Source organism: Roseimaritima sediminicola, assembly GCF_009618275.1.
Taxonomy (GTDB): domain Bacteria; phylum Planctomycetota; class Planctomycetia; order Pirellulales; family Pirellulaceae; genus Roseimaritima; species Roseimaritima sediminicola.
Map to the genome: position 1 here is coordinate 1 of NZ_WIAD01000009.1, position 115,343 is coordinate 115,343.

Annotated in this window: 86 protein-coding genes, 1 tRNA gene and 1 pseudogene; 52 read left to right on the forward strand and 36 right to left on the reverse strand. The window is 62.3% G+C overall.

The genetic code is table 11. From position 1 onward, the window contains the following. The first annotated feature begins 1,038 nt into the window (after positions 1 to 1,038). From GE027_RS06970 to GE027_RS07005, 8 genes are all read left to right on the forward strand, one after another. Complete coding sequence (locus tag GE027_RS06970; RefSeq protein ID WP_153556473.1) at positions 1,039 to 1,746, forward strand: hypothetical protein; 708 nt, start codon at positions 1,039 to 1,041, stop codon at positions 1,744 to 1,746. Between the two features lie 130 nt (positions 1,747 to 1,876). Further along, a complete protein-coding gene (locus GE027_RS06975; RefSeq protein WP_153556474.1) occupies positions 1,877 to 2,524 on the forward strand; it encodes a hypothetical protein in 648 nt (215 codons plus the stop codon). Positions 2,525 to 2,629: 105 nt separating this feature from the next. Next, positions 2,630 to 3,154: a hypothetical protein gene (locus tag GE027_RS06980; RefSeq protein ID WP_153556475.1), complete on the forward strand. Its 525-nt coding sequence runs from the start codon at positions 2,630 to 2,632 to the stop codon at positions 3,152 to 3,154. A gap of 625 nt (positions 3,155 to 3,779) precedes the next feature. Beyond that, positions 3,780 to 4,259, forward strand: coding sequence for a DUF3750 domain-containing protein (locus GE027_RS06985; protein ID WP_153556476.1), 480 nt, complete (start codon positions 3,780 to 3,782; stop codon positions 4,257 to 4,259). A 612-nt stretch (positions 4,260 to 4,871) separates the two neighbouring features. After that, positions 4,872 to 5,321, forward strand: coding sequence for a hypothetical protein (locus GE027_RS06990; protein WP_153556477.1), 450 nt, complete (start codon positions 4,872 to 4,874; stop codon positions 5,319 to 5,321). Positions 5,322 to 5,924: 603 nt separating this feature from the next. Then, positions 5,925 to 6,155: an addiction module protein gene (locus GE027_RS06995; protein WP_162006609.1), complete on the forward strand. Its 231-nt coding sequence runs from the start codon at positions 5,925 to 5,927 to the stop codon at positions 6,153 to 6,155. Positions 6,156 to 7,085: 930 nt separating this feature from the next. Further along, the gene (locus tag GE027_RS07000; protein WP_153556479.1) at positions 7,086 to 7,445 is read left to right on the forward strand and encodes a hypothetical protein; all 360 of its coding nucleotides are present in this window, start codon (positions 7,086 to 7,088) and stop codon (positions 7,443 to 7,445) included. Between the two features lie 519 nt (positions 7,446 to 7,964). Beyond that, positions 7,965 to 10,247: an FAD-dependent oxidoreductase gene (locus tag GE027_RS07005; protein ID WP_153556480.1), complete on the forward strand. Its 2,283-nt coding sequence runs from the start codon at positions 7,965 to 7,967 to the stop codon at positions 10,245 to 10,247. A gap of 523 nt (positions 10,248 to 10,770) precedes the next feature. Here GE027_RS07005 and GE027_RS07010 read toward each other — a convergent pair. Genes GE027_RS07010 through aroE form a run of 3 tightly spaced genes read right to left on the reverse strand, consistent with a single transcriptional unit; the run spans position 10,771 to position 13,697 of the window. Beyond that, entirely contained in the window at positions 10,771 to 11,619 is an 849-nt protein-coding gene (locus GE027_RS07010) for a 50S ribosomal protein L11 methyltransferase (RefSeq protein WP_153556481.1), read from the reverse strand. Between the two features lie 51 nt (positions 11,620 to 11,670). Further along, on the reverse strand, positions 11,671 to 12,201 hold the full coding sequence (locus GE027_RS07015; protein ID WP_153556482.1) for a GNAT family N-acetyltransferase: 531 nt from the start codon (positions 12,199 to 12,201) through the stop codon (positions 11,671 to 11,673). Continuing rightward, positions 12,198 to 13,697 carry a shikimate dehydrogenase gene (gene aroE / locus GE027_RS07020; RefSeq protein ID WP_153556483.1) on the reverse strand — a complete coding sequence of 500 codons (1,500 nt, stop codon included), beginning with the start codon at positions 13,695 to 13,697 and terminating at the stop codon, positions 12,198 to 12,200. The genes GE027_RS07015 and aroE overlap by 4 nt, the downstream gene beginning before the upstream one ends. Positions 13,698 to 13,923: 226 nt before the next feature. Between aroE and GE027_RS07025 the strand changes: the two genes are divergently transcribed. From GE027_RS07025 to mqnB, 4 genes are all read left to right on the forward strand, one after another. Then, positions 13,924 to 15,102 carry an outer membrane protein assembly factor BamB family protein gene (locus GE027_RS07025; RefSeq protein ID WP_153556484.1) on the forward strand — a complete coding sequence of 393 codons (1,179 nt, stop codon included), beginning with the start codon at positions 13,924 to 13,926 and terminating at the stop codon, positions 15,100 to 15,102. Positions 15,103 to 15,218: 116 nt separating this feature from the next. Beyond that, positions 15,219 to 16,532, forward strand: coding sequence for a coproporphyrinogen-III oxidase family protein (locus GE027_RS07030; RefSeq protein ID WP_202617347.1), 1,314 nt, complete (start codon positions 15,219 to 15,221; stop codon positions 16,530 to 16,532). A 44-nt stretch (positions 16,533 to 16,576) separates the two neighbouring features. After that, complete coding sequence (locus GE027_RS07035; RefSeq protein WP_153556556.1) at positions 16,577 to 17,017, forward strand: glycine cleavage system protein H; 441 nt, start codon at positions 16,577 to 16,579, stop codon at positions 17,015 to 17,017. Then, positions 17,014 to 17,712: a futalosine hydrolase gene (gene mqnB, locus GE027_RS07040; protein ID WP_153556486.1), complete on the forward strand. Its 699-nt coding sequence runs from the start codon at positions 17,014 to 17,016 to the stop codon at positions 17,710 to 17,712. Before GE027_RS07035 ends, mqnB begins: the two co-directional genes overlap by 4 nt. A 450-nt stretch (positions 17,713 to 18,162) precedes the next feature. On the opposite strand, the gene GE027_RS07045 is transcribed toward mqnB, so the two are convergent. The 7 genes from GE027_RS07045 to GE027_RS07075 form a co-directional block, all read right to left on the reverse strand. Next, entirely contained in the window at positions 18,163 to 19,248 is a 1,086-nt protein-coding gene (locus GE027_RS07045; protein WP_153556487.1) for a hypothetical protein, read from the reverse strand. After that, positions 19,229 to 20,872, reverse strand: coding sequence for a flavin monoamine oxidase family protein (locus GE027_RS07050; RefSeq protein ID WP_153556488.1), 1,644 nt, complete (start codon positions 20,870 to 20,872; stop codon positions 19,229 to 19,231). Before GE027_RS07050 ends, GE027_RS07045 begins: the two co-directional genes overlap by 20 nt. Then, positions 20,862 to 22,391: a polyamine aminopropyltransferase gene (locus tag GE027_RS07055; protein ID WP_153556489.1), complete on the reverse strand. Its 1,530-nt coding sequence runs from the start codon at positions 22,389 to 22,391 to the stop codon at positions 20,862 to 20,864. The genes GE027_RS07050 and GE027_RS07055 overlap by 11 nt, the downstream gene beginning before the upstream one ends. Before the next feature lie 28 nt (positions 22,392 to 22,419). After that, positions 22,420 to 22,725, reverse strand: coding sequence for a DUF350 domain-containing protein (locus GE027_RS07060; protein ID WP_237607359.1), 306 nt, complete (start codon positions 22,723 to 22,725; stop codon positions 22,420 to 22,422). Positions 22,726 to 22,961: 236 nt separating this feature from the next. Then, positions 22,962 to 24,509, reverse strand: coding sequence for a DUF4178 domain-containing protein (locus GE027_RS07065; protein WP_162006610.1), 1,548 nt, complete (start codon positions 24,507 to 24,509; stop codon positions 22,962 to 22,964). Then, positions 24,506 to 24,973, reverse strand: a complete 468-nt coding sequence (locus GE027_RS07070) for an S-adenosylmethionine decarboxylase family protein (protein ID WP_153556491.1) — start codon at positions 24,971 to 24,973, stop codon at positions 24,506 to 24,508. The genes GE027_RS07065 and GE027_RS07070 overlap by 4 nt, the downstream gene beginning before the upstream one ends. A 143-nt stretch (positions 24,974 to 25,116) precedes the next feature. Further along, positions 25,117 to 26,229, reverse strand: a complete 1,113-nt coding sequence (locus GE027_RS07075) for an SPFH domain-containing protein (protein WP_153556492.1) — start codon at positions 26,227 to 26,229, stop codon at positions 25,117 to 25,119. A gap of 346 nt (positions 26,230 to 26,575) precedes the next feature. Between GE027_RS07075 and GE027_RS07080 the strand changes: the two genes are divergently transcribed. Together GE027_RS07080 and GE027_RS07085 are read left to right on the forward strand one after the other, a co-directional pair. Then, on the forward strand, positions 26,576 to 27,586 hold the full coding sequence (locus GE027_RS07080) for an SPFH domain-containing protein (protein WP_153556493.1): 1,011 nt from the start codon (positions 26,576 to 26,578) through the stop codon (positions 27,584 to 27,586). Continuing rightward, positions 27,583 to 28,455 carry an SPFH domain-containing protein gene (locus GE027_RS07085; protein ID WP_153556494.1) on the forward strand — a complete coding sequence of 291 codons (873 nt, stop codon included), beginning with the start codon at positions 27,583 to 27,585 and terminating at the stop codon, positions 28,453 to 28,455. The genes GE027_RS07080 and GE027_RS07085 overlap by 4 nt, the downstream gene beginning before the upstream one ends. Before the next feature lie 224 nt (positions 28,456 to 28,679). On the opposite strand, the gene GE027_RS07090 is transcribed toward GE027_RS07085, so the two are convergent. Continuing rightward, positions 28,680 to 29,564, reverse strand: coding sequence for a sugar phosphate isomerase/epimerase family protein (locus tag GE027_RS07090; RefSeq protein ID WP_153556495.1), 885 nt, complete (start codon positions 29,562 to 29,564; stop codon positions 28,680 to 28,682). Positions 29,565 to 29,637: 73 nt separating this feature from the next. Beyond that, on the reverse strand, positions 29,638 to 30,321 hold the full coding sequence (locus tag GE027_RS07095; protein WP_237607360.1) for a 3-keto-disaccharide hydrolase: 684 nt from the start codon (positions 30,319 to 30,321) through the stop codon (positions 29,638 to 29,640). Positions 30,322 to 30,417: 96 nt separating this feature from the next. Here GE027_RS07095 and GE027_RS07100 point away from each other — a divergent pair, with 96 nt between their 5' ends. Continuing rightward, positions 30,418 to 31,290: an NAD(+)/NADH kinase gene (locus GE027_RS07100; protein WP_153556496.1), complete on the forward strand. Its 873-nt coding sequence runs from the start codon at positions 30,418 to 30,420 to the stop codon at positions 31,288 to 31,290. A gap of 157 nt (positions 31,291 to 31,447) precedes the next feature. Here the strand turns inward: GE027_RS07100 and GE027_RS07105 are convergent, their stop codons facing one another. Both GE027_RS07105 and GE027_RS23305 read right to left on the reverse strand, forming a co-directional pair. Next, a complete protein-coding gene (locus tag GE027_RS07105) occupies positions 31,448 to 33,079 on the reverse strand; it encodes a zf-HC2 domain-containing protein (protein WP_153556497.1) in 1,632 nt (543 codons plus the stop codon). Further along, positions 33,072 to 33,788, reverse strand: coding sequence for an RNA polymerase sigma factor (locus GE027_RS23305; protein WP_153556498.1), 717 nt, complete (start codon positions 33,786 to 33,788; stop codon positions 33,072 to 33,074). The genes GE027_RS07105 and GE027_RS23305 overlap by 8 nt, the downstream gene beginning before the upstream one ends. A gap of 170 nt (positions 33,789 to 33,958) precedes the next feature. Between GE027_RS23305 and GE027_RS23310 the strand changes: the two genes are divergently transcribed. The 6 genes from GE027_RS23310 (at position 33,959) to GE027_RS07140 (ending at position 39,221) form a co-directional block, all read left to right on the forward strand. Continuing rightward, entirely contained in the window at positions 33,959 to 34,399 is a 441-nt protein-coding gene (locus tag GE027_RS23310; RefSeq protein ID WP_237607361.1) for a MotA/TolQ/ExbB proton channel family protein, read from the forward strand. Positions 34,400 to 34,629: 230 nt separating this feature from the next. Next, positions 34,630 to 35,703 carry a 6-bladed beta-propeller gene (locus GE027_RS07120; RefSeq protein WP_202617348.1) on the forward strand — a complete coding sequence of 358 codons (1,074 nt, stop codon included), beginning with the start codon at positions 34,630 to 34,632 and terminating at the stop codon, positions 35,701 to 35,703. 58 nt (positions 35,704 to 35,761) lie between these two features. After that, positions 35,762 to 36,976 (forward strand): response regulator, encoded by a 1,215-nt coding sequence (locus GE027_RS07125; protein WP_153556500.1) that lies wholly within the window; start codon positions 35,762 to 35,764, stop codon positions 36,974 to 36,976. A gap of 31 nt (positions 36,977 to 37,007) precedes the next feature. Beyond that, positions 37,008 to 37,559 (forward strand): response regulator, encoded by a 552-nt coding sequence (locus GE027_RS07130; RefSeq protein ID WP_162006611.1) that lies wholly within the window; start codon positions 37,008 to 37,010, stop codon positions 37,557 to 37,559. Next, a complete protein-coding gene (locus GE027_RS07135; protein WP_153556502.1) occupies positions 37,552 to 38,067 on the forward strand; it encodes a hypothetical protein in 516 nt (171 codons plus the stop codon). Before GE027_RS07130 ends, GE027_RS07135 begins: the two co-directional genes overlap by 8 nt. Before the next feature lie 161 nt (positions 38,068 to 38,228). Then, positions 38,229 to 39,221: an SMP-30/gluconolactonase/LRE family protein gene (locus GE027_RS07140; protein ID WP_153556503.1), complete on the forward strand. Its 993-nt coding sequence runs from the start codon at positions 38,229 to 38,231 to the stop codon at positions 39,219 to 39,221. Between the two features lie 441 nt (positions 39,222 to 39,662). Here the strand turns inward: GE027_RS07140 and GE027_RS07145 are convergent, their stop codons facing one another. From GE027_RS07145 to GE027_RS07165, 5 genes are all read right to left on the reverse strand, one after another. After that, positions 39,663 to 41,081 (reverse strand): DUF3618 domain-containing protein, encoded by a 1,419-nt coding sequence (locus GE027_RS07145; RefSeq protein WP_153556504.1) that lies wholly within the window; start codon positions 41,079 to 41,081, stop codon positions 39,663 to 39,665. Next, on the reverse strand, positions 41,057 to 41,518 hold the full coding sequence (locus tag GE027_RS07150; RefSeq protein ID WP_153556505.1) for a phage holin family protein: 462 nt from the start codon (positions 41,516 to 41,518) through the stop codon (positions 41,057 to 41,059). The genes GE027_RS07145 and GE027_RS07150 overlap by 25 nt, the downstream gene beginning before the upstream one ends. Next, positions 41,515 to 42,228, reverse strand: a complete 714-nt coding sequence (locus GE027_RS07155; RefSeq protein ID WP_153556506.1) for a hypothetical protein — start codon at positions 42,226 to 42,228, stop codon at positions 41,515 to 41,517. Before GE027_RS07155 ends, GE027_RS07150 begins: the two co-directional genes overlap by 4 nt. 159 nt (positions 42,229 to 42,387) lie before the next feature. Further along, positions 42,388 to 43,872 (reverse strand): DUF1501 domain-containing protein, encoded by a 1,485-nt coding sequence (locus GE027_RS07160; RefSeq protein ID WP_153556507.1) that lies wholly within the window; start codon positions 43,870 to 43,872, stop codon positions 42,388 to 42,390. A gap of 2 nt (positions 43,873 to 43,874) precedes the next feature. Beyond that, positions 43,875 to 46,970 (reverse strand): DUF1553 domain-containing protein, encoded by a 3,096-nt coding sequence (locus GE027_RS07165; RefSeq protein WP_153556508.1) that lies wholly within the window; start codon positions 46,968 to 46,970, stop codon positions 43,875 to 43,877. 271 nt (positions 46,971 to 47,241) lie between these two features. Between GE027_RS07165 and GE027_RS07170 the strand changes: the two genes are divergently transcribed. The 9 genes and pseudogenes from GE027_RS07170 to GE027_RS07205 all read left to right on the forward strand — a co-directional run bounded on the left by GE027_RS07170 (position 47,242) and on the right by GE027_RS07205 (position 59,934). Then, positions 47,242 to 48,984: a sodium:solute symporter gene (locus GE027_RS07170; protein ID WP_153556509.1), complete on the forward strand. Its 1,743-nt coding sequence runs from the start codon at positions 47,242 to 47,244 to the stop codon at positions 48,982 to 48,984. 184 nt (positions 48,985 to 49,168) lie between these two features. Beyond that, a complete protein-coding gene (locus GE027_RS07175; RefSeq protein ID WP_237607362.1) occupies positions 49,169 to 49,384 on the forward strand; it encodes a hypothetical protein in 216 nt (71 codons plus the stop codon). Positions 49,385 to 49,533: 149 nt separating this feature from the next. Beyond that, positions 49,534 to 51,651 (forward strand): sulfatase family protein, encoded by a 2,118-nt coding sequence (locus tag GE027_RS07180; RefSeq protein ID WP_153556510.1) that lies wholly within the window; start codon positions 49,534 to 49,536, stop codon positions 51,649 to 51,651. A 98-nt stretch (positions 51,652 to 51,749) separates the two neighbouring features. Beyond that, positions 51,750 to 53,153: a sulfatase family protein gene (locus tag GE027_RS07185; protein ID WP_153556511.1), complete on the forward strand. Its 1,404-nt coding sequence runs from the start codon at positions 51,750 to 51,752 to the stop codon at positions 53,151 to 53,153. A gap of 32 nt (positions 53,154 to 53,185) precedes the next feature. Then, positions 53,186 to 54,160 (forward strand): annotated as a pseudogene (locus GE027_RS23025) (family 43 glycosylhydrolase); the annotation flags it as partial. Then, positions 54,134 to 55,327, forward strand: coding sequence for a DUF6786 family protein (locus GE027_RS23030; protein ID WP_202617350.1), 1,194 nt, complete (start codon positions 54,134 to 54,136; stop codon positions 55,325 to 55,327). The pseudogene GE027_RS23025 and the gene GE027_RS23030, both read left to right, overlap by 27 nt. A 442-nt stretch (positions 55,328 to 55,769) precedes the next feature. Continuing rightward, a complete protein-coding gene (locus tag GE027_RS07195; RefSeq protein ID WP_153556512.1) occupies positions 55,770 to 56,150 on the forward strand; it encodes a BlaI/MecI/CopY family transcriptional regulator in 381 nt (126 codons plus the stop codon). 2 nt (positions 56,151 to 56,152) lie between these two features. Beyond that, positions 56,153 to 59,125, forward strand: coding sequence for a M56 family metallopeptidase (locus GE027_RS07200; protein ID WP_162006612.1), 2,973 nt, complete (start codon positions 56,153 to 56,155; stop codon positions 59,123 to 59,125). 140 nt (positions 59,126 to 59,265) lie between these two features. Then, entirely contained in the window at positions 59,266 to 59,934 is a 669-nt protein-coding gene (locus GE027_RS07205; protein ID WP_153556514.1) for a hydrolase, read from the forward strand. Between the two features lies 1 nt (position 59,935). Here the strand turns inward: GE027_RS07205 and GE027_RS07210 are convergent, their stop codons facing one another. From GE027_RS07210 to GE027_RS07220, 3 genes are all read right to left on the reverse strand, one after another. Then, a complete protein-coding gene (locus GE027_RS07210; RefSeq protein ID WP_153556515.1) occupies positions 59,936 to 60,544 on the reverse strand; it encodes a YceI family protein in 609 nt (202 codons plus the stop codon). 58 nt (positions 60,545 to 60,602) lie between these two features. Next, entirely contained in the window at positions 60,603 to 61,499 is an 897-nt protein-coding gene (locus tag GE027_RS07215; protein ID WP_153556516.1) for a pirin family protein, read from the reverse strand. A gap of 274 nt (positions 61,500 to 61,773) precedes the next feature. Next, positions 61,774 to 63,315: a serine hydrolase domain-containing protein gene (locus GE027_RS07220; protein ID WP_153556517.1), complete on the reverse strand. Its 1,542-nt coding sequence runs from the start codon at positions 63,313 to 63,315 to the stop codon at positions 61,774 to 61,776. A 285-nt stretch (positions 63,316 to 63,600) separates the two neighbouring features. Here GE027_RS07220 and GE027_RS07225 point away from each other — a divergent pair, with 285 nt between their 5' ends. Both GE027_RS07225 and argJ read left to right on the forward strand, forming a co-directional pair. Then, positions 63,601 to 64,884 carry a 6-phosphofructokinase gene (locus GE027_RS07225; protein WP_153556518.1) on the forward strand — a complete coding sequence of 428 codons (1,284 nt, stop codon included), beginning with the start codon at positions 63,601 to 63,603 and terminating at the stop codon, positions 64,882 to 64,884. A 12-nt stretch (positions 64,885 to 64,896) separates the two neighbouring features. Next, complete coding sequence (gene argJ, locus GE027_RS07230; RefSeq protein WP_153556519.1) at positions 64,897 to 66,123, forward strand: bifunctional glutamate N-acetyltransferase/amino-acid acetyltransferase ArgJ; 1,227 nt, start codon at positions 64,897 to 64,899, stop codon at positions 66,121 to 66,123. Between the two features lie 133 nt (positions 66,124 to 66,256). Here argJ and GE027_RS07235 read toward each other — a convergent pair whose 3' ends face one another. Continuing rightward, positions 66,257 to 68,488 carry a serine/threonine-protein kinase gene (locus GE027_RS07235; RefSeq protein ID WP_153556520.1) on the reverse strand — a complete coding sequence of 744 codons (2,232 nt, stop codon included), beginning with the start codon at positions 68,486 to 68,488 and terminating at the stop codon, positions 66,257 to 66,259. 101 nt (positions 68,489 to 68,589) lie between these two features. Here GE027_RS07235 and GE027_RS07240 point away from each other — a divergent pair, with 101 nt between their 5' ends. The 3 genes from GE027_RS07240 (at position 68,590) to GE027_RS07250 (ending at position 70,767) form a co-directional block, all read left to right on the forward strand. After that, on the forward strand, positions 68,590 to 69,261 hold the full coding sequence (locus GE027_RS07240; protein WP_153556521.1) for an RNA polymerase sigma factor: 672 nt from the start codon (positions 68,590 to 68,592) through the stop codon (positions 69,259 to 69,261). Positions 69,262 to 69,266: 5 nt separating this feature from the next. Continuing rightward, a complete protein-coding gene (locus GE027_RS07245; RefSeq protein WP_153556522.1) occupies positions 69,267 to 69,809 on the forward strand; it encodes a hypothetical protein in 543 nt (180 codons plus the stop codon). Positions 69,810 to 70,080: 271 nt separating this feature from the next. Continuing rightward, positions 70,081 to 70,767 carry a hypothetical protein gene (locus GE027_RS07250; protein WP_153556523.1) on the forward strand — a complete coding sequence of 229 codons (687 nt, stop codon included), beginning with the start codon at positions 70,081 to 70,083 and terminating at the stop codon, positions 70,765 to 70,767. A gap of 129 nt (positions 70,768 to 70,896) precedes the next feature. Here GE027_RS07250 and GE027_RS07255 read toward each other — a convergent pair whose 3' ends face one another. From GE027_RS07255 to queA, 4 genes are all read right to left on the reverse strand, one after another. Further along, positions 70,897 to 71,622 carry a pyridoxine 5'-phosphate synthase gene (locus tag GE027_RS07255; protein WP_153556524.1) on the reverse strand — a complete coding sequence of 242 codons (726 nt, stop codon included), beginning with the start codon at positions 71,620 to 71,622 and terminating at the stop codon, positions 70,897 to 70,899. Positions 71,623 to 71,665: 43 nt separating this feature from the next. After that, entirely contained in the window at positions 71,666 to 72,841 is a 1,176-nt protein-coding gene (locus GE027_RS07260) for a cysteine desulfurase family protein (RefSeq protein WP_153556525.1), read from the reverse strand. Positions 72,842 to 72,849: 8 nt separating this feature from the next. Next, positions 72,850 to 73,458, reverse strand: a complete 609-nt coding sequence (locus GE027_RS07265) for a phosphoesterase (RefSeq protein ID WP_153556526.1) — start codon at positions 73,456 to 73,458, stop codon at positions 72,850 to 72,852. 650 nt (positions 73,459 to 74,108) lie between these two features. Continuing rightward, on the reverse strand, positions 74,109 to 75,194 hold the full coding sequence (queA, locus tag GE027_RS07270; protein WP_153556527.1) for a tRNA preQ1(34) S-adenosylmethionine ribosyltransferase-isomerase QueA: 1,086 nt from the start codon (positions 75,192 to 75,194) through the stop codon (positions 74,109 to 74,111). 71 nt (positions 75,195 to 75,265) lie between these two features. On the opposite strand from queA, the gene GE027_RS07275 reads away from it, so the two are divergent. From GE027_RS07275 to GE027_RS23035, 4 genes are all read left to right on the forward strand, one after another. Then, positions 75,266 to 76,393 (forward strand): glycosyltransferase, encoded by a 1,128-nt coding sequence (locus GE027_RS07275; protein WP_153556528.1) that lies wholly within the window; start codon positions 75,266 to 75,268, stop codon positions 76,391 to 76,393. Between the two features lie 61 nt (positions 76,394 to 76,454). Further along, positions 76,455 to 77,213, forward strand: coding sequence for a TSUP family transporter (locus GE027_RS07280; RefSeq protein WP_153556529.1), 759 nt, complete (start codon positions 76,455 to 76,457; stop codon positions 77,211 to 77,213). Positions 77,214 to 77,814: 601 nt separating this feature from the next. Beyond that, on the forward strand, positions 77,815 to 78,987 hold the full coding sequence (locus tag GE027_RS07285; protein ID WP_153556530.1) for an iron-containing alcohol dehydrogenase: 1,173 nt from the start codon (positions 77,815 to 77,817) through the stop codon (positions 78,985 to 78,987). Between the two features lie 133 nt (positions 78,988 to 79,120). Beyond that, complete coding sequence (locus GE027_RS23035) at positions 79,121 to 82,075, forward strand: COG1470 family protein (protein WP_153556531.1); 2,955 nt, start codon at positions 79,121 to 79,123, stop codon at positions 82,073 to 82,075. 141 nt (positions 82,076 to 82,216) lie between these two features. Here GE027_RS23035 and GE027_RS07295 read toward each other — a convergent pair whose 3' ends face one another. After that, positions 82,217 to 83,185 carry a hypothetical protein gene (locus GE027_RS07295; RefSeq protein WP_153556532.1) on the reverse strand — a complete coding sequence of 323 codons (969 nt, stop codon included), beginning with the start codon at positions 83,183 to 83,185 and terminating at the stop codon, positions 82,217 to 82,219. Then, the gene (locus GE027_RS07300) at positions 83,170 to 83,532 is read right to left on the reverse strand and encodes a 2Fe-2S iron-sulfur cluster-binding protein (protein ID WP_153556533.1); all 363 of its coding nucleotides are present in this window, start codon (positions 83,530 to 83,532) and stop codon (positions 83,170 to 83,172) included. Before GE027_RS07300 ends, GE027_RS07295 begins: the two co-directional genes overlap by 16 nt. 434 nt (positions 83,533 to 83,966) lie before the next feature. Here GE027_RS07300 and recA point away from each other — a divergent pair, with 434 nt between their 5' ends. Next, a complete protein-coding gene (gene recA, locus GE027_RS07305; RefSeq protein ID WP_153556534.1) occupies positions 83,967 to 85,106 on the forward strand; it encodes a recombinase RecA in 1,140 nt (379 codons plus the stop codon). 94 nt (positions 85,107 to 85,200) lie between these two features. Next, positions 85,201 to 85,869 carry a DNA polymerase ligase N-terminal domain-containing protein gene (locus tag GE027_RS07310; protein WP_153556535.1) on the forward strand — a complete coding sequence of 223 codons (669 nt, stop codon included), beginning with the start codon at positions 85,201 to 85,203 and terminating at the stop codon, positions 85,867 to 85,869. Here GE027_RS07310 and GE027_RS07315 read toward each other — a convergent pair. The 4 genes from GE027_RS07315 to GE027_RS07330 form a co-directional block, all read right to left on the reverse strand. Next, the gene (locus GE027_RS07315) at positions 85,797 to 86,612 is read right to left on the reverse strand and encodes a hypothetical protein (protein WP_153556536.1); all 816 of its coding nucleotides are present in this window, start codon (positions 86,610 to 86,612) and stop codon (positions 85,797 to 85,799) included. The two genes, GE027_RS07310 and GE027_RS07315, sit on opposite strands and share 73 nt — an antisense overlap. Before the next feature lie 82 nt (positions 86,613 to 86,694). Continuing rightward, positions 86,695 to 90,606 (reverse strand): alpha-amylase family protein, encoded by a 3,912-nt coding sequence (locus tag GE027_RS07320; protein ID WP_153556537.1) that lies wholly within the window; start codon positions 90,604 to 90,606, stop codon positions 86,695 to 86,697. Between the two features lie 391 nt (positions 90,607 to 90,997). Then, positions 90,998 to 92,335, reverse strand: a complete 1,338-nt coding sequence (locus GE027_RS07325) for a UDP-glucose dehydrogenase family protein (RefSeq protein WP_153556538.1) — start codon at positions 92,333 to 92,335, stop codon at positions 90,998 to 91,000. 259 nt (positions 92,336 to 92,594) lie between these two features. Then, positions 92,595 to 92,981, reverse strand: a complete 387-nt coding sequence (locus GE027_RS07330) for a hypothetical protein (protein WP_237607363.1) — start codon at positions 92,979 to 92,981, stop codon at positions 92,595 to 92,597. Positions 92,982 to 93,389: 408 nt separating this feature from the next. Here GE027_RS07330 and GE027_RS07335 point away from each other — a divergent pair, with 408 nt between their 5' ends. From GE027_RS07335 to GE027_RS07350, 4 genes are all read left to right on the forward strand, one after another. After that, complete coding sequence (locus tag GE027_RS07335; protein WP_153556539.1) at positions 93,390 to 95,438, forward strand: efflux RND transporter periplasmic adaptor subunit; 2,049 nt, start codon at positions 93,390 to 93,392, stop codon at positions 95,436 to 95,438. A gap of 17 nt (positions 95,439 to 95,455) precedes the next feature. Further along, positions 95,456 to 96,412: an efflux RND transporter periplasmic adaptor subunit gene (locus tag GE027_RS07340; protein ID WP_162006613.1), complete on the forward strand. Its 957-nt coding sequence runs from the start codon at positions 95,456 to 95,458 to the stop codon at positions 96,410 to 96,412. 3 nt (positions 96,413 to 96,415) lie between these two features. After that, entirely contained in the window at positions 96,416 to 98,650 is a 2,235-nt protein-coding gene (locus GE027_RS07345) for a hemolysin D (RefSeq protein ID WP_237607364.1), read from the forward strand. Positions 98,651 to 98,930: 280 nt separating this feature from the next. Beyond that, a complete protein-coding gene (locus tag GE027_RS07350; RefSeq protein WP_153556541.1) occupies positions 98,931 to 99,371 on the forward strand; it encodes a DUF3467 domain-containing protein in 441 nt (146 codons plus the stop codon). Between the two features lie 162 nt (positions 99,372 to 99,533). Here GE027_RS07350 and GE027_RS07355 read toward each other — a convergent pair whose 3' ends face one another. After that, positions 99,534 to 100,547, reverse strand: a complete 1,014-nt coding sequence (locus tag GE027_RS07355) for a DUF4142 domain-containing protein (protein ID WP_153556542.1) — start codon at positions 100,545 to 100,547, stop codon at positions 99,534 to 99,536. Positions 100,548 to 100,745: 198 nt separating this feature from the next. Continuing rightward, positions 100,746 to 100,819, reverse strand: a tRNA-Met gene (locus tag GE027_RS07360). A 550-nt stretch (positions 100,820 to 101,369) separates the two neighbouring features. Between GE027_RS07360 and GE027_RS07365 the strand changes: the two genes are divergently transcribed. From GE027_RS07365 to GE027_RS07375, 3 genes are all read left to right on the forward strand, one after another. After that, positions 101,370 to 102,125, forward strand: a complete 756-nt coding sequence (locus GE027_RS07365) for an ABC transporter ATP-binding protein (RefSeq protein WP_237607365.1) — start codon at positions 101,370 to 101,372, stop codon at positions 102,123 to 102,125. Positions 102,126 to 102,225: 100 nt separating this feature from the next. Continuing rightward, positions 102,226 to 105,168, forward strand: coding sequence for a Gldg family protein (locus tag GE027_RS07370; RefSeq protein WP_153556543.1), 2,943 nt, complete (start codon positions 102,226 to 102,228; stop codon positions 105,166 to 105,168). A gap of 143 nt (positions 105,169 to 105,311) precedes the next feature. Continuing rightward, positions 105,312 to 107,387 carry a DUF4340 domain-containing protein gene (locus tag GE027_RS07375; RefSeq protein ID WP_153556544.1) on the forward strand — a complete coding sequence of 692 codons (2,076 nt, stop codon included), beginning with the start codon at positions 105,312 to 105,314 and terminating at the stop codon, positions 107,385 to 107,387. Positions 107,388 to 107,549: 162 nt separating this feature from the next. Here the strand turns inward: GE027_RS07375 and GE027_RS07380 are convergent, their stop codons facing one another. After that, on the reverse strand, positions 107,550 to 108,848 hold the full coding sequence (locus GE027_RS07380; protein ID WP_153556545.1) for a hypothetical protein: 1,299 nt from the start codon (positions 108,846 to 108,848) through the stop codon (positions 107,550 to 107,552). A 138-nt stretch (positions 108,849 to 108,986) separates the two neighbouring features. Between GE027_RS07380 and GE027_RS07385 the strand changes: the two genes are divergently transcribed. From GE027_RS07385 to GE027_RS07400, 4 genes are all read left to right on the forward strand, one after another. Next, positions 108,987 to 109,364, forward strand: a complete 378-nt coding sequence (locus tag GE027_RS07385) for a translation initiation factor (RefSeq protein WP_153556546.1) — start codon at positions 108,987 to 108,989, stop codon at positions 109,362 to 109,364. Between the two features lie 45 nt (positions 109,365 to 109,409). Next, on the forward strand, positions 109,410 to 112,916 hold the full coding sequence (locus GE027_RS07390) for an amidohydrolase family protein (RefSeq protein WP_237607366.1): 3,507 nt from the start codon (positions 109,410 to 109,412) through the stop codon (positions 112,914 to 112,916). Between the two features lie 99 nt (positions 112,917 to 113,015). Then, positions 113,016 to 113,801, forward strand: a complete 786-nt coding sequence (locus GE027_RS07395; RefSeq protein WP_237607368.1) for an SDR family oxidoreductase — start codon at positions 113,016 to 113,018, stop codon at positions 113,799 to 113,801. Between the two features lie 103 nt (positions 113,802 to 113,904). Beyond that, the gene (locus GE027_RS07400) at positions 113,905 to 115,326 is read left to right on the forward strand and encodes a phytoene desaturase family protein (protein ID WP_153556548.1); all 1,422 of its coding nucleotides are present in this window, start codon (positions 113,905 to 113,907) and stop codon (positions 115,324 to 115,326) included. Positions 115,327 to 115,343: the final 17 nt, after the last annotated feature.

Genomic DNA, 115,343 nt, shown 5'->3' on the forward strand with positions numbered 1-115,343 from the left:
CGTGCAACGTGATTTTGAACGTTCTTGCTGTCTGTCGTTGCGCGGTCGAACGCCAAGCTTCGTCATGGTTGCTCGGTCGATCGCCCAAGTCTGCGAGCACCGAACCGCAGAAAGCCCAGGTCCGTGATGGTTGCGCAGTCGATTGCCAAGCTTCGTGAAAGTTGCTCGGTCGAAGTTTGCTCGGTCGATTCCCCCAGCCGAAGTTTGCTCGGTCGATGCGTCCGTCGAAAATCGCCGGCCTGTGAAGTTGCGCGGTCAATTTTTGCTCGGTCCCTTTTCGGCCGCTATCCTGAGGTCATGCGTGGCCGATAGGGTTGGCGAACCGTCGGCTAGTGCAATCGCCGCGCAAGAACCAAGTGGTGCACACGAGCGGCGGCAACCTCGCGTTGTGATCACGAAATCCTGGGTCGCCGCCGTGTGACCACCGACGTTACTGCCGCTTGCGTTCCGCGGTGCGATCATTGTTCCAACCGTGCGTGCCTTCGCGACTTTGCGGGCGTTGGATATCGGGCTGGCGGTTGTTGACAGAAAGATGGAGACAGGAAAATGACTGCGCTGCTCAGCTTCCTGTCTCCATTTTCCTGTCTTTCTCTGCGGCCCGGGGATGACGAGCTACGCGCGGCCGAATTCATTTGCGTCGGTTAGTATCGTTCGCCGAAGAGGTATCGAGCGCGGAAGCATCTGCCCGTACATCGCGAATAGGCGAGAGCTGGTTCGTGTTTGGCGGACTCATCTGGCTCCGCCGGCTTGTTGATATCCGCTCGGGTTTGTCTGACGCTACGCCGACTCGCCGGCACCTGCTTCGACTCCGTGCCTCTGTGAACTCCGTGAGAACCTGTCCTCTTGCAAAGATGCTTGCTCATCCATCGGCGGCGCAGATAGAATGCAGCTGCCAGGGGCGCCGCGGATTGGATCCGACCATGAGGCAGTAACCAACAAATGCAAGTGAGCACGGGTGGTTCGTTGTTTGGTTTGCTTGCTGGTCCTTTGCCCGTGCCACGTGATTTGAAACGTTCTGCCTCAAAGGCATCCTCTCTCGTGTGGTACTGGAACCAACAGAACTTCGAAGGCCTAATTGCCGTTGCTGATTCCATCGCCGATCAGCCGCAATGGAATCTGTCTGCCCAGTATTGCCGTCTTCGTGAACGAGGTCTCCGTCCACAAGCGCTACAGGCTATCACCGAACTTATTGCCGAAGCTGCGGGGTGGGGCGACAACGGCCGCAGACAGTTTGCCGACTGGATCTACTCCACAAGCCTACGCAACCCCGAAGTTCATAAGCTAATCCCAACGCCGCTCAACCAGCAACTCCTCGTGCCAACGTTGCGGCAATGGGCGGCATCAGAATCATCAAACGCGATACCGGAACGCTGGCTTGGTTTCGCAACTGGCGACCACCAGCATTTCTCGAACGCTCTCTCGCTTGACCCAACAGACGATATTTCGCGTTACAGGCTCGTCTCGCGCGATCTTGCTGATGTGGACCATCAATGCCACCATCTGCCGGATTGCTTCATCGGCGAAATCGACACTGCGATCATGACTTTGGATCGTGCAAAGGCAATGGCAGCTAAGTTTTCCAGTCCTGACATCGCCCCAACGCTCGAAGATGAATTCAGTGAACTATACGGCAAGGTCCGCGACTGGCAGACATTCCAAGGGGCTGGCGGTGATTCGTTTGGTGATTGGTGCATTGCAAATGGCCGAGTTTACCACTGGCTTAAAGCGTATTATTATGAACGCTAACCGTTGTAGAGGCAGAACAAAGCGGTGAACGGGAGCCGCCGGTGACGCGGGTTTTGAAGTCATAGTTTTCCGCGGCGGCCCCGTTACCGCCAACGTTATGCCACTCAATTTCCTCCAACACAGCTAGCCAATGTCTACACAAGAATTCCGCCAACAGATGCTCCCCCTATGGGAGCAGATGATCGCAAACATTTTCCCCGTTGCAATGCCATCAAGTGCTTCGTGGACTTGCCACCAAGACATGGTAGCTGTTCTGAACCACGTTGGTGCAACTAAAGACCTTAACCATTTGTTCTTTCCTCGAGGTGGCGGACTCGACCTTACCGGCGCTTCGATCTCGCTCGATAGCGGATGCATTGATCTCAACTTTGGGCGTGGTGCGTCCATCGCAAAAGCGAATCGACTTTCATGCGAGATATTTCCCGACAACATGGAGTTCTCGTACTTCCGAATCGACTGCGACGACCTTGCTCCATCTGGCGTTTGCGACGAACTGGCTTTCGACCACGAAGAGCTTGTTCAATTGGACGATGGCACATACCTGGACCGATCACTCTGGGATCGCGGCTACATGTCACACGATCCTGATGGCAATGAGATTCCGTTTCCTGGCACCGCAAGGATTGTCACGCGACACATAAAAGGCTCTTTCGTCATCTTCTGCAAGGCATCCGCATACAACGCGGATAGCTCCACGTATGATGGCCGGCATAGCAAGATGTCAGCTCCTGATTTCAGGACGTATATCGAAAAGTCTGCTTCACCCGCGGTCGTGTAGGGGGCATAACCATGTGATGCAACGGAGGACGGGTGGCCTGTTTTCTCGTCTGCTTGCAAGTCGTTTGCCCGTCCCCGCTGATCACTAACGTTATCCGACTGACATATGACTAAGCCGATCTTTCGTAACTGCGACGACATCGGGCCTTCCGAACTTGCATCGTTTCCGGTGTGGGTTTACTGCCACCTGACAGACTACGACGAACCGTGGTACGAAGACGTTGACGACGAAGCATACCGTGCCTGGACGGACGACTCGCCCATCGGCAACGATACCGTGGCGATCGTGGCCGCATCTTTCCGTACACACGCGGGGATTCTACTCCAAGGCTTTATCGAGACATGGGGCGACTCTACCGGGAATCCAGTGCTGGATCTCAAGCCGACCATTTTCGACGCGGATGGCCATCGGATCGCATTATGGCACGGTGCAACCTATCAATTCGGAACGGATCACTTGGATGACTGCATCGCACGCTTTGAACGTCTTTTGGGCGGTTCGATGCCTGACCATTTCCCCGTTCGCGTAGAGGTGAAAGCGAATGTGTTTGGTGATGCACTGACTGACTCGTTGCCCGGTTTCGCTTCCTTTTCCGGTCCGGGAGAAACTACCGTAATCAACGGCGGATAACCATGGCATTCACACGGAGCGGGGCTTGCGGCCGAATTGGAAATGGACAACTTTACTCTCCCCGCCCGGTGATGCCGGACGTTACCCGACACAGGCCCATACACGACCATGGTGAATCCATACGAGCCTCTCGCGATTCCTCCACCTGTTGGGACACGATTGCGACCGCAGCCGACGAAACGGATTCCGGTTTGGTTCCGCATCTTCACTGGTGTTGTCGCACTGTCTGGCACTCCGTTCCTTTTGACAGTGGTTTGGCTCATCACCCTACCCGGCGCGTTGATCTGGCTCTGCTGGATTGCAATCGCATTCGGTGTCAAGGCTTTTGATCAATTGCCCTTCTGGCTTATTAGCGCCATCTGGACGATCGCGATGGCCGTCTTCGTCGTTGGTGAATCCTGGCTTGGCCCGTACCGAATGCACTTCGGATACTGGCATGTTTTCGCTGCCGTTATACTTTCGCTGTGCGGAAGCGGGCGATGCCTGTTGACGTTTCGCCTTGGTGCCACAACTCGCCACTCAGATCGGGTAACCATGTGATGCAACGGAGGATGGGTGGTCCGTTTTCTCGTCTCCTTGCAGGTCGTTCGCCCGTCCCCGCTGATCACTACCGTTCGCCCAACTAATGTCGCTGCAACCCGAAACGATCGTTGACCTATGGACGGCACGGATCCCGGGCCTCGGTCGTTTTGCGGAGCACCATTGGCTCGTAGTCTGCCGCGATGGCTCCCCTGACCGCTGGGAGGTTTGGCAAACCCCTGGTGAATGTAAGACGTCATGGGGCCACCTACATCGAAACCTGATGCGTCCTTCGTCTGGTGTTGGTAACGGCGCCGGTCGCATCATTCATCGGTGGACCGCTGATGACGCCGTCTATCTCGCCACGAGAATCGAATCGACGCCGACTGTTTACCCATGGAACGATTGCTACCGGATTTACCCCGGCCCGAATAGCAACACATACGTGCAATGGGTACTTGGTCCACTGTATGCTTTGGGCTGGCGAGGATTTGGTCGGCGGTATGTCAATGGCTCCCGCCTCGCGAAGATATGGGCGAACCATGCCGTGCACCGGAGCGGCGTCGACGCGATTTCTGATGGTTAGTATCACTCTCGCCGCCCGGTGACGGCGGACGTTACTGACGCTTGTGTTCTGCGGCGCTATCAATTCGCAGGTCGGTCGTGGGTAGTTTCAGCGTGTTCTGCTGACGTCTTGCGTTGGACGCCGTCACATCTTGCGAATGGGACCCGCGGCCGCCCTGCTCCCGCGCTGGGTGGCCGAATGCCTTGTGTCGGAGCGGCCCTCGATGCCTCATCCGTGCTGGCTGCAGCTGATCGTCCCGGCAACCTTTGCTAATCGCCGATTCCTGCGAGGCTTCATCTTGAGCGGGATGCGGGGGTCGTTGCAAAACGCAGAGTCGCAGAGGGACGCAGAGTCCCAAGTACAGCCCGTTCTCTGCGTGCTCTGTGTCCTCTGCGTTTTATCCTTCGGCCTGGTCGCTGTCGATACGCTCCGTCCACTGACCGTCGGCCACCTGTTCTTGCTTGCCGCGTCTGCGATGGGAGCGTTACAATGAGTGACTCAAACTATCGCGGGCTAGAACGTTTGTGAGACAGTAACCACCAAATGCACGTGAGCACGGGTGGTTCGTTTGTCGGTTTGCTCGCAAGTCCTGTGCCCGTGCCACGTGATCTTGGACGTTCCCCGACTGAAATCATGACGCGAATCACAACGATCACTTCCCTCTGCGTTTTGCTTGCTGCGGCCATATTCGTTGGAACGGTATTCACACGCAACCTATTGCACGCACGTGCGCAGCTGAACGTCCAGCATCTCAATCAGCAGACCACGAGCGTTGATGCCTTTCCGATTGTCCACTCGCATACACTGGTTGACCGTCACGGAAAACCGAAAATCATTCTCCTGCACAAATCGACCGAGCCATCCGGAAACGTACCGTTCCACTGGGTAGACCTCATCGCCATTGATCCACCTGATCGGCATTTGCGATGCATTGTTGACGGCGATCCTGTCGAGATCGAATCCGATGTCCAGGTTTTCTATGCACTTGACGATTCAAAGCCATCGCGACGGTCATTCCCAAGTGATACAGTTGTGCCGCACATTCCTGATGCAAAGTGGGACGAGTTTGCTAATCCATTTTGAAGCATCCTAGACTTTCATCTTCAACAAAGTCGACAACGCGGGGAACCATGACATGCACCGGAATCGGGCTTGCGAGCGTTTTGGCAATTGACAATCAACCCTCCCGACCCGGTGATGTCGGTCGTTCTTGCACGAGCATCGTCGTACTCGTACTCAGGGCGCAGCCCGGTACTCGTACTCCTACTCGAATGTCCGGTGACGAGTGGCCAATGTACCGCCGACCCGGCCATGGTTGCGATGCTGCAGTTTCTCTCGAATCGAGTACGAGTACCGCGTTGCTGAGTACGAGTACAAGTACGAGTCAGAAGCTTGTTCCGTCGATGCGTCTATCGAAAGTTGCTGGCCTGTGAAGTTGCGCGGTCGATTGTTGCTCGGTCCCGTTTCGCCCTGTATTCTGAGATCGTGCGAGATCGATTTGGTTGGTGACTTGTTCGCTAACGCAATCGCCTCGCAAGAACCAAGTGGTGCACCCGAGCGGCGGCAGCGTCGTGTCGTGTTCACCGAATCCAGGGTCGCCGCCGTGTGACCACCGACGTTCGTCCGCTTCGATCACCGTTTACCGGCGATGTCACTGCGTGTAAACTAGACGCTGGAGGAATGCCCATGCCGATCGAGAATTTGCTGTCGTCGCTGAGTCCTGGCGAAAAAGTTGCCGCCATGAATTACCTGTGGGGCGAACTGTCCGCTCAGCCGGCGGAATTTTCCTCACCGGCTTGGCATGGCGACGTTCTGGCTGATCGCGATGCGAATCCATCGCGCGAGCCGCGACTTCCGCTGGATGCCGCTATGGATGACGTCAAGGAGCGGCTTAATGGACGTCGAGCTAAGGGATGAGGCCAGAGAGGACCTGGTCAACGGTTCGTTGTTCTACGCTGGTCTATCCCTCGGACTCGAAGTGCACTTTCTCGATTGCCTCCGCAGGACCTAGAAAGCCTTAGGTCCACTGCCGGCGTCCACGAGCAGTGCTGTGGGGTCCATCGTAAGCTCTCTCAGCGTTTTCCCTTTGCGATCTACTATCTGGTGGCAGGTGAGATTATTGACGTCGTCGCCATGCTCGATTGTCGGGAGCATCGGGGCTTTACTTCTGCGAGACTCGGACGAACCAAGCGGTGAACGGGAACCGCCGATCACACGGGTTTCGAAATCAAAGTCTTTGGCGGCGGCCCCGTTACCGCCGCCGCATAGCATTGGGCACCTCATTGCCACCAAAAGAGTTCACGCGACGGGTCACCGCGTTCCAGCGAGGTGGGAACAAGCGCGCTGTCATTTTTCTTGTCTGGTTTTTCGGTGGTTTACTCGCACTACACCCGCTGGCGTCTTGGGCTGATAGGACAGGCGGAGTGGGGAAGTGGGCTTTCGGAGCTCTACTGCTGTTCTTCGTTTCGTATCCCTTCTTCGTAGGACGCTGGTACGGATGGCAAAGGCAGCGGCGGTTCGGACTGCTCTGCCCCTCGTGCAACCGTTGTTTGGTTGGCTTTGGGCAGGACGTCATGCGAACTCGGTCATGCAAATTTTGTGGCACGATGGTCCTTGCGGCAGATCGCCCAACCAATTGACTCACTCGCTTACAAATGAAGCACCATAGGTTGTGCTACTGGTTTGACTCGAAATCGCGTCGCTCGACAAATGCAACCGAACCGGCGAACCATGACTTGCACGGGAGGACGGCTTGCGCGGTTTTCGAAGTGGACAATCTTTCTTCCGTCCCCCGTGATGTCTACTGTTACGCCATGGATCGGCCCTTACTCATTTGATTGATTTCTGATGAACGAACCCCAGAAGTCTCGTATCGACATTGCCCGAGTCCCTTGGCAACTTTGGGTTGTGATAGCGTTGCTCGCCGCTGAGGGCATTGGAAATTCCCTCATCATGTTTGGGAATCCTGTCGCAGCCATCTGGCTTGCGGCCAAGGTCTTGTTCATCATGGGGTTGATCCGCCGATGGAGGATTGTCTTCGTTTTGTTCGCGATCGTGGCAGCGCTGCATGTGCTCGCGTTCGCATCTTCAGCACCATTTATCTCGTTCCTTAACTTGCTGATCCTTGTGCTCGCGATTTCTCAATACCGTCGGTTCTTCCCGGACGAGTCACGCTCGCAAATGGCTGGATCGACAGAGAAGGCGTAACCATCGCATGCAACGGAGCGGCGGTGGAGACTATTTTACGAATGGATGCTCAACTCCCTCCGCCCCGTGATGCGGGTCGTTACTTGCGCTTGCGTTTTGCAGTGCGATCATCTCGCCGGTCGGTTTCCGACAGCGTTAAGCCGATTGATTTGCGTCCATTGGCGTGATTCGCGGGCTCCGTGCCTCCGTGTCTCCGTGAGAGACTTTCATGGTCAGCGCATCGGCTCGAGCCACGTCGTTCCCTGGGACTTGCTGTTATGCCGCTGGAATCCTGGTAGACAACGCTCGGCTTGTCTCTCGCGATAAAGGCCACGGCGTCGTCAACCGAGCGAAAACGTCCCGACGTGACTAGGCTCTCAACCACCGCCAACGGATCCGGAGGCAATTGAATCTGCAGCGGGCTCACGTCGACAACCGCTTTGCGAATCCGTGTTTCTCGGTTCTCCCGCTGGTCGGCGTGTCGGTTAAACTAGGAGGGCGAAACCGCCTTTGCCCACCATCACCGTCGAGATCCGATTCATGCTCCGACCGTTTCTTGCCCTTGCTTTGTTTACCGCTCTGAGCTGCGTTTTGTCGTCCCCCGCGCCGGCTGCCGAAGTCTTTGTGGAAGCCGAAGCGTTCGACGACCACGGCGGCTGGAAACTGGATACCCAGTTCATCCAGACGATGGGCTCGCCCTACCTGCTGGCTCACGGGCTGGGCCAACCGGTCGAGGACGCGACGACGACGGTCAAAATCCCCGAAGCAGGCACCTACCGGGTGTATGCCCGGACCTTCGACTGGGTCGCACGCTGGGATGCCCAGGGCGATCCCGGTCGCTTTCAAATCCTGATTGATGGCAAACCGCTCGAGACCACCTTCGGCACCGAAGGCAAAGACTGGCAATGGCAGAGCGGCGGCTCGGTCGAGCTGGCCGCCGGCGAAGTCGAACTGACGCTACGCGATCTGACCGGTTTCGATGGCCGCTGTGACGCGATCTACCTGACGACCGGCGACGAGCCGCCTTCGAACAATTCCGAAATCCTCTCGCCTTGGCGACGCGATCAATTGGGGCTGACCGGCGACGACGTCGACGTCCGCTCGTACGACCTGGTCGTCGTCGGCGGCGGGTACGCGGGCACGGCCACGGCCCTGTCGGCCGCTCGCATGGGATGCCGGGTCGCCTTGATCCAAGACCGCGGCGTGCTGGGCGGCAATGGTTCCAGCGAAGTGCGGGTGTGGGCGATGGGGTTGATCCGCCGCGGCAAGTACCCGCGGATCGGCGAGATCGTCGAAGAGTTCAGCGACCAGGCCACCAAGTCGCCGGGACGCAAAGAGGAGTTCGGCGACGAGATGAAAGAGCAAATCGTCCGCGCCGAAAAGAACATCGACCTGTTCCTCTATCACCACGCCTTTACTGCGGCCACCGAGGCCGGCGTGATCCAGTCGGTCGATGCCTTCGATGTTCGCAGTGGCGATGTACGCCGCTTTAAGGCCCCGCTGTTTGCCGACTGCACCGGCCATGGCTGGTTGGGCGAATGGACCGGAGCGGACTTTGAACAAACCCCCAAGGGCCGGATGGGGATGAGCAATATGTGGCGGTGGGACGAACGCGAGACACCGCAGAGCTTTCCGGAAACACCCTGGGCTCTGCCGCTGACCATGCGCGACTTTCCCTATCCGCGCGATCACCATGGCCAGTGGTTCTGGGAAAGCGGCTTTGACAAGGATCCGATCAACGGAGCCGAAGCGATTCGCGACTGGAACCTCCGCGCGGTCTACGGAGCTTTTAATGCGATGAAGAACGGCGACGGTGCCGCGCGGCACCCGAACGCCGTGCTGACCTGGGTCGCCTACGTCGGCGGGCCGCGGGAGAGCCGCCGTTTGCTGGGCGACGTGATCCTGACCCAAGACCACATCGTCAACAAGCACCAGTTCAAGGACGGCTGCGTGCCCAGCACGTGGTCGATCGACCTGCATTATCCCAAACAGCAGTACGCCGACAAATTCCCCGACAATCCGTTTATCAGCGTGGCCGTTCACGATCGCCGCGTGGATCGCTCCTACGGTTACCCGGTTCCCTACCGCTGCTTCTACTCACGCAACATTTCCAACCTGTTCATGGCCGGCCGCTGCGTCAGTGTCACGCACGAGGCACTCGGCACGGTGCGCGTGATGAAGACCTGCGGGATGATGGGAGAAGTGGTCGGGAAAGCGGCTTCGATCTGCATCGATCACACTTGCCGGCCCCGAGACGTGTACGAGCAGTACTGGTCGGAACTGGACGAACTGTTGCAGTTGCCGGGTGTGGCGCGGCGAGAAACCGTGGCCGCCGACATTCAGATTCCCGATGACGTGCAGCCTTCGGCCGGTCCGCGCGGGCCGCTGGAAGGCGTCGATCCGGCGAAGATGGACGGGATCGTTGTGGACGATGAAGCGGCCGCCAAGCGAGGCAAATGGACGTCGGGAACGGGCCTGAAAGGGTTTGTCGGATACAGTTACCTGTACGCCGGTGGCGACAGCGATGCCTCGATCCGGTTTCCCATCGAAGTGCCGCAAGGGGGAACGTATCGCTTGAGCGTTCTGTACGGAACACATCCCAATCGCGGTACGCGGGTTCCCGTGGCCTGGGCGGTCGACGAACAGTTGCGAGGTGAAACGCGCGTCGATATGCGGGGCGAGCAAACGCGAGAAGCCGCCGAAGCGGTGCTGGGCACGCTGCGACTGGAAGCCGGCCAGAAGGTGTGGGTGACGATCAGCACCGAAGATGCCGCGGGCACCGTGCACGCCGACGCCGTTCGTCTGCTGGGCCTTGAAGAGTAAATCAGTGGCAGTGGCATAGGCTTCCAGCCTGTGAACCAGTGGCATCACATCGCACCAGGGCAGATAGACGAATCCCTCCGGGGAACGTTCTGGTAAACGCTTGTCTCGAAGCGTTTTCCACAGGCTGGAAGCCTATGCCACTGGTGACGGGCTCCTCAGGCTTCGGGGGAGAGTGGCAGTGGCATAGGCTTCCAGCCTGTGAACCAGTGGCATCACATCGCACCAGGGCAGATAGACGAATCCCTCCGGGGAACGTTCTGGTAAACGCTTGTCTCGAAGCATTTACCACAGGCTGGAAGCCTATGCCACTGGTGACGGGCTCCTTAGGCTTCGGGGGAGAGTGGCAGTGGCATAGGCTTCCAGCCTGTGAACCAGTGGCATCACATTGCACCAGGGCAGATAGACGAATCCCTCCGGGGAACGTTCTGGTAAACGCTTGTCTCGAAGCGTTTTCCACAGGCTGGAAGCCTATGCCACTGGTGACGGGCTCCTTAGGCTTCGGGGGAGAGGGAAGAAAACGATTTTACTCGCGCATCGATTCCGCCGGCGTCTGCACTTTTGCGATGGGCAGTTTGATTTCGATCACCTGCGCCGGATGGACCTGTTCGTCGTCTTCGTCCCAGGTTCGCTCTTCGAGCAGCTCGCTCGTCCAGCCCTCCGCCTCGGCCGTTTCTCGAACGATTTCCAGCGGCGTTCCTCGGGTGAAGCTGAGCAGGCAGCGTCCGCCGGGCTTGAGGTGTTGTGGCAGGCCTTCCAGGACCGCTCTCAGCCAGCGGTAGTCGGGATCACAGAAAGCGTGATCGCTGATCGATTCGATCGGCGCGTCCTCCGACGGAGCATGGGCGAGGATTAAATCGAACCGCTCGTCGGCTTGGAGCACTGCAAAGGGGCTGGCCGATTCGATCGACTCGTCACGGCCGCGGACCTCGAGCACGTTGTCGAGATCGTGGCGAGCAGCGTTGTAGCGGGCGCAGGCGACGGCCGCGGGATTGACGTCGGTGGCCACGACGCGGGTGGCACCGGAGCGGGCGCACAACAGCGACAGGACGCCGGTGCCGGTTCGCAGCTCCAGCACGCTGCGCGCTTCGGCGGCCGCCTGGTCGGTGATCTGCTTGCGCAAGGCCGCCGATTCCTCCCCCGTCCAGGCCACCGTGCGGAACTGCACGACTTCGTGGGGAGAGAGCGATTCCAAGGTCCACGACTGCACCACGTCGTGCTCGTAGGACAGGTCTTGCCGCACGCGTCCGGGGCATCCGCCCGCGATTCCTACCAGCGTGACCAGGCATGCGGCGAGCCACACTCGCTTGTACGTCGGCGTTGTTGGCGAAGGTTTCGGTGGGGCCGGAGGTGCCGGTGGGTTTACCGCGAGCATGGTGTCGGTCCTTCGCTGGAACAGGTAGGCAGGAATCGCTCGGAACGAGCTTTATTCCTCTTCGGAATCGTACCGGGAGCGGAGCTGGCAGAACATGGCGCGTTTCTGATCGGGCAGGGCATAATCGAATCCGCAGCCGCGCAAAAAATCTTCCGATGAGCTGATCGCCATGACTTCCATCACGCCCAGCTCGCGGGCACGCTCGACGCTGCGGCGAACCAGTTCGCGACCGATCCCTTGCGTACGGCAGCTCGGATCGACGACCAAGCACTGGATCTCGGCCATTTTACGGCTGTAGATTTCCACCGCACAAAATCCCACCATGCGATCTTCGCGGAGGGCGACAAAGCCGTGGCGGGTCAATTCCATCAATTCCTCCAGCGTCCGCCGAAGCAGTTTGCGTTGCCGCACATCGGGAGCCATCAAGGCAGCGATCGAAACCGCATCTTCCGGTACGGCTTGACGGTAGGTCGGCGCGGCCGCCGCCGCGTCGGCAGGACGCTCGGAGGCATCAGCAGGGTGCCCGGAGGCGTCGGCGGGGTGCCCGGAGGCGTCGGCGGGAGGTTCGGAGGGATCGTTCATCGATTGATCCGTACGGGACTGGTCGCTTCTTTGATCGCTTGACGCATCTGCCCGACCGGAGGTTCGGCGCCGGTGAACAGTTTGTACTGGTAGCAGGCTTGGCGGACAAACATATCGACGCCCGTAATTGTACGGCACCCGTGCCGACGAGCGTGCTTGATTAGCAGTGTCTGTTCCGGGTTGTAGACCGTATCAAAGACCACCATCGAATCGTCGACCGCATCGACTTCGAAATCGAAGGGGCTGTCGTCGACGTTAGGGTGCATGCCCACCGGGGTGCCGTTGACCAACAGTTTTGCCGGCTGTGCGTGGCGTTCTTCCCAAGCGACGGATTTCAGGCCCAGTTCTTTGGCCAAGGCTTCGCTGCGCGCCTGGGTGCGGCTGGCGATCGTGACGCGTGCGCCGCGATTCTTCAGGCCCCAGGCGATCGCTCGCGAGACACCGCCGGCGCCCAGAACCAAGACGTCCAGATCCTTGTAGGGTTTATCGGCGTCGTCGCCCAAGGGAATCACCGCCGAGATGCAATCCATCGCCGCGCGATAGTCCGTGTTGTAGCCCAGACGCGTATCGTCGTCGAAGATCATCGTGTTGATCGCGCCGATTCCGGTCGCCGCCGATTCGGCTTGATTGCACAGATCCAGAGCTCGCTCTTTGTGCGGGATCGTGACGCTGACGCCCGAGATCCCGAGAGCCGGAGCGGCATTGACGAAGGCTTCCAGTTCCTCGGCCGGCACGCGCAGGGGCAGGTAACAGCAATCACGGTTTTCGGCCACGAAGGCTTTGTTATGGATCAGCGGGCTGTGGCTGTGGGCGACCGGATCGGCGACCACGCCGTACAGTTCGGTCTGCGGCGTCAGTTGGTCGCTGCGGTACAGCTCCTTCATCTGCCGCCAATTCAGCTGGCCCGGGGCGAGCGTGCGGTCGGAGCTGAAGGTGGCGTAGGAGAACGGGGCGCCCATCCGGCAGGCCAAGATCCGGCTGACCATACCGATCTCGCCCATGCACAGGCCGATGGTCGGCACACTGGCTTTCTGCATCAGGTCGAACATCCGCAGGTTGTCTTCGAAGGAATTAGCCATCGTCGCGATTTTGACGATGTCGGCATCCTCGGCGGCCATCGCGGCGTGCAATTCTTCCAGGTTGTCGGGCGTCTGTTCAAAGTCGTGAAAGCTGATGATCCGCTTGGTGTTGCCATAGCGGGGGATATCCGCCGCCACATCGGCTTCGATGTCGACGTACTCGACGCCCGCGGCGATGGCGCTGCGCAGCAGCATCTGGCGTTCTTCTTCGCTGCGCGACCATCGTCCGCCATCTTCCCGGCGCCGCGCCGTCGCCACGACCGGGCAGGGCCGATCTTTCAGCAAACGCCCCAGATCGACCGCGCGGCCGATATAATCCAGCCGCAGTTCCACCAGCTGGATTCCCTGTTCGGCCAGGTGTTTGTGTTCAGCGATTGTCTGAGTATGACGGGTTCGACCGATACTGACGCAAATCATTCCAGAAGCGGGGTAAACGAGGGGCGAACGCACCGCCGCAGCGGTAACAAGAAAAAATAAAAACGCAGTGCTTGCACAGTGCTAGTCGAAAGCGGCCCGCCCACCAAGGGGGCACTTTGCCGATTTCGCAGGCTTCGCAATTTCACGAGCCAAGAATCTTTCTCGGAGAGCAGATTCCTCGGGGCGGGAAAAGACGCGGGGTGACCGACGCTTTATAATAGAAGCTATGAATGTAAAACGAGTACTGTTCGGTGTTTTTTCTTGTGGCGTTCTGTGGGGGGCCCTGCAGGTCGGTGCGGTGGCCTCCGCCGCCGATCCCCAGCCACCGGTCAAGGAGCCTCCGGTCCAGGAGCCAACGGGTCAGGACTGGCCCACAGAACGAGCCAATCCACAGGGCACCGGTGCGGTGGCCGAGAGCCTGCCCGCGCAACTGAGCGAACAGTGGCGGTACGAGGCTGGCGAGCCGATCGAAGCGACGCCCGTGGTCGTCCAAGGCGTGGTATACGTTGCCGATGTCGAGGGCACGGTCCACGCCATCGACGCCCAAACCGGCCAGAGACGCTGGACCAGCGAGACCGAAGGCGGCTTCTTGGCGCCGCCGGCGATCTCCGGCGATACGCTGGTGATCGGCGATTACAACGGCCAGGTGTATGCCCTGAACGTCGCCGACGGCAAACAACGCTGGACGTTTCAGACCGGCGGCGAGATCAACGCCGGATTCGCGTTCTTCGATGGCAAGGTGCTGATCCCTTCGCAGGACGGCAATCTGTACTGCTTGAAAACGGCCGACGGCAGCAAGGTGTGGGTGTACGAAACCACCGACCAGATCCAGTGCAGCCCCACGATCGCCGGTTCACGTACCTTCTTGGGCGGTTGCGATGGGCAACTGCACAGTGTGGATTTGAAAACCGGCAAGGCCGTCGCCGACCCCCTGCCCTTGGAGGGACCGACGCTGAGCACGCCGGCGGTGATGGGCAAGCACGCCTTTCTGACCACTCACGGCGGACTGGTCAAAGCCTTCGACTGGCAGGCCAACACAGCGCTGTGGCAGTACGCCGACCCGCAGCGCAATCAGGAATACCGCAGCAGCCCGGCGGCCAGCGACGCGGCGATCGTCGTGAGCAGCCAGTTCCGCAGCGTCACGGCGCTGGACCCCAAGACGGGCGAGGAGCTGTGGAAGAAACCGCTGCGTCGTTTCGCCGAAGCCTCGCCGGTGATCGCCGGAGAGGACGTCTGGATCGCGGCCACCGACGGACGCCTGTACCGCTTTGCATTGGCCGACGGAACCTTGAAGAGCGAAACCGAATTCCGGGGCTCGTTCCTGGCGCCTCCCGCAATCGTCGGCCAGCAATTAATCTTGGCCAATGACGATGGCGTCGTGATCGCCCTGGGCCCCGCCTCCTGACCGGCTTTCCGCCGCTCGTCTCTCGCCACTAACTTCCTGCCGCTCACCCCGCCTCCACGCTTCGCCTCGCGCCACACTCCGCACGCACGTCCGCTCTCCCCACAAGGACCGCACTGATGAGTACCACCGAAGACAAGAAAACCGAAGTTGGCAGCTACTTCATCTCCAACTATCCGCCCTACTCGCAGTGGAGCCGCGATGCCTTGCCGGAGGTTCGCCAGCGGCTCGAGCAGCCGCCCGAGGGCGACGCGCCGCTGGGGCTGTATCTGCACATCCCGTTTTGTCGCAAGCGTTGTAAGTTCTGTTACTTCAAAGTCTTTACCGACGTCAACGCGGCCGCCGTACAGCGGTACGTTGACGCGCTGTGCACCGAGATCTCGCTGGTCAGCAAGCTGGAGGTGATGGGCGGGCGTCCGTTTCGGTTCGTTTATTTCGGCGGAGGAACGCCCAGCTTCCTCAGCCCCAAACAACTGACCAGCCTGGCCGAGCGACTGCACAAGCACGTGACCTGGGACGGTGCCGAGGAGGTGACGTTTGAATGCGAACCGGGCACGTTGAGCGAGACCAAGGTCAAGACGCTGCGGGAAACCCTGGGCGTGACGCGGCTGAGCCTCGGGATCGAGAATTTTGACGATCGCATCCTGGAAGAAAACGGCCGAGCTCACCTGAGCAAACAGGTCTACAACGCTTGGGAATGGATCCAGGCCGCTGATTTTCCCAACGTCAACATCGACCTGATCTCGGGAATGGTTGGCGAGAGCTGGGACAACTGGAAAGAGAACATTCGCAAGACGATCGAACTGTCGCCCAGCAGTGTGACGATCTATCAGATGGAGTTGCCCTACAACACGGTCTACAGCAAGGACATCCTGGGCAATCAGATCGAAACGCCGGTCGCCGATTGGCCCACCAAACGCGCCTGGGTCGATTACGCCTTCACCACCTTGGCCGAAGCCGGCTACAGCGTGTCCAGCGCCTACACGATGGTGAAGGATCCCAGCCAAGTTAATTTCTCCTACCGCGACAACCTCTGGCACGGCAGCGACCTGTTGGCCACGGGGATCGCCAGCTTTGGACACGCCTCCGGTGTCCACTATCAGAATGTTGCAGAGCTGGAGCAGTACCAGGCGACGCTGGAATCCGGCCAGTTGCCGCTGGGCCGCGGACTGGTCCCGACCCGCGACCAGCTGCTGATCCGCGAAACCATTCTATTGCTCAAACGCGGTTACCTGTCGTTTGACTATCTGAACCAGAAATTCGCTACCGACGTCGCCGGTCGCTGGGCCGATACCTGGCAGCAGTACGCCGACGAGGGACTGCTGGAACGCACCGAGGACGGCGTGCGTCTGACGCGGGAAGGATTGCTGCGAGTCGATTCGCTGTTGCCGGCGTTCTTCGAAGAGCAGCACCGTGGGGTGCGGTACACGTGAGCCGACCCGACGACAGCGAACCAGACGCGACGCAGCGCAGCTTCATGATGGGCGAGTTTCGGGCGGTCTTTCCCGATGACCGTCTGTATGCGCGGAACCACATGTGGGCCCGACCCAGCGGCGACGATCGCTACCAGTTTGGTTTGACCGCCTATGCCGTTCGACTGCTGCAGGACGTCTACTTCCTGGACTGGACGGCCGAGCCGCCGGCGGCGCTTCGCAAAGGCCAGGAGATTGGCACGATCGAAAGCAAGAAGGCCGAAAGCGATCTGTACGCACCGCTGGCCGGCACGCTGCAGGCCATCAATACCGAGGCGTTGGATGATCCTTCTTTGATCAACGTCGACGCTTACGGGGCGGCGTGGTTGCTGGAAATCCAGACCGACCAGCGAGACCTGTTGCTGTCGGTGGACGAATACCTCGAGCACCTCGAATCGGCCTGGGAAGTCGCCCAGCGGACGATCAAGGGCCAGGCCAACACATGACCGCACGCGCGGCTTCGGCGAGCGGCCCGCGGCGCGGCTTGATCCTGGTTCCGACGGAGCTGGAACGAGCGGCGCTGGAGGGCGCATTGCCCTCGCAGGTTCCGGTTCGTCTGTGCGGATTCGGTCCCATCGCCGCCGGCATCGCCACTGCGCGGCTGCTGGACGAACTTCGTCCGGCCTGGGTAATTCTGGTGGGCATCGCCGGTCGCTACGGCACCGCTGCACCGGCATCCCCGCCGCTGGGTTCCGCTTGCGTGTTCTCTCGCGTCACGCAGTACGGGGTCGGCGTCGGCAGCGGTCCCGCCTACCGCTCGGCCGGTGAGCTGGGCTGGCAAGCGGCGAGTGCCGAAGGCCAAGACGATGCCGATACGCTGCCGCTGCAAACCTCTGTCTTCACCGACAATCCTGCGTTGGCCGACCGAGTCCCCTTCGCCGGTCGCTTGCTGAGCGTCTGCAGCGGGGCGGCCGACCTGCAGGATCGCGAACATCGTCTGGCCCGCTATCCCGACGCCGTGGCCGAGGACATGGAAGGGTACGCCGTGGCCCTGGCTTGCCATACGGCGGGCGTCGAGCGGTGCATCGTGCGCGGATTTTCCAACGATGTGGGTGACCGCAACAAAAGCCACTGGCAAATCCAGCCCGCGCTCACCGCCGCCGCTCGGCTGACCCGGCGCTTGGTCGGTGCGGAGGATTGATCGGTTTCCGCCCCATCAGCCGTTTGGGCGCTAGCCCACGGTTTCCGCCCCATCAGCCGTTTGGGCGCTAGCCCACGGTTTCCGCCCCATCAGCCGTTTGGGCGCTAGCCCACGGTTCCCGCCTCATCAGCCGTTTGGGCGCTAGCCCACGGTTTCCGCATCTTGGCCACTCGTGCTGGATCCGCCACGGCAGGTGTCGTGTCGCCCCTCCGGGGCTTTTCGTTGTTTGGAGGCTGCGGACCGGCCGTGACACCGCCGGCAAGGGCTGTGTCGCCCTTCGGGCTGAGTTTGTGGTGGGGATGGGAAGAAAGTGGTGGATTGAAATGAGAGTGCAGGTTTGAGTATTGCTCTCAGAACGTCGGCATTAATGTTTCGGTCGATCCCTACCACAACACTCTCCCGCACAGCGGGAGAGTAATGCCGAGAAAAAGGTCGCGACGTGCCTCGGCGTCAGCTGCCGCCGGCGGAGCCCCGCAGCCAGCTGCGCAGCCGGCTGCTGCTTCGGCGTCGCCAGATGAAGCCGTCCAGGACATAGTGGGTGATCTGCGGCACGGCCAACAGCGCCACCAACACGCCTTCCAACGCTCCCGGATCCCACTGCGTGCCGAACAACCAGGATCGTTCGTGCCAGACGCCGCCGTCCCAGAGCAGTTCCTCTGCGTAGGCCAGAATCCATACCACTGCCAGAAAACGCACGATGGTGGGTACCGAAGACGCCTGTCGCTGGCCATCTCGCTGCCATCGATACCAGTACACCAGCACCATGTACGGGACGCCGTGGATGATCACATTGGTCACCGTGAAGGCGTAGTCGGAATCGAAGGTGATGATTCCGATGTACCAGCACAACGCGGTGGTGGCGACGACGATGTCTTTGCCGGGATTGGGCCGTTTTAAATACCACGTGCGGTACAGCGACCGGACCGCATAGGCCGCCAGCGCCGTCCAGTACAACGGCCCCAGCACGTCGACCAGATCGACCGGCAGGGAAGCAAAGTCGCCGTCGCGGAACCACCAGAACCGCCGTGGCAGGTGCGTGTGCCAATAGACCAACGGATAAACGGTCGCCAAATAGATCGCGCCGGCATCGATCCACCATCCCAGCCGGCCTCGTTCGTCGGCGCGCGATCGATACAAGGCCACCCAGCCGTACTGTTGGCGAATGAAATGGAACACGGCCAGATACGCCAGCAGCCGCCAGAACAGACTGACCGATTCGGTGTACACCGCCCAGCCGACGGCCCAGGCCAACAGCGGTGTCAACCCATACAGCCAAGGACGACGGCTGCGTTCCATGCGGTCGAAGTAAACGCGAAACCCCGTGGCGTACACGTGGGCCACATCGATCAAGAGAATTGCGAACACCCAGGTCCACTCGGGCGTATCGGATTCCAGCAATCCCAGCGGCGCCCCGATCGCCAGCAGTCCCAGGGCCAGCGCGGCGCTACCTAGAAAAGTCAGCAGATCGATGCGGGCCGAAAACAGCCACGGCAGCGACGACGACTTCGCTTCGGATTCAACAATCGTGGGGGACAAACGTCAGCATCGATTCAAAGGGGTGTCCACGCGCGGCCAACACTTCTTCGGCCGCTCTTATACCGTGATAAAACGCTTCTTCCATCAACGCAACGCCGCTGAGGTCGGTATTGGCAAAGTGGACGCGTCCCAGAGCCTGCGCCGCGGCCCTCCGTTGTCGGCTCCAGACAAACCCGGCCCGAGGCTGCACCATGGCGTGTCCCCAGCGCATCACGTCCAAGCGTTCAATCTGCCCGGCGATATTTGGATGCGGAAGTTGGAGGTCGGTCACCGTCAGGGCGGCCAAATCCTGCCAGTCGGCCGCCAACATGCGGCGGCGAGCAACCGGGCCCGGCAGACTGGCCAGCGGATAGTACCAGGACAGCACGGTCGAGCCGTGGTCGCGACCGGTCTGGTGCGCGGCGTTGACGTATCCCAACGAGCGACTTCCGTAGATCACATTGTCCCAGCACATCGGAAAACCCGGCTCCGGCGGTCGCTTTCGCAGGTGCACGTTGCTGACGATCCAGCTGCCGTAGCGAAAGTCCGCGGACCGCTGGCGGTCGAAGCCATCGATGACGTGCGGCGCGGCGAACTGGGGCCCGGCGTACACGACCTGCTCGGCTTGCCAGTGCGCGGCGGTACGGTCGGTCGTGTGCAGCGCTCGCACCTCCGCCCCGCCGGAGCGGCTCTGCGTGATCCCGTGCACAGCCCACCCGGTGTGTACGGCCGGACCGGCTCGATCGGTTAAGTGCTGGACGATCCGACCGTTTCCCTCGGGCCAGGTTATCACCGCCTGGGAAGGTTGGCCGGGCAACCGAATACGGGAGACAAAATAAAACAGCCCGGCCCAGGCGCTGGTGTCTTCGACGCTTAACCCGTAATCGTCGCGGCAGGCGTAATCGACCAACCAGCGAAGACGCGGGGAACGATACGCGTGCTTGCGCAACCAGTCGCCCATGGTCATGCGGTCCAGGGCCAGAAACCGCGGGTCGCGGCTGCTGTGGGCCAGCGGAATCGCGAAGGCCCTCCGGCCGTCCTCACCGTGGCGGCCCGCCCAAGAGTCCATGTGTTGGCGAAAGCGTTCCAGTTCGGCCAGATCCTGGTCGGCGGCACCGAGGGCCGGATACAGTCCTTCCTGCCAGCGTCCCTCGACGAACACGCGTTCCTGCGGATCGCGGCACAGCTGCGTTTCGGCGACGACCGGCTGGCCATCGGCCCGGCGGCCGACCACGACCTGCATCTCTTCCAGCAAGTGGATCAGGGCCGCGTTCTCTTGCATCGGCACCGGCACGTAGTGAGCGCCCCAGGGATAGGCTTGCCGGCCCTGGCGACCGGCCCGCGAGGTGCCGCCCGGCTGGGATTCCAGTTCCAGCAGAATAAAGTCATCAAAGCCCGCGCGCCGCAGTCGCCAGGCGGTACTCAGGCCGGCGATCCCGCCGCCAACGATAACGACGGCGGCACGCCGGGCCCGGCCGCCGGAACGCGTCGCATCCAAGCGGCCATCACGGATCCAGTGACCGGCGACCACGTTCGGCGACAGCAGCGTTCCGGCCGGTGGCAGATCGCGCGGCGCGCAACCCGGGACCAGCCCCGCAGTGGTGCCCAGCGTCGCCGCGATCCACGCGCGTCGGCTACAGGCCATCGGCCGCGCTCCATTCCTGTTCGTAGTAGCGGACCAGGATCTGGTTGTTCAGCTGATTCAGCTCGGTGGGCACCGGGGCGATATCCGAGGGCAGGTGGAACATCGCCCGTAATCCTTCGGTGGTCAGAAACCGCAGCGGCCCCTCCAGTTCCGCCAGCTGCGACGGCACGCGCTGGTCGGGCTGGACCGTCGCGTAGGCAAACCCCCACACGCCGAACGTCGGCACCGATACGCTGTAGGGCTGGGGCTCGAACCCCGAAGCTCGCATCGTTTTCAGGATGCACCAGTAGGATTTCGGTGCCACCAGCGGCGAGGTGCACTGGATACTCAAGCGGCTCTCGTCAGTCATCCGCGTGCGCAGCTGGCGGAAGAAGGCCGTGGTGTAGAGCTTGCCGACAGAGAACGTGCCGGGATCGGGAAAATCGATCACCACCGTGTCGAAACGTCGCGGGGTTTCGCCGATCCAGACAAAGGCGTCTCGATTGATCACCTGCACTCGCGGGTCTCGCAGCGCGTCCTCGTTCAGTTCGACCAGTGGCGGAAAATTCATGGCCAGGTCCGTCATGGCCGGATCGATGTCCACCAGCGTCACCGAACGCACCGACGGATACTTCAGTACCTCGCGGACGGCCAAGGCATCGCCGCCGCCCAAGACCAGGACGTGCTGTGGCGGCGGACCGGTCGACAGGGCCGGATGCACCAGGGCCTCGTGGTAACGGTACTCGTCGGCCGAATTGAATTGCAGGTGTCCGTTTAGATGCAGCTGGAATCCGCGGCTGCTTTTGGTAACCACGATCCGCTGAAATCGCGACTGCTCGGTGAATACGATCGGCTGTGCCAACATCCGCTCCTCGGCGATCGTGGTCAGGGTGTCGGCTTTGATCATGCCCACCGCCAGGATCCCGACGGTCAACATGGCTCGACCCCGCAGCGCCGCCAGCCCTCGATCTTTAAGGATGGGCCGCAGCAGGTAGGTGCCCCACAGGGCTACCAACGCATTGAGGATCCCGAACAGCAGCGAGGTGCGCATCAGTCCCAGCTGTGGTACCAGCAGGATCGGAAACATCAGCGAAGCCAGCAACGCGCCGATGTAGTCGAAGGTCAGCACCCGCGAAACCAGCTCGCTGAAATCCAGGTGTTCCTTCAGGATGCGCATCAACAGCGGCAATTCCAGTCCGACCAGCACGCCGATCAAAAAGACGACCGAGAACAGGGCTGTTTGAAACCATTCGATCCAAGCGAAGACCAGGAACAGAAACGGGGCGGACAGTCCGCCCAGTAGGGCCAGAGCGAGTTCGACTTCGATGAACGTCCGGGCCAGAGCGGTTTCGACGTATCGCGACAGCCACGCACCCACGCCCAACGCCGACAGGTACACGCCGATCACCAGCGAGAACTGTGTGACCGAATCGCCCAGCAGATAACTGGCCAGCGTCCCTGCCAGCAGTTCGTAGATCAAACCGCAGGTCGCGATGACCAACACATTCAAGTACAGCAACAGCAGCGGGGCACGGTTCATCGACGACACTTCTTCTACCCGCGACGGGTTAACCGAGGATCGCGGCGGCGATGATGATCGAAATCCCGATCACCACGCCCGCGATGATCGTGCCCAACGCCTGATTGTGATCCTCGCCGATCTCTTTGACGATCGAAAACGGCGTCAGTCGATCCATCACGAACAGGCACACGCCAAAGACCAGGATTCCGACGATGGAAAACACGACCGCCGCCAGCAGGTGAGCCGCTAGGATGCTGATCGTTCCGGGGGCTTCCACCTCGACCGGCACCTGGGGCGAAGGCACTTGAGCAAGCGTCTCCGCAGCACGTAATTTTAATGTTTCAAATGACACTATTTACCACCTCCCCAGGATCCGCCGTAGGATCGCCCGTAGGACGAACCGCTGGAAGAACCATCTAAAAATCCAAGGTTCGGGGCTCGCCATGCTCGCGCAGCCGCCACGGAAAACCAGATACACACACACAGACAAAACACGGCGTAGCCGATCAACATTTCTCGCTTCATCACGTCCTCCTTCGTTCTTCCCTGTTCTTGCCAGCGTCCATCCGCGGGGGCACACCGCGGAACTCAATCGTCCGAGGCGTAGGGATTGTAGTCGCTGTCGCGCCAACGCTGGCGTTCGAAGTAATGCAGGTAAAACAACACGCCCGCCGGCGGCAACGAGACAAACAACATGCCGTAAAACATCAGCCAGGGATCGCTGCCAGTATTCGATGCCGAGGTGCGAAACGCCACATGCATCACCACCAAAAAGGCGATCGTCGCGATCCAACAACCGTAGAAACGAAGATCGATCTTGGGCTTGGGTTGGATCGGACCGATGCCCCAACCACGCGGCACATTGGTCAACGAGAACGCTTCTTGGATCTCTTCGGGAGAAACGTAGGTCGCCAGCGAGACGTTGGATTCCTCGGATTGCCCGGTCTTGGAACGCTCGAAGGATAACATCTGCGGCGGGGCGATGTAGTCGGCCGTCCGCGCGGTCTCGCCAACCGACACTCGCCAGTAAAACTCGCCCAGCACGTAACGGACGTACGCCGTGCCGCGGTCGTAGATCCGAAAGCGTTTGCCCTGATGTACCACCGAGTGCAAGCCTACGCTGCCTTGGTAGTTCGTGGGTTCGACGAACGCCCAGTGCCCCTGGTTGCAGACCAACCAGCGAAACCCCAGTTCCTGGTTGTGCAGCAGGTACTCGGTCCAGGGATACGTGTTGCCGGCGTACTTGGCAAAGCGTTCCATGAACCCGATCACGGTGTACGAGGTGCCGTTCAGGGTGCCCGTCGTGCCGATCGGGATCACCGGCACCACCTTCTTGGTTTTCAGGGTCTGAAACAGCGACAGACTGCCATCGTCGACGTTCAGCAGGGATGTGCAGTTGGGACAGACGATGCGTTCGCTGTCGTCGGGAGCCCGCAGCACGAGCGGGCCGGCGCACTTGGGACAGTTCAACTGCAACGCGGCCACCGGGATGCTGCCCGAATCGACCGCCGCCGGCTCCAGTTCCAGCCCCAGATCGGCCAACAGGATCTCGTCGCCGACGTAGGCTTTCGTCTCCGGGCCGTACTCCAGCGTGGCGAACTGGCCGCTGGTGCCGGTCAGATCCACGAATCGGTGTTCGCCACCGGGCTGGAACCGCCAGGGGATCTCGCCTTCGGCCGCCGCGGCGACGGCGGTTCCCTTTTCCCGCACCCAGAACGAGCTGCTGCCCAGCATGACGGTCGACTCAACCTGCACCGCATCGAAATCCGGCACCTCGACCGAATGCGACAGATGCCGCTGGAACATCAGGTAGAACTTGCCCTGGGCTTCGGTCAACCAGCCCCAGCGATTGCCCGGCAGGGCCAGGTACCATTCGTCCCACACGCCTCCGGCGGGATGCTGATAACGCACGCGGCCGGAAATGAAAAAGGAATTATCGCGATAACGTCCGGTCAGCCCCAGTTTCAAGCCGCTGTTGGTTTCGCCGACGTCGGCAACCTTGCCGTAGTCTTCGATCTTTTTGTCGGCGCGTCCCACCGCGGTTTGGCAGAAGTCGCAGATGGTCACCAGCGAACTGGCGGTGTTAAACTCCACCGGGCCGCCGCAACTGGGACAGTTCGTCGTGCGATGCTTCATGATCCATCCGCCCCGGCAGGGTCGACGTGCGGGGCATCGGCTACAGCGACGGCCGGATCCGTCATCGTGCATCCCCGGACCAACGAACGAACCACCACTTGGTCGGCGTCCAGCAGCGCCGCCAACCGCGCGCCCCACGGCCACTCGGGCCGGCTGCGACAACAGTACAGGTTGAACGTCGCCGTACCGTATTCCGGATAGGTGTGCACGGTCAGATGCGACTCCGTCAACAAGTACATCGCCGTGACGCCGCCGGGACCGGCAAAGGCGTGCGCCTGCGGCGTTCCCACCACGACCAATCCCAGGTCCTCGATCACCTGGTCGCAGAGGGCCCGCAGCAGGTCGAGATTGCACAGCGACCCTGGGTCACATCCGCCGGCGTCAATAATCCATTCCGTACCGGTCGCTGGCACCCGCGAAGACGGCAGAGGGCTGGCAGCGGCGGAGACGCGAGGCTGTGTCATCGCGATAAAAACAATCGGCCTGAGGCAGAGAGAGTCGGAAGCGGGAGAGCGGCCGGGTCAGCCGAGAGAGTTCACGAGGGGACAAGACGTCCGGACGGGACAAGACGTCAGGACGGGGCGAGACGTCAGGAGCGGACAATTCATCAAGAGGGCACGGGTGGCGGGGGCGGGGGCGAACCGCCAAACAGCGAAGCCAACTGAGGCACTTGACTGGCCGCGACCCAGCCCGACATGCCGGTCGTCCACACCATCGACTGCGGGTTCAATTCGCCGCTGCCGGCGCCGCTGCTCATCTGCTGCATCGTAAACGGGCCGCGGGTTTGGCCATCGACGGCGACGTACCAGGTTTGCGCCGACGGGGGCGGCGGCGGGGTCGCTCCGGCCGGCGCTGCGGCAGCGCCGCCCTGCCCCATCATCTGATTCGCCATGGCAAAGCCCATTCCCAGGCCCATGCCTTCGGAAGCGCCACCGCCGGATGGGTTTTCGGCCGCGGCGGTCATCGCCTGGCCCATCTGGTATTGCTGGAAGCGGTTCATGTCGCCGATCACGCCCATGCTGGTGCGGGTGTCGAGGGCTTTCTCGACCGCTTCGGGCAACGAGATATTGACGACCACCAACTGCGGGCAATCCAGGCCGTACTCGTCGTCGATCTGTTCGACCACAGCCGCGCGGACCTCCGCGGCAATCTCCTGGTACTTCGACGCCAGATCCAAAGCCGCGATCTGCAGCTTGCCCAGCACATCGGAGAAGGCCGAAGTGATCATCGCCCGCAGCAGATTGGTGATCTCGTCGGACTGGAAATCCCCGTCGGTACCCACGATCTCACGCAACAGCGCCTTGGGCTCGACCGCTTTCAGGGCGTACGTCCCGAAGGCGCGGATGCGGATCGGTCCGAATTCGGGATCCCGCAGCATGATCGGATTGGGCGTGCCCCATTTCAGGTCCGTGATCTGCCGCGTACTGACAAAGTACACCTCGGCCTTGAACGGGCTTTCAAAGCCATACTTCCATCCCCGCAGGGTGGACATGATGGGCATGTTCTCGGTGGACAACTGGTAGTGTCCCGGCGGATACACGTCGGCGATCTCGCCATTGTGAACCAGGATCGCTTCCTGCCCGGGGCGCACGATCAACTGTGCACCGTTTTTGATCTCGTTGTTGTAGCGGGGGAACCGCCACACCAGGGTGTGATTCGAATCATCGATCCACTCGATGATATCGATCAATTCGCCACGTAGTTTGTCGAACAATCCCATAGAAAAAACGCCAAGCGTGCGGAACGAAAAGCATCGGATGACCGACGGGCATGATAGGGCACCGGAGCCGCGTCCGCAATCTTTCCCAGTGTCGCCTTTCGCTCCGCGAAAGTAGCCAGTGTCGCCTTTCGCTCCGCGAAAGTAGCCAGTGTCGCCTTTCGCTCCGCGAAAGTAGCCAGGCCCATCACTACTTTCGCGGAGCGAAAGGCGACACTGCTTCCTCGGAGCGAAAGACTGCCCGGTCGTTTGATTTGACAGCTCCCGGCGGTGAGGTACGGTTACACACTGCGTTGTTTGACATCGCAGGGGCATCCCTGGCCTGTGCACCCGATCTTTGGAGACTGCGATGTTGGCGCTGTTCGCTTTTCTGGCAGGCCTGTTGGTCTACGCGGGGTTCCGCGTCGTCCTGACCGGCTTCTATGTCGTCCGTCCCGACCAACGCGCGGTGCTGACCTCGTTCGGACGCGCCGAACGGCTGGCCGATGCCGCGGCTCCCGAGGAGAACGACCCGACGCTTACCAGCGATGAACGCGAGCGGTATCGCTATCCCAAAGTGCGTGTGATCCGGCCCGGCGGTCCCTATTTCAAATGGCCCTGGCAAAAGGTTCACAAGGTCAGCGTGGCGACCCAAGCGGTCGATCTGGTCTGGGATCCGACCAAGGCTCAAACCACGATCGAAGCGGTCACCAAGGACAACCTCACCACCGGCGTCAACGGTCAACTGCGGTTCCGGATCAGCGAAGGCAACCTATACGCCTACTTCTTTGGCGTCTCCAGTCCGCTGGAGCACGTGATGGGATACTTTGTGTCGATCCTGCGAGAACGCATCGCCACCTTCACCGACCCCAACAGCAGCCTGGTGGCCAGCGGCGAGGAGGAAGGCGAAATGTCCGAGACGGCCGTCGAGTTGTCCGAAGGCGTATCGATCAACGACCTGCGGAAAAACCTGCCCGCCCTGAACGCTTACATGGAACAGCAGTGCGCCTCGACGCCTGGCCGCTACGGCGTCGAACTCGATGCCGCCCTGATCACCAATATCGACCCACCGCCCGAAGTCGATCGAGCGCTGTCGGCGATCAACAGCACCCGCAATCAGGTGGCCGCCGATATCAGTACGGCTCGAGCCGATTCCGAACAGCAGATCACGATGAGCAAGCGAGCGGTCGAGATCGCGGCGAACAATGCTCAGGCCGAAGTCGCTCCGCTGCGTGAATTGTCCACGACCTTGGCGGGAATCAAACGCGAAGGCGGGGCCGCCGCGTTGGGAGCGTATATCCGCAACATGCGAGTCCCCCTGCTGGCCCGCGCCGGACGCATCATGCAAACCGCTCACCGCACCCCGGAGGCCCAGTCATGAACCCGATCTTTGAAATTGCAATTCCTTTTGTGCTGGGACTGTTCACCGTCGGCATCCTGATGGGCCTGGGGCGCATGTTCGGCCTGTACGCGATCGTCGGCGAATGCGAGGCGCAGGTCTTTACGCTGTTCGGCAAGGTGATCGGCACGCTGGACGAACCCGGCCTGCAGTTCCCGGTCGCCCAGTTCGGCATGCAGGCCTTGCTGGTGCCGATGTTTGGCCGCCGCAATCGTGTCAGCACCGCGCTGCGGCAGCACTACCTGCGCGGCCAGATGGTCAACTCCGAAGAAGGGACGCCCATGGGAGTGGGGATATGGTACGAGATGCAGGTCCACAACCCCGTCGATTACCTGTTCGTCAACTCCAACCCCGAAGGGTCGCTGCAAGCCAATGTGGCCAGCAGTACCATCTCCACGCTCAGCAATCTGGAGATGGACAAAATGCTGGAGGACCGCCACAGCCTCAGCCGTTCGGTGCGCCGCACGGTCTCGCCGCTGTGCGAGAAATGGGGCTACCGCCTGGGGTCGGTCTACATTCGCAAAGTCCACTTCACCGACCAACAGATGGTCGACAACATCACCGACAAGGTCGTCAAGCGATTGGTGCAGGTCACCAGTGCGATGAAACAAGACGGCGAGAACCGCGTGGGCTTGATCCGCAGCGAAACGGCCAACAAGGTGTCGCAAAAAATGGCCGAAGCCAAAGCCACCCGTCCGGCCGTTGTGGGCGAGGCACTCAATGCGATCGCCAAAGACGATCCGGAAATCCTCGAAGCGGTGATGGAAGTGATGGAGACCGAGAAGTTGCTCGAATCGGGCGCTTCGATCGACATCGTCCCCGAAGGGATGAGCGTCATCACCCAGTTGTAGGAGTGTCGCCTTTCGCTCCGTCGAAAGTTATTCAGAATCAGCTACTTTCGCGGCGCGAAAGCAGTGTCGCCTTTCGCTCCGCGAAAGTTACTCAGGACCAGCTACTTTCGCTCCGCGAAAGCAGTGTCGCCTTTCGCTCCGCGAAAGTTACTCAGGATCAGCTACTTTCGCGGAGCGAAAGGCGACACTCAGGACCAGCTACTTTCGCGGAGCGAAAGGCGACTCTAGGGCCAGTGTTGCTGGATCTTCTCGCGCAGGAACGCGGCGCTGCGCTCGAGTTGTTCGATACCGTCGACGCCGTCTTCGATGCTGATCCAACCGTCGAATCCCACGCGCCGCAGCTCGCTGAAGATGGCGTCGTAATCGTTCAATCCCTGGCCGATCTCGCCGTGGCGAAGCCGCCGTGCGTAGCCCTGCGAGCCGTCTTCCTCGCGGCGCAGGTCTTCCAGCGTTCCCTCGATCAGGTACCGGTCGCTGGCATGCATCGTGACCACGCGTTGCGATACCGCCCGCAGCAGTTCCAGCGGATCGTCGCCCGCCAAAAACGCGTTGCTGGGATCGTAGTTGACCCCGAAGTTGGGATGGTCGATGGCGTCGACCAAGCGGCAAAACACGTCCATCTGCTGAGCAAACTCGGGGTACTGCCAGAAGTCGTCCTTGTAGTGATTCTCCAGAATCAAGGTCACGCCGAGGGTTTGAGCAAACGGCAGGCAGGCTTCGATGCAGCCGGCGGCCAGCTCCAGACCCCGCTCGATCGACAGCTCCGGTCGCCGCTGGCCGCTCAGCACGCGGCAGTAACTTCCTCCCAAGACGTGCGTCATTTCGATCCAATGTCGCTGCTGCTGGATCTGTCGCTCACGCTCGTCCGCGTCGGGGTGCGTGAAATCGGGCGAACAGCACAGCATCGGAATCGTCATCCCGCGTCGCTCGACCTCGTCCCGCAGCACCGGCCAGTTCGCCGCGTCGGCCAGTTCCAGAAATCCGGCGTAAAACTCCAGCCCCGCAACATCCAGGGTTTCCGCCAGATCGAACCACTCGGACAACCGCATCGTGCCGTCTTTGCACAGCGCTTGCATGTAGGCTTTGGGAAAGGCGGCAAGCTGTGGCACGGGGTGGCTCCGAAAACATGGTGAAGAACAAAGCAAGGTGACGAGTAAACGCCGGGCATCGGTGGGTAAGATGCTACAGCGGTTTTAGACGGATTTCGCGGTAATGAGCCTCCATCGGGGCGCCGGAATGAACCTGTACGGCGATGATTCCTGTCTGCGGGATGCTTTCGTCGCTCTCGGTATAGTCGACCGTTTGCACGCCGTTGATCCACAGTTGGATGCGTGCACCTGTGCAGCGGATTCGGTAATCGTTCCAATCATTCTCGCGGATCGGATCGTTGCGTTTTTCCGCCGGCGGCCCGGCCAGGATTTTACGGCGACGCGATTCGTCGTACAGGCATCCGTACCAGCCGGGTCCGAGGTCCGCTTGGTAGCCGACGACCTCGTGATCGCCGGGGATCTCTCGGGTGCGGAACTGAACGCCGGCGTTGGGGTTGCGGCCGAGCAGTTTGAATTGCAGACGCAGTTCGAAATCGCCGTACTGCCGATCGGTTCGCAGGAATTCGTTGCGAGGAATCGACCGATCCAGCGAGCCGGCGACGATCGCGCCGTCTTCGATGCGGAACCATTCTCGATTACCGTGCCAGCCAGCGAACGACTGGCCGTCGAAGATCGGTTCGAAGTCCGACTCATCGGCGTTCTTGTCTTGGGCATGCAGGGCCGCGTCTGAAGGCTGCGCCGTTTGGGCCAGCACCAGCGGGTTGACCATCCCCATGGCTGCACAGGTGGTGAACATCGCGGTAAAACGCAAAAACATGTTGGGCTTCCCTGTGGGGCAAACGAAAAGGCCTTATGATAGCCAAGTCGCATTGCTGCTTCACCCTTCCCCCCGAAATCGCGTTCAGGAACCTTGATGAGCGAGCCTTGGCTGCAAAGCGGACGGAAACGTCCGGAAGTGGTGATCATGGGCGTGCCGGGACGCGAACATGTCCGGCAGGAACTGGAGCGGCTGCGACCGGCGATCGCCGCACGCGCCGACATCGCGGCAATCGATCTGGAGTTCGCCTACGACTTCACCGGCAAGGATCACGACCTGGTGATCGTGCTGGGCGGCGATGGTTCGATCCTGCAGGCCGCTCGGCAGATGAGCGAGAACCAGATTCCGGTGCTGGGGGTCAACTGCGGCCGCCTGGGATTTCTGGCCGCGCTTTCTCCGAACAAGTTTTTGGACGTCTGGCCGGAGGTGTGCTGCGGCGGTTTCGAAATTGTCGATCACCTGATGCTGCGAGCTTCGCTGCTCCGCGACGGTCAGGTGCTGGGCACCCACCTGGGGCTGAACGAGGCGGCGATTCTGGGCGGCCCGCCCTACCGGATCATGGGCATCGATATGTACGTCGATGGGCTGCTGGCCACGACGTATCAGTGCGACGGGCTGATCATCAGCACTCCGGTCGGCTCCACCGCACACAATCTTTCCGCCGGCGGCCCGATCCTGCACAAGACCTTGGACGCGTTCGTGATTTCGCCGATCAGCCCTCATACGTTGACCTATCGGCCCGTGGTGGATTCGGCCGAACGGACTTTCGAATTGACCGTCACCAATCCCAATGAATCCACCAGCATCGTTGTGGACGGGCGAGTCCTGGGCACGATCGAAGCCGGCGACCGCGTACAGGTTCGCCGCGCAAAACCCGTCTTCAAAATGCTGCACGTTCCCGGTCAGAACGACTACCGCACCCTGCGGGAAAAACTGGGCTGGGGCGGCAACACGCTGCCCAAGAAATAACCCAGGGCGCTAAACGCGCCCAAGTCGCAGCGCCCCCTCATCCCCGGCCCCGCTGCCTCGAATCCTGATTCGCTTAGGCTCGCCAGCTCGCTTTGGCGCGTCAGGATTCGGGGAAGAGGGGAGGAAACGATTTCGACGAAAGCATCCTATCTGTCTGCTACTGGGCGACCTGGAATTCGACCGCCATCACCTGGGGCCGCTCGCTCGGCGGCGTGGGCTGCGCACCGAACGCCGTGGAACGCGCCGCCGGTGTGGCTTCCTCCAGCGATTGCCAACGCGTCGACAAGCGATTCGCGGTGGAGAAATCCTGCCACTCGGCCCGCAGCTTGGCGATCGATTCGGCGTCACCGACAACCGCCAACGCCTGCTCGGCGGGATCCCAAGCCGGCGTGGCGGCACCTTCCCCGGGAAGCTCTAAGCGTTGCTGCCACCACTGGGCGACGACCGGCACCTGATCCGGACGCACCCGGCGGACGACCAGTTGCGAACTGGGACGGAGGCTTCGAGTTCGCGCTGCGTGAAGCCCACCGGCCGGCGGCGTTCGGTTGTTGTCTGCGCCGGCGGCCGCGGGTTTGTCCTGCTCCGATTGGGATTGCACGTAACGCTGCGCGACCTCGGTGGGCTCGGCGCCGCGGCCTGCCCTCAGTTCGGTCTCGGCGGCCGGCAATGCCTGGTACCACGGCAGCGCGCGCCGCGGCAACACCTGAGCCTGCAAGCCGTTGACTTCGGCCGGCGGCTCGGAACGTTTCATCATCCGAGGCGTCGGCGGCTGGGTATTCTGTGACTGGGCATTCTGAGACTGGGCATTCTGAGGCTGGGAAAACGGCCTGGCCGAACGGGCATTGTTCTCGGGCGTCATCGCTTCGGCTTGGTCGCCGCGCTGTCGCATCCGCATGGGAGCCATCGCGCGCATTGAGCGGTCTGGAAGCGGCGGGGAGGTATCGATCGAATCGGCGCTACCACGCATCTGCATGCTTCTGGACATCGGGGCCGGCTGGGATTCGGGTTCGGCTTTGGGTTCGGCTTCTGGAACCGCCTGCCGCGGCTGAGCTCGCATCTGTATGGAAAACGCTTCGCTATCGGCGGGGCGGGCATCCGGCGGCGCGTCCTGTTCGACCATCTGCCGTCGCTGCAGCCGCAGGTTCGGCGCAGACGCACCGGTCGGTGCAGACGCACCGGTCGGTGCCAAGCCGTCTGCCGCCTCGCCGCCCGCTGCCTCGGGCGGTGGAGCGTTCATCTCAGACGCCTCCATCGCCAGCGGTGCCGCCAAGGGGTGATCCGCCGCTTGCTGTGCCTGGTCGAGCGTTTGCGACGGGGCGGATTGCGACGGGGCGGATTGCGGTTCGGCACGCCGATCCAATTCCCGCGTCCGTTCCGGCGGGTCCGACTTGCGCAAATCTTGCAGGGCGACGTTGCCGCCCAGATCGGCGGTGTGCCACAGCGTCCAGCCCACGGCCAGCAGGATCGAAGCGGCGACCATCAGCGACAAGGTCAGCTTCAGCGTGGACGTTTCCGGCGGGGCGGTCCGAAAGGTGGATGAAGACGGCGGATCGTTCGCAAGCCGCTGGCGGTGCTGGTCGATACGCGAGCGCACTCGCCGGACCAACATTTCGTCGACCGGCGACAGGGGCAACGCGGCCACCGCGGCGCGCAGAGCGCGGATCGATTCGAGTTCTTCACGCAGGTCGGCTCGTTGGTCCAACTGCTGTTGGACCTGCGAGGCTTCTTCCGCCGTCAGCTCGCCATCGAGGTAGCCGCTGAGGAGCGACGGATCGAATTCGTCAGACATCCTTGGGCTCCTGGGAAGATGGGGAGGAAGCGGCTTTGGTCACGGTCGTCATCGCATCACGCTGCATCAATTGTTTCAGATCACTGCGGGCGCGGTGCAGACGGCTGCGGACGGTGCCCTTGGGGATTTCCAGCACTTTGGCGATCTGGTCGTAGTCCAATCCTTCCAGGTCCCGCAGGACCAAGACCGCTCGGCGGTCCCCTTCCAGTTGATCGATTGCTTGCCGCAGTTGAGCGATTTGTTCTTGGGTATCGACCGCACCGTCGGCCGTGCTGTCGGTGGCCGGCGGCGGTGCGTCATCCAGGGCCACCGCTTGGTGGGTCGTTTCCAAGCGTCGCTTGCGACGCTTGCTGATCGAAAGGTTCACCGTAATGCGATACAGCCAAGTAAAAAAGGAACTGCGTCCCGCGAAGCTATCCAGTTTGAAATACGCTTTGGAAAAGGCTTCCTGCGCCAAGTCTTCTGCGTCCTCGCGGTTGCCCACCAGGGCGTAGGCCATCCGTACCAACCGCGGCGCATAGCTGCGGACCAATTCGTCAAACGCCTCCGCTTCGCCCCGCAGGGTGCGATCGATCACTGCCTGGTCCTGCGACGCCTCGGCGGCGCCGCCCAGGCCGCCCGCCCGCGCCCGCGGTTCGCCGCCCGGGGCTCGCGCATCAGCGCTGCCGGCGGGGGAAGGGTCGCTGGGGCTATTGTTGGAGACGCTCACAGGCCTGGCCGGTTCCCGAAAAGTCCGTAAGGGTGGAAAAAGCTCTGTGGTTCATTATAGATGCAACCCGCGAAAGGTTTTATCCTGAATGCGTCGTCTCGTTAGCCCCCCGGGGTGCGGCTCCGCCGCGGTTCCGAAAACGCCGTCCTGCTGCCTGTGAGGTTTGTACTGTGAGGGATGAAGCGAACTTTGTTGTCGGACCAACCGCCGCCGGCGATGGCAACGAACCGGTGGCCGCCCAGTCTCTGTTGGGCTGGGTCCTGGAGTCGCTGGGTTGGGTCTATCTCATCTTGTTACTCCTCGTGACCCTGATCAGTTTGACGCTGCTGGTCGTCATTTTGGTCCGCGGCCATGGTGCCTTTACCGCGGCAGCGATTGTGTTGTTGGTTCACGCCCCGTTTTTGTTGGGGCTGTTCGGCGCCGTCAGTGGAGCCATTTCGTCGTATCGGCTGATCGCGACCAGTGGGTCGACACCGCATCCGAGTGACTTGGCCGCGGGCATCTCTACGGCTCTGGTCGCGCTGTTGGTCGGGATGTTGTTGACCGCTCCGTTGTACCCGGTCGCCATCCTCGGAGCGCTGATCCGCGGCTTTAAACCTCCTGTGGCATAGGCTTCCAGCCTGTGGAACCCATTCACAGGCTGGAAGCCTATGCCACTTCACAGGCTGGAAGCCTATGCCACTTCACAGGCTGGAAGCCTATGCCACTTCACAGGCTGGAAGCCGGTGCCGCGGCCCCCATTGATTGTGGCGCGGCAGGGCCGCTGATACGATAGATCCTGGCTGCCTACCAGCCTCCACGGCTCTTCTTCTCTCCTCACCTGCTTCGCCGAGCTTCATCGATGACGACCCACCCCCCGCGTTGCTGTTTGGTTCTGTTGGCCGTCGCCACCTGTTGCCTGTTTCCGGCCGCCGCGCGGTCCGCGGAGCCGCCGGGGGTGCCGGTGCGAATGGGCAGCGGCGAGATGACGTTCGACACCGTGCCGGGGTGGGGACTTCGCCCCGACGGCCACTCCGCGATCGGGCCGACACACGGTTCGGTGGTGATCGATTCCGCCGGCAATATCTATACCAGTGCCCAGCGCGGCGTCTACGTTTTCTCGCCGGAAGGCGGCGTGATCCAGTCCTACCTGGGCGACGATTACACGAACATCCACGACATGGAAATCCGCCAGGAAGGCGACCAGGAATTCATCTACGGAGCCCGCAACGCCGCCGGCGAAGGCATCAAGTTCAACGCCCACAGCGGCGAAGTGGTCCTGCGCTTGCCCTTCCCCGAAGCTTCGGGGTTGGGGCTGAAGAAGTTCAGTCCGACGGCCATCACCGTGGCGCCCGGCGGCGACATCTATCTGTCCAACGGCTACGCCAGCAACCACATCTTCCGCTTCGACAAACACGGCAAGTACCTCTCGCATTTCGGCAGCAAGGGCAACGGCCTGAAAGAATTCAACACCGCTCATGGGATGACGCTCGATACCCGTTACGACCCGCCGCGACTGTTGATCTGTGATCGCAACCACCAACCCAAGGGTCGGCTGGTTCACTACTCGCTGGATGGTGAGTTTTTGGAGGAGATAGTCACCGGACTGGGCATGCCCACGTCGGTTGCCATACAGGGGCCCTACGTGTCGGTACCGGATTTGAAAGGCCGGCTGGTGATCCTAAACGGCGACAACACGATCATCGCCGTCCTGGGGCACAATCCCGATCCCGCGAAAGGGGGCAGTTACAACGTACCGCAGGACGAGTGGATCGAAGGCGTGTTCAGCGGCACGCACGGCTCGTACTGGGATTCCGAGGGCAACCTGTATGTCCAGGACTGGAACGTCTCGGGGCGAATCATGAAACTGGTCCGCGTCGGCGTGCCCGGCTTGCCAAAGGATGTCCCGGAAGCAACCGAATCGGTCAGCAAATAATCCAGGTACAGGCCCCCGAAATCCCGGCTGATCCCCGGCTTTCCATGAGTGTTTTCCCATGAGAGTACTGGTTGCTGAAGACAGTAAGGTGACCCGTTGCTTGTTGGTCTCGCAGCTGCGGGAATGGGACTACACCGTGGTCGAAGCCCGCGATGGCGAAGAGGCATGGAAGCAATTTCAGGAGCAGGCGTTTTCGTTGGTCTTGACCGACTGGATCATGCCCGGCATGGACGGCCTGGAGTTGATCCGCCGCATCCGCGAGACCGACAGCGAGGGTTACAGTTATCTGATCCTGTTGACGGCCAAGAGCGAGAAAGAGGATCTGGTCAAAGCGATGGACTGCGGAGCTGACGACTTTTTGGTCAAGCCCTGTGACCCGGAAGAATTGCGAGTCCGTCTTCGCGAAGGCAAACGGATCATCCAGCTGGAACAGAAGCTGGCCGAACAGAACCGCCGCCTGCGCGAGACGCAGGCCGCTCTGGTGGAAAGCGAAAAACTGGCCAGCCTCGGCCAGCTGGCCGCCGGCATGGCCCACGAGATCAACAACCCGATCGCGTTTGTGACCAACAACCTGGCCGTGCTCCGCCGCGACCTCGGTGACATGCTCAAGCGGATGGAGACCTACGAGCGGGCTCGGCCCTACATCCGGGATGCCCCGACGGAATTAACCGACCAGCTCGATCAATGGGCCGAGGACGGCGAATCGGACTGGCTGCGGCAGCATCTTCCCCAGTTGATGCAGTCCTCCAGCGACGGTCTAACGCGGGTCCGCGACATCATCAGCAACCTCCGCGACTTCGCTCGCCTGGATCGCGCCCCGGACGATTCGCTGGACCTGCAAACGGCGATCGAATCCACCCTGCTGGTTCTCAAGCATGCCATCGAAGAAAAGAACCTGCACATCGATTCCGCCCTGGATTCGCAGATTGCGATCCATTGCCGGCCCGACAAAATTCATCAGGTGATCTACAGCGTGCTGCTTAACGCGATCCAGGCCAGCGACTCGGGCGACCCCTTGCGGGTCTGCCTGAGCAAGAAGGATTCCGAAGCGGTGATCGAGGTCCGCGATCAGGGCTGCGGGATGGACCCGCAAACCCAGTCCCGGATGTTCGAACCTTTCTTCACGACCAAACCCGTGGGTACCGGGACCGGCCTGGGCCTGGCCGTCAGTTATGCTGTGGTCCGGGATCACAAGGGAACCCTGGAAGTGGACAGTGAACTGGATCGCGGCACCACCGTTCGCATCCGCTTGCCCCTGGCGCCGGACAACTAATCCCCATCCACCAACACCGATGCCGATACCAATGTCTAAAACCCATTCCGTCCTGATCGTGGACGACGAACCCGATGTGTTGTTTTCCCTGACCGGCCTGTTGCGGCGGGATTTCAACGTCCATACGGCGGCCAGCGGCAAAGAGGCGCTTGCGATCATGCGCGAGCATTCGATCAATGTGATCATGACCGACCAACGCATGCCCTCGATGACCGGTTCGGAATTGATGGAAATGGTCCGCAACGATCATCCCGATGCGATCCGAATTATTTTTACCGGTTACGCCGACACGCGGGCCGTCGTCGATGCGATCAACCGGGGCGAACTGTATCGCTACATCACCAAGCCCTGGGACCCGGATGATCTGCTGGAAGTGTTGCGGGACGCCGCGGCCCGTTACGACGCTCTGGCCGCCCGGGCCGATCTGCTGAAATTGCTCGGCGGCTACCTCGACGATGCTCACCAGTTGGGCGAGCGGTGCGGCCCGTCGACTTTGCCGGAACCGCAGTGGCAGCGATTCCGCGAGCAAACTCAAACCCTGCGAGAACTCCACCAGCAAGCGAGCACCGCGATTTATGACTGACCGCCAGCCGGCCTCTCTGATCGTCTTGCTGGAAACCGATAGGCAGCAGTGGTTCGCCGGCGCGGCCGGACCCGATGGCCCGCCGCTGCCGCTGATGTGCAGCGACCCCGGCAATCTGGACCAGTACGTCGGAGAGGATTTCGACCGCCAACTGTCCTTTCTGCGGCATCGCCTGGCCGGCGTTCTGCAGCGTGGCCACGACCGCCTGTACGCCCGTCAGTTGAAAGCGGCTCATTTCCTGTTCGTGGCCGACGGCGACTTTCCCGATGCCGATCCGCGTCTGACCCAGGCCCTGGCCGAACACTTTGTCCAGTGGATGATCAAACCGCCGGTCGGCTACGCCCGGGCGCCGGATGATTTCGCAATTCGGCAAGCCGACGACTTGCATCTGGTGGCGGGCGAGTTGCCTGCGAGGGCGGCGCTGGATCTTCCGGACGCGGTTCGCCAGTTGGCCCAGCTTCGCAGCGAGGAAGGGGCGTGGGAATTGATCCCCCGGCCGGCCAGCTAGCCGTTTTGGCGATCGCCACGGTTTTCACCTTCGGAATATCCGCCGTGTCGAGGTGGGACACGGTGGATGCATGCCGGCAGGTGGCAATCGTCACCATCGCCGGCGGAACGGTTTACAATAGGCCTCCTTCCGAACGACCCCTTGATGTTGAGGAACCACCGATGCTGATTCGCTTTGGCTTGACGGCTTGTTATCTGTTGTCCGCGACGTTGCTGTTCGCTCAGACGCCGGCCACGGTCGGCCACATCGAACGGCTGGATCCGGCCATGGACGAATTATTGGCAGCGGACGCGAAGATCGAAGTGTTGGCCAGCGGTTTTACCTGGTGCGAGGGCCCGCTGTGGGTGGACGATGCCAGCGGCGGACACCTCCTGTTTTCGGACATCCCACGCAACAGCATCTTTCGCTGGTCGCAAGCCGAAGGCATCGAATTGTTCATGCAGCCCAGCGGCTATACGGGCGTGGCCTACTATGGCTTGGAACCGGGCAGCAACGGTTTGGCCATGGACTCGCAGGGCCGATTGCTGGCCTGCGAGCACGGTGACCGCCGCGTCTCGGTGCTGACTAAGGGCGGCGGCAAACGCACCCTGGCCGACGCTTACGAGGGCCGCCGATTGAACAGCCCGAACGATCTGGTCCTGCACAGCAGCGGAGCGATCTTCTTTACCGACCCGCCCTATGGATTGCCTGAACGAGCCGACGATCCACGCCGCGAGCTGGACTTCTGCGGGATCTTTCGCATCGATCCCGATGGCACGCTCGCGCTGGGCTCCAAGCAGCTTGCTCGGCCCAACGGCATCGGGCTCTCGCCTGACGAGAAGACCTTGTATGTCGCACAGAGCGATCCGCAGAACGCGACCTGGACCGCTTTTCCGGTCAACGACGATCTTTCTCTTGGCGAAGGCAAGACCTTTTACGATGCGACCGATCAGGTGGGCAAACGGCCGGGTCTGCCCGATGGCCTGTGCGTCGCGGCCGACGGCAAGATTTGGGCCAGCGGCCCCGGCGGCATCTACGTCTTTTCACCCGAAGGCAAACTGCTGGGGCGGTTGCTGACCGGCCAACGGACCAGCAACTGCACCCTGGGCGGCGAGGACGACAAGACGCTGTACATCACCGCCGACAGCTACCTCTGTCGCGTGCGGTTGAAGTAAACGTTCGGCACGTACGACGAGGTATCACCTTATTTCTGACGCCGGGTTCGCCAGGTCTCGGGGGCGTCCAGCATCAGCGATTCGTGGAAGACGGTCAACGCATTCTGTTGGTTGGCCATCCACACTTTCAACTTGGCTGACTAGGTTTCGCGGACCGACTTGTCGACGGGATCATCGGCAAGATTGTTTTGCTCCTCTGGGTCCCTGCGCAAATCAAATAATCCCTGACTCTAACGGATTCTATATAGGGCTCGGAGCGATAGAAGAAAATGTTTTCTCCCCTCTCCCCCGCTGCGCCGCGAGCGTCAGCGAGTGAAGCAGTGGTGGGAGAGGGGCCGGGGGTGAGGGGGCTCGGTCCACTGCTTGAAGTACTTGAATGCGCATCAAAAAAGGTGCCAGGACGTTGGCCCTGGCACCTAATTGGTTACACCGAAGTTCGGCCTAGGACTTTTCGGTCGCCTTTTTGGCGTCGGGATCGACCTTGCCGGCCTTCTGTTCCGCGTCCGCCTTGGCGTCTTGGGCTTCCGCCTTGGCCTGCTCCGTGGTGTCTTGGGCGACGCTCTTGGCGTCTTCCTTCAACTGCTCTGGATGCAGCCCTTCGTCCTTGGCCGCTTCGCTGATCGAACCGGCGGCTTTTTCGACGACCCGGGTAGCACGTTCGGCCAGGCTGTCGCCGGTCAGGCCCTGCGACTCGGCGGATTGTTTGGCCGTCTCGAGCGTGTTCTCGACCGCTTCCTGACCCTGCTCGTAAACCTGCTGGGCCTGGTGCTTGGCTTGGTCGATCAGGTCATCCGAGGCTTCGCCCATCCACTGGTCTTCCGGACGTGTGCGGGGGATGACGGCGCCGACCAGTGCGCCAAGCGCCAGGACGCCAAGGCCAAGCGCAAGAGGCGCTTCATCGTGAGCGCGGCTGACTCGGCGAGCGGTCGCATCGTAGGCTTGCGCCAGTTGTTCGCCGCCGGCGCTGGTCGTCGACGACGCATAGCGACCGGTTCGTCGACCGGCCCGCCGCGTGCCGCGGGCGGCATCGCGCGCCGCCGCTCGGCTGCGCAGGTAGGCGCGGCGCGAGGCGTCGCTGGTGGCCGACCCGGCCGAGGACACTGCATCACCAACCGAAGCGGCTGCGGATTTGACTCCGCCGGCGACGCTGGACGCGGCATCGCTGATCGCTTCACCGGCACTGCTCGCTGCGCCGGCGACCGAGTCCTTGGCGGACGACGCGGTCGACTTGGTGGAACCCCACGCCGAGGAGGCAGCATCCCCGGCGGAGCTGGCCGCCGAAGAAGCCTTTTGTTTGGCTTTATCCAAGGCGCCTGGCGAGCCATTTTCGGTATGGCTGCCGGGCATCACCAGCTCCGACTCCGCGGTGCCGTACTGCGGATCGAGCAACAGGTCCTCATCGGTGTAGTAGGCCGGGCCGTCGTCGTAGTCATCGTCGTAGCCGGCGATGTAGTCGTTCTGCAGGGCGCGCCGTCGCGGGATGGGACGATAGTCGTCGTCTTCATCGCGGCGACCACCGAATGCCAACCACGCCAGTCCGGCACCGACCAACGTCACGCCGATCGGATTCTCGCGAACTTGACGACCGAGGTTCTGAGCGAATTCGCCCGCCACATCGCCGGCGCGCTGCGCGGTGTCACGGGTCGAGTCGCTGCGGAACAGGCCGATCACGTCGTCCAGAAGATTGCGTGGATTGAGGCGTTCGCCCAGTTCGTCGAGCGTTTCGTCCATCGCGCCGCGAGTCCGTTCGATGTCTCGCTTGATTTCGCGACTGTCACGCTCGCTGGGGTCATGCACGGGGCGGCCCTGGGCCGCTCGTAGTCGTTCTTCGCGGGTTAGCTGACTTTGTCGGTTGCCCATTGCTTGTCCTCCTTCAGGGATTCAACTGTTCGTTTGGGCACTGGCGAAACATTCGCCAGCGTGTCCTTGGCTTTCAGAAACATGGCCAATCCGATACCGCCGACGACCAAGCCGACGATCAGAGGAGCGATCCAGAGGGCATGGACGGGCAAACCGGCCGAGCCGATGGCGACGTACAGGCCGTACGACAAAGCCAAGAGCAGAAAGATCAGGCCGAGGTGGGCGATTGCACCTCCAGCGACCAACATGCCGGAGTTGCGACCGACCACACTGGCCTTTTCGCTCATCTCGGTCTTCGCTAGGGCGACTTCCTCGCGGATCAGCGCCGTCGACTCGTCCCGCAGCTCGCGGATCAGATCCGCGATGCCGCGAGAGTCGCTGCCATCTCCGCTGACTCGGTTGACGCCATTATGCTGGGTGGGATGGGGAGTACTCATGACTGGGGTCCTCCTTTGGGATTCAGCGATCCCTGATTGCGGTAACCGATGGGAGGCTGGGGCGTTCCGGCCTGGGAGTCGTGTCCGAAGGCTTCGGGCGGTCGCGAGCCGCTGGGGCCGGAGTAACTGGGGCCGGAGTAACTGGGGGCGCGGGTTTGGGCGGAACGCCGCGGCTGGGACGCTTTCAAAAACCGCATCGCGGCCAGTCCAGCCACAAACAATCCGCCGTAGACGACCTCAGGCCGCCGGCGGGTAAAGTCCTGCAGGTCGTTGACCAATTCGCCCACGTCCTTCGATTCCAGGGAGCTGCGGACCTGGTCCAACTGCTCGGCCGCGGCATCGACGTAGCTGGCGATCGAGTCGTGTTGCTCCTCGTGCAATTTGTCGGAAGCCTTGCGGATCGCACCGCTGAAGACGCCGATCTCTTCGGCCACGCGAGCTTTCTTTTCACGAGCGTACTGCGTGCCGGACTGCTTGGCTTTCTCGGCCGCTTCGGTGGCCTTCTGCCGCGCCGCCTCGGTGGCTTGGCGGGCCTGCTGTTTCAGTTCTTCGGCTTGCCGCTCCGCTTCGGACTTCGCCGATTGAGCGGTCTGCTGTGCCCGCTGCTGTGCGTAGTCGGTACCTGTGTTCTCGTTGGTGTGCGACTGATGAGTCCGCGTTGTGGAAACGTCGGAGCGAACATTCGCCGCACCGTCAGTTGTTTGAGCCATATCAAACTCCTTGGGGGCAAGTAGATGATTAACAACCAAACTCATACGCACGTGATGTGCCAAAGTCCGCAAATACGCCGAGCAAAAGGCCGGCGGCGGCGTCTTGGAAAAGAGACAACGCGGCGATAGCATCCCCGCCGCAGACCCCGCGTACGGGAGCTAAGAAGCGATGAGGTCGTGGATGACCTGGCCGTGGACGTCGGTCAATCGGCGGTCGATGCCGTTGTGCCGGAACGTCAATCGCTCGTGGTCCAAGCCCAACAGATGCAACACCGTGGCGTGGATGTCGTAGACTTCGGTCGGCCGCGAGCGGTCCAGCGGCTTGTACCCCCACTGGTCGCTTGGGCCGTATGTAACACCGGGTTTCACCCCGCCCCCGCACAACCAGTTGGTGAACACGTAGGGATTATGGTCGCGGCCTTTGCCACCCTGCGTCGAGGGCAAGCGACCGAACTCGGTCGTCCACAACACAATCGTGTCCTCCAACAGACCGCGTTGGTCGAGGTCCTGGATCAGCGCGGCCGCTCCGTGCGCCATGCCGGCGGCCAATGGCCCGTGGTCGCGACCGACGTCTTCGTGGGAATCCCAATTGCGTCTGGGAAAGCCGTTGTCGTTGCCAGAAAACACCTGCACGAACCGCACGCCGCGTTCGATCAAGCGGCGAGCGATCAGGCAACGCTTGCCGAAATGATAGATCTCTTCGGACGCATTGATTTCGGATGGCCACGCCGCTGCCGCCCGGTCCAGCCCGTAAGCGTCCAGCACATACTGGGGTTCGGTGGAAAGGTCCAGCGCCTCGGGTGCAGCCAGTTGCATCTGAGCGGCCAGCTCATAGGAACGGATGCGAGCGTCCAGGCGAGCATCGTCGCGGCGCCGGTCGGCGTGCCGCCGATTCAACTGCCGCAGCACATCGCGGACATCGACCTCGCTGCGCGGGCTGATATAGTCGCCGTTCTGGTGCGGGCGCAGGTCGTTGATTGGATTGCGACGAGCCGGATGGATCACGGTCCCGGTGTGCTGCGAAGGCAAGAACGCCGCGTCCCAATTCTTCACGCCGTTGCTGGCCAAGCCGCGATGATCCGGCAACACGACAAACGTGGGCAGGTTCTCGCGAATCGAGCCGAGTCCGTAGCTGATCCAGCACCCCATTCCGGGAAAACCGGGCAAATTAAAACCCGTCGTTTGCAACAGCGTGCCCTGACTGTGCACCCCGGTCTTGCCCACCAGATTATGGACGAACGCCATCTTGTCGACGCACTGGCCGAGCGGGGCGACAATCTCGCTGAGCTGTTTTCCGCAGTCGCCATAGGGGGAAAAGTCCCAAACCGGCCGCTTCCAGGGACCGAGTCCTCCCTGGAACGCTTCGACCTTCTCGCCAAACTCCGCTGGCTTGCCGTCGTGCCGGATCAGTGCCGGCTTGTAATCGAACAAGTCGATGTGCGACGCTCCGCCGGCCATGAACAACTGGATCACCCGCTTGGCCCGGGGCGGGTGATGCGGCTTGCCTGGGGCGGCACTGCCCCCGTCCGTGGCAGACGATTCCGAGGCGAACATCGCACCCAACGCCAGTGCACCCAGGCCCTGACCACAGGACTGCAGCAGTTGGCGTCGTGACGGTGTCGTCGAAGGGACGGGGTCGTACATGGCTAATCGACGAAGCTGAATTCGTTAAGGTTAAACATCAACCGGCAGGCGTTGGCCAGGCCGTGCTGACGAGCGACATCCACAATAGCGATCTGTTCCGCTTTGTCCGGCGGTCGTCCGATGGCTTCGCGGAATCCGGCTCGCACCTGATCCGCCAACCGCTCGTGTTGTCGCTGGAGCTTTGCCGCAAAGTGGTCCGCCATGGTGACCATCAATCCACTGTTCAACATCGCCAGTGCCTGCAGCGGCGTGACACTTTGATTCCGCCGACCGACCAGGATCGATGGGTCCGCACAGTCCAGGGTGGTCATGAACGGTTCCAACTGCGAGCGGACCACGAACCGATACACCGACCGTCGCTGCGTTGCGGGATCATTGGGATCGTGCAAGTGGTATTCGTAGTGCGGCGAATGCTCGGGATGCTTGAGGACGAAGTTGCGAAAGCCGGGGCCGTACATCGACAGATTCAGTTTTCCGCTGACCAACAATACGCTGTCTCGCACGGCTTCCGCATCCAGTTTGCGCCGCGGCATGGCCCACAGCAAACGGTTCTCCGCATCGACGTCGTGGGCGCGGGCGGCAAGCGATTCGCGAGGCCGCGAGGCTTGTCGCCACGTCGCACTGCACAAAATCAATCGGTGCAGCTGCTTCAAGGACTGGCCGGAATCGCGAAAGCGGATCGCCAGATGGTCCAGCAATTCCGGATGGCTGGGCACTCCGCCCATGCGGCCAAAGTCATTAGGAGTTTCCACTAGGCCGCGGCCAAAGTGGTACTGCCACACACGATTGACGATGTTTCGCCAGGTGACCGGATTCTCCGCATCGCTCAGCCACCGCGCCAGGGCCGCTCGCCGGTCGGCTTCGCTGTGCGACGCTTCGAGCCTGAAGTGTTGATCCAACCCCAGCACGCTCAGAGCCCCCGGCGTGACAACCTGGGCGGGCTGCCGCACGTCGCCACGGATCAATAGATGAATCGGGCGTGGCCGGCCGCCTGCCGCTCCGGTCCCTTTGAAATTTCCCGAACCGGTGAACACGGTTCCGGCATACACCTTCGACGGTTCGGGCAACGCGGCCAGCCGCTGCTGCTGCGTTTGCAAGCGTTGCTTGGCCTGCCGCATCCGCTCGCGTTCTTCGGAAGTCATCGCCGCGAGGATCCGCTGGTCGCGCTGCCGCCGTAGGGCATCGGGATCGCCGGCCGCGCGCGGATACTCTCCGTCGGTCAGATTCGCACGCTGCCAACGCGGTGCCGCTTCGATCGAATCCAATGACGTCACCGCGCCGCCGGCGGCTCGATTGCGGCCTGCTGTGTCCAGCACCTTCACTTCCGCCAGGGCAAAGATGAAGTCGTTCTGACGCGGGGCGAGCTTGGTGGCCGTGATCCGCACATAGCGAGCCGCTTGCCCGTCCACGTCGTAAACGACTTCGGCGAGCCCTGGGTTTGCAAAATCCGCAGCGGTCTGGTCGGCGATCGTGGTCACCGCAGCGGAGTCGCGAAAGTCTTCGTCATTGCTGGCCTGAACACGAAACCGCATGGGGAACCCAAATCCCGCGCCGATACCGTTGAAGTCATCCTTGCAGGGATGCAGAACGATTTGCCGGAGCGGCTGTGGCTGGCCAAGATCGATTTGAACCCATTTGGTCGCGGTCTGCTCGGGGGCGATGCTGCTGTGGTAGCCAAACGCCGGACCGAAGTTGTCCTGTTTGGCTTTGGCAATGGCTTCGTCGAGTGTGGTTAATTCGGCGGCGATGCGGCCACTGGCCCGCTGTCGCAGGGAGTCGATTTTCTGCTGCTCGGCAGCGATCCCTTGCGTCAGCGTCTGTCGTTGCTCATGCACCAAAGGGTCTCGATCATACGTGCGGTCGGCTCGATCGATCGCGGCAAAGACGGCGTGCAACTGGTAATAATCGCGCTGCGTGATCGGATCGAATTTATGGTTGTGGCACTGAGCACAACCGACCGTCAGGCCCATAAAGGACTGCATCGTCGTCCGCACCATGTCGTCGCGATCCAGGTGGCGAGCGATCTGGCCATCGATCTTTTCCTCGCTCACCTCCGCGTGCCCCACGAAATCCCATGGGCCGGCGGCCAGGAATCCGAGGGCTTCGTTGCCGTCGCGAGCATGGGGATAAAACGCGTCCCCGGCGATCTGCTCACGCAGGAAGCGTGACCAGGGTTTATCTTGATTCATCGAGCGGATGACGTAATCACGATACGGCCAGGCGTGGGGACGAGGCTTGTCCTTGTCGTAGCCATGGGTGTCGCCATAGTGGACCACGTCCAACCAATGCCGCGCCCAGCGTTCGCCGTAGCGAGGCGAGGCCAGCAAGTGGTCGACCAGCCGTTCATAGGCGTCGGGCCGCGGGTCGCGGACAAAGCGTTCGACCGCTTGCGGGCTGGGCGGCAAGCCGAGCAGATCAAAGTACAGCCGCCGGATCAGGGTCCGCCGATCGGCTTCGGGTGCCGGCCTCAGGTCCGCCGCCAGCAAGCGGCGAAGCACAAAGCGATCGATCGCGTTGCGAGGCCAACTGGTCAGGTCGGGGTCCGTGGCCGCGACCTCTGGGACGGCGACCGGTTGTAGTCGGCGCAGCGACCACCAAGAACGATCCTGCAGGTGGCTTTCCACCACTTGGCGTCCCTCCGGCCATTTCGCCCCCTCGGCGATCCAGGCTTCCAGCACCGCGACCTGCTGGTCCGTCAGCGGCTTGCCCTCGGGAGGCATGTAGGCGGCGGGGCCGCGGACATAATCCAACAGGATGCTGTCGTCGGGCTGACCGGCAACGATCACCGCTCCGGACTCGCCACCAGCCAGGGCGTGCTGGCGCGAGGACAGCGACAAACCGCCCTCGGTGATATTGGCGTTGTGACACGTCACGCAGTGCGAGCCAAAGATCGCCGCGACTTGCTCGAAGCGGTCCTCATTGGCAGCGGAGGGCGAGGTTACCGGCGACGGCGGATCGGCCGCGGCAAGGCCTGCCAGGAGGAAGGCCGAAAGCGTTCCGGCCAGGGTGCGGCAACCGCGCCAGAAGCGACGGCGTATTGCGGTCGGCCGCTGGTTCCGCGCGTTTCGGAGTATCGGTCGAAGCTTATCCTTGTACATAAGCCCCTTATCTTAGCCTACCAATTCGCCCGTAGCTGAACTCGCCAGAGTTTGGTCCGTCCGCGTCACCGCCTCCAAAGTCTGGCGACAACATCGTGTCGCATTCTATCCTCGACAACCGGCTTTGCGGAGCGACAATGGCCCTTGCAGGCCGGATGTGGTCGCCCGGAGCGCCGCATGTCGCAGTTTGTTCCGCCGGGCCGGTTGGCCGGCCATTCCTATTAATTCCCCACAGCTTTTCGATCCCCGCATGAGTTCGGCTCCTTCCTCGATGTTTGCCGCTACAGAAACCCTCGGCTCGCACCTGCAAAGCTCCGGCGTGCAGTTGCATTTGAACCTGGTCGACATCACGGTGGCCGTGGTCTATCTGATCGGCATTGTGCTGATCGGCTTGCTGGCCGCCTGGCGTCACAAGAAGAAGCAGGGGGCGGCCGAGGAATATTTTCTGGCCGGCAAAAGCCTCGGCTGGGCGAGCATCGGGCTGGCCCTGTTTGCCACGAATATATCCACGTTGCATCTGGTCAGTCTGGCTCAGAACGGTTTCGATACCGGGCTGTTGAACGGTAACTTCGAATGGATGGCGGGTTTCACGCTGGTCCTGTTGGGCTTGTTCTTCGCGCCGTTTTACATTCGCACGGGCATCGCCACGCTGCCCGATTTTCTCGAGCGTCGTTACAACCGCGTCTCTCGCGACTGCTTGGCGTTCGTCTCCATCCTGACGGCCATCGTGATCCACATCGCATTCGCCCTGCTGACCGGCGGGATCATTCTCGAGGAACTGCTCGAGGTGCCCATGATGTACAGCATCGTGGTCCTCTGCGTGCTGACCGGCATCTACACGATCACCGGCGGACTGCTGGCCGTGGTGGTTACCGAGTCGATCCAGACGATCGTCCTGTTGCTCGGTGCGGCGATCATCACGGGGATCGCCTTCTGGCAGTTGGGCGGTCCGACCGAATCGCCGGGCGGCTGGGACGGCTGGGAGAACCTGGTCCAGATCCTCGACGCGGAAGACCAGCAACAGAAACTTTCCATGCTGCGGCCCCACGGCGACCCCGACGGCATGCCTTGGTATGCGATCCTGCTGGGATATCCGGTACTGGGGATCTGGTACTGGTGCGCCGACCAGACGATCGTCCAGCGTGTCCTGGGTGCCAAGGACGAAGACCACGCTCGCCAGGGTCCCATCTTTGCCGGCGTCCTGAAGATTCTGCCCGTATTCCTGTTCGTCCTTCCGGGGCTGCTGGCATGGGCCCTGCATCAGGACGGGCGGCTTGATCTATCGATGATCACGGTCGACGGCGAGGTCCAGTCCAAGGGCGTGTACGCCAGCATGATTACCGAACTGCTGCCGATGGGCCTGCGAGGCGTGTTGGTCGCCGCGCTGATGGCGGCGTTGATGAGCACGGTTTCCGGGGCGTTGAATTCGATCTCGACCCTGGCCAGCTACGACATCGTCAAACGTTTTCGGCCCGACATCAATGACGAACGGTTGGTCCTGATCGGACGCGTCTCGGCGGCGGTCGCTCTGGTCGTGGCCGTCGCGCTGGTCCCCGCCCTGAACATGTTCGAAAGCATCTTCAATGGGATGGCGAACATCATCTCGCACATCGCACCGCCGATCACCGCCGTGCTGGTCCTGGGCGTTTTCTGGCGACGGGCAAGCGCCCGAGCCGCTGCGGCGACGCTGATCATCGGTTCGGTGCTGGGGATCGTCGTCTTCACCATCAACACCCTGTTTCCCAAAGGCGAGCTCAGTCAATTGCCCGGCGGATTCATGATGATGGCGTTCTACCTGCTGGTGGTGTGTATGCTGATACAGGTCGTGTTGAGCTTCCTCTTGCCCGATGCGCCGCTGGCGAAGGATCAAACGGAACTGAAGGGGGCTCGTCTGGCTTGGACGACGCCACTGGAGCCGCTGACGATCCCGGGCAAAAGTCGCGCCGGCGATCCTCGGCTGCTGAGCGTGCTGTTGATCGTCACGATGGTCATCCTTTACGGGATTTTTCGATGATGCACCATGAGTCCCGCCCCGGGCCTGCGAGCCTGACCTTTCCGCGGCGCGGGCGCGGGTTGGTTCGTGGCTTTAACAGCACGCTTGCGGCGGCGTGTTGGTGTGTCTTCGTCCTGCTGACCACCGACGCCCTCGCGGCTGAACCGGAGGCGAATTTTTATGTTTCGCCAAGCGGTTCGGATGCTTGGTCAGCAATGACACGCTGACCGAGTTCCAACTGTACGAGATCCAGAAAGACTGGAAAGAAGAACACGACCTGGCGGCCACCATGCCGGAGAAGACCACAGCGATGAAGCGGCGGATGCTGGAAGTCTGGCGAGAAAGCGAATCTGAAGGTCCGGACCACTGGTGGAAAGACGAACGACAGCCGCCGTCACGAGGCGGTACGCTGAATTACTAAGCACTCGACGCACGTCCCCCCGCGTCAGCGGCATTTGGATTTAGTGAGCCGTTTAGACGCTAGCCTCGGTTTCGGCACCGCAAACCGGGACTATCGCCCAAACGGCTCACACAAGCCGTCAGCGGCAGGATAGTTTTTGGAGATAGACCATGAAGACGCCTATTTGCGGAGCCTTACTCCTTGCGGTTGCGACCCTCGCCGGGGCCACGGTTGCCTCGACCGCATCGGCCGCAGACGCTCCGCCCAACGTCGTCTTGATCTTTGCCGACGATCTCGGCTACGGCGATTTGGGGTGCTACGGAGCCACCAAAGTTCAGACGCCCAACATCGACCGCCTGGCCGCTCAGGGTCGTCGCTTCACCGACGCCCATTCGGTTTCGGCCGTATGCACCCCATCGCGGTACGCGTTGCTGACCGGCCAGTACCCGCTCCGCGCTCACGATGGCCGGGGCGTTTGGGGCCCGGCCCCGATCACTTCGCCCCTGATCATCGACACCGAAAAGACCACCATCGGCGACGTGTTCAAGAACAAGGGTTATGACACGGCGGTGCTGGGCAAGTGGCATCTGGGTTTCAAACGCGGCACCAATGACTGGCAAGAACCTCTGCGTCCCGGACCGCAGGACCTGGGCTTTGACTATTACTTTGGCATGCCGGTGGTGAACAGCGCCCCGCCCTACGTCTACGTCGAAAACGATCGCATCGTCGGTAGCGACCCCGACGATCCGCTGGTGCACGTCGGCCGCGGCGCCAAAAACACCACCCCGATCACGAAGATTCCGCCGGAAGCCGCGCAGCGCAGTCCCAACCAGTTCCGCGGTGCCAAGAAAGCTCACGAGTTGTACAACGACTACGCGGTGGGCACCACTCTGGCCAAGAAATCCGTCCAGTGGATCGAACAACGCAAGGACACTCCGTTCTTTCTATATCTAACCACGACCAACATCCATCACCCCTTCACACCGGCCGAGCGTTTCCAGGGAACCAGTCAAGCCGGACTGTACGGTGACTACATCCACGAACTGGACTGGATCGTGGGCGAGATCCTTTCGTGTCTGGAAGAAAACGATCTGGACGACGACACCCTGGTGATCTTTACCAGCGACAACGGCGGCATGTTCAACTTCGGTGGGCAGGCGGCTTTCCAAGCCGGGCATCGCCAAAACGGGGACCTGCTGGGTTTCAAGTTCGGCGTCTGGGAAGGCGGCCATCGTGTGCCGCTGATCGTGCGTTGGCCGGGCAAAGTGCCACCCGGAACGACCTCGGACCAATTGCTCGGCAACGTGGATATGTTGGCGACGTTCGCGGCATTGACCGATCAGCCACTGCCCGAGAACGAACAGATCGACAGCGTCAACATGCTGCCCGCTTTTGTCGACAACCCTCAACAGCCGCTGCGGGATCACTTGATCCTGGCCCCGTACAAAGGCACCCATCTGTCGGTTCGCAAGGGGCGGTGGATGTACATTCCGGCTCGCGGCAGTGGTGGTTTCGGAGGCAGCAAACCCAGTCATCACACCTTTGCGGGACCGCCGGCGGCCAGTTTTGTCGGCTCGGTCAACAGCGACATCGTCGACGGCAAGATCCGCAGGAATGCGCCGCCGGCCCAGCTGTACGACCTGCACGCCGATGTGCGGCAGACACAGAATGTCTACGACGCCCATCCCGAGGTCGTCGAGCAGATGAAGGCGCTGCTGGATCGTTACGAAGTGGCGAAGCAGCCAGCGCGGAAAACCGGTTCACGCAATTCGGGGAACCCGGCGAAAAAAGAACCGGCCGGGCCCAGCGAGCGGAGCGTATCCTTCGATTTCGAATCGGGCCGGCTCGATCCGTGGCAGATTGTCGAAGGCCAGTTCAGCCATCCGGTCGGCAGCCGATCAACCTTCTTCAGAAGCCAACAGGAATACAACAAGCAGGGCGAGTACTACCTGACGACACTGGAATCCTCGCCCCAGGCCGAACGCGGGCAGGACAGCCAAACCGGCGTGATTGTTTCGCCCGCCTTCATCCCCGAAGGCGGAACCATGACGTTCCGGATCGGTGGCGGGCGCGGGCCAAACACCTACGCCGCCCTCTGTACGGCTGACGGCAAAGAGGTCGCCAAGGCCCGCGGCATCAATGACCAAACGATGCAGAAAGCGTCCTGGGATCTCGCTCCGTATGCGGGTCAGAGAATGTTCATCAAAGTCGTCGACAAGTCGACCGGCGGCTGGGGGCACGTCACCGTCGACAACTTTCAGTTCGACGGCGAAGTGCTGGCCGAGTGATCGCTTTCCGCCGAAGCGATCGCCCGCGAGCGCCAGCGGCGACACCCCGATCACAATAATCACAACCGACACCGCAAGCCTCGCCGAAAGAAATCGCCATGAAACTCATCTCGCTTGCCAGTTTATTGATCCTGGGATTGCTTCCGTCGCTGACAGCTGCGGAGCCTGAAAAACCCAACTTTGTCATCATCTTTACCGACGACCAAGGCTACGGCGATCTCGGTTGCTTTGGCGCCGACCACGTCCATACGCCGCGCATCGATCAGATGGCCGCCGAAGGGGCGCGGCTGACCAGCTTCTACGTCGCGGCTCCGGTTTGCACGCCTTCCCGAGCGGCGTTGATGACCGGTTGTTACCCGAAACGCATCAACATGGCCACAGGGTCCAACTTCGGCGTGTTGCTGGCCGCCGATCCCAAGGGTTTGCATCCTGACGAAATCACCATCGCCGAGGTGCTCCAGTCCGCCGGCTATGCGACGGGCATGTTTGGCAAGTGGCACCTGGGAGACCAGCCCGAGTTCCTGCCCACGCAACAGGGATTCGATGAATTCTTTGGCATCCCCTTCAGCCACGACATTCACCCCTACCATCCTCGCCAGGATCATTATGGATTCCCTCCGCTACCGCTGCTCGAGAACGACCAAGTCGTCGAGCTGGATCCGGATGCGGACTATCTGACCAAGCGAATCACGGAGCGTGCGGTGTCGTTCATCGAACGACATAAAGACGAACCGTTCTTCCTGTACGTCCCGCATCCGATTCCGCACGCCCCCCTGCACGTCTCACCGCCGTTCATTACAACCGTCGCGGGCGACGTCGCGGCGACGCTGGAAGCCGAGGACGGCAACATCGATTACCGCACTCGCGACAAGCTGTTTCCGCAGGCGATCGCCGAAATTGATTGGTCCGTTGGCCAAATCCTGGACGCCCTGAAGGAGAACGGCGTGGACGAAAATACCCTGGTCCTGTTCACCTCCGACAACGGCCCTCCGAAAAGAACGCTGTGCGCCAGCCCCGGCCCCTTGCGTGGGCATAAGGGCACGGCGTTGGAAGGCGGCATGCGCGAGCCCACCGTCGTCCGCTGGCCGGGCAAAATCCCCGCCGGCATGCCCAACGACCAGATGATGACGACGATGGATCTGTTGCCCACCTTCGCCAAGCTGGCCGGGGCAACGCTGCCCACCGATCGCGTGATCGACGGCAAGGACGTCTGGCCCACGCTCAGTGGCCAGGCGCCGACGCCGCACGAAACCTTCTTCTACCATCGCGGCAACACCCTGGCCGCGGTCCGCTCCGGTAAATGGAAGCTGCACGTCCATAGGGGCCGGCCGGCGCAGCTGTATGATCTTGAAAACGACATCGCCGAAAAGAAGAACCTTGCGAAATCACATCCGCAGGTCGTCAAACGACTGAAAGCCCACTTGGATGCCTTTGCAAAAGATATCGCCGAAAACAGCCGGCCCGCAGCCTTTGTCGAGAACCCGAAACCGCTTTCGAAATAATCGCGTTACAACCGCCTCCGGAGCCCAGCATGATGAGACCTCTCCTGTTCGCAGCCACCACCTTGATCGCGGCCGTCACCGCCGCGGAGGTGTCCCCAGTACACGCCGACGATGCGGAGTTTCCGACCGTCACGGTCACGCACTCCGCCCTCGAAGGCATCGGTGCCGAACCCGGCGTAATGCGCCGCGACCCCAGCGATGTGATCAAAGTCGGTGACCTGTACTACGTCTGGTACTCCAAAGGAAAGATCTCGCCGGGGTACGATGCAACCGTTTGGTACGCGACCTCGAAGGACGGGCATGTCTGGGCCGAGCAAGGCCGGGCACTGGGCAAAGGCGAACCGGGCAGCTGGGAAGGGGCGAGCGTGTTCACGCCCAACATCCTCGTCGCCGAGGGGCGCTACTGGCTGTTCTATACCGGCACCTCGCGCAAGTTCGGCAAGGGTTTCAATCCGGATTCTAAAATCGGCGTCGCCGTAGCCGATTCGCCCGATGGTCCTTGGACGCGGTTGGACTCCAACCCGGTGCTGACCAACAGTGATAACCGCGAGGATTTCGACAGCCACTTGGTCGACGATGCCTGCCTGATCGTCCGCGACGGAAAGTTCTGGCTGTACTACAAAGGCCGCCAACTGGGCAAAGGCCCCGGGCAGACGCAGATGGGATTGGCCGTCGCCGACCAGCCCCAGGGGCCCTATGTCAAACACCCATCCAATCCCGTCATCCCCGGCAACCACGAAGTGCTGGTCTGGCCCCAGGGCCCCGGCGTCGCGGCGATGATCGGCACCACCGGCCCCAAGGCAATCACCAACTCGATTCTCTACGCCGAAGATGGGCTGCAGTTTTCCAAAACACACAAAGTGATCGATGGGCCGTGGGCGGGTGGGACCTATCGTCCCGAGGCGTTCACCGATAGCGGCAAGGGCGAAATCCCCGAGTGGGGCGTCGAGATCGGTCGCAACAAGGGCAGACGCGGCGGCCTGCCCTTCATCCAGCGGTTTGACGTCCAGGCCGGCGGCTTTGCCGAAGACGTCGCCTTCATGCAGCAACACACCCCGATCGTTCTGCTGCAAGAAGGCGATGCCGCCGTTGCGCTAGCCCCCCAGTACCAGGGCCGGGTGATGACCAGCACGTTTGATCGTCAGAGCGGCCCCAGCTTCGGCTGGATCAACCGTCCCGTCATCGCGCAGGGCTTTCTCTCCGACGCGGAAAGACAGGGCAAGCTGGAAGAACATATTTATATCTTCGGCGGTGAAGAACGATTCTGGCTGGGCCCCGAAGGCGGACAGTATGCGCTGTTCTTCAAGCCCGGCACGAAGTTCGAATTTGCCGACTGGACCACTCCCCCGGCCATCGACACCGAAACCTATGAGGTCGTCGAGCAAACCGATTCGTCGGCAACTTTCCAGCATGCGACTCGCCTGACGAATCATAGCGGTACGCAATTCGACGTAGGCATCCAGCGGACGGTAAAACTGCTGGACGAACAGCAGGTTTCGCAGCTGTTGGACGTCGAACTGTCGCCGGAGCTGCATCTGGTGGCTTATGAAACGGACAACCGGATCACCAATACCGGCACCGATGCCTGGAAGCCGGACACCGGCTTGCTTTCGATCTGGATCCTGGGCATGTACAACCCCTCGCCCGAAACCACCGTCGTGATTCCCTTCAAAGCCGGCGACGAAGCCGCTCTCGGGCCGAAAGTCAACGACGCCTACTTCGGCAAAGTGCCGGCAGAATACTTGCAGGTCGCAGACGACAAACTCTTCTTCCGCGGCGACGGCACGCGGCGTGGCAAAATCGGTATTTCGCCTCGGCGGTCGCAAGGCATCGCCGGCAGTTACGACGCGGCCGGACAGGTCTTGAACATCGTCACCTACAACGTCCAGGACGCCCCGCATGGGTTTGTCAATTCCATGTGGGAAGTGCAGGACGAACCCTACGGCGGCGACGTGATCAACGCCTACAACGATGGCTCGCCCGAACCCGGACAACCACCGCTCGGCCCGTTCTACGAACTGGAAACATCTTCTCCGGCCGCCGCACTGCAGTCCGGCCAGGCGATGCAGCACGTCCAGCGGACCTTCCATATCCAAGGCTCCGAACAGCAACTCGCGCCGCTCGCCAAACAACTGCTGGGCGTGGATCTCCAGACCATCAAAGCGGCCTTTTAAATATAAGAACGGCCTTTTAAATATTAGATTGTCTCTCCCCTCTCCCCCGAATCCTGGCGAGCCTAAGCGAGTCAGGATTCGGGGGAGAGGGGCCGGGGGTGAGGGGGCACAGGGGCATGCACCGGAGCTTTCGTATCCGTATCCATACCGACCCGATCCGACCATCGGAGTCGCGTCGATAGCAGGCGGTGTGAGACCCGCGGCTCGGGGCTTGTTGTTTTGGGTGAGCCGCAAGGCCTAGCCGTAGGTCCCAGCGCCACGAACCGGCGGCTAGTGCCTTGCCGCTCACCATTAAATCCGCACTGTCGACTAAATCGACAGCCCGCTCGCGCCGTCGGCTCCGCCCCTCCAAAAAACTCTTGACGGCGTACAACCGTACGGCATACACTTCAAGTACAGTTGTACTGCAAACTTTCTGGTGTGGCGGGAAAGCGGAGATCAGATGGGCGAACGACCGGCTTTATCGAAGGGCGAGATGGAGGTGGCTCGGGTGCTGTGGGAAATCGGTCCGGCCGGCGTGCGGCAGGTCCACGAGACGCTTTCCGAGCAGCGTGAAATCGACTTTGCCACCGTGCAGACGTACCTGCGGCGGCTGGAACGAAAGGGCTATGCCAGCAGCCGCCGTGACGGGCGGGCTCGCATCTATTCGGCTCGAACCAAACCGCGGACCGTGATCCGCGAGACCGTCGATGAACTGGTCGAACGGCTGTTTGGTGGGGATACGATGCCGCTGGTGCGACACCTGATCGAAGATCGAGGTTTGCAAGCCGAGGACCTCGACGAGCTGCGTGAATTGATCGATCGCATGGAACAGGGGGAATGACCATGAGCTGGTTCAGTGAGGCGTTTTCCGAAAGCGGTGTCTTCTCCCTACTAGCGCAGCACCTTTGGCAAGTGTCGCTATTAGCTGCGATCGCGTGGGTGTTGGCTATGTGGTTGGGCGATCGTCGGCCGTATCTGACGTATGGCTTGTGGTTGCTGGTGCTGCTGAAATGCCTGATCCCACCGCTCGTCGCGGTTCCCTACGCACCGTTCTGTTGGCTGCAGACGACGACTCAACGCTCAAACGCGGTGGCCTCCGTCGACGATGTGTCAGCTGCAGCCAGCCCGCCGGTGTCTGCGTCTCCGGCAAAGGATGGTTCAACCAGCAAACCGCCGGCCCCGGCACCGCTGCCTCAGCCGGCCGCGTCGAAGTCTGCCCCCAGTACGGATTGGCATTCGTCCTTCGCCGCGTCGTCATCCTCCTCAGCTCGTGTCGCGCCGGCACCTGCCACGGCGAATCAAAACAACAGCCCAGGTTGCAACTGGCAAGCCCTCGTGGTGGCCCTGTGGCTGGGTGGCAGTTGCCTGGCACTGGTGATTGCGGCGGGGCGACTGCTCAGGTTCATGCGGCGGGCTCGCTCGTCCCGCGTGGAGCCTCAGGGCGAAACGGTCGAGGTTTTCGAGCGTTTGCGGGAGGAACTCGGCCGGCGATCCATGCGGCGGTGGCGACGCGCCCAGCTGTACGTCGTGGATGAGATGCTCGGGCCCGCGGTCGTTGGCCTCTGGCGACCGGTGGTGTTGCTGCCGCGAGTGTTGGAACGCGACTGCACGCCCCACGAACTGAGGATTCTGTTGGCCCATGAGTGGATGCACGTTCGCCGAGGCGATCTGTACGGAGCGATCGTGCACGCGCTGGCCGTGTGCCTGTGGTGGTTTCATCCGCTTGTCCGCTGGGCCGGACGGCGATTTGAACAGGCCACCGAACGTTGCTGCGATCAACAGACCGTCGCCAGCCTCGGCTGTACCCCCGCCGAATACGCGCGGGTGCTGCTAGGCGTGCTGGAACGAAAGTATCCGTTGCGTGTGGCTCCGGCGCTGCCGGGCGTGCGACCGATGCACTTAACCAAGCAGAGGATGGAGCAGATCATGCGTATGAAGCCCGAACGAGTGTCACGGCCCTGGTGGTCGCGTCTGGTGCTGTGGAGCGTTGGCCTGGCCGTCCTGCCGGGCGGAGCTTGGCTGGCAGCACAAGAGCAGCGGTCGACGGTCGGGCGGTTGTTGGAGAAGCAGCGGAAAAACACTCAGACCCCGGTTGGCGACGTGGCCGATGCCTTTTCTTCGCCGACGCTCGAGGACGCCGAACCGCCGGCCCTGCTGGTCCGACAATACGATGTCCGCGACCAAATCGCCAAGCTGGTTGCTGAACAAGACGTCGACCATTCCAAGGCACGGAGCATGTTGACCGTTGGACTACGCCAGTTGAACCGAACCGAGGTCGAGCCAGAAAGCGTCATCTTTCAGGGCGACGATCAGCTGGTCGTCAAAGCTTCGGAAAGCTTCCACCAGTGGCTGACAGACGAACTGGATCGCATCGCCGAGTTCGGCTACCAGCACCAGATCGCTATCACCACCCGTTTCGTCTCGCTGCCTGTCGCAAGGCTGGAAGGCATCGTCCTGGACTGGGATGCCAAGACGCGTACCGATTCCGGCCTGCCGGTGCTGACCGCAACCTTGTCGACCGAAGCGACCGCGCGGTTGCTGAACGAGTTCCAGCAGGACGCCCGCACGAATGTGTTAATGGCGCCCAAGGTCACCGTTTTCAATGGCCAGCAATTCCGGTTGACCGACACGACACAACGACCGTTCGTAGTCGGCGTTCGCGAGGCGTCCAAGAGTCGACAACAAGCATACACGCCGTCTGTCGACCGCCCTTCGCTGGCGCTTATGGAAGAAGGCATCCGCATGGAGGTGCGCCCGACCAACCGCGGGGACCACATCACCTGGGACGTTGTGTTCGAACGCAAGATGCTGCAAGACGTCGGCAACCTGACCTTCCAGCGACTCGGCGAGGCGGTCACGCTGCAAGTACCGCGAAGCACACGGGACGCCTTTACTACGTCCCTGCAGGCCTCACACACGGCCACGTTAGCTTTTGCCCTGCCGAGTCAGGACAGCACCGAATCGCTGCTGATGATCCTGTTGACGCCTGAACGCATTCAAACCGGCGAACCCCCGCGTCCGGCCCCGATCGCCGACGCCAATCCACCCGCTGCCACGCAAACAGAAGCCCATGCCATCGTCCCGCCAGCGATACTCCTGCCGTCCGACTACTACCAGCCGATGGAGTCGCCCGCCAGCGCTGACGTCCCGCATAAAAACAATGCTGGTGTCACCATGTTGCTGAAAGCCGATGGGCCCCCCATGGACGAAGCCGCCACGAAGGAGATCCGTGAGTTTCTTGCCGCATTCGTCGATACAACTCACGTCACTGGCAACTTCAAACACGAACTGCACGACAGCAAACTGGAACTCTCCGGAACCAATGTGGCCATCGCATTGGACGCGGTCAGCGATTGGCGTCTGTTTACCGCTCGCGGCGTGGTGACGTTTGCTCCCGCGAAAGAGCATCCCGATCAATTGTCGCTGCACGTTCGCGCCCACGCCGAACAGGTAATCGAGATGGATTTGATGGAGGGCATGCGAGCGGTGGGCACCGAAATGACCTACGACGAAGTGAACCTCGAATGGTCCGGCAACCCGGCCCGGCTTTTCTATGCCCCTGACAATGCCGCCGGCGAAGCCCAACGTATCCGCTACGGCGAAGGGCTGGAGTTGCAGGGTTCGGCTACCCTCACGATCGGTGAGACCACCTTACGAGCCGATCGGATCACAACGATCGATGAGGGCGATCAAGGCTGGTTGCGTTTGCAAGGCAACGTCCGCGTCCAGCGCCAACGCGAGGGCGACGACGAGCCGCTCGAACTAGAAGCCAGCGAGATGTACTTCGATCTGGAAACGCATGCCCTGCGGCTGTGATCGTCGCGCCAGCATGATCAACATGGTTGATTTTGACCCGCGGCCAGCATACAAGTCAGGCAGTACCGAAGGCGGGGCCGGTACGCTGCCGGACCTGCCTTCCGGTTCCTGACTGCTGATTCCCCAAACGGACGAACACCATGGCTGCGACGAATGGAATGCTGGATCCTGCGGACACCGTGATGCTGCTGATCGATCATCAGAGCGGATTGTTCAACACGGTGCGAGACGTGCCGATCCCGGACCTGCGTAATTACGTCATCGCGTTGGCGAAAACGGCCACGCTGCTAGACATCCCGGTCATCACCACGGCGTCGGTGCCCGATGGACCCAACGGTCCCCTGATCCCCGAGATCGACGAGCACGCACCCCATGCCCAGTACGTTCCTCGCACCGGGCAGATCAACGCCTGGGACAACCCACCCTTTGTCGAAGCGATCGAGAAAACCGGTCGCAAGACCTTGGTGATCGCGGGCACGCTGACCAGCGTCTGCATGGCCTTTCCCGCCGTCAGCGCCGTCGAAGCGGGCTACAAGGTCTACTGCGTGGTCGACGCCTCGGGCAACTGGAGCAAGATGGCCACGGACACCACGATCGCTCGTGTCGCCCAGGCTGGAGCGATTCCGACCGATACGTTTGCCATGGTGTCCGAGTTGATGCGGACCTGGAACCGCGCCGAAGGCTCGAAGTTCGCCGCGATTCTTTCCGAGCACGTGTGCCCCGAGTACAAGTGCCTGATCGAGAGTTTCGGAAAAGCCCAAAACGTCGTCGGCAAGGATCCCGAAACCAATCTCGACAAGTACCAGTAGGCTACTGCTTGATGCCCTCGAAGCTGACTTCGGCGTGCACTCGATCGCCCACCGGGCCGAGCATGGTTTTCATGCCGAAGTCGCTTCGCTTGAGCGTGAACGCGGCCGTGTAACCGGTTCGCTGCGTTCCTTCGGGATACTCTGCGGCCCGTCCGCCGCGCAGCTCGAAGGCCAGGGGGCGCGTCTGGCCGTGCAGCGTCACCTTGCCCGTGACCTGCAAGCCGTTGTTGGTCGGCTCGATGGACGTGCTACGAAACACCATCTCCGGATACTTTTCGGCATCGAAGAAGTCCGGCGAACGGAGGTGCTCGTCACGCTTGTCGATCTTGGTGTCGATACTGGCCACCTGGATCGTCATCTGGATCTCCGTCATCTTGCCGTCTTCATCCACGGCAAACTCGCCAGCCACATCATTAAACCGGCCATGCACCCAGGCGATGCCCAAGTGCTGGATCTTGAAGGTCACGCTGGTGTGAGCATTGTCGATCGCATACTGCCCCGGCGCCGCCGACGCCTGCGCGGACGGGGATCCACCGGTTTGAGCCTGCGAGACCAGCTGGGCGGCGGACAGGGTCAACAAGACGGCAAGGGCAACGAGTGACGTTTTCATGACGATCCTTTGGATAGGAGATGGGGAAACAAACAACGGCAGTGCGATCGCGGCGGGCTTAAGGTTTAATGAACGTTCCGTCGCCGAGCTCTTTCCAGGCTTGGTGCAATTCCTCTTGCGTGTTCATCACGATCGGTCCTCGCCAGGCCACGGGTTCTTTCAACGGCTCGCCCGAGGCCAACAGAAACCGCCCGCCCTCTTCGCCCGACTCGACGCGGATCGAGTCGCCTTGGTCGAACAACACCATGGATCGATTACCCGCGAACTCAGCCAGCGTCCGGCCGTGGTTCATCGGATCCTCGACCCGCACATCGCGCGGGTTCGAAGCGTCCTTAAACCTTACCGATCCGGCGAACACGTACGCAAACGCATGACGCGTGGTTTCGATCGGGATCGTGCGAACGGTGTTCGGCGGCAGGCTGATGTCCAGGTACCGCGGGTCGGCGGCGATGCCCTCGACGGGTCCTTGCCGGCCCCAGAAATCACCGCTCAAAATCCGCACGCTGGTGCCATCATCGTCGACGACCGTCGGGATGTCCTGGGCGCCGATGTCCTGGTAACGGGGGGCAGTCATTTTGTGTTTGGCCGGTAGGTTGGCCCACAACTGAAAACCGTGCATCCGTCCTTCGGCGTCCCCTTGGGGCATCTCCTGGTGCAGGATGCCGCTGCCGGCGGTCATCCACTGCAGGTCGCCGGCGCCCAGCGTGCCGCTGTTGCCGAGGCTGTCGGCGTGCTCGACCGTGCCGGCCAGCACGTAGGTGATCGTTTCGATCCCGCGATGGGGATGCCAGGGAAAGCCGTTGCGGTAGCGGCTGGGGTCGTCGTTGCGAAAGTCATCGAACAACAGGAACGGATCAAACGGCGTGGTCTCACCAAAACCGAAGCCACGATGCAAGTGGACTCCGGCGCCTTCGAGGTGCGCTCTGGCGGTGGTGATACGTATGGGGCTTCTCATCTTCGTTTCCTACTTTGGGAGCACAGCGTTCTGGTTGCCGACGCGACGGTCGCTGGCCGGGCGATAATCCGTTGCAACAGATAATCGCCCAAATGAAAACGGCCAGCCGCCGCCAAGATCAGGACCGAGTCGACACCGGCATTATATGTTGCAACAGGTAAATGGTCAAGACCCACGCCGCCGCGGTCTGCAGTCTCGATCAGGATGCGCTCCCCTCGAAACCGCTTGGCCGCAAACGCTGCCGCCGCAGCGAGGGATCGCGTGGCGGCGCCGGTTACCGGCGCGATTCCGGCAGGGCCTCGAGGATGCGGCTGATGGTTTCGTTCAGGTAGGGATAGACGTTGCCGGGGCTGGGGCCCATGCGGACGACCACCAGATCATAGGAAGGGATGACCAATGTGACCTGCCCCATAAAACCGGCGGACCAGTAGGCGTCTGCCGGTACACGGTCCATCCGGCCGTCGCGGTTGAGCCAGAACAACCCGCCGTAGTTTTCAGTGGGTTCCGCCGGGGCGGGCGTGGTGATGAAATCCACCCAACCTGCGGGCAGAATCCGCTCGCCCTGCCAGACTCCGTCTTGCAGGTGCAGCAGGCCGAACCGAATCCAATCCCGAGCCGAACCGTAGTCGTAACCGGAGAGAATAAAGTTCCCCCAGGCGTCGGTCTCCAGTACGTAATTGCGACAGCCGATACGATCGAACAGAGCTCGCTGGGGAAAGGTCAGGTAGTCTTCGCCTCGAGCTTCGACCGTGTCGCGAATGATCTTTCCCAGCGTCAGGGGATCACTGTTCAGGTAGCTGCAGCGGGTGCCGGGCGGGACGGCGGGCGGCTGGTTCACGGCGTGTTCAAAAACGTCCAGCGAATCGAAGTAGACCCGAAAATGTTCGTTTTTGGTGGTAAAGGCCGAGGGGCCGGAGATGCCGAGATTGGTGAAGTCCAGGCCGCTGCTCATCTGCAGCAGATCCTCGATGCGGATCTTGCGGCGAGGATCGTCGGCGGCCTGCCACTGGGCAATCGGTGCCGCCTGCTGTCGCTGGAGATGCCCTTGTTGGATCAACACGCCGATCAGGGCGGCCGTGATGCTTTTGCCCTGGGACCAACTGATCTGGGGCGTGTCTTTGTTCCAGCCCGGCGCGTAGCGTTCGCCTAGAATCTTGCCGCGGTAGGCCACGACGAAGGCTCGCGTATTCTGTTCGGTTTGCTGCATCGCCCAGTCGAGCGCCGCTTCGACGGCCCCGCGGTCCACGTCCTGGGGGAACGGTTCCGTAGCCATTCGGTCGCCCATCGGCCAGTCGACGGTGTCGGCGGCGGGCAGGTTGCGCGGTACGGGAACGGGCGTGAAGAACACGTCCTGCTGGCCGCGGGGCAGGATCGAAGTGCCCTGGTCGCCGGTGTATCGCGCCGTGCGTGCCGGCGCGCCCGGCGCGGTGACGGTGACCGTCTTGCGGTCCTCGTCGACCGCGTAGCGAAACTCCGGTTCCCAGCCGAAGTACACAAACGGCGCGATATCCTGAGCGACTACCTCATGGGCGGTTCGCGGCGTGGAGCGGCCCACGACCCACAGGCCGGAGGCGATATGGTGTGCGGCCATCGCCGCCCGGAACTCCCGGCTTTGCTGCGTCGCTGGATCAGTCGCCGCCGCCCGCTCCGCCGCCGAGGCCTGATCCGCCGCCGGGGCCTGCTGCTCCGCCGCCGGGGCCTGTTCCGCCGCCGGGGCCTGCTGTTGTTGCTGTTGCTGTTGCTGTGCCAGGGCCTGTCCGGTCGCCAACGGGAACGTCGAGCCGCCGAGGGCCAGAACAAGAAGCACAGGGACCACGGCAAGCGGTCGAGAGGAACCGTAAACGCGCATCGTAGGTAGCCTCGGGGGGAGGGAACGTAAGGTGGGAGAAACCGCGCGGTCACGACCGGTGCGGCAACGAATCCTAGGGTGGGACATCGCCCAGTGTACTCGCCGGCAGCGGCGTCTGGTGCAGCCCGCCTTATCGGTCCGGACACCGGCTAGGATTATTCTTCGCTCGCCCGTAAAATCGAGCCCTCGAACGGTTCGCCTGCAGGGGCGGAGTGTCTGATTAGAGCAACAAAACACTGGTAAAAAAGTCCCATGGCAGACAAACACAACCTCGATATCCGACGCGTCGCAATCCTCTTTGCCGGAGGCCCAGCCCCCGGAGCTAATGCGGTAATCTCCACCGCTGCGTTCTCGTTTCTGGAAGAGGGTGCCCAGGTATACGGGATCAAACACGGTTACAGCCGGCTGGCCGAATACACCGCCGCCGGGCCCCTGCAGGAAGGCAGCGACTACATCCGCTTCAGCCACGAGACGCTGACCCACGCGCGGACCAGCCGGGGCATCATGATCGGCACCGCGCGGACCAACCCCGGCAAACACGTCAGCGCTCCGGAGCACCTCGAAGACGCCGAACTGGTCGCGCCGCTGCGCCGCGTCTACGAAGGCCTCTGCTCGCTGGAGGTCGACGCGTTGATTTCGATCGGTGGCGACGACACGCTGAAGACCGCCAACAAGCTAAAGATGTTCCAGGACCGCCTGCCCGAAGGCGCCCGGCGTTTCCCGATCGTGCATCTGCCCAAAACCATCGACAACGATTACACCGGTATCGATTTCACCTTCGGCTACTTCACTGCCGTGGAAACGCTGGCCGAGGAAATTCGCAACTTGAATTTCGATGCCGCGGCGGGACGTTCCTACTTTATCTGCGAAGCGATGGGCCGCAGCGCCGGATGGTTGGCCTACGGGGCGGCGATCGCCGGCGAAGCCAGCATGGTGCTCAGCGTCGAAGATATCTCCGGGGCGTTGGCCGACGAAGAAATCATCAATTCCGAAAGCGGCGAGAAACGCAAAGTCATGGCCATCGATCGCGTGATCGATCGGATGGTCGACATGATGCTGGCTCGCGAGCGCGAAGGCCGCGAGTACGGCACGATCGTGATCGCCGAAGGACTGGCCGAGTTCCTGCCGTCCTCGCACCTCGAAGGCATCGATCGCGACGATCACGGGCACATCAATATCTCGTCCTTGCACCTGGGTTCGATGATGTCGGAGCTGGTGGCCAAACGCTACGCCGAACGCACCGGTCGCTCGCGCAAGATCAACGGCCTGCAGCTGGGCTACGAAGCCCGCTGTGCCGCCCCGATGGCCTTCGACGTGATCCTGGGCGCCCAGCTGGGTGTCGGGGCTTATCGCGCTTTGGTCGAAGAAAAGCTGAACGGTGTGATGGTTTCGGTCGAGCGTCAGTTCGATCTGAAGTTCGTGCCCTTTACCGACTTGGTCGACCCCGAAACCCTGGTCACCAACGTCCGCTTTATCAATCCCAAGAGCGACTTCCACCGCTTGGCTCGGTTCCTGGAAACCTGTGTCGATAGCTGAGGCTTGACTGCGATGTCCGATCTGCCCAACCCATCGCGGGACGCTGCGACGGCCGATTCCCTACCGCTGCCCGACGGGTACCGCTACGCCGGTGTGGCCTGTGGCCTGAAGGCCAGCGGCCGGGCGGATCTGTCGTTGATCGTCAGCGACCAGCCGGTGGTGGCCGCCGGGGTGTATACGACCAATCAAGTCGTCGCAGCGCCGGTCGTGTGGTGCCGCCGGCGCACACCGTCGGACCAGATTCGCGCCGTGGTGGTCAACAGTGGCAACGCCAACGCCTGCACCGGCCAGCAGGGCGAGCGAGATGCCCGGCAGATGGCCCAGTGGGCAGCCGAACAGATTGGCGCCGAGCCCGAAACGGTGTTGGTGATGAGCACCGGGGTGATCGGCCAGCATCTGCCGATGGAAAAGGTCCAGCAGGGCATCGCCGCGGCAGGAGGCCAGTTGCAGCGGTCGCCCGAAGCGTTCGCCCGTTCGGCCGACGCCATCCTGACGACCGACAAGTCGCGTAAAGTTGCGGCAAGGGAAGTCGTCGTCGAGGGCCGGACGTATCGGATTGCCGCGATGGCCAAAGGCGCCGGGATGATCTCGCCGAACATGGCCACGATGTTGGCCACCGTCCTGACCGACGCGCCGCTGCGCCCCGACGTGGCCCAGCAGCTGTTGCGAGCGGCCGCCGACGTCAGCTTTAATCGCGTCAGCGTCGACGGTCATACCAGCACCAACGATACGCTGTTGCTGTTGGCCCGAGCCGGCCAGACGCCGCTCGAGGGCGCCGCCCTCGAGACCTTCTCGGCCGCCCTGACGGAACTGTGCATCGAGCTGGCCCAGCAGCTGCCGGCCGACGGCGAGGGGGCCCAGCACGTGCTGCAGTTGACCGTCGCCGGAGCCGGCAGCGACCAGGACGCGGCCAAAATCGCCCGCGCCGTGGCCGCCAGCCCGCTGGTCAAAACGGCCGTAACCGGCGGCGATCCGAACTGGGGACGCGTGGTATCGGCCGCCGGCTATGCCGGCCCCAAGATCGATGTTGCCAAAACGTGTCTGGAAATCATCGATACGACCGTCTTTCGCGACGGCCAACCGGTGGCCTTCGACGCTGCCGCGCTGAGCGCCGCCATGAAAGCCGCGGCCGTGGTCCCGATGCGCTTGGTCGTCGGCTCCGGAGCTGGAGAAGCGACGTTCTGGGCCAGCGACTTGACCACCGAGTACGTCGAATTTAATTCGCTGTACACGACGTAGTTGTTAGTTGTTAGTTGTTAGTTGTTAGTTGTTAGTTGTTAGTTGTTAGTTGTTAGTTGTTAGTTGTTAGTTGTTAGTTGACTACTCGCCATCAACCATCAACCATCAACCATCAACCATCAACCAACATCAGCTACAGTTCCTCTTCCGGCATCGGCACCGGCGAGGGCCGCTCTGGCGAGAGCACCGTGCCCAGTTCATCCAGGGCTGTGCGGATCGACTGGTAGGCCGAAAACGCGGCGGCCAGTCCCAGTGCGGTGGCGATCACCGCGACGAGGGTAATCCAGGTTTCGTTCTTTTGGTTGCCGCTGAGCACCAGGGTGGCGCCCAGCAGGGGGATCCCGGCGGCGGCGATCAGGAATCGCGAACAGCGACGATCGATCCGGGCCGCTCGGCATTCGTACCGCTCGTCCTTCATCGTGGGTTGCATCTGTTCGGGGTAGTACACCATCACGGCAATCGTCGTCAGCCCGAAGAACGGGTACACCCATGCGACCAATCCGCACATCACCAACGAGATAAAAAAGTGAATGCAGTCGTCGGTGGTGAACTGGGGGTAGGCCGATTTCAAAGCGATCGGATAGACCAGTCCGGCGACCGCCCAGCAGGCTGCTCCGATCGTGGCGGCTTGAAATCCAAACGTCCAGGTCGCATGCAGTTCGCTCTCGTCGACCGCTTTAGCGGAACGCGCTTTGCGCAGGCCTCGCACCAACGGCCGCATGAACCACACCAGCATCACCACCGCTGCGGGAAACGCCACGGCGTTGACGCCGGTGGCGAGGTTTTCGAAGTAGTCCTGCATCTCCGGATATTTGCTGACGATCACCCAGTTGTTGTAGAAGTAATTAAAGACGCCGGCCAGGATGTTCGGCACCAGGATCACGACGCTGGCGACCAACCACGGCGGCAACCGGCGGAGCACGCCCGGCAGGCTCCACGGTGGCGGATCGAATCGCTGGGCAGCCGCCGGGAACAGGGCCAGCCGCAGCCGACCGGCCAGCTCGCCGCCATCGTGGGGCCGCCGGTCGCGGTCCACTTGCAGGGTTTGCAGCAGCACGCGGTGCAGGACGCGCGAGGCCGGGTCGCCGCCGATTTCGCATTCGTCCGGCGCTCGGTCGCGCAAGGCCCGCTGGGCACCGATCGCCTCGGACCATGACGACGGCGTCTGCTCGCTGGTCCAGGGACGATGCGTCTGCCACATCTCCCACAACAACACGCCCAAGGAGTAGATGTCACTGCGGCGGTCCAGGTCCGAGGCCTGCAGCGGGTCGGCTGCGTCGGCCGCCTGCAGTTGTTCGGGCGACATGTATCCCAGCGAGCCACCGAAGAACGCCGCCGCACCGGCGCGTCCCGAGAGCCCCGTGGCGCTGACATTGAAATCGGCCAGCTTCGGAATCCCCTCGGCCGACATCAGTACGTTGGCGGGTTTAACGTCGCGGTGCAGGATCCTATGGCGATCGGCGTAATCCAAAGCTCGAGCCAGTTGGATACCGACCCAGGCGACCGTGCTGGGCCAGCTGGCCGTGCTCAGCCAAGCTCGCACCTGGGAAGCTTCGGGCGAGGTCTGGGCGGCGCGGAGCAGATTCTCTTCGACCGAGACGGTGATCAGCGAACCGTCGCGGTGTTCGGGCAAACGCTTGGCCGCCCCCTTCAGCACATCGGCCAACGTGCCGCCGGCGACGTATTGCATGTACAGCAGATGAGCCTGCGGCTCGAGAACACGTCGTTGGTCGTACACGCGGACGATGTTGGGATGCTGCAACTGGGCCAGGGCACGCGGTTCATCGCCGCTGCGCTGCGAGACCTTCAGCGCCACCAGCCGCTGCATCGACTCCTGGCGAGCGAGGTAAACCTGGGCAAAGGCTCCGCTGCCCAGGGCTCGCAGCACGGTGAAATCGTCGATCTGTTCGCCGGGCTGTAGCTCGGGACTCGCGGCGTTACGGTCCAGCGGCGCCAGCGTCTCCTCCTGCAGCGGCAGCCGCTCGAGGGCGTCGTTGAGTTGCGGAAAACGTTCGCTGTACTCGCTGCGGTGCGGCGTCTCGCCGGTTTCGCGGCGCAGCTGGAACTCTTCCAAGACCAAATCCAAGGGCACCATCTCGGCGGCCAGCACCTCCGGCATCGCCTGCAAGTACTGTTCGATTCGCGGAACCGGTCCCGTGGCGGCATGTTCGGACATGTCCAGCTTGATCAGTTCCACCAACACCAGCCGACGCTTGGCCGGGTCGCCCTCGGGCAGATACTCCAGCAATCCACGCGGCTCCTTCAGCGGCGCGATCTCCGCAAACGCCTCGAGCCACATCTCCAGATCCAAGGAATCGGTACGCGTCTGCGTCTGCGGATCGATGGATCGGTCGAGATCGTTCATGATTGGGCAATGCGTGGAGCCGGAGATGCCGGTATTGTAGAGCAAACCGCCCCGGCGACACGCTAGGATAGAGAGGAGCGGTTCCCTGACAAAGGCAAGCGATGAACGATTCCAAACCCGGCGGCCCCAAACCCGGCGGCCCCGAACCCGGCGACGAACAGGACGCCGACCTGCATCAGCAGATTCGTGCTGGCGATGTCGACGCTCTGGGGCGGTACCTGGAGATCAACCGGCGGCGGCTGTGCGGTTTCTTGCGAACCATCACCGGCGATCACTTGCTGACGCGAATCGATCTGGACGACTTGGTGCAGGAGGTTTGTGCGGCGGCCATCGCGGCCCTGCCCTCGGCTCGGCTGCAGGAAGGCGATCCCTTTGGCTGGATCCAGGAATTGGCCCGCCGCCGCGTCGTCGACGCGCACCGCTTCTATTTCCAAGCCCAACGCCGCGACGCCGGCAAGGAACGCTCCTTGCAAGGCGCCTTCGCCGGCGACGCCAGCAAGAACGCCGGACTGGAAGCCCTGTTGGCCGCCAGCATGACCAGCCCCAGTGCGGCGCTGAGCAACGACATCCGCATGGCTCGGATGCGAGAAGCCATCGACGCGATGCCCGAAGAGCAGCGTCAAGTCGTGCGGATGCGTTTCGTCGACGGCTTGCCGACCAAGCAGATTGCCGAAAGACTAGGGAAGACCGACGTCTCGGTCCGCGTGCTGTTGTCGCGCAGCCTGAAGAAACTGGAGCAACAGCTCAGCGACGTTCGACCTCGCAACTTGTGACTTTCATGCCTGCACTCGATATCGACGCCCTGGACACCCTGCCGCGCGACCTGCACCAAGCCATCACCACCGCCGACCTGCCGCCGCTGGACGACGGCGGCGCCAATCCTCGGTTGGCCGCCTACCTGACCGAATTCCCGACGTTGGGATTGACCGATACGGTCACCGACGACGCCATCGCCCTGTGCAAGTCGGGCCTGTGGCTACTGGCCGGCGACCTGGACCGCTCGCACACGATCAGCCAGGACCTTGATAGCGCCGAAGGCAGCCTCTGGCATGGCATGATGCACCGCCGCGAAGGCGATTTCGGCAACGCCAAGTACTGGTTCCGCCGCGCCGGTGACCATCCGATGTACCGGCAGGTCGTCCATCACGCCCCGGATCTGCCGGCGGAGCTACAGCGCAGCGGCGGGCTCGATCCCATGGCCTTTGTCGATGCCTGCCAAGCTGCCACGCGCGGCGCTGGCGGCTCTATCGATACCGCCGCGTGTCGCCGGGTACAGTGGGTCGAGTGGCAGTGCTTGTTCGCCGCGTGCCTGGCGAAATAGATTCGGCCTCGGCCTCGGCCTCGGCCTCCGCCGCGACCGAGGCTCGCGTTTTGAGCAAAACTGTCTCATTCTGACACACAGTGTCCATTGCCGGTGACGCTGCGGGGCCACCGCAAGACGCGCTTACCAGCGTTTTCACGCTTGTTTCGGCTCGCCGGGAACCGATGGCATGCGAGTTGCTTCTAAGATAATGGTCCGCGTATTTTTCCGCAGCAATGACAGTCTCGTCGGGGAGTATAAGATGAACAGAATAGCAGCAACGTGGTTGGTCATGGCTTGTACAGCCGTGTCGGTCTGGGCCCAAGAGGGAGCCCCGCCGGCGAGCGGCAGCGAAGGCTATGCTCCGGCGATCGCGTACCCCGACAACGGATTTTCTTGGCTGCATCACGCCAGCACGGCCGAAGAAGGCATGCTGCGGGGGGCGGCGGCGTTCGTCGAAGCGGCCGGTAAAGGCAACTACTACCATTCCATCGCCGCGATGAATTACCAAGAAGCGTATCGCCGGGCGATCGAGAACACGGTGCACCGTGCCGAGGCCTACTACGCGCGCCGTGACCTGTGGAGTGACCATCAGGAACGGTATCGCCGCAAGCCGCTGGATATGGAAGGCTACGAAAAACTGGCCGCCGCTCGCAGCCCGGCTCGCCTGACCGGCGATCAGTACAACCCCGAATCCGGCGCCATCCGGTGGCCCTATCCGTTGGACTCGGCCGTGTTCGCCGAGCACCGCAAGCGGGTCGAAGGCCTGTTGAGCGATCGTTCGGTGGACAATTCCGGTTGGGGCAGCCGCAACTTTGAAATGATCCGCCGCGAGGTCGCTGCCATGAAGGAAGTCCTGGAAGCCGGTCGCCAGACGTTGGACTTGAACAGCTATATCAACGCGTTGGAGTTCCTCGAGAGCGTCGAATGGGAAGGCCGTTTTGCTCCGGGCCCCGACGGGCTGCCGACCAATCCCTAGGGAGTCGTCAACCTTCGAGACTCAGAGTCTGGCCGTAGCTGAAGTCGCCGGACTTTGGACCTTCTCGCCGCCTCGATCCAATCTTTGGTCATTTGGGCGGAGCAATCGATCGATTGCTCCGCTCTTTTTTTATACCGCTCGGATCAGGTCCAGGATGCGGCGCATCTCCGCGACCGCTTCGCGCATCCCCACCATCACGGCTCGCGACACGATGGCGTGACCGATGTTCAGTTCCACCATCTCCGGCAGCGCGGCCACCGGGCGCACGTTGACGTAGTTCAGGCCGTGACCGGCGTGCAGCCGCATACCGGCGGTGCGGATCTGCTGGCCGGCGGCGGCCAACCGCTGCAGCTGGGCATCCCGCTCGGGCCCCGTAGTGTTGGCGTAGGGACCGGTGTGCAGTTCCACCGCGTCGACGCCCAGTTCCGCGGCAGCCTCGATCTGGGGCGCTTCGGGATCGAGAAACAGGCTGACCAGAATGCCAGCGTCTTTCAGCCGCTTGACCGACCGCTCGACGCGGTCGCGGCCACCGGTCACGTCCAGGCCGCCCTCGGTGGTCACTTCCTGACGGCCTTCCGGTACGAGCAAGGCCCAGGTCGGACGGTGCCGGCAAGCGATATCGATCGTGGCTTCATCGCAAGCCAATTCCAGATTGGTTTTTACCGTAACCGTCTTGATCAATACCTCGACGTCGCGGTCCTGGATGTGCCGGCGATCCTCGCGAAGGTGGAACGTGATCCCGTCGGCGCCGCCCTGTTCGGCCAGTGCCGCAGCAACGACCGGATCCGGCTCGTACGTCCGGCGGGCCTGCCGCACGGTAGCCACATGATCAATATTGACGCCTAACTCGATCATCTTGGTGTTCTCGTCTTACGGTTATGGGAGGGGGGAGAGAAGCTTAGGACATCATGCTGCGGAGCCGCTGCCAGGAGGCGGCCAGCCGCTCCGCCGCGGCATCGATTTGCGCTTCGGTCGTGGTGCGTCCGACGCCAAAACGCAGGCTCGAGCGCGCCTCCGCTTCACTGCAACCAAGGGCCAACAGCACGTGGCTCGGTTCCGGTTTCACACTACTGCAGGCCGAACCGCTGGAACAGGCCACGCTGGGCGTCGCCGCCATCAACGCTTCGCCTTCGACCAACGGAAACCGCACATTTAAATTGCCCGGCAAGCGTCCGGCATCTAGCGCCGAACCGTTCAGCCGCACGTCGGGTATGGCATCTCGCAGCGCGCTGCACAAACGGTCCCGCAGGGCGGCGATGCGTTTCGCATCCGTTTCCAAGCTGGCCAAACAGATCTGGAGGGCGTGGCCCATGGCGACGATCCCGGGCACGTTCAAGGTACCGCTGCGCAGACCCTGTTGTTGTCCGCCGCCTTCGACCAACGGTCGCAAGCGAATCCGTTTCCCGGTATGCCGGACGTATAAAAAACCGACGCCCATGGGGCCGTAGAATTTGTGCGCCGACCCGCTCAGAAGATCCACCTTCACCTGATCCAGCCGGACGGGAACGCGGCCGACCGCCTGTGTGGCATCGCAGTGCAGCAGTGCCCCGCTGTGCTCGCACCGCTGGGCGATCGCCTCCAGCGGCTGAATCGTACCGATTTCGTTGTTGGCCCACATGATCGAAACCAAGGCCGTCTGGTCGTCGATCTCGGCCAACAATCGCGCCTGGTCCACCTGGCCGGCTTGGGGATGTCCCTGCGGATAGGGTGGCACGCGGACGACGGTAAACCCTTCGCGGGCCAGGCGAGCCAGAGGGTCCAGCACGGCCGGATGTTCGGTCGCCGCCGTGACGATCTTGCGTCGGCGTTGGCGGGGATGCAGGCAGACGCCAAACAAGGCCAAGCAGTTGCTCTCGGTGGCGCCGCTGGTGAAGACGAATTCCGGGGCGGTGGCCCCCAGGCCGCCGGCCAACTGTTCCGCGGCCGTCTTGACCGCTTCGGCGGCCTCCTGGCCATACACGTGGCCGCTGCTGGCATTGCCGAATTGCTCGACCAACATCCTCTGCATCGTGGCGGCAACGCGAGCGTCACAGGGGGTGGTGGAATGATGGTCCAGATAAATGCGTTCGGTCATCCCAGCTCTTAAAACAGATGGTCCAGACACAGTTGGGACCAGGTCTCCAGGCGTTCGCGCTGGCCTCGCAATTGTTCCACGCCGACAAAGCCAGTATCGCAAATGTCCTCTTCGTTGGCGACCACGGCCGGCGTTTCGAGAATCAAGCGGTGCACGATGCCCAGGTGCACGGTGCCCACTTCGTTGGAGGGATCGTAGATCAACCCCACACAGCTCTCCTCGAAGGCCGAATCCAGGCGCACCTCCTCCGCCAGCTCGCGGTGCATTCCCGTGCGGTAGGGATCGCTACCGCCGGCAGCGTCTTCTTCGCTGATATGCCCACCGATGCCGATGCTCCGCCGGGCGTGCAGCCGCGATTCGCCTTGGCCGCTGCCACGCGTGTAGGCGAAGACCTGTGTGCCGCGCTGCCGGTCTTCGTACTGCAACACCACGTAAGGGATCAGCTGTTTGAAGGAAGGATCCTGTTCCATTTGGCTGCGCGGCCGAAACGACAGTTCGTCGCTAGCCAGGATCGCCGGCAGGTAACGCTGGACATCGCTCTGGAAACCTTCGAAGGCCCCCAGCCGCTCGATGGTCGCAGCGGGAATGACCAGGATGTGCTCTTCGGTACGCGGCATGGGGTTGGTTGTTGGTTGTTGGTTGTTGGTTGTTGGTTGTTGGTTGTTGGTTGTTGGTTGTTGGTTGTTGGTTGTTGGTTGTTGGTTGTTGGTTGTTGGTTGTTGGTTGTTGGTTGTTGGTTGTTGGTTGGTGGTTGGTGGTTGGTGGGGGGCGAATCTGAGATCTGAAATCTGCTGATTCCGGCGGATTCTATGTACAACGCGGGGCGGTCAAATGCAGTGTTTTCTCCCCTCTCCCCCGCGGCGCCGCGAGCGTCAGCGAGTGAAGCCGTGGCGGGAGAGGGGCCGGGGGTGAGGGGGCTCAGGTGCAACGGAATGACTCATAACGTACGATCCCCAGGGCCGTGCGCCGCATCGAGATACGGCCATGGTGCTGCTGCTCTGCATTCCCCCTCACCCCCGACCCCTCTCCCCCGAAGCCTGGCTCGCTTAGGCTCGCCAGGCTTCGGGGGAGAGGGGAGAAATTTTTTTCTTATCGTACATAGATTCCGTTAGAGAAAACCTCAAACCTCAAACCTCAAACCTCAAACCTCAAACCTCAAATTTCAAATCTCAAATTTCAAATCTCAAATCTCAAATCTCAAATCTCAAATCTCAAATCTCAAATCTCAAATCTCAGATCTCAGATCTCAGATCTTGCCACTGGTTCTTTACAAGATCAGCATCGCGTCGCCGTAGCTGTAGAACCGGTACTCGTTCTCGACGGCTTCGCGGTACGCATTGAGCACTCGTTCGCGTCCGGCAAAGGCGCTGACCAGGACCAGCAGCGAGCTGCGGGGCAGGTGAAAATTCGTCAGCAGGCCATCGATGGCTTTGAAGCGGTATCCCGGGCGGATGAACAGGTCGCACATTCCGGTCCAGGGGGCCAGCGAGCCGTCGTCGCCGGCGGCGGATTCGACCGTCCGGACCGACGTGGTCCCCACGGCGACCCGGCGACCGCCGCGGCGGGGCGTCTCGTTGATGGCTGCGGCCGCGGCCGCTTCGACCTGTCCCCACTCGGTATGCATTCGGTGCTCCTGCAGGTTTTCGACCGCGATGGGCCGAAACGTGCCGATGCCGACGTGCAGGGTGACTTCGGCGGTGCGGACGCCTTTTTCGCCCAGCTGTTTCAGCAGCGGCTCGGTAAAGTGCAGGCCGGCCGTGGGGGCGGCGACCGAGCCATCGTGCTGGGCGTAGACGGTCTGGTAGGACTGCAGGTCCGCATCGACCATTCGGCCTTCGCGAATGTACGGCGGCAGGGGCACCCAGCCGTAGCGGCCGAGCAGTTCGTTTGCGGTGCCTTCGGCCAGGGGCTGGACCAACAGGTTGCCGTTCTCGGTGCGGGCCACGACCTTCAGCTCGATGCCGTCGCGGGCGTGGCGGTCCTGCAGCGTCAGCGTTTCGCCTTCCTGCAGCCGTCCCCGGGTCTTGCTCAGCACTTCCCAAACGCCCACGGCATCGTCGCTGCGTAGGAACAGCCCTTGCCAGCGTCCGCCGGTGCGGGTGCGGTAGCCCATCAGCCGGGCGGGCACGACGCGGCTGTTGTTCAGGATCAGCGTGTCGTCGGCCCCGAGCAGTTCCGGCAGGTCGCGGATGTAGCGGTGTTGGATCGAACCGTCCTGGCGGCTGAGGACCAACAAGCGGGCGTCGGTGCGCACCGCGGCCGGGTCCTGCGCGATGCGTTCGCGAGGCAGTTCGTAGTCGTAGGCCGAGATCCGCTGATTGGCGTCGATCGACTGGTTATCTTGCTCATTCATCACCACAAACGATACGTTAGACGCGGCGTTTTGGCGACCGGGCCCCCGCTTCTCACTTTTGCCGCTCTCCGATGCGAATCGACCTGATCATCACCGAACTGCCGATGGGTGGTGCCGAACGTTGTCTGACCGAAGTGGCCATCGGGCTGCACGGTCGCGGTCACGACGTGCGGGTCCTGGTGTTCGGGCCTCTGCCGCCGCCGCCCCGCGATGGGTTGGTGCAGCGGCTGCGGATCGCCGCGGTGCCTCTGTTTTCGGCTCAGACGGCCAGCACCTACATGGCGCCGTTGGCCTGGACGCGGATCCGCCGCTTGCTTCGCGAAGATCCACCGGACCTGGTGCAGACGTTCCTGTTCCACGCCAATGTGCTGGGAACGGCCGCGGCATTGGCCGCCGGGGTGAGTCCCATCGTCGGCGGCGTGCGGGTGGCCCAGCAGCATCCGTGGCGGCTCAGGATCGAACGGGCCATGGTTCGGCGGATGCAGTGCGTGACCTGCGTCAGCCAGTCGGTGGCTGCGTTTGCCCAGCAACACCTGCGGGTGCCCGCCGCCTCGCTGCACGTGATTCCCAACGCCGTGGACGTCGAGCGTTTCGCCGGTGCCCAGCGGATCGACTGGCAGATTTTTGATCTCCCCGCCTCGGCTCGCGTCGTGCTGTTCGTCGGCCGGATGGAGCCGCAGAAAGGGCTGAAGCGATTGTTTGCGGCCGCCCAGCGGTTTCTGCAAAGCGACCCCGAAGCGTTTCTTGTGATGGTGGGCGACGGCCCCCGCCGCCGCTGGTGCGTCCAGCAGTGCGAGCGGTTGCCCGGTGGCCGAGGACGGGTTCTGCCCTGGCAAGCCGACGTGGCACCGCTGTTGGCGGCCGCCGAAATGCTGATCCTGAGCAGCCGCTACGAAGGCATGCCCAACGTCGTGCTCGAAGCCATGGCGGCGGGAACCGCGGTGGCGTGCAGCGAAGTCGAAGGCGTGGCGGAACTGCTGGGTGAAAACAAAACCCGCCAGGTGACCCCGCCGGGCGACGCCGAGGCGCTGGCCAAGAACGTCGCCTGGTTGCTGGCTCATCCGGGCGAAGCCCGGCGACTGGGCGAGGCCAATCAGCGGCGGGCGGCCGAGCACTATACGATCGAGGCGATGGTCGATCGCTACGAACAGTTGTATGAAAACGTGCTCGAACAGGCTCGAGACGAAGCGGCGAAGTAACGCCGGGGGAGTGCGAGCACGCCCCATCCCCAGGACTGTGGAAAACGCCTAATCTGGTCGCATGCTTCCCTGGGAATCCTTACCGTCGCTGTTGTTGATCTTGACGCTGGGCATCTTCATCCAAGCCTCGGCGGGGTTCGCCGCTGGATTGATCACGATCCCCTTATTGATCTGGACCGGGTACGGCATTCCGGAAGCCCAAATCGCGCTGTTGGTGGCCACGATCCCGCAGAACCTGAGCGGCGTATGGGCGTTTCGCCAGCACGTGGCGGTGCGCGATCTCGTGTTTCCGGCGTCGCTGCGTCTGGCAGCCCTGCCGGTGGGAGCGTACCTGTTGATCCGGATGGAGGCGCTGCCGCAAGCGACCATCAATCAAGTCGTCGGGGCGGTGGTTTTTCTGGTCACGCTGGTGATCATCTTGATGCGTCCGCAGCCTCGCGAGTCGCTGTCGATCGGCTGGGCCTGGCTGGCGTTCTCCTCGTCGGGTTTCTTGCAGGGCTTGGTGGGCATGGGCGGGCCGATGATGGTCTTGTGGATCCAGGCCCACGACTGGGACACGCGGAAGACGCGAGCCTTTCTGTTTTCGATGTACCTGGTCAGCATCCTGCCGGCGATGGGAATCCTGTACCTGTTGTTTGGAGATCGCATCGTTGCGGCCGGCGTTTCGACGCTGTTGTTGATTCCGTGGTTGCTGGCGGTCACCTGGGCGGGGCTGCATTTGGGAACCTGGCTGGGCCGCCAGAGGTTGCGCGTGCTGACTTTGGCCCTGCTATTGCTTATCGGTTTGGCGGGAATGCTCGGCCCCGTCCTGCGGCCCTGAGCCCGAAGGACGGCATGGGCCCCGCCGGCGGTGTTAAGCACGTCGGCATGAATCTTTCGGTGAAACCCCGCGACAACACCCTCCCGCGCAGCGGGAGGGTCGGGCTCTTAGGCCCGGGGAGGGCCCTACGAAAACTCTCTCCGGGCCTAAGAGCCCGACTCTCCCAGAGGGAGAGTAAAGCCGAATGAAATGTTGCGACGTGCTTACCGCCCGTCGATTGATTCGACAGGTCGGCCGGCCGCGGGGTTCTGTCGAATGGGGGCAAGAGTTGAACTGGGGTATAATTCTTCACAGGCTAGAAGCCTATGCCACTGGTTTCACAGGCTAGAAGCCTATGCCACTGGTTTCACAGGCTGGAAGCCTATGCCACTGGTTTCACAGGCTGGAAGCCTATGCCACTGGTTTCACAGGCTAGAAGCCTATGCCACTGGTTTCACAGGCTGGAAGCCTATGCCACTGGTTTCACAGGCTGGAAGCCTATGGGACTGTATCCGCCGACGCGGACTTGTTTTTCTCGGCGGGCCTTGCCTACGCTGTTAGGGGCCCGCGCTTGCGCCCCTCTCCTGCCCCCCGCCCTCCCAAAACCCTTCGCTCGACGCCGATGCAGCCTTTTGACTTTCAGTTACGTCCGCGGATCGTGTTCGGTGAAGGCGTTGTCGAGCGACTGGGGCAACTCGCCCGCCAGCACGATGCGCGGCGTGTGCTGATGGTGTCGGACGAGGGCGTCGTTTCGGCGGGACATTTTGACGCGGGGCGGCGAGCTCTGGAGGCGGCTGGGGTGGAGGTCCATGCGTTTCATGATTTCGGCGAGAACCCCACGACCGACATGGTCCAGGCCGGCGTCGCGGTCGCTCGCCGCGTCCAGCCCGATCTGCTGGTCGGCCTGGGCGGGGGCAGCAGCATGGACTGCTGCAAAGGAATCAATTTCGTCTACAGCTGCGGCGGCTCGATGCACGATTACCGCGGAGTGGGAAAAGCCACCGCGGACATGCTGCCGATGATCGCCGTGCCCACCACCGCGGGCACCGGCAGCGAAGCCCAATCATTTGCTCTGATCAGCGATGCCGAGACGCAGGTCAAGATGGCTTGCGGGGATCCGCGAGCCGCCTGCAGTGTGGCGCTGTTGGATCCCGTCCTGACGCTGACTCAGCCGCCCAAGGTGACCGCCCTGACCGGTATCGACGCGCTTTCGCACGCGGTCGAAACCTACGTCACCAAGCCGCGCAACCCCATGTCGCTGACGTTCAGCCGCCGAGCGTTCACGTTGCTGTCGGAGGGATTCCCCAAAGTCCTCGACAACCCCGACGATCTCGAAGCCCGTTCTCAGATGCAACTGGGCGCCTGCTTGGCCGGGCTGGCCATCGAGACCTCGATGCTCGGAGCCGCGCACGCGGTCGCCAATCCCCTGACCGCTCGGTTCGACATCACGCACGGTCAAGCCGTGGGCGTAATGTTGCCCCACGTCGTGCGTTTTAATGGCTCGCGGCACGCCCAGTGGTACGCCCAGCTGATGTCCGACCACGACCCCAGCGTGCCGGCCGAAGAAGCTCCCGACCGGTTGGCGAAGCTGCTGACGCATTTTCTCTCTTTGGCCGGACTGGAGGACTCGCTGGCAAAGCTGGCCGTGACGGCCGATGCGATCGACCAACTGTCGGCCGATGCGGCCGGGCAGTGGACCGGAACGTTTAATCCGATTGTGCTGGATGAAGGCAACATCGCCGAACTGTACCGCGCGGCCCTGAGCGACGTGGCGCAACCGCGACAGCCCTCCTAACGCGCACCGTCGCCGTCGATCGGTTGCTTTTTCGCAACCCTCTGCGTTGCCTTTTCGCAACATTCCCCCACCTGCGTGCTAGGTTTCCTTGGGCAAAGTCTGCCCACGTCACTTTGGAAACCCCGTCCCTTCAATGGGACCCTGCGCCCGGTTTGGAACGATGCGAGCCCCCGTCCGTCCCCCTCGAAACACTCGACGCAGCACTGGCCATCGGCCCGGCGATGCGGTCGCTGCGTTTCTACGCGGGCGGCTTGGCTGGCAACCGGCCTGGGGCCTGTGGCTGGCGGCCTTGGTCCTGTGGTCCTCCAGCACCGGTTGCTCGACGATCCGCTTGCCGCAGGTCGACCCCACCGGTGCCTGCTTGTTCGCGCCGTATCCCCAGTACAGTACCCAGCTGAGCCCGAACTGTGGCTGCGCGAATTGTTTGTCCGGCATCGGCGACTGCATCGCGCGGCTGGAACAGAAGAAGCAGAGTTGCCTGCGGTGTTTGACCAATGGCGGATGCGCGTGCGGCCTGGGCGGTTGCCTGGCGGGCATGCTGCCCGAGCCGGCTTTCCCCGAACCGGCCACGCCGCCGCCCTGCACGCCGCTAGACAACCCCGCTCAAGGGCCCTCGGTCTGCATCCCGGCACCAGGGTGTGAAGCCTGCGCCGATGGTCCGCCGGCGGTCCTGTTGGGCTGCGAAGCCGATCCCAAGAACCTGCACAAATTGCCCCGGCGCGGCAAACGCGGCTGCATCCTGTTATCACCCCAGCGGGTCGTGGCTCCGGTCGGTGGCGAAGTGCTGCTGCTGTCCGGCGTGTGCGGCAACGACGGTTATCTGATGCAGCGCGAACCGCTGGAGTGGATGCTGACGCCGGAGAGCGTCGGACACATCATCGATGTCGGCGACGACGACCCCGGTCTGATTCATCGGCTGGCCAAAACCCCCAAGGTCGACAAACGCAGCGGATCGTATGCTCGAGGCGTAACCAGTACGAAAGTCTCGTTGATCACGCGCGGCAACAAAGACCTGCGCGACGATGTGCGGCTGGAGAAAGGCCAAACCTGGATCTCGGTCAGCAGCCCCACCGAAGGGACCAGCCGCGTGACCGTGCTCGCGCCCGAGAGCGAATGCTGGGACCAACGCAAAGCCACCGCTACGATCTACTGGATCGATGCGCGTTGGCAGTTTCCCGGCCCGCAGGTCTTGCTGGCCGGAACGCCGGCCGTACTGACGACCCGCGTGACGCGCAGCGAAGGCACGGTGCCGGCCAAGGGCTGGATCGTACGCTACGAGTTGATGAATCCGGAAATGGGTACCTTTTATTCCAGCGGCACGGCCGTGGACGAGGTGGTCGTCGGTGAGGACGGCAACGCTTCGATCCAATTGGTTCCCAACCAGGACGTGTCGGGAACGGCCACTGTGGCGGTGACCGTGATTCGGCCGGCGGGCGAAGCGGACAACATGCCGCGGATGACGCTGGGCCGGGGACAGACGACGGTCACCTGGAGTGCTCCGCAGCTGCGGGTCCGCGCCGGTGCGCCGGCGGTGGCCGGGTTTGAGCAGCCGTTTACGGTGGCTTGTGAAGTGGCCAACCCCGGCAACTTGGACGCGACGAACGTGTCGGTCACGATGGAGCTGCCGCCGGGGGTGAGCGTCCAGGCGATGGACTCGTTCGCCCGTCAATTGGGCAATCAAATCGTATGGGAAATCGACAGCATCCCGGCTCAACAACAATGGGAAATCCAGGCTTCGCTCTCCGCTCGCTCGAGCGCTCAATTCCATTTCCAAGCTCGTGCGGATCAGAACCTGTTCGCCGAAGACTCGGTCCAGGTCGACATTTTCCAGCCCTCGTTGTCGCTGGGCATCCGGCCGGTGATCCGTTCGGGCGATCGAGCTCAGGTGGGCGACCCGGTGACATTTAACATCGACGTTACCAACACCGGCGAGCTGCCGCTGGAGAACGTCCAGCTGGAGTCGATGGGCGATGCCGCGATGCTGCACCAGCAAACCAATGCTCGGCAAGCCTTCAAGGACAAGACCGATGGCCCGCTGCAGCCGGGCGAGACCTGGAAGGTGGCCACGACGTACATCCCGATCGAGCCGGGGCAGCGGTGTCTGAGCGTTACCGCGACCGCCGATGGCGGTCAATCGGCCAGTGCGGACAGCTGCCTGACGGTGATCAACCCGGTGCCCGTCACCCCGGCGGTGAACGTCGTGATCGAAGGCTCGCCGGCGGTGCTGGCCGGCGACGACCGCGTGTACTTCCGGTACCGCGTCACCAATACCGGCCGCGAACCGCTCTCGGACGTTCGCGTCACGACGGCTTACCCGCCGCAGCTGGACGTTCTGGAAGCCACGCAGGACGGTTTCGACGGCAGCGAACTGGCCCAGTACAAACTGAACTGGACGATTCCGCAGATCGCGCCGGGCCAGCAGGCCGTGGTCGAGGCGCGTTTCCGGGCCCTGCAACCGGTCAGCGGCGGATTGATCGTGCTGTCGGTGGCCAGTGCCAACGGCGCCAGCGCCAACGACCAGTACCGCTTTGACATCTATCCGGCGGCCAGCCAGCCGCCGCCCAGTCGCCCCGTTCCGCCGCCGCTGCCTCCGGCGCAGCCCGCGCCCGGAATTCCGGCCGGCCCGCCACTGACCGCTCAGCCACCGGCTGCGACTCCGCCGGCCACTTCGCCCTCGGACCGCAACCCGGCACCGCCCCTGCCGGCCGACACCGGTTCGCTGCAGTTACAATTGGTGGGGCTGGATAATCCGGCGGCGGTGGGCAATCCGATCCGCTTTCAGTTGGTCGTCAGCAACCAGCGAGACATACCGGACAGCGGCGTGCAAATTCGCTTTCCGCTGCCGGCCGGAACCCGGATCGATCGCGTGGTCCAGACGATGAACCCGAGCGGCGAAGCGATCACCGAGCGGGGCGGGATGATCCAGTTGCCGGAGATCCGGCAGTTGACCGCTCGCGAATCGCTGACCTACACGATCGTCTTGATCAGCAACCAGCCGCAACAGATCCGCTTCGAAGCCCAGGCGTTCAGCCGCCTGCAGCCGGCCGGCGTCGCGGCGGTCGAAAGCGTCAGCGTCCTGGCGCGGTGAACGTCGGCAGGAGTTAGGTCCAGCAGATCGGTTCGCGTCGCTTTCCAATGGACGGCCGGTCAAAGCCTCTACGTAGTGGCGACCGCGATGCACGCTATGGGGACCTTGCCCTGTCCCCTTGGGCCCTGTCCTCTTGAGTCTTTATTCCTCCTGCATCTCGTCGTCGTCGTCGTCGAGTTCCGGCTCTTGGCGAAGATCCTGGCAATAGTCGCTGAGTGTTTGATCGTGTTCTTGTAACAGGCACGACAAATCGGAAACGCGGTAACAGATCTGGGTAACCAGCCGTTCGACGTCTTGCGCCGAGTTCAAGCCTGCTTCGCTGGCTTCTTGGACCAATTGCCGGATGGCCACACGAAAAGATTCGGCCGGAGTCGATGCGTCAACCACGGCGATTGCCTGGTTCGCCCCTTCCACTAGGTCCGCCGCATCATCGCTGTCTACCTTCAACGTTTTGGCAACCTTCGTCAGCGGCCAGTTCTCGTTGACGGCGCGGCGCAGGAGCTTCGCGTCGTTGGGCATTAGATCTTCATAGCGAACGTGTCCGATCCCGAGATGGTCACGGTAATTCGCAAAGCTGTAACCGAAAATTTCCGCAGCCAGTAAATGATCTTTAGTGAGTTTTCCCAGAGTGCCCTCCTGTTCGCGTTGCACACATCGTAAAACCGACTCCATGCAGTAGAACTCGTTCTCGATCGTGTCGGCGATGCGGAAGGTAGTGAATAAGTCCAACCAACTGTCGGCAACGTGTGCTGCTTCAAGGGCCCGGTAAGCGTATTCCGTCCAGTGCGCAAACGCCGCGGAGCGATGTTGTCCGTCGTATCCGGGGATCCGAACCTCGAACGGCACGGGCGTGCCTTCCTCCAAGGCGAGACGAATCTTCTCTGCCCAGGCGATGGCTTTGTGGATGCTGTAGCGAACTCGCTTTCGTGTCATTGTTTCTCTAATCCGCCTGCGATCTTGGGAACGCGCAACGTCGCGAGGGAACCCACTGACGCAGCGTTGCGCCTTCGCGACTTTGTAAGAGACTACTTCGCGTGCGGCGAGGCGGCTTGTTCGGCGCAGGATCGCCGCCTCGCCTTTGGAGCCCGTGCCGCTTAGCGCGATACCCACTGGGGTTCGGGTTCGATTTTGTCGGCGGGTTGTCCGCCTTGATCCTTGCGGCCGCTGCCCTCGAGGCGGCTGATCACGCGCACCGTCATGTCGTGGTCGCAGTTGATCTGGCAGCTCAAACGGACACCTGGTTCGGTGATCCCGCGCGCCTCGAGGGTCTCTTTTTCGGCGGCCGTCATCTGCTCGGGTTCGCCCTCGACGAACTCCACGCGGCAGGTCGTGCAGCGGGAGTGACCGCCGCAGGCGTGCAGTTGGTCGGTGCCGGCTTCGTCGGTCAAGGCGTTGACCAGCCGCTTGCCATCGGGCACGTCAAATTCGCCTACGTCTTGAACGGTTAACTTCGCCATGTTGTCGTATTTCCTTGGGTTTTCTATGAGAAAGCGAGTCCGAACGCTTCGCCACGCCGCTTCCAAAAACGGCTCGACGACCAACAATTTAACGGTTGTGAAGCACGGTGTCTGTGCGGTTGACCTAAGGTGTCCCGCGGCTCGCCAATACTACTAGTGTTCGGCAGGCACGGGCCGCTGGCAGCAGGTCACCGAGGTGGGCTGCAGCGATTCGGTGCCACCGCGAGGCGGCGACAAACGATTTCGGGATTCCTCCCGGAAAAACGGTTGATCCAAGCCCCCCAAACCGCTAGTATTCGGGTGTTCACCAAGTGTGGTTCGCCTGTGCGGGTGGGCGGATCGGCCGCGTGGATAGGGCTGGAAAGTTGGTTTTCGGTATCGGTTTCGGATGGTCCGCTGGCTAGGTGGGCCCACAAGCAAAGGGATTATCAGTTATGGCTAAGAAGAAAGCGACGACAAGCGGCGGGCGATCCAAGTCCAAGTCGGACGGCACGGATCCGAATCTGAAGGCGATCCTGGAACGCGAACCGGGTCTGAAGACGACGCTGCAGCAGATCGATAAGACGTTTGGCGACGGGGCGATCATGCCGCTGGGTGCCAGCACGAACTTGGCGATCGAAGGCATCCCAACCGGCTCGCTGAGCCTGGACATGGCGTTGGGCGGTCAGGGCATCCCGCGAGGCCGGATCATCGAGGTCTTCGGTCCCGAGTCCAGCGGTAAGACGACGCTGGCGTTGCACGTGGGAGCCGAGGCGCAGAAGAAAGGCGGGATCGCGGCGATCATCGACGCCGAGCACGCGTTTGACCCCAGCTGGGCCAAGAAGCTGGGGGTGGAGCTCGACACGTTGTTGGTCAGCCAACCCGGCAGCGGTGAAGAGGCGATGCAGATCTGCGAGATGCTGGTCAAGAGCAACGCCGTCGACGTGATTATCGTCGACTCGGTGGCCGCGCTGGTTCCCAAGAAGGAACTGGAAGGCGAGATCGGAGACAGTCACGTCGGTTTGCAGGCTCGGTTGATGAGCCAGGCGATGCGGAAGTTGACCGGTGTGATTGCCAAGAGCAAGTGTGCGGTGATCTTCATCAACCAGATTCGTGAAAAGGTCGGGGTGATGTTTGGCAGCCCGGAAACCACTCCCGGCGGCCGTGCTCTGAAGTTCTACTGCTCGTGCCGGATCGACGTGCGACGCATCGGAGCCCTCAAGGATGGCGACGAACAGGTGGGCCAGCGGGTCAAAGCCAAGATCGTCAAGAACAAAGTGGCCCCGCCGTTCCGAGTCGCTGAGTTCGACATGATGCACAGCAATGGCATCAGTTACGAAGGCGACGTGTTGGACCTGGCAACCACCCACAAGGTCGTCAACCGCAGTGGAGCCTGGTTCAAGCTGGGCGATACCTACCTGGGGCAAGGCAAGGAGAAGGCGCGCAACTTCCTGATCGAGAACCCTGAGATCTGCGAGTCGATCAAGCAGCAGGTCATGGAGGCCGGTGGTTTCGCCGGACCGATCGAGGAGGGCGAGGCGGTCGAGGCGGACGACGATGGAGTTGCCGATGAAGAAGCCGTCGGCAACAGCTGATCGCTCAGCGCCGGCTCGGTCGGATGCGGGTACCGATCGGGCTGGCCACGGTTCCACACCGCCCGGTGAGCGAAAACCACCCGGCGGTTCCGAAATGGCCGGCGACCGCGACGCGCCCGGCGACCACGACGCGCCCGGCGACCACGACGCGCCCGGCGACCACGGCCGCTCGTCGGTCGGGGGCGCCGGTCGATACGTGGTGCTGCGACATACGGTGCCACCAGCACCGCGTTCGGTATCGACACCGCGCCAGATCGCTGGGCCGCAGTCGAGCGGCCCGGCGTCGGGCTCAGAGACAACCGCACAGGCGGGAGGCTTGGCTCCGGGGCGTCAGTCGCATTACGACGTGATGTTCGAGACGGCCGGAGGTCTGCTGACCTGGGCCGTGGCCGCGGTGCCAACGCCCGCCGCAGAGGCGCTGGCGGCATTGGAGTTGCCACTGCACCGCACGGAGTATCTTCAGTACGAGGGCCCGATCTCGCGCAATCGAGGTGAAGTGCGGCGGGTCCAATCGGGCACCTACTGGCTTTGCCAACCGGTCCAGGCGGACTGGTCGCCAGCCCGCCGGCAGCGGCGCGTTCACGCCGCGGATTTTCACCTTTGCGGGACGCTTCCCGAACCACAGCAGTTGGCCGGTCCCGAACCGCAGCGGCTGTGTTTGCGCTGCCGCAGCGACGATCGTAGCGTCGATCAATTGGTGGTCTTGGAGCGGCTGGACCCCGGTGGCTGGGAGCTGCGATCCTTTGCGTGGACGCCCATGTAACCGACCAGTTCCAGCGACGCCAGATAATACACCGGCCCCTGCGGCTGGAACGCGTGCACCGCGTCGGGTCCGGTGTGTCCGGACATCGAGAGGATGCCTGATTCGAGGTCGACCGATTCGATGATCACCGGCGCGTTGACGTATTTTTCGTGTTCGCGAGGGATCGTAATGAACGCCACCGGAGCGTCGTCCAGGGAGTCTTTGTCCCACAGCACTTCGAAATCGCTCTTCGCCGCTTCACGCGAGATGCCCTTGGCGAATCGTGAGATCGGCAACGGCAGGCGTCCGGCGCGCAGGTTCTCCAGCCTCACGGCCAGGACGTTGGGTTGTTCGGTCAGTTCGACTTTGATTTCGAACGAGACGATCGTGTCGATGTGGTTCTTTTTGTAACGGGCGGCGGCCAGGATTTTACCGTCTTCGATGGCGACCCGCGGCTCGTCGACACCCGGGGGCAGCAGTTTCGGGAACTCGGTCGGCAGCACGCTGATCAGCCAAGCGTTGATCTGATCGTCGGTGAACTCCGCGCGCCAGCCGCCTTTGTGCTGGACGTCTTCTTGCAGTTGTTCGACCTGTCGCTGCAGTTCTCGGCTGACCATGCCCGCATTGTCCGGCGCGGCCGCTCGAGCGCGTTCATAGAACTCGGGAACAGAGCGAGTTTGGCGGTAGGCCCAGAAGGCCAAGCACGCGGCGATCAAGCCCAACAGGAATATGGTGCTGGCGATTCGAGAGATCCATCGTCGCATCAAGAAAGCTCCCTAGGAACGGAATTCGCTTGTCTTTAAGTGTACCGGTTACGACAGCGGCCGCCATTTCGCCTACGCAGTGTTAAAATCGTATGGGCGAGGGTAGCCAACCTTTGACGCGCTCGGCAATACCAGGCGCAGGGTTGTCCGGGGGGCTCGCCACGGGCTCTTCAGCCCTGCTCTGCACCGTGGCTTTGACGGGAACTCGCAGGTTCATCAGGTAGCGTCCCCAGTGCGAATCGAACAGTTTCGCCGCCGCCGTCAGGTCCTCCTGGCGGATCCGCTGTACGGCCAGAAACACTTGGCTTTGCAAGCGCGATCGCTCGGCTTCGGTCAGGAAGAAGTCGTACAGTTTGACGTCGTCGATCCAGATCTGCCCGGGGCTGAGCAGGTCGATCGTCAGCCGCAGGTCCTCGATCGTGTCGCCGCCCAAGTCTTCGACTTCCAGCCACAACGGTTGCGGCTGCCACTGGCCATCCGCGGCCGGAGTGACCGTGACGCTGCGCCGCAGCGGACGGCCGCGGCTCTGGCCTTCGATCCCGATCCGGAGGGTCGGTGGATCGGCGCCGGATTGTGTTGCGGGACAGCGAGCTTGCAGCGATACGGCCAGACGTCCGGTCGTGGGAGCTGGAAACGGAGTGCTGACGATCCAGGTTTTCGCGCTGGCGCCGGGACGGTTCGTCAGCAGTACACAGTAATCGTCGTCACTGCCGCCGGAGGCCAACTGGACCGAATCGGCCGGATGTTGGGCATGCATCCAAGCGGGAATCGCGCGCGGTGCGGTTTCGGCGAAGGACGCATTGGCCAGTTCCGGGTAGATTCGCGGATCGGCCAGCATCGCCACGCGGGCGGCGAGGTTTTGGACGCTCTCGCTCAACTGATGCAGGAATTGGTCGCCACCTGGCGGATGTTCGCTCCAGCGACGAATCGACGCTGGGCCCTCGATCTTCAGTGCCGCCAGTTGGCCGGGCTGCAGCATGATTTGCCAGCGCTGGCCAGAGAACGACGAATCCGCTCCCGAGGCCGTGGGGCCAGCGGGCAACGATACCGCTTCGATCGGTTGGGCGAACACTACCTGTAATACGGTGGGCCAGGGAGAAACGTTCACTGCGGCCACATACGTGTGGTCGCGGTGAACCGATTTTCGCAGCCGCACGCAGGACGTCGCCTCGTTACCGCCGGCAACCGGTTGCATGACGCCGGCGGGCAAGGCGGCAAACGTTCGCAACGTTTCGCGAGTCGCATCCTCTTGGCCCAGGGCGGGACCCCAGCCGCCCACCGCCAGAACCTGCGCGTCGAACCCGTCCAGGCTGCGGATCAGTTGATGTCGATAACGTTGGGCACTCGGCACGGCATGGGTGTACCAACGCCGGCGACCGCCAGCGAGTGCTGGCGGACCGCGGTTCGAGAGGTCGGCGTTGCGGGTTTCCTGGGCGGGCCGATAGATCAGTGCGCCGGCCGCGCGAGCGGTAGCCAGTTGCCGATCCCATTTGGACGATTCGTTGCGACGCGCATCGGCAGCTTGCTGGACCACGTCCCGGAACACGGCTTCGCGAATCAGCCGCAGCGGGACGACGTTCTCGCACTGGCCGATGCGTTGCCAATCCAGTCCGGCCTGGTAGTCATCGACCACCGACCCGGTTCGATCGGCCGCCAACAGCAACAGGGGGCGACCGCCGGTGCGGGCGGCTTGTTGGGCGTACAGTTCGGTTAATTGTTCAGCTCGCCAAGCGGCAAAGGCTTCGGCCCCTTCGGCCTGCAACCACGACTTCAAACGCGCCGGATCGCTGGGGACTTGCGGGTGTTCGGCTGCAAAGCGAGCCAAGGTGTCGGCGTCCTGAGTCCACCGGGCGTCCGGCAACTGGACGTGGGTGTGGGGGCCCAGGTGCAGGCCCACGCCGGCAAAGCTGGGGTGGGCCTCGTACCGCCGGACCAGTTCTTCGGTCGCCTCGAGCAAGGTTTGGCGGACCAGCGGATGCAGGGCGTTGTAGTAGGGAACGTCGGCGGCCGACGCATCGGGTTGATGCCAGTAGGCGCGGCCGTGGATGTCGATCGGTTGGACACCGGCCGGCGCGCTGCCGGTGCGAAGCGTCGCTTCGATAGCGGGCAGCGGCGTGGACCATTCCACGGCCGGAACCAGTCGTAGACCCGCCCGGTCGAACAACCGCATCAGCAGCTCCAGCACGTCCTTGGACACCGGATCCTGGCCGGTCGAGGCGAACAGACCACTGTCGAACCGAGGCGTGGTGTGCAGGTGGGAACTGGGATACAGCCCACCGCCGTCGCTGGCGACCGTCACGATCGCTCCGTTGTAGCCGGCCCATTTCACATAGTCGACCAAGCGGTTTCCGGCGACCAAAAACGTCTGCCAGTCCTCCACGACCAGCGTGCTGTCGGCATCCAGATGCCCGCCGTCGCCAAAGAACTCCGGCAGCAGCGGCTTGTCCAAATACAAAGCGGCCAGGCGGCCTAGCGCAAGATCCGCCGAACCGGCCGGCGACGAGACATCGGCCGAGGCCGCCCCGCCGGTTGAACGTAAATCGTCGACCAATCGCAGAGGACCGGCTTCGACGGTGATCGATTCAAAGCGGACCGGTTCGTGCGCGTCTTGGTTGGTCAGGATCAGGTAGGGGCGACGGTCGTGAGGCCAGAACACGATGCGGTGCTCGGCCCACGGCCTGTCGGAGGTCGGATCGACGGCCACCGACGCGGCGACTCCGGAATCGGTCCCCAAGGGCGGCAGCGTGCCGGACGCATCCCGCTGGGCAATGCTGATCCCCAACTGCATCGATTGGCTGCGCGGATAGCGTACGGTGACCAGGTGCGGGCGGTTTAGATGTTCGATCGGCAAGGGCGAAGCGTACCAACCGCCGGGAGCCAACACGGCGATGGGTTCGCCCGCATGCAGCTCTTCACCCAGTGGTCCGCTGGCCGTGGGTTCTTCATTCTTCCAAAGCCCTTCGGCGACGCCCGGCAGCAATCGCGGGATCGACCAACTGCGGCGCAGCGGCTGGATCTTGCCGATCTCTCGAAACGGCCGAGCATCGGTCGCCGGCGTTTGCGCGGCCAGTACCGCGACCTGGACGCTACGCGAGGCCAGCGTCTTTTCGCCGCGGAGGGGACTGAGGTCGGTTTTCAGCAGATCCAGCGCGGAAGCTCGACGCCGTACGCAGCTCCAGTGCAGGTCGTACGCGCCTTCCTGCTCGGGAAGAACCAGGTCGTCGATATCCAGAGGTGGCAGCCGGCCCTGCTCGTCGGCCACGATTTCCCACGAGCGTTCGGCGACGACCGTACCGCCGCGAGCATGCCGCACGGTCAATCGCGTTTGCAGCGTCTCGCCGGCTTGCAGCTCCTCGCTGGGGCGGACCGACAGTGTCAGCGGCGCCCGTTCTCCGGTCCAAAACACCAGAGCGGTCCGGCGGAAATCTACGTCGATCGCGTCGCCGGGCGCGCGGCGGATCGAGATGCGGCCGTGACCGGACACGTCGATCTGCTGGGCCGCTTCGCCGATCGCCGCTAGCGACAACGAATGGGTGATCGGCTGCGGCGGCGAACCGGCGGCGGGGACATCCGAGGCTGGAGCCTCGGCTGCGGCAGCCTCGGCCGCTGAAGAGGGCGTGGTCGGCACCAGCTCACACACCAGCGTCGCGTTCGGATCGGCTTGGAGGGTCACGTCAAACGCCCCCGCCGGGACGCGGCTGCGGGGGGCGAAACGCAGGGTTTGTTGGTTGGCATCGATCGCGAAAGCCCCGGTGGTATGGGGCGACAGGCACAGGTTCTGCACCCGGTCAAAGCGGCCGCCGGCGCATCGCAATCGCAGCGCGACGGGTTCTTCATCGGCCAGCGACCAACTGATGCGAAGCCGCAGGTTCGGCTGCGAGGCGGCCGCGGCTGGCGCGGCCGCTTTGGCAGGACCGTCGACGGCAGCGGCGGGACCGCAGGCAAGAGCCCACAGCAGCGCAGCGAGAACCATCACGCCGATGCGTGCAGACACAAGCAAGCGAGGGTACAACGGCGGACGTCCTTGTCCGAACATAGCTATCGCGGTTCCTTACAGGCCAATCGTCACCCGCGCCCGACCTCCGCAGAGGTTTCTGACCTCCGCAGAGGTTTCGTGGCGTCATGGGAATGCCGTTGATCCTAGAGCCGCAGCCGCGCCGGCGTAAACCCGAATTCCGAATGCTCAGCAGTGGCATAGGCTTCCAGCCTGTGTTTTGGCACTTCACAGGCTGGAAGCCTATGCCACTGAGTAGCTCGGCTGTCCCAGCCGAGACCGTGTGCTGCTCTTCACAGGCTGGAAGCCTATGCCACTGAGTAGCTCGGCTGTCCCAGCCGAGACCGTGCGCTGCTCTTCACAGGCTGGAAGCCTATGCCACTGGACCGCGTTACGCCTCGGCGGTTTCGGTGCAAGCGGACCGGACCGGCGGACGGCCGATGCTGTGATACGCGAAACCGCGCTGACGCATCTGCTCCGGTTCGTACAGGTTGCGGCCATCGAAGACCACGCGGCCGTTCATCCGTGTCTTCATCTCGTCGAAGTCCGGGTTGTGGTAGGACTTCCATTCGGTATTGATGGCCAGGGCATCGGCGCCGTTCAGGGCATCCATGGCACTTTCGCAGTAGATCAGCTTGCTGCCGTAGATTTCGCGGATGTTCTCGGTGGCTTCCGGATCGTGCACCTGGGGCTGGGCACCGCGTTCGATCAAGTAGTTCAGCAGCGTCAGGGCCGGAGCTTCGCGGATATCGTCGGTCCGCGGTTTGAAGGCCAATCCCCAGACGGCGAAACGTTTGCCGGCGATGTCGCCTCCGAAGGCGTTTTCGATTTTTTCGACCAACACCGTTTTTTGATGCTGGTTGACTTCGTCGACCGCATCCATGATCCGCGGGTTCAGGCCCAGGTCACGCGCCATGCTGGCCAGGGCTCGCACGTCTTTGGGAAAGCAGCTGCCGCCGTAGCCGACGCCCGGGAACAGGAAGGCAAAGCCGATCCGTTGATCGTGACCGATGCCCCGGCGCACGTCGTTGATATCGCCGCCCATGCGTTCGCACAGATTGGCCATTTCGTTGATGAACGAGATCTTCGTGCTCAGCAGCGCGTTGGCCACGTACTTGGTCAACTCGGCCGACTGCGGGCTCATCGCCAGGAACGGCCGGTCGGTTCGCAGGAACGGTCGGTACAGTTCGTTCAGTACTTCGGCCACTTCCGCGCGGCGCACACCCACGACCACGCGGTCGGGCTTCATAAAGTCGTCGATCGCCGCTCCCTCTTTGAGGAATTCGGGGTTGCTGGCCACGTCGACGTCGCGGCCCAGCAGACCCTGCAACCGTTCGTAGATGAACTGGTTGGTCCCCACCGGCACCGTACTCTTGGTTACCACGATGGCATCATCGACCAGGTGGGGAGCCATTTGATCGACCACCGCTTTCAGGGCCGTCAGGTCCGCCGAACCATCGGCCGCCGGCGGGGTGCCCACGGCCAAATAGACGATCCGCGAGCTGCTGACCGCTTCGCCCAGATCCGTGGTGAATGTCAAGCGGCCGGATTCGGCGTTGCGGACCACCAATTCGCTCAGACCGGGTTCGTAGATCGGAATCTTGCCACGCTGCAAGCCAGCGATCTTCGCTTCGTCGATATCCACGCAGACCACATCGTTGCCGCTGTCGGCGAAACAGGTCCCGGTGACCAGACCCACGTATCCTGTGCCAATCATGGCAATTTTCATCGCAGTAAACTCCCTAACCTTTGGGCACCGTGTCGCGCCGCCGAACCGATCAAGACCGAGAAAAGATTCAAACCACAGATTGTAGTTGGAATTTCGGACCCGCAAGCCGAGGGGGACGTTGCCGGGCCTATTTTTTTGCAGCCCCGTCGCTGAAGTCGCCAGGCTTTGGACGGACGTGCCCACGCGATGGCTGCCCCGTCCAAACTCTGCCGAGTTCAGCTACGAGGATCTCACAGGCTGGTCGCCTCGGCCACACGCTTTACGCGTTCGCGCGGCGGCGGGCGGGTTTGGCGATGACCAACACCTTGGGCACACGGCTGCCGCCCCCGTGAAAGGTACGACGGCCCTGGATGTAGTGGTCGAACGCGAACTGGCCATGGCCTTCCGGGCCGCCGGGCGAACAGCGGAGGATCGCCGGGTGGCCGCATTCCGGGCAGCGCACCCGCAGGCCGTGACCATCGAGCAGCGCGTGCACGCTTTTGACGAAGCGCCGATTCTCGCTCAGCGAGCCGAACGATTGGCCGGCCATCGAATGCAGGTAGGCCTCGATCGCCAGTCGAATCGAGCGCTGGTACCGATTCAGCTGCATCGTCAGCTGTTCCAGCGCGTCGTTTGCCGCTGCCATCGAGGCCGTGGGCGCGTTCATCGGTTTCGTACCTTGTCGTTGCCGGCCGTTGGAAAGGAGGCTTTGTGACGACCGCTGCGGCGGGAAAGTTCCCCCGCCAGCGGCCTCCGATGACGACTTTATTTGCCGTTTTTTGAATTTGGCTCGCCAGTACCGGTATTTTATACTAAAAGTATAGGAACTTGCGTCGTTGTTAGGAAAAGAGGGATTTTGCCGTTTTTTCCTGCGGAACCATTCGCGGCGGCCGGGCGTCGGATCTTCGGTCACCGGCCAACACACTACGACCGGAACAATTGCTATCGCCTCCCCTACTAGCGGTAAGTTTGCCGAGAACTGCAGCGTTCTCTATGGCTGTTGCCTGGGGAACTTAATAGCCTTCAGCACAGATCCCTCTTGGCTCTTCCATGGCCCTGGAACGTTGAACGAAGCATGACGGTCAATCAGCAAACGATCGAAGAAACCAAGCAACAGATTCGCGTCTTAGTGAATGAGATTGCGGCGTTGACCAAGGGAGGGGCGACGGCGGAAGAGTTTTTCCCCGAATTCCTCCAGCGTGTCATCACGGCCCTGGCGGCCGTCGGCGGCGCGGTGTGGCTGATGGACGAGGACCAACAGCCGCGGTTGAAATACCAGATCAACGTCGGTCAGTCCTTGCTGGAAGACGACAGCAACGACGCGATCCAGCACAACCGGCTGATCAACCGGATCTCGCGCAGCGGCCAGTCCTTGATCGTTCCGCCCTACAGTGGCACGGCCGACGGCGACCAGGAAGGCAACCCCACGCGGTACCTGTTGGTGATCGCGCCGCTGAGCCACGACGGCAAGACCGACGGGTTGATCGAAGTCTTCCAGCGACCCGACACGGCGCCCGAAACGCAGAAAGGTTACCTGAAATTCCTCCAGCAGATGTGCGACCTGGCCACCGAGTGGCTGCGGGGCCAGAAGTTGCGGGTGTTCAGCGACCGGCAGGTGCTGTGGCAGCAGGCCGACTCCTTTGCCCGGGCGGCCCACGAATCACTCAACGCCAAACAGACCGCCTACATCATCGCCAACGAAGGACGCCGTCTGATCGGTTGCGACCGCGTCAGTGTGGCGATCAAGAAAGGCCGCAAGTGCAAGGTCCAGGCGATCAGCGGTCAGGACACGATCGAAAACCGCTCGAACATCGTCGCCGCGCTGAACCTGTTGTCCACGCGGGTCGTCGCCGCCGGCGAGCCGCTGTGGCACGACGGCACGACCGAGGACCTGCCGCCGCAGATCGAAGAGGCTTTGGAGGACTATGTCGACCAGTCCTACGGCCGCAACATCGCCGTGCTGCCCCTGCGAGAACCGCAGCGGGACGACAGCAAGGAAGAAAGCGGTGCGGCCGGCTTGGTCGATCGCGACAACGCCCATCGTGGCGAATTGATCGGCGCGTTGATCGTCGAGCAGATCGAAACCGACCTGCCACCGGACGTCTTCCGGGCCCGCGTGAATCTGGTCTATGAACACGGCACCCGGGCGCTGGCCAATTCGCTCGAGCACAGCAATCTGTTTCTGATGCCGCTGTGGCGAGCGATCGGTAAAGCCACCTGGGTCCTGCGAGCCCGTACGTTGCCCAAGACGCTGGCCATCACGGGCGTGATTCTGGCGGCCATCCTGGCACTATTCCTGGTGCCCATGGAACTGCAACTGGAAGCCGAAGGGACGCTCGAGCCGGATGTCCGCCAGCAGGTGTTTGCCAACGTCGACGGCGAAGTCCTAGAGGTGTTGGTGGGACATAACAGCCTGGTCGAAGAGGGGCAGGAACTGGTTCGTCTGCGCAATCGAGACCTGGAGCTGCAAGTGGTCGAAACGATCGGCCAGATCAATACCGCCAACGCCGAGCTGGATCGAATCACCGGCGTCTTGACCAGCAACAAAGATCTGAAACGCTCCGAACGCGATCAATTGATCGGCGAACGGGCCGAAGCCATGATCCGGCTGAAGAACCTGCAAGAAAAGTTCGACCTGCTGGACGAAAAGCAAAAATCGCTGGTCGTCCGCAGCCCGATCGCCGGCACGGTGCTGACCTGGGACGTGGAAAAGAATCTGTTCAGCCGGCCCGTCAGTACCGGACAAGTGCTGTTGGAAGTCGCCGACCTGTACCAACCGATGCATCTGGAACTGAACATGCCCGAGAAACGCATGAGTCATCTGGATGCGGCGTTTGAGAAAGCCGGCGAGGACCTGCTGGAGGTCGAATACATCCTGGCGACCGACCCCGATACGACGCTGATGGCGACCCTGCTGCGCAGCGAGATCGAACTGCGGGCCAAGCCCGACCAGGAAGAAGGCAACACCGTGACCATGCGAGCGATTCCCGACAACGAAGCCCTGGTGGCCATGCGACCGCGTCCCGGTGCCAAAGTGATCGCGGACGTTCAAGCCGGCAAGAAGCCTTCGGGTTATGTGATCTTCCACGAGGTATATGAATGGCTATGCAAATTCTTCTTCTAAATACGAGCAAACCTACCATGCGAACGCTGACCGCCAGCCTGGTGCTTGCCCTCATCGCCGGAGGCGAATTGTGGGCTCAGAACACCTTGCCTCGCCGAGCGGTGCCGCCGTCGAACACGCCGGAAGCCGTCCCGGGTGCGCAACCGTTGATGGCCGAAAGTTGCTTGGTCAAATGGATCCACAGCGCCCGGATCCCCGCCCAGGTCGAAGGCGTGCTGACGGAGCTGAAGGTGGAAGAAGGCCAGGACGTCGAAGCCGGCCAGTTGATCGCGGTGATCGACGACGAACAAGCGAAACTGATGTTGGCGCTGCGCGAAGCCGAAGAGATGGAGGCTTTGTTGACGGCCGAAAACGACGTCAACCTTCGCGACGCGGTGGCCAGCGAAGCCTCGGCGCGGGCCGAATATAAGAGCTACGAAGAACTGCTCAAGACCGGCTCGATCCCGTTCTGGGAAGCCGAAAAGAAACGGCTGGACGCCGACCGCCAAAAGCTGCGGATCGAACTGGCCGAACTGGAATCCAAACAGGCCAAGACCACCTTGATCGCCAAGAAACGCGGCCGCGAACTGGCTGAGTTGGAAGTGGAGAAACGGCAGGTAAAAGCCCCCTTTGCCGGTTACATCGAAACCCGCGTGGCCCAACAGGGCGAATGGGTCCAGCCGGGTTCGCCGTTGTTGGAAGTCGTGAAGATGGATCAGTTGCGCGTCGAAGGGGACGTCGATGCCCTCAAGTACCCGCAAGCGGTCGTCCGCGGGGCGCCGGTCAAGGTGTATGTGAAGACCAGTGCCGACAGCAGCGACGCCAAAGTGTTTGACGGGCGGATCGGGTTTGTCAGCACCCAGATCGACTTGGCCAACCGCCGTCGCATCTGGGTCGATATCGAGAATGTGCGGCAAGGCGAAGACTGGCTGATCAAACCCGGCATGGAAGCCACGATCGTCTTCCAGAACGTTCCCGAACTGGCAAGCCGCTGATTCATGACCACCCTTGCAGACAGTCTGGTCAGCAGCTCGTCACGGCCGCTGACGGTGCGCAAGCGCCCCGACCTGACTCATAATCGCCAGCTGTACCAAGGCACGGCGTACTGGGTCATCAAGGAACCGGTGGGGCTGCAGTACTTCCGCTTCCATGAAGAGGAATTTTTCATCCTCAATCAATTGGATGGCCACGTCAGTCTGCAGCAGATCAAGGACGGTTTCGAGCAACAGTTCGCGCCTCAGAAAATCACCTTCGGCGACCTCCAGCAGTTCATCGGTATGCTGCACCGCAGCGGGCTGGTGATCAGCAACGCTCCGGGGCAGGGCAAGGCCCTGGAGAAACGCGGCGCCACCAAACGCCGCAAGGAACTGGTCGGTAAATTCACCAACGTCTTTGCTCTCAGGTTCCGCGGCTTTGACCCCGAACGGATCCTGAATCGCATCCTGCCCTGGACCGGGTGGCTGTTCACCATCCCCGCCTTGATCTTCTTCGTGGCGTTTGGGTTGTCCGCCCTGTTGCTGTTGGCGATGCAGTACGAGACGGTCTACGCGCGGCTGCCCACGTTCCAGCAGTTCTTTGCCGCCGATCGGTGGCTGTACCTGGGCGCGACGATGGCGATCGTCAAAGTCCTGCACGAATTCGGACACGGGATCAGCTGTAAGAAGTTCGGTGGCGAATGTCACGAGCTGGGCTTCATGCTGCTGGTCTTCACCCCTTGTTTGTACTGCAATGTCTCCGACTCGTGGATGTTGCCCAACAAGTGGAAACGGGTATGGATCGGCGCCGGCGGGATCTACGTGGAAATGATCCTGGCCTCCTTTGCCGCCTTTATCTGGTACTTCACCGAACCGGGCCTGCTGAACGACCTGTGCCTGAACATGATGTTCCTGAATGCGGTCAGCACGATCCTCGTCAACGGCAACCCGCTGTTGCGCTTCGACGGCTACTACATCCTGATGGACATCCTGGAGATTCCCAACCTGCGGCAGAAGTCGACCGAGGTGCTGAAGCGTTGGTTCCAGCAAACCTGTCTGGGGCTGGAACTGCAGGAAGACCCGTTCTTGCCGCAGCGCAACCGTCTGTTCTTCGGACTCTTTACGGTCGCTTCGGTGATCTACCGCTGGGTCGTGGTATTTTCGATTTGTTGGTTCGTCATCAAAGTGCTCGAACCCTATGGCTTGCAGATGATCGGTCGTATGGTCGCCGTCGTCGGTTTTGCTGGCCTGATCGCCCAGCCCGTTATCCAAACCTACAAGTTCTGCCGCACCCCCGGGAGGTTGGCCAAAGTGAAACGCAAACCCCTGTCCATCACTCTGGCGGTGGTCGCCGGGATCATTGGGTTTATCTGCCTCGTCCCCTTGCCCCACCACATCGATAGCGCGTTCGAAATCCAGCCTGCCGAAACGGGTAATGTGTACGCCAATACGTCCGGCCGGATCATCAAAACCGTCGAAGCCGGCCAGCGGGTCGAGCAGGGCGATATCTTGGCGGTGCTGGAAAACCCCGAACTGCGGATGCAGAAGGTCGAGCAGACGGGCGAGTGGGAACAGGCCACCAAGCGACTGGAAAACCTGCGTCTGCAAAGCCGCCGTGATCCTTCGCTGGCTTCGCGGTTGCAGACGCAAACCCGCCTGATCTCGTCGCTGGCGCAGATGGTCGACAAGACCGAAGAGGAACTGGAACGGTTGACGATCCGAGCACCGCGAGCCGGGATCGTCCTGCCGCCGCCGGACAAACCGCAGCGCGACGACCAGTCCGGCATGTTGCCCGATTGGCACGGTTCGCCGCTCAGCGAGCACAACCGCGGGGCCTGGCTCGCGCCCGATACCCTGCTGTGCCAAATCGGTACCTCCGATTCCCTCGAAGCGATCCTGATGATCGACCAGGGCGATATCCAATTGGTCGACGTCGGCAATGCCGTGGACCTGAAATTGGATTCGCGAAAAACCGACACCTTCAGCAGCGAAATCGTGGAACTTTCCACTCAGAATCGCGACTATGTTTCGTCCAGTATGTCCAGCCAAAGCGGCGGCGACCTGGAGACGGAGGTCGATCCGGAGACCGGACAAGTCAAACCACGCAGCGTTTCCTACCAGGCCCGGGTGCCGTTGGTCGATACGGGGCTGCCGATGCGGCTGGGCTATCGCGGCTCGGCCAAGGTCCACACCGAAAACAAGACATTGCGCTGGAGATTATGGCGGATCATCGTCAAGACCTTCAATTTCGAACTGTAACGCCTGACGCAAACTACCCAGACAACGCGTTTTAATCCTCTAGTCGGTGTGGTTCGTCTTTTGTCGCGGCAAAACCCGTTTTGCCTGCCCGAAGCGAGTTGCATCCCCCCTATCGAACAGTAACACTTACACACGCTATAGCTGCCGAGCCCGCCTCGATCTTGGATCCCGTTGGATCCTGTGTTCGGCGGCACCGGTTAGCCCGATTCACATAGACCTTTTCTGCCGGTGTTTGGCACCGGCGAATTCGCCGGTAGACTTTTTTCCAGGAGAGTATTTGATGGCCGACGCTGAGAGCAAACCTGAAGGCGCTAAAGCCCCCGCCGCTGGCAACCAGCCCGCGCAACAGGCTCAGACGCAACAACCCGTTCAGGTCCAGGTGAACGACGATCACGCCGTCGCGACCTACGCCAATTTCTGCCGCGTTACCGGCTCGCCCGAAGAGCTGATCGTGGACTTCGGCCTGAATCCTCAGCCGGTTGGAGTGCCGAAGGATCCGATTCAGGTCAAGCAGCGGATCATCGTCAACTTCTACACCGCCAAGCGTCTGCTGGCCGCCCTGCAGATGTCGGTCGCACGTCACGAAGCCGTGTTCGGTGTCTTGGAAACCGACATCAACAAGCGCGTCCGTCCGCAAGCCGGTGGCCCCGGCGGTCCCGGCAACCAAGGTGGCCAAGCCGCTTCGGGTGGCCAAGCCCAGCAAGGCGAAGCCAAGCGATAGTAGCGCGGCTGTCCATAGTAGCTCGGCTGTCCCAGCCGAGAACAGAAAAGCTGCCAACACATCAAGCCGGCGCACCCGTTTATGCGGGCACGCCGGCTTTTTTTCGTTTACCACGCATCACCCTCCCACCGGGAGGGTCGGTCTCTCAGGACCGGGGAGGGCCTAGCGCCGGCTCAGATTCTCCATCGTGCGGCTGGCCGCTTGACGATGCTGTTTGATCGTCGCCAAGCCGTCCTGCAACACTTGCCGCAGCTCGGGGTCGGCGTGGTCGATGGCCACTTCCAACGCGGCCTGCTGCTGCAGGTGAGCCGCTTCCAGCATGCCGACCCAGGCCGCATCAAACTCTCGGCCTTGGCGGCGGTCGAGATCTTGACGAGCCAGTTCCGCGGTGCGGCGGACGATCTGTTGATGCAGCCGGACCGCGGCAGCGTCCGGTGGTGCGATCCGGCCGCGGCGGCGTGCGTCATCGCCGAGGTTAGCATCGACGGCTTCTCGGGTCGCTTCGGCCGCGTTCTGTCCGGCTTCGGCGATGCGTTCGACGCCATCTTCGATGCGGTCGCCCAGTCGCTCCAGGGGGCGAACCACTCCGTCGGCTGCACGGCGTGCGTCTCGGCGTGCTTCGCGTGTCTCGCGAATCTCTTCGCGAACTTCTTCACGCTCGTCACGAACTTCCTGACGCCTTTCCGCGTTCGCTTCGGCTCGGGCCACCGTGGGATCGGTGCTGCGACTGACCGTGCCGGGCCGGCGATCGCGGTGGGCCTGCAGTTGTTCGATCAGACGTTCGTGATCGCGAAGCACGGTTTCGGCCAACTGGCGGACTTCGGGGGTTTTGCTGTGCTGCAAACCGTAGCGAGCCAATTGCTGCGTCGCCTGTTGATCGCTCAACAGCCAACCGACCAGGACGTGACGGCTCGGCTGGCCGGGGCGTACCGCCGCGCCGGCATCCCCGCGCACTTGAACGTCCACATCCGCTCTGTCCGGCCGGTTCGGCGTGAGCCGTTGACCGGGCGCGAGCGGTCGGCGACGCGGCTGGTCGGATTGCACCTGCACGCCCGCCTCGCCGCCCACTTCCACGCGTGTGCCATCGGCTTCGACCTCAACCCCTTGGCCCATCGCCGGCAGAGCCAAGGCGCCGCCCAGCAGGGCGGCGCTTGCGCAAGTTAAAAGACGTTTCATCGGGAAAGTTCCTTGTTGGTGTTTGACATTGCGCTGCGATCGACATCGCCGCAGCCCGCACAAAACCACCTCCAAGTGCATTTCACGTACCGAAAGTTTCGTCTCGCCAGCGGATGCGAAGCCGGCTGAAGGACGCATAGAAGCTGAAGGGCGCATAAAAAAAGCCACCTCACGCGGGAAGCGTGAGGTGGCCGTAGGTAGCGGAAGAGGGACTCGAACCCCCGACACGCGGATTATGATTCCGCTGCTCTAACCAGCTGAGCTATTCCGCCAAAAATCTTGGTCCGGCAAAAACCGGGTCCGCCACGGCCTTCTAAAGATCCCATGACAGATATCGTCCGCGACGCGAGAGAAATCGTTCATCTACTGAATGATATCATTCACCAAATGACGGTTTTCTGGCACGCACGGGTTCGCGGCGCCGTGGCGATTACTCTAGCATCGGCCAACGACTGCTCAGATTTTAGCCGAAAGTCGCCCGCTGAAAAGCGGTTGTAAGAGACGAACCGCTCGGTGGCTGACTTCGTAACACCCTGCACGAGCTCCGCCAAGCCGTTTCGGCTGGCGGTTGGGCTCTGCGGTTTGCCTTCCACAGTGGATTTCGCGTGCCGGGGCTCCCGCCGCATGGCCATGTTGAGCCGGGTCGGGACGCCGTTATATTGAGGCCCTTGCTGCTGAACCCTCGCTGCTAGGCATGTCGGCACGGCCCTCTCCGGACCTGAGAGCCCGACTCTCCCAGAGGGAGAGTGATATGCCCAAGTATAGATTGCGACGTGTTGAGACCCCCTTTTTGCCCCTTTTACTTGCTTTCTGCTGAGCTACATGAGCGAATCGAAAACGCCTGCCAAAGCGATGATCGAGGCGGATCATCTGAGCAAATTCTACGGGCCGTTCGCGGCCAGTCGCGACGTGACGTTCACGGTTCGCGAAGGGGAATTGGTCGCTTTCCTCGGCCCCAACGGCGCCGGCAAGAGCACCACGATGAAGATGTTGACCGGGTACATCGCCCCCAGCGAAGGGACGGCCCGGATCGCCGGTTACGACATGCTGAGCCAGCGGATCGAGGGCAGCAAGCACCTCGGGTACCTGCCGGAGAACGGGCCGCTGTATCCGGAAATGACGCCGATGAGCATGCTGAGCTTCTTTGCCGATGCTCGCGGGTTGTCGCCGGCGTATCGCAAGGAACGCATCGAAGCGGTGGTCGAAATCTGCGACTTGTCGACCGTGATGCACAAGGCGACCAGCAAGTTATCCAAGGGGTTCAAGCAGCGTGTCGGGATGGCTCAGGCGCTGTTGCACGAGCCCGACGTGTTGATCCTGGACGAGCCCACGGCGGGTCTGGATCCGAATCAGATCCGCGAAGTTCGCCGCACGATGCGACGATTGAGCGAGACCAAGACGATCCTGCTCAGCACGCACATCCTGCAAGAAGTCGAAGCGATGGCCGACCGGGTGGTCATGATCAATGAGGGACGTGTGGTCTACAACGGCGACGTCGACGGCCTGCGGGAGCTGGGCACCGACCTGAACGACGCCTTCCACAACCTGACCGGCCAGAAAGCGGCTCAAGCGTCGTAGATTGGACGGCCCCATCGAGCCCGGTTGCCGGCGGGGTGATTCTCCCGGCTGGGCGACCCTTTAGCACCTTCCATCATTCGTACATTCCAGTCTGCTAAATATGTCAACGACACTCGGTTCTGTCCTGCTGGTATTGGTCAATTTGCTGTTGGTCGACCTGCTGTTTCTGGCCCTTTTGGCGGTGATCGTGGCGGTCCTCGCCAAGACGAAACAGGCGGCCTTCGCCGTGATGCGGCGCAACTTCGTGGGCTACTTCAGCAACCCGACCGGTTACGTCTTTCTGTGCATCTTTGTGTTCCTGACGTCCCTGGCGGCGTTCTGGCCCTATGAGTTCTTCAACCAGAACCTGGCCACACTGGATCAGTTAAACGGCTGGTTTCCGTTGATCATGCTGGTATTCATCCCAGCGATCACGATGAGCATTTGGGCCGAGGAGAAGCGGCAGGGGACCGACGAGCTGTTGTTGACGCTGCCGGCAGACGACTTCGATATCGTGATCGGCAAGTACATGTCGGCCGCGGCCATCTTTACCGCGTCGCTGCTGTTCTCCCAGCTCTCGACCTTTATCACCCTGGCCGTGCTGACCAAGGGCGAGGTCGATACGGGGCTGATCTTTACGACTTACCTGGGCTACTGGTTTGTGGGGCTGGCGATGCTGTCGATCGGCATGATCGCTTCGTTTTTGACCGGCAACCTGACCGTGGGGTTCATTCTGGGGGCTCTGTTCAACGCACCTCTGGCCTTCGCTTCGCTGACCGGTTCGCTGCTGCCCAGCGGCTGGTTGGCCAAGACGCTGGAAGGGGCCGGGATCGCCACGCCCTTTGACGACTTCGGCCGCGGCGTCGTCAGCACGTCGTCGGTGTTGTACTTCGTCCTGGTGACGGCCGTCAGCCTCTACGTGTGCATGATCCTGATCGGCCGACGGCACTGGACCGGTGGCAAGGACGGCAACACGATGGCCTGGCACTACCTGGCTCGCGTCCTGGCCTTGGTCGTCTTTGTGGGCGGCACGGTCGTGCTGTTCCGCTCCTGGGACGTGGTTCGCATCGATGCCACCGAGGGCGACGTCAGTTCGCTGTCGCCGACGACCAAGCAACTGATCCGCAACCTGGACGCGGAACGTCCGATCGTGATCGACGCCTTTATCAGCGACGAGGTGCCCGAGCAGTACGCTCGCACCAAGTACCAGTTGATCAACCTGTTGAAAGAGTTCCGCAGCGAAGCGAGCAAGGCGGGCCGCGCGATCGAAGTCAACCTGTACGACGATATCGAGCTGTTCAGCGACGAGGCCCAATTGGCCGAGGACCGCTTCGGCATCGTTCCGGTCACGCGAATCGTACGCGAGAAGGGAGCGCTGCAGCAGAAGCAGTTGATCCTGGGCGCCGCGATGCGCAGCGGCCTGAACAAGGTTACGATCCCGATCCTCGAATACGGTATCCCGGTCGAGTACGAGCTGGTGCGTTCGATCAAAACCGTTTCGCAAAGCGAGAAGAAGCGTTTGGGAATCGTCTCGACCGACGCCCGCCTGATGGGCGGCGTCAGCATGGGCCCCGCCGGCGTCCAGCAATCGCCGCAGCATCCGTTGATCGAGGAACTGTCCAAACAGTACGACGTCGAAGAAGTCACCTTCGACGCTCCGGTCCAGCCCGGCCAGTACGACGCCTTGATCGCCGTCCAGCCTTCGACGCTGACGCCCGAACGCTTCAATCGGTTCCTCGAAGCCGTCCGTTCCGGCGTTCCCACGGCCGTGTTCGAAGATCCCTTCCCGGCCACCAACCCCGGCCTGACGCCCACCGGCCAGCCCAAGCAACAGAACAATCCGATGATGATGGGCCGCAGCGCCCCGACGCCCAAGGGCAATATCCGCGAGCTGTGGGACCTGTTGGAGTTGGACGTTCCGGGCGAACCCAGTCCGACCCTGCCCGGTGGCTTGAACCCGGACCTGGTCTGGCAAACCTACAATCCGTATCCCAACCTGCCGCGAGCGATGAACGATCTGTTCGTCTTCATCGACAGCCAGGCGCCCGGGGGTGAAAATTCGCTGGGCCCCGATAGCCCGATCACCCGCGACCTCCAGGAAGTGCTGTTGATCTACGCCGGGGCCGTCCAGCCCCAGGAGGACGCCCAGCTGAAACACACCAAGTTGCTGGAAACCGGTGCCCTGAGCGGCCGGGTCAGTTTCCAAGAAGTGCGTGAATCCAACAACGACCCCGGCACGTTGATGAGCCTGCAGGGCGGACCCGGCCAGCAGTCCATCTTGGCACTTGCCATCGAATCGGACCAGCCGCTGGTCGCGCCCGAGGCGGCCGGCGAAGCGGAGCAAGCCGAGGAAGGAGCCGACGCCGATGAGACGTCGGAAGCGGAAGCCGAAGGTACCGATGCTGCCGAGCCGCTGAAGGTGGTTTACGTCGCCGATTCAGACCTGATGATCCCGGACTTTCTGTTGATCCGGGCCGACCCCAATCAGACCGACGACGTTCGCTTTCAGATGGAAAATGTTTCCTTCCTGCTGAACGTGTTCGACTGGTTGTCCGGCGAACACGACTTCATCGCCATCCGCAGCCACAAACCCTACGTCAGCTCGCTGGCCTTGATCGAAGACGTCAAGCAGGAAGCCGCCCTGAACGAACGCAATCAGGTCAATCGGTTCCAGGAACAAGCCGACCAGATCGAACGCGAAGCCGACGCCGCGCGGCGGACGCAGGCCAAGAAGTACCAGGATGAAATCGACAAACTGCAACAGAACGGCCTGACCCGCGAGAACATGGCCAAGATCCAGAAGATCGTTCAGGAGTTCCAGCACTGGCAAGCGATCGAGGATCGCCGCAAACGCGTCGCCCAGGAAAAGGAAGAACTGGACATGGCCAAGAAACGCAAAGACATCCGTCGACAAGCCGACGGTCGCGTGGAAAGCATCCAGAACATCGTCAAAGCAACCGCTGTGACGCTGCCCTGCATCCCGCCCTTGGTCGTCGGCATCATCGTGTTCTCGGCACGGCGACTGCGCGAACGCGAGAACATCGCCAAGAGCCGGCTGCGGTAACCGCAGCCGGCGCCGCGTGCCCGGAACGTATCGGCCGAGCGTTCCGCACGCTGGTACGACGCTTCCGCATGCTGAAGCAATCAAACTCGAAGACAATTAAAAGTAAGACATTCAAACCATCGATCTGTTAGGGGATTCCCAACGTGAACGAAGAGGCAAAGACCGGCATCTTTTGGGCGGTAGCCGCGGCGATGGCTGCCCTGGCAGCGTTCGTTGCTTGGCCGACCCGCATCGAAAGCGAAGTCAGTCAGCAGATTGGCAAAGTCCTGTTCGAAGATTTCAAGGATCCGCTGACCGCCGCCAGCATGAAGATCGTCACCTTTGATGAGGAGCAAAGCCAGATCGCGGACTTCGAAGTCGCGAAAGGCGGCGACGGTGTCTGGCGGATTCCGACCCACGGCGGCTACCCGGCCGATGCCGAAGACCAGATGAAGAAAGCGGCGACGCTGTTCCTGGACAACCGCATCCTGGACGTCAGCACCACCAACCGCGAAGACCATCCCGGTTTCGGTGTGGTCGATCCCACCGGCGGAGATGTGCAAGTCGGCTCCGAAGGCGTCGGCCGCTTGGTCACGATCAAGGATGACCGCGGCGCCACGATGGTCTCGCTGATCGTTGGCAACGAAGTCGAAGGCCAAGCCGGCCAACGCTACGTTCGCCGCCCCGGTCAGGACATCGTCTATGCCGTCGAGCTCAACGACGACGCCCTGACCACCAAGTTCACCGACTGGATCGAAGAGGACCTGTTGAAGCTGGCCTCCTTCGATATCGCGGGCGTCACCATGAAGAACTACACCGCCTCGGCCAATCCGCTGACGCGCAGCGTTCAGGAAGAGCGAGAGTTCGATGCGGAACTGGCCATCGAAGGCAGCCAGTGGGATCTGGTCCGCCTGCAAACCTACAAGCAGGGCACCAGCGTGCCGCGTCCCCTGGGCGAGGACGAAACGCTGAACACCGAAAAACTGAACGCGATGAAGCAGGCGCTCGATGATCTGAAGATCGTCGATGTCGGCCGCAAGCCCGAAGGCATGAGCGCCAACCTGAAAGCTTCCAAAGATATCTTCAACGACGAAACGGCCCTGCGTTCGTTGAACGATCGGGGATTCATTCCTGCCGGACGCGCCGGCAGCGAAGAAACCGAAATCCTGGCCGCCAACGGCGAACTGGCCGTGCACATGAAAGACGGTATCCGCTACATCCTGCGATTCGGAGACCTGGCCGGGTTGAGCGAAGAGGAGCAGGAAGCCGGCGGGGAAGGCGAATCCGGCCTGGTCGGCTCCAATCGCTACCTGCTGGTCACCACCGAAGTCGACGAATCCAGCTTCCCCATGCCCGAGCTGCAACCCATCCCGCAGACGATCGAGGAACTGGATGCTCCAGCGGAACCCGAAGCGGCCGCTGCCGACGCAGCCGCTCCACCGGAAATGACCGACCTGCCCTCGCCCGAAGGCGAAACCGGTGAACCGGCGGCCGAAGGCGATGCGGCCGAGGGCGAGTCCGCCGAAGCTGAACCAGCCGCCGAAGGTGAAGCGGCTGAAGGTGAACCGGCTTCCGAAGGCGAGCCAGCCGCTGAAGGTGAACCGGCTTCCGAAGGCGAACCGACCGCCGAAGGTGAACCGGCCGCCGAAGGTGAACCGACCGAGGAAGGCGAAGCGGCGGAAGGTGAACCGGCTTCCGAGAGCGAGCCAGCCGAAGAAGGCGAAGCGGCTGAGGAAGGCGAAGCGGTCCAGGAAGAGTCCGGCGAGGGCAGCGTGTCGGGACAGGGCCAGGAAGCCGAAGCGGCGGCCGACGACGCGGCTCCGGCTGATGAGGAAACCGGCGCAGCTCAAGACACGGCCGACGAAGGTGCTGCCGACGAAGCCGCTGGCGACGAAGCCGCTGCGGCGAAGCCTGAGGAAACCGAGCAGGAGAAACAGGAACGGCTCGAAGCCGCTCAGGAACGCATCACCAAGGAAAACCAACGCAAACTCGACGAGCGTGAAGAACAGCTCGAAGCGGCTCGCAAGCGGGTCGCCGAGTTGAACGCGAGGTTCGCCGACTGGTACTACGAGATCTCCGAGAGCACCTTCGGCAAGCTCCAGCTGAGCCTCGACGAGTTGATCGTCAAAGAGGGCGAACAAGCCGCCACCGAGGACGCCGGCCAGCCCGGCCTAAACGGACTCCCCGGCGCGTTCCCAGGTGGCCTGCCCAGCGGCTTCCCCGGCGTCCCGCAGCAGTAGGCCCGGGCCCAGCCCTGATGTTTACTCGCTGTAATGGAATCTATTAAGCCTGATGTTTACTCCCCTCTCCCCCGAAGCCTGACTCGCTTAGGCTCGCCAGGCTTCGGGGGAGAGGGGAGTAAACGTTTTTAAAGATCGCTACATCCTTTCGCCACTTCGTGGCTACTGCCGCGTCGCAGCCGCGGCCGGGTAATCGCGGATCGTGTCGCTCAAGATCTGCGTGATCGCCTCCCGCGTGGGCTTGTCCAGGTGCGCGTACTTGTCGGCATCGACGCGTCCGCCCAGCACCGCGGCCAGCCGCGTGAAGATGCGTTCTCGCAGCTCCGGCTCCACCACGCGAAAGGCCTCTGAATAGATTTGGTAGCTGCACGGGTAGCGGAACAGCCGTGTCTGCAGATCGAACTCGCGCAGCGACCGGCCGTCGCGACTAAACGGTCCGCGGGCGGCAAAGTCTTCGGCAAACGACGACGAACCGGCGATCGGGCCCGGCAGCGCGGCCTCGTCGACGAACAGCAGGCAATCGACGACGCGCCGGGCCGCGTCGTCGAGAGCTCGGTCCAGTGTTCCCGGCGAGGCGTCCGCATCGCCGCTGCGTTCACGCGATGCTTGCTCCAGTATCGCCCGCTGGACTTCGAACCGGGCTCGGGTCAGCGTGTTCTGAAACTCGGTCTGGTGCTCCAGGACCATCAGCGCCACGATATCGCTGTGCGGTGAGAGCCACCGCGAGGTGTCGATCGCGTCGTGGACGTCGGGGCGATCGTTGTCGCCGTGCGGGACCAGTTCCTCGCCTTCCAAGAAGGCGTTGCCCATGTGTTTCATGCCGCCCAGTCGGCCCGTCACGTACCAACCGCCCCAACGCTCCTCAAACGGGCTGGTGTGGTCCGTGACGAACGATCGCGTGAGGCTGTTGATGTGCCCGCTGGAACGGGTCAGCACGCTGCGGACGGTGTGTCCCGGAACGTCCTGGGTGGAGGGCAAGTAGTGACAAGCCAGACAACCATTGTTTTCCCGCCGCAGCACGGTGCGGCCGGGACGCATGCGGATCGTATAAAACGCCGCGCCCAGATGCGGATCCGTCGTCGATAGCTCCAGCAGCGAGCTGCCCTGCACCCAGCCGACGTACACATCGTCGTTAAAGAAAATGGCTCGCGGATTCTCAGGCGAAATGCGAGCCGACTGCAAACTGGTTTTGGAATAAACCAGCCCCTGCGACGACACCGGAATATCGAGCGCCGCGAGCAACTCCGGCAGAATTCCGAACTGGGGGTCGTGCTCCAGCGTCACGGTGCCGGCATCGACGCGAGCAAACAACTCGGTCAGAGGGTTTTCGCCGCGTGTCGCGTGATAATCAAAAGGCAGCTCGTCAAGGGCATCTTGACCGAAACCGCTCGAACCGCCCCCCAGGAGGGCGAACCATACGACCAACCATCGAACAGACGAAGCCGGGGGACGTATACGCATAGGGAGCAATCCTTCAGAACGATCGGAGGCAAGTGGCAGAGGCTTCCAGCCCATGCCACTTTATACCCTTTGCGACTAGAATGACTACGACATCGGCCGCCCCGCCGCGTTTTTCTCACTCTCGCAGCTCCCCTTGCCATGACCCGTCTGTTTGCCGGAACGCCTTTTGACATCCCGCCGGAATGCGAGCTTTGCGGGCAAGTGGAATCGGAGTGCCAGTGCACGGCGGCGGACAAAGCGGCCGCCGAGCAGCAGCGGGACAGAGAAGCGGCTCGTCTGCCTCCGGAAAAACAACGAGCTCGCGTTCGTCTGGAACAACGCAAGGGCAAACGTCGCGTCACCGTCGTCGAGGGGCTATCGGCCGAGGCCAACGATCTGCCGGACCTGCTCTCCCGCCTACAGGCCGCCTGCGGCACCGGCGGGACGGTAAAAGCCAAAGAGGACCTGATCGAGTTGCAAGGCGACCACCTCGATACGGCCAAGAGCACGCTGAAAACGATCGGCTATCGCGTTTGAACGCAGCAAACATCCAACTTCGACCTTCAAACCCTACAGAGCTTGATGACCGTTTTATCCTCTTGGCGTGCGGCGATGTGCGTTCCTGCATCATGCCGCCGATCGCTGTGGCTGGGCCGTTCGTTGTGGGTAGGGCTGCTGGCCTGGACCTTGGTGCTGTCGGGCGTTGCCGCGGCCGCTGACTCGCAACCTGCGGACTGGGACGTGGCTTCGCCGCCGGGGCCTAAGTCGCGTCAAGCCATCGACGTCCGCGAAGGCACGTGGATGAATGTCGACGTCAGCCCCGATGGCCAGCAGGTGGTGTTCGACCTGCTGGGCGATTTGTACCTGATGCCGATCGACGGGGCCGACGGCAGCGAGGCGACCGGTGGACGGACACCGCGCCGGTTGACCCAGGGCATCGCCTGGGACATGCAGCCGCGGTTCAGTCCGGATGGAAAGACGATCGCGTTCACCAGCGATCGTACCGGCCAGGCGGGCAAGGGCGGCGACAACATCTGGTTGCTCGACATCGACAGCGGCCAGCTGACGCAGGTGACGACCGAAACCTATCGCCTGTTGAACGGCCCGACCTGGCGTCCCGATGGCCAGTACCTGGTGGCTCGCAAGCATTTTACAAGTCGTCGTTCGCTTGGCAGCGGCGAAATGTGGCTGTATCACCGCGATGCCCTGGCCAGTGGCGCGACGGCCGGCGTGCAGTTGACCGAAAAACCGAACCAGCAAAAGGATGTCAACGAACCGGCGTTCTCGCCCGATGGCCGATACCTGTATTACAGCCAGGACAATACGCCCGGCAACACGTTTGAATACAACAAGGATTCGCACAAAGGCATCTACGTCATCAAACGCCTGGACCTGGTGGAACAGGAAACCGAAACGCTGATCTCCGGGCCCGGCGGGGCCTGTCGTCCGGTCCCCTCGCCCGACGGCCGGCAGTTGGCGTTTGTCCGTCGCGTGGGCGCGAAGACCGGACTGCATCTGTACGATCTGCAGTCCGGCAAGATCACCTTGATCTACGACCAACTGGAGCGGGACATGCAGGAGTCCTGGGCGATCCATGGCGTGTACAGCCAGTTCGCCTGGACCCCGGACAGCGAATCGATCGTGATCTGGTCGCGCGGTCAGATCCGCCGCATCGATGTGCCCAGCGGCCAAGCCCAGACGATCCCGTTTCATGTGCAGGACGAGCGGGAAGTGCGCGGCGTGGTCCGGTTCCCGGTTCCGGTCGGCGAGGAACAGTTCGATGTGCGGATGCTGCGCTGGGTGACGACGGCGCCCGATGGATCGGCGGTTGCGTATCAGGCGTTGGGACACATTTATGTCCGCTCCCTGCCCGACGGCGAACCTCGACGGCTGACCACGCAGGAGGACCATTTTGAGTTCTTCCCGAGCTTTTCCCGCGATGGACAGTTCATCACGTATTGCACATGGGATGACCAGCGGTTGGGCGCGGTGCGCGTCGCGTCGGTGGACCCCCAAGCCGGCGAAAATTGGTCGGTCACCGACAAACCCGGCCATTACACCGATCCGGTGTTTTCTCCCGATGGCCAAACCGTGGTGTACGCCAAACACGCCGGCGGTTACCTGACCACCCCGCTGTGGTCTCGAGAGACCGGCTTGTATCGCAGTCCGGTTCGCGGAGGCGAGGCCCAGCGAATCGTCCGCAAGGGTTCCGATCCGCACTTCGCCGATTCCAACGAACGCTTGTATTTCACCACGTCCGATCCGGGACAGGATGCGGACAACCGCGCCCTGCACAGCGTCGGCCTCGACGGCAATGATCGCCGCACGCATTACACCAGCCAATGGGCCACGGCGTTTCGTGTCTCGCCGGACCGCAAGCATGTTGCGTTCATCGAACGGTTCAACGTCTACCTGGCCCCCATGGTCGATGCCGGCGGCAGTGTCGCCGTGGGCCCTCAGGGACAGGGCTTGCCGATTCGCAAACTCAGCCAGACCGCCGGTGATTTCGTGCACTTTTCCGGCGACGGCAAACGTTTGCACTGGAGCTTGGGGCCGGAGTATTACACGGTCGATATCGAATCCGTACTGAAGCGGCCGGCCGAGTCCGAGGATACGGGCGACGACGCGGACGATACGCAAACGGACGATGCCGATGCGGCCGGCGGCGCGAACGACGAGGGCGGTGCGAACGACGAGGGCGGCGCGAACGACGAGGGCGGCGACAGCGTGGCGGAATCGCTGGCCATCGGTTTCCAGCACCCGCACGATCCCGGTGCCGGACGTTTGGCCATCGTCGATGCCAGAATCTTGACGATGGGCCCCGAGGGCGAGATCCCTCGCGGCACGCTCCTCATCGATGGCAATCGCATCACCGCCGTCGGTCCTGCCGACAAGATCAAGGTGCCCGAGGACGCTCGCGTGATTTCTGCCAAAGGCCAGGTGGTGATGCCCGGCCTGATCGATGTCCACGCTCACGGCCCCATGGCCAATCAAGGTATTACACCGGAGCAAAACTGGATCAATCTGGCTCGACTGGCTTTCGGCGTGACCACGATCCACGACCCCAGCAACGACACCCACAGCATTTTCGCGGCCAGCGAATTGGCCAAGGCCGGCCGGATCGTCGCCCCGCGGACGTTCTCGACCGGCAAGATCCTGTACGGTGCCACCGGCGCCAGCCGTGCGGAAGTCAACTCGTTGGACGATGCGCTGTTTCATTTGCGGCGGATGCAGGCCGTCGGGGCGTTCAGCGTCAAGAGCTACAACCAGCCGCGACGCGACCAGAGGCAGCAGATCATCGCGGCGGCGCGGAAATTAAAAATGATGGTCGTTCCCGAAGGCGGATCGACCTTCATGCATAACCTGACGATGATCGTCGACGGCCACACCGGCATCGAACACACGTTGCCAGTGCAAACCGCTTACGACGACGTGATGGATCTGTGGCGAGGAACGAACGTCGGCTACACGCCCACGCTGAACGTGGCCTATGGGGGCCTGAGCGGCGAGTATTATTGGTACGAAGTCGACGACCTCTGGCAGCACCCACGGCTGACCACCTTCGTGCCTCCGCACGTTTTGAACCCGCGTTCGCGGCGCCGCCAGAAGGCACCGCTGGAGGACTACAACCACATCCGCGTCGCGGAGATCGCCCAACAGGTCGTGCAGCAGGGCGGCTTGGTCCAGGCCGGTGGCCACGGTCAATTAGCCGGCATCTGCACGCACTGGGAACTGTGGGGGTTTGTGCAGGGCGGGATGACGCCGCAGCAGGCCCTGGAGTGCGGCACCATTCACGGGGCTCGCTATCTGGGACTGGACAAGGACCTGGGATCGCTGGAACCGGGCAAGCTGGCCGATTTGATCATCCTGGACAAAGGCGCCGATCCGACCGAGAACATTCGTCACAGCGAACGCGTTCAGACGGTGATCGCCAACGGCCACGCCTACGAAGCCCGGCGGATGAATCGTCACGGAGCTCGCCAGCCCCGGCCCCTGTTGTACTGGCGCGAGGCCGGCGGTAGCAGCCCCGCCTTCACCAGTTCGCTCAGCGAATCGGTGGGCTGCGCCTGCGGCCGCTGTGCGCTCTAGCGATCGACTCCAGCGCTGGAGTCTAGCCTTCGGTGCGATTGGTACAGAAGTTGCGTCCTCCCTCGTGGGATTTTACTTCCACCAATGAGGACGCGACGCGTGAAGATTCAGCTCGATGACAAGGTGATTGTGATCACCGGCGGCAGTGAAGGGATTGGGGCCGAGATCGCCAAGACGTGCGCGGCCTGCGGGGCTCGGGTGGGGATCCTGAGCCGTGACCAGGACGAAATGCAATCGGTTGTCGATGCGATCAAAGCCCAAGGTGGCCAGGCCATGTGGGCCGAAGCCGACGTGACCGAGGACGACCAGGTCAAGCAGGCCGTGGAACAGGTCGCCGCCCAGTGGGGAAGGATCGACGGGCTGGTCGCCAACGCCGGCACCAATGGCACCTGGGCCCCGATCGATGAACTTTCGCCGGAAGACTGGCGGATGACGCTGGACGTGAACCTGACCGGGACCTTCTTTGCGATCCGTCACGCTGCGCCGCACCTCAAGAAGCAAGGCGGCAGCATCGTCGTCATGTCTTCGATCAACGGCACTCGCACCTTCAGCAACTCCGGCGCTTCGGCCTACGCGGCCAGCAAAGCCGGGCAATTCGCGCTGGCCAAGATGCTGGCTCTGGAACTTGCCCAGGACAAGGTCCGCGTAAATGTGATCTGCCCCGGCGCGATCGAATCGGCGATCCATGAAAAGACCGAGCGGGAGGACCTGGACAGCATCCGTACGCCGGTGGAGTATCCCGAAGGACAGATTCCGCTGATTGATGGAGCGATGGGTGATCCGCAACAGGTGGCCAATTTAACCGCCTTTCTGTTGGGCGACTTGTCCGCGCACATCACCGGCACGCCCGTCTGGATCGACGGCGGACAATCCTTGATTCGGTAGCGCGTTTGCCCGCCGTGGGACGCCCCGGCGCGCCGTGCTGGCGGCGACGCGCCGATGTGGTACGGTTGCAACCGGCTTCCGTCCTTTCCAGCGTGAATCTTTGATGCCACAGTATGACGCGATCGTCGTCGGCGCCGGCCCCAATGGCTTGGCGGCCGCTATCACCCTTGCTCGCCACGGCTGCAGCGTCCTGGTGCGCGAGGCCAAGTCGACATGTGGCGGCGGGATGCGCACCGCCCAGTGCACCCTGCCGGGCTTTCATCACGATCTCTGCTCGGCGATCCACCCCTTGGGCGTCGCTTCGCCGTTCTTCAGAACCATGCCCTGGCAGGAATACGGTGTCCGGTGGATCCATCCCGAACTGCCGCTCGCCCATCCGGTTGCCCTCGATCGCGCCGCTGCGGTTTATCGATCGTTGGAAGAAACGGCCGCCGGATTCGGCGTTGATCAAGCCGCCTATCGACGGCTTCTGGAACCGTTCGTCCGGCAGTCCGACGCGCTGTTGAAAGAGGTGCTCGGGCCGCTGCACCTGCCGCGTCACCCGCTGTTGATGGCTCGTTTTGGAATCCGCGGCATCGCCTCGGCGCGAAGCTTCGTCGATCGTTGGTTTCGCACCGAAGAGGCTCGGGGGATGTTTGCCGGTCTGGCCGCTCACAGCATCCTGCCGCTGGAGCAACGACTGACCGCGGCGGTGGGATTGATGTTCGCCGTGACCGCTCACGGCCGGGGCTGGCCCTTCCCCCGCGGTGGCTCGCAGCAGCTGGCCAACGCCATGCAGCGCTATTTAGAAGACCTCGGCGGACGCGTCCAAGTCGACGCTCCGGTCGAACGCTTGGATGAACTGCCCTCCGCCCGAGCGATTCTGTTCGATGGTTCACCGCGAAATCTGGTGCGGATCGCCGGCGATCTGCTGCCCGCCGGCTACCGGCGGCGGCTGGAACGCTTTCGCCACGGTCCGGGATCGTTCAAAGTCGATTGGGCGCTCAGCGGCCCGATTCCGTGGCGAGCCGAAGCGTGTCGCCGCGCCGGGACAGTGCACGTCGGTGGCACGTTTGATGAAGTGGCTCTGGCCGAGCGAGCGAATTGGCAGGGGCGCCCCGCCGACAATCCCTTCGTCTTGGTTGCTCAGCAGAGTTTGTTCGACGATTCCCGAGCTCCCCGCGGCCAACACACCGGCTGGGGGTACTGCCACGTGCCCGCGAGCTGTACCGTCGATATGACCGACCGCATCGAAGACCAGATCGAACGCTTTGCGCCCGGCTTCAAAGACCTGATTCTCGACCGCCACAAGATGTTTCCGCAGGACCTGGAGCGGTACAACGCCAACTACATCGGCGGCGACATCACCGGCGGTGTCATGGACGCCTGGCAATTGTTCACGCGTCCGGTGGCCCGCTGGAATCCCTACACCACGCCGGTGCCGCATCTGTTTCTCTGTTCGGCCTCCACGCCGCCCGGTGGCGGCGTCCACGGAATGTGCGGCTGGCATGCCGCCAGGGCGGTTCTCCGCCGACGCCTACGGTAAGCAGTGGCATAGGCTTC

Excerpts from the sequence above, each read along its gene's own strand:
- mqnB (WP_153556486.1), top strand. The coding sequence starts at position 17,014 with ATGACCGCACGCGCGGCTTCGGCGAGCGGCCCGCGGCGCGGCTTGATC.
- GE027_RS07400 (WP_153556548.1), top strand. The coding sequence starts at position 113,905 with ATGCCACAGTATGACGCGATCGTCGTCGGCGCCGGCCCCAATGGCTTG.
- GE027_RS07180 (WP_153556510.1), top strand. The coding sequence starts at position 49,534 with ATGAAGACGCCTATTTGCGGAGCCTTACTCCTTGCGGTTGCGACCCTC.
- GE027_RS07170 (WP_153556509.1), top strand. The coding sequence starts at position 47,242 with ATGTTTGCCGCTACAGAAACCCTCGGCTCGCACCTGCAAAGCTCCGGC.
- GE027_RS07205 (WP_153556514.1), top strand. The coding sequence starts at position 59,266 with ATGGCTGCGACGAATGGAATGCTGGATCCTGCGGACACCGTGATGCTG.
- GE027_RS07035 (WP_153556556.1), top strand. The coding sequence starts at position 16,577 with ATGATGGGCGAGTTTCGGGCGGTCTTTCCCGATGACCGTCTGTATGCG.
- GE027_RS07100 (WP_153556496.1), top strand. The coding sequence starts at position 30,418 with ATGAGCGAGCCTTGGCTGCAAAGCGGACGGAAACGTCCGGAAGTGGTG.
- GE027_RS07145 (WP_153556504.1), bottom strand. The coding sequence starts at position 41,081 with ATGGGCAACCGACAAAGTCAGCTAACCCGCGAAGAACGACTACGAGCG.
- GE027_RS07080 (WP_153556493.1), top strand. The coding sequence starts at position 26,576 with ATGTTGGCGCTGTTCGCTTTTCTGGCAGGCCTGTTGGTCTACGCGGGG.
- GE027_RS07130 (WP_162006611.1), top strand. The coding sequence starts at position 37,008 with ATGTCTAAAACCCATTCCGTCCTGATCGTGGACGACGAACCCGATGTG.
- GE027_RS07235 (WP_153556520.1), bottom strand. The coding sequence starts at position 68,488 with ATGAACGATCTCGACCGATCCATCGATCCGCAGACGCAGACGCGTACC.
- GE027_RS06980 (WP_153556475.1), top strand. The coding sequence starts at position 2,630 with ATGACTAAGCCGATCTTTCGTAACTGCGACGACATCGGGCCTTCCGAA.
- GE027_RS07300 (WP_153556533.1), bottom strand. The coding sequence starts at position 83,532 with ATGGCGAAGTTAACCGTTCAAGACGTAGGCGAATTTGACGTGCCCGAT.
- GE027_RS07150 (WP_153556505.1), bottom strand. The coding sequence starts at position 41,518 with ATGAGTACTCCCCATCCCACCCAGCATAATGGCGTCAACCGAGTCAGC.
- GE027_RS07095 (WP_237607360.1), bottom strand. The coding sequence starts at position 30,321 with ATGTTTTTGCGTTTTACCGCGATGTTCACCACCTGTGCAGCCATGGGG.
- GE027_RS23035 (WP_153556531.1), top strand. The coding sequence starts at position 79,121 with ATGGGACCCTGCGCCCGGTTTGGAACGATGCGAGCCCCCGTCCGTCCC.
- GE027_RS06990 (WP_153556477.1), top strand. The coding sequence starts at position 4,872 with ATGACGCGAATCACAACGATCACTTCCCTCTGCGTTTTGCTTGCTGCG.
- GE027_RS07030 (WP_202617347.1), top strand. The coding sequence starts at position 15,219 with ATGAGTACCACCGAAGACAAGAAAACCGAAGTTGGCAGCTACTTCATC.
- GE027_RS07345 (WP_237607364.1), top strand. The coding sequence starts at position 96,416 with ATGACCACCCTTGCAGACAGTCTGGTCAGCAGCTCGTCACGGCCGCTG.
- GE027_RS07055 (WP_153556489.1), bottom strand. The coding sequence starts at position 22,391 with ATGAACCGTGCCCCGCTGCTGTTGCTGTACTTGAATGTGTTGGTCATC.
- GE027_RS07010 (WP_153556481.1), bottom strand. The coding sequence starts at position 11,619 with ATGCTCGCGGTAAACCCACCGGCACCTCCGGCCCCACCGAAACCTTCG.
- GE027_RS07280 (WP_153556529.1), top strand. The coding sequence starts at position 76,455 with ATGCTTCCCTGGGAATCCTTACCGTCGCTGTTGTTGATCTTGACGCTG.
- GE027_RS07015 (WP_153556482.1), bottom strand. The coding sequence starts at position 12,201 with ATGAACGATCCCTCCGAACCTCCCGCCGACGCCTCCGGGCACCCCGCC.
- GE027_RS07385 (WP_153556546.1), top strand. The coding sequence starts at position 108,987 with ATGACCCGTCTGTTTGCCGGAACGCCTTTTGACATCCCGCCGGAATGC.
- GE027_RS07210 (WP_153556515.1), bottom strand. The coding sequence starts at position 60,544 with ATGAAAACGTCACTCGTTGCCCTTGCCGTCTTGTTGACCCTGTCCGCC.
- GE027_RS07355 (WP_153556542.1), bottom strand. The coding sequence starts at position 100,547 with ATGAAACGTCTTTTAACTTGCGCAAGCGCCGCCCTGCTGGGCGGCGCC.
- GE027_RS07245 (WP_153556522.1), top strand. The coding sequence starts at position 69,267 with ATGCCTGCACTCGATATCGACGCCCTGGACACCCTGCCGCGCGACCTG.
- GE027_RS07380 (WP_153556545.1), bottom strand. The coding sequence starts at position 108,848 with ATGCGTATACGTCCCCCGGCTTCGTCTGTTCGATGGTTGGTCGTATGG.
- GE027_RS07125 (WP_153556500.1), top strand. The coding sequence starts at position 35,762 with ATGAGAGTACTGGTTGCTGAAGACAGTAAGGTGACCCGTTGCTTGTTG.
- GE027_RS07105 (WP_153556497.1), bottom strand. The coding sequence starts at position 33,079 with ATGTCTGACGAATTCGATCCGTCGCTCCTCAGCGGCTACCTCGATGGC.
- GE027_RS07250 (WP_153556523.1), top strand. The coding sequence starts at position 70,081 with ATGGCTTGTACAGCCGTGTCGGTCTGGGCCCAAGAGGGAGCCCCGCCG.
- GE027_RS07310 (WP_153556535.1), top strand. The coding sequence starts at position 85,201 with ATGGCCGGCGACCGCGACGCGCCCGGCGACCACGACGCGCCCGGCGAC.
- GE027_RS07365 (WP_237607365.1), top strand. The coding sequence starts at position 101,370 with ATGAGCGAATCGAAAACGCCTGCCAAAGCGATGATCGAGGCGGATCAT.
- GE027_RS07350 (WP_153556541.1), top strand. The coding sequence starts at position 98,931 with ATGGCCGACGCTGAGAGCAAACCTGAAGGCGCTAAAGCCCCCGCCGCT.
- GE027_RS07140 (WP_153556503.1), top strand. The coding sequence starts at position 38,229 with ATGCTGATTCGCTTTGGCTTGACGGCTTGTTATCTGTTGTCCGCGACG.
- GE027_RS07135 (WP_153556502.1), top strand. The coding sequence starts at position 37,552 with ATGACTGACCGCCAGCCGGCCTCTCTGATCGTCTTGCTGGAAACCGAT.
- GE027_RS07330 (WP_237607363.1), bottom strand. The coding sequence starts at position 92,981 with ATGAACGCGCCCACGGCCTCGATGGCAGCGGCAAACGACGCGCTGGAA.
- GE027_RS07025 (WP_153556484.1), top strand. The coding sequence starts at position 13,924 with ATGAATGTAAAACGAGTACTGTTCGGTGTTTTTTCTTGTGGCGTTCTG.
- GE027_RS06975 (WP_153556474.1), top strand. The coding sequence starts at position 1,877 with ATGTCTACACAAGAATTCCGCCAACAGATGCTCCCCCTATGGGAGCAG.
- aroE (WP_153556483.1), bottom strand. The coding sequence starts at position 13,697 with ATGATTTGCGTCAGTATCGGTCGAACCCGTCATACTCAGACAATCGCT.
- GE027_RS07225 (WP_153556518.1), top strand. The coding sequence starts at position 63,601 with ATGGCAGACAAACACAACCTCGATATCCGACGCGTCGCAATCCTCTTT.
- GE027_RS07165 (WP_153556508.1), bottom strand. The coding sequence starts at position 46,970 with ATGTACAAGGATAAGCTTCGACCGATACTCCGAAACGCGCGGAACCAG.
- GE027_RS07370 (WP_153556543.1), top strand. The coding sequence starts at position 102,226 with ATGTCAACGACACTCGGTTCTGTCCTGCTGGTATTGGTCAATTTGCTG.
- GE027_RS07155 (WP_153556506.1), bottom strand. The coding sequence starts at position 42,228 with ATGGCTCAAACAACTGACGGTGCGGCGAATGTTCGCTCCGACGTTTCC.
- GE027_RS07265 (WP_153556526.1), bottom strand. The coding sequence starts at position 73,458 with ATGCCGCGTACCGAAGAGCACATCCTGGTCATTCCCGCTGCGACCATC.
- GE027_RS06985 (WP_153556476.1), top strand. The coding sequence starts at position 3,780 with ATGTCGCTGCAACCCGAAACGATCGTTGACCTATGGACGGCACGGATC.
- GE027_RS07285 (WP_153556530.1), top strand. The coding sequence starts at position 77,815 with ATGCAGCCTTTTGACTTTCAGTTACGTCCGCGGATCGTGTTCGGTGAA.
- GE027_RS07335 (WP_153556539.1), top strand. The coding sequence starts at position 93,390 with ATGACGGTCAATCAGCAAACGATCGAAGAAACCAAGCAACAGATTCGC.
- GE027_RS07000 (WP_153556479.1), top strand. The coding sequence starts at position 7,086 with ATGAACGAACCCCAGAAGTCTCGTATCGACATTGCCCGAGTCCCTTGG.
- GE027_RS06995 (WP_162006609.1), top strand. The coding sequence starts at position 5,925 with ATGCCGATCGAGAATTTGCTGTCGTCGCTGAGTCCTGGCGAAAAAGTT.
- GE027_RS07260 (WP_153556525.1), bottom strand. The coding sequence starts at position 72,841 with ATGACCGAACGCATTTATCTGGACCATCATTCCACCACCCCCTGTGAC.
- GE027_RS07075 (WP_153556492.1), bottom strand. The coding sequence starts at position 26,229 with ATGGGATTGTTCGACAAACTACGTGGCGAATTGATCGATATCATCGAG.
- GE027_RS07160 (WP_153556507.1), bottom strand. The coding sequence starts at position 43,872 with ATGTACGACCCCGTCCCTTCGACGACACCGTCACGACGCCAACTGCTG.
- GE027_RS07065 (WP_162006610.1), bottom strand. The coding sequence starts at position 24,509 with ATGAAGCATCGCACGACGAACTGTCCCAGTTGCGGCGGCCCGGTGGAG.
- GE027_RS07255 (WP_153556524.1), bottom strand. The coding sequence starts at position 71,622 with ATGATCGAGTTAGGCGTCAATATTGATCATGTGGCTACCGTGCGGCAG.
- GE027_RS07070 (WP_153556491.1), bottom strand. The coding sequence starts at position 24,973 with ATGACACAGCCTCGCGTCTCCGCCGCTGCCAGCCCTCTGCCGTCTTCG.
- queA (WP_153556527.1), bottom strand. The coding sequence starts at position 75,194 with ATGAATGAGCAAGATAACCAGTCGATCGACGCCAATCAGCGGATCTCG.
- GE027_RS07275 (WP_153556528.1), top strand. The coding sequence starts at position 75,266 with ATGCGAATCGACCTGATCATCACCGAACTGCCGATGGGTGGTGCCGAA.
- GE027_RS07215 (WP_153556516.1), bottom strand. The coding sequence starts at position 61,499 with ATGAGAAGCCCCATACGTATCACCACCGCCAGAGCGCACCTCGAAGGC.
- recA (WP_153556534.1), top strand. The coding sequence starts at position 83,967 with ATGGCTAAGAAGAAAGCGACGACAAGCGGCGGGCGATCCAAGTCCAAG.
- GE027_RS07315 (WP_153556536.1), bottom strand. The coding sequence starts at position 86,612 with ATGCGACGATGGATCTCTCGAATCGCCAGCACCATATTCCTGTTGGGC.
- GE027_RS07085 (WP_153556494.1), top strand. The coding sequence starts at position 27,583 with ATGAACCCGATCTTTGAAATTGCAATTCCTTTTGTGCTGGGACTGTTC.
- GE027_RS07050 (WP_153556488.1), bottom strand. The coding sequence starts at position 20,872 with ATGGCCTGTAGCCGACGCGCGTGGATCGCGGCGACGCTGGGCACCACT.
- GE027_RS07325 (WP_153556538.1), bottom strand. The coding sequence starts at position 92,335 with ATGAAAATTGCCATGATTGGCACAGGATACGTGGGTCTGGTCACCGGG.
- GE027_RS07005 (WP_153556480.1), top strand. The coding sequence starts at position 7,965 with ATGCTCCGACCGTTTCTTGCCCTTGCTTTGTTTACCGCTCTGAGCTGC.
- GE027_RS07120 (WP_202617348.1), top strand. The coding sequence starts at position 34,630 with ATGACGACCCACCCCCCGCGTTGCTGTTTGGTTCTGTTGGCCGTCGCC.
- argJ (WP_153556519.1), top strand. The coding sequence starts at position 64,897 with ATGTCCGATCTGCCCAACCCATCGCGGGACGCTGCGACGGCCGATTCC.
- GE027_RS07195 (WP_153556512.1), top strand. The coding sequence starts at position 55,770 with ATGGGCGAACGACCGGCTTTATCGAAGGGCGAGATGGAGGTGGCTCGG.
- GE027_RS07185 (WP_153556511.1), top strand. The coding sequence starts at position 51,750 with ATGAAACTCATCTCGCTTGCCAGTTTATTGATCCTGGGATTGCTTCCG.
- GE027_RS07240 (WP_153556521.1), top strand. The coding sequence starts at position 68,590 with ATGAACGATTCCAAACCCGGCGGCCCCAAACCCGGCGGCCCCGAACCC.
- GE027_RS07200 (WP_162006612.1), top strand. The coding sequence starts at position 56,153 with ATGAGCTGGTTCAGTGAGGCGTTTTCCGAAAGCGGTGTCTTCTCCCTA.
- GE027_RS07390 (WP_237607366.1), top strand. The coding sequence starts at position 109,410 with ATGACCGTTTTATCCTCTTGGCGTGCGGCGATGTGCGTTCCTGCATCA.
- GE027_RS07340 (WP_162006613.1), top strand. The coding sequence starts at position 95,456 with ATGCGAACGCTGACCGCCAGCCTGGTGCTTGCCCTCATCGCCGGAGGC.